The 115,343-nt window shown below is 43.7% G+C and carries 99 protein-coding genes, 1 pseudogene and 1 riboswitch (2 of these 101 cut by a window edge); of the genes and pseudogenes, 42 read left to right on the top strand and 58 right to left on the bottom strand.

The window, feature by feature from the left end; genetic code table 11:
• Both folA and K0625_RS06960 read left to right on the top strand, forming a co-directional pair.
• Positions 1-38, top strand: the 3' portion of a protein-coding gene (gene folA, locus K0625_RS06955; protein WP_220109030.1) for a type 3 dihydrofolate reductase. 445 nt of this gene lie to the left of the window's left edge; the window shows 38 of its 483 coding nt (coding positions 446-483); its start codon lies off the left edge, out of view; its stop codon occupies positions 36-38.
• 101 nt (positions 39-139) lie between these two features.
• Entirely contained in the window at positions 140-526 is a 387-nt protein-coding gene (locus tag K0625_RS06960; protein WP_220109031.1) for a DUF3718 domain-containing protein, read from the top strand.
• A 110-nt stretch (positions 527-636) separates the two neighbouring features.
• Here the strand turns inward: K0625_RS06960 and K0625_RS06965 are convergent, their stop codons facing one another.
• From K0625_RS06965 to lptD, 7 genes are all read right to left on the bottom strand, one after another.
• Positions 637-2,664, bottom strand: coding sequence for a methyl-accepting chemotaxis protein (locus tag K0625_RS06965; protein WP_220109032.1), 2,028 nt, complete (start codon positions 2,662-2,664; stop codon positions 637-639).
• A 110-nt stretch (positions 2,665-2,774) separates the two neighbouring features.
• The gene (locus tag K0625_RS06970) at positions 2,775-3,599 is read right to left on the bottom strand and encodes a symmetrical bis(5'-nucleosyl)-tetraphosphatase (RefSeq protein ID WP_220109033.1); all 825 of its coding nucleotides are present in this window, start codon (positions 3,597-3,599) and stop codon (positions 2,775-2,777) included.
• A 125-nt stretch (positions 3,600-3,724) separates the two neighbouring features.
• The gene (gene apaG, locus K0625_RS06975) at positions 3,725-4,105 is read right to left on the bottom strand and encodes a Co2+/Mg2+ efflux facilitator ApaG/CorD (protein ID WP_012323653.1); all 381 of its coding nucleotides are present in this window, start codon (positions 4,103-4,105) and stop codon (positions 3,725-3,727) included.
• Positions 4,106-4,184: 79 nt separating this feature from the next.
• On the bottom strand, positions 4,185-4,988 hold the full coding sequence (gene rsmA / locus K0625_RS06980) for a 16S rRNA (adenine(1518)-N(6)/adenine(1519)-N(6))-dimethyltransferase RsmA (RefSeq protein ID WP_220109034.1): 804 nt from the start codon (positions 4,986-4,988) through the stop codon (positions 4,185-4,187).
• 11 nt (positions 4,989-4,999) lie between these two features.
• On the bottom strand, positions 5,000-5,986 hold the full coding sequence (gene pdxA, locus K0625_RS06985) for a 4-hydroxythreonine-4-phosphate dehydrogenase PdxA (protein WP_012323655.1): 987 nt from the start codon (positions 5,984-5,986) through the stop codon (positions 5,000-5,002).
• Positions 5,987-6,065: 79 nt separating this feature from the next.
• Positions 6,066-7,370, bottom strand: a complete 1,305-nt coding sequence (surA, locus tag K0625_RS06990) for a peptidylprolyl isomerase SurA (protein ID WP_220109035.1) — start codon at positions 7,368-7,370, stop codon at positions 6,066-6,068.
• Positions 7,371-7,519: 149 nt separating this feature from the next.
• On the bottom strand, positions 7,520-9,841 hold the full coding sequence (gene lptD / locus K0625_RS06995) for an LPS assembly protein LptD (protein WP_220109036.1): 2,322 nt from the start codon (positions 9,839-9,841) through the stop codon (positions 7,520-7,522).
• 153 nt (positions 9,842-9,994) lie between these two features.
• Between lptD and K0625_RS07000 the strand changes: the two genes are divergently transcribed.
• The 8 genes from K0625_RS07000 to K0625_RS07035 all read left to right on the top strand — a co-directional run bounded on the left by K0625_RS07000 (position 9,995) and on the right by K0625_RS07035 (position 17,628).
• Positions 9,995-10,999 carry an aminoglycoside phosphotransferase family protein gene (locus tag K0625_RS07000; RefSeq protein WP_220109037.1) on the top strand — a complete coding sequence of 335 codons (1,005 nt, stop codon included), beginning with the start codon at positions 9,995-9,997 and terminating at the stop codon, positions 10,997-10,999.
• Complete coding sequence (gene murU / locus K0625_RS07005; RefSeq protein ID WP_220109038.1) at positions 10,996-11,685, top strand: N-acetylmuramate alpha-1-phosphate uridylyltransferase MurU; 690 nt, start codon at positions 10,996-10,998, stop codon at positions 11,683-11,685. The genes K0625_RS07000 and murU overlap by 4 nt, the downstream gene beginning before the upstream one ends.
• A 62-nt stretch (positions 11,686-11,747) precedes the next feature.
• Positions 11,748-12,527 carry a co-chaperone DjlA gene (djlA, locus tag K0625_RS07010; protein ID WP_012323660.1) on the top strand — a complete coding sequence of 260 codons (780 nt, stop codon included), beginning with the start codon at positions 11,748-11,750 and terminating at the stop codon, positions 12,525-12,527.
• Between the two features lie 140 nt (positions 12,528-12,667).
• Complete coding sequence (locus K0625_RS07015) at positions 12,668-13,321, top strand: outer membrane beta-barrel protein (RefSeq protein WP_220109039.1); 654 nt, start codon at positions 12,668-12,670, stop codon at positions 13,319-13,321.
• A gap of 27 nt (positions 13,322-13,348) precedes the next feature.
• Positions 13,349-14,311, top strand: a complete 963-nt coding sequence (locus K0625_RS07020; RefSeq protein ID WP_220109040.1) for a D-2-hydroxyacid dehydrogenase — start codon at positions 13,349-13,351, stop codon at positions 14,309-14,311.
• Positions 14,312-14,558: 247 nt separating this feature from the next.
• Complete coding sequence (locus K0625_RS07025; protein ID WP_220109041.1) at positions 14,559-14,957, top strand: DUF3302 domain-containing protein; 399 nt, start codon at positions 14,559-14,561, stop codon at positions 14,955-14,957.
• A gap of 1 nt (position 14,958) precedes the next feature.
• Positions 14,959-16,095, top strand: coding sequence for an HlyD family secretion protein (locus tag K0625_RS07030; RefSeq protein ID WP_012323664.1), 1,137 nt, complete (start codon positions 14,959-14,961; stop codon positions 16,093-16,095).
• 63 nt (positions 16,096-16,158) lie between these two features.
• Positions 16,159-17,628: an AAA family ATPase gene (locus K0625_RS07035; RefSeq protein ID WP_220109042.1), complete on the top strand. Its 1,470-nt coding sequence runs from the start codon at positions 16,159-16,161 to the stop codon at positions 17,626-17,628.
• Positions 17,629-17,684: 56 nt separating this feature from the next.
• Here the strand turns inward: K0625_RS07035 and K0625_RS07040 are convergent, their stop codons facing one another.
• Positions 17,685-18,938, bottom strand: coding sequence for a glycerophosphodiester phosphodiesterase family protein (locus K0625_RS07040; RefSeq protein ID WP_220109043.1), 1,254 nt, complete (start codon positions 18,936-18,938; stop codon positions 17,685-17,687).
• A gap of 186 nt (positions 18,939-19,124) precedes the next feature.
• Complete coding sequence (locus K0625_RS07045; RefSeq protein WP_438944493.1) at positions 19,125-19,664, bottom strand: DUF4136 domain-containing protein; 540 nt, start codon at positions 19,662-19,664, stop codon at positions 19,125-19,127.
• A 147-nt stretch (positions 19,665-19,811) separates the two neighbouring features.
• On the opposite strand from K0625_RS07045, the gene K0625_RS07050 reads away from it, so the two are divergent.
• Complete coding sequence (locus K0625_RS07050; RefSeq protein WP_220109044.1) at positions 19,812-20,123, top strand: DUF1289 domain-containing protein; 312 nt, start codon at positions 19,812-19,814, stop codon at positions 20,121-20,123.
• A gap of 16 nt (positions 20,124-20,139) precedes the next feature.
• Here K0625_RS07050 and K0625_RS07055 read toward each other — a convergent pair whose 3' ends face one another.
• From K0625_RS07055 to K0625_RS07070, 4 genes are read right to left on the bottom strand one after another with little or no spacing between them, the layout of a single operon-like run.
• Entirely contained in the window at positions 20,140-21,402 is a 1,263-nt protein-coding gene (locus tag K0625_RS07055) for an ATP-binding protein (protein WP_220109045.1), read from the bottom strand.
• Between the two features lie 42 nt (positions 21,403-21,444).
• Positions 21,445-22,158 carry a response regulator gene (locus K0625_RS07060; protein WP_220109046.1) on the bottom strand — a complete coding sequence of 238 codons (714 nt, stop codon included), beginning with the start codon at positions 22,156-22,158 and terminating at the stop codon, positions 21,445-21,447.
• Entirely contained in the window at positions 22,158-22,577 is a 420-nt protein-coding gene (locus K0625_RS07065) for a DUF3019 domain-containing protein (protein ID WP_220109047.1), read from the bottom strand. The genes K0625_RS07060 and K0625_RS07065 overlap by 1 nt, the downstream gene beginning before the upstream one ends.
• Positions 22,578-22,579: 2 nt before the next feature.
• Positions 22,580-23,458, bottom strand: coding sequence for a MipA/OmpV family protein (locus K0625_RS07070; RefSeq protein WP_220109048.1), 879 nt, complete (start codon positions 23,456-23,458; stop codon positions 22,580-22,582).
• A gap of 353 nt (positions 23,459-23,811) precedes the next feature.
• Here K0625_RS07070 and K0625_RS07075 point away from each other — a divergent pair, with 353 nt between their 5' ends.
• The 3 genes from K0625_RS07075 (at position 23,812) to K0625_RS07085 (ending at position 28,411) form a co-directional block, all read left to right on the top strand.
• Entirely contained in the window at positions 23,812-24,987 is a 1,176-nt protein-coding gene (locus K0625_RS07075; RefSeq protein ID WP_220109049.1) for an acyl-CoA dehydrogenase, read from the top strand.
• A gap of 105 nt (positions 24,988-25,092) precedes the next feature.
• Positions 25,093-27,336 carry a dehydrogenase E1 component subunit alpha/beta gene (locus K0625_RS07080; RefSeq protein ID WP_220109050.1) on the top strand — a complete coding sequence of 748 codons (2,244 nt, stop codon included), beginning with the start codon at positions 25,093-25,095 and terminating at the stop codon, positions 27,334-27,336.
• 4 nt (positions 27,337-27,340) lie between these two features.
• On the top strand, positions 27,341-28,411 hold the full coding sequence (locus K0625_RS07085; protein ID WP_220109051.1) for an ACP S-malonyltransferase: 1,071 nt from the start codon (positions 27,341-27,343) through the stop codon (positions 28,409-28,411).
• Positions 28,412-28,456: 45 nt separating this feature from the next.
• Here K0625_RS07085 and K0625_RS07090 read toward each other — a convergent pair whose 3' ends face one another.
• From K0625_RS07090 to K0625_RS07120, 7 genes are all read right to left on the bottom strand, one after another.
• Positions 28,457-29,668, bottom strand: coding sequence for a response regulator (locus K0625_RS07090; protein ID WP_220109052.1), 1,212 nt, complete (start codon positions 29,666-29,668; stop codon positions 28,457-28,459).
• A 66-nt stretch (positions 29,669-29,734) separates the two neighbouring features.
• Positions 29,735-32,506, bottom strand: a complete 2,772-nt coding sequence (locus tag K0625_RS07095) for an ATP-binding protein (RefSeq protein WP_220109053.1) — start codon at positions 32,504-32,506, stop codon at positions 29,735-29,737.
• Between the two features lie 127 nt (positions 32,507-32,633).
• On the bottom strand, positions 32,634-33,821 hold the full coding sequence (locus K0625_RS07100; RefSeq protein WP_232846970.1) for a response regulator: 1,188 nt from the start codon (positions 33,819-33,821) through the stop codon (positions 32,634-32,636).
• On the bottom strand, positions 33,766-34,158 hold the full coding sequence (locus K0625_RS07105) for an Hpt domain-containing protein (RefSeq protein WP_220109054.1): 393 nt from the start codon (positions 34,156-34,158) through the stop codon (positions 33,766-33,768). The genes K0625_RS07100 and K0625_RS07105 overlap by 56 nt, the downstream gene beginning before the upstream one ends.
• Positions 34,151-36,592, bottom strand: a complete 2,442-nt coding sequence (locus K0625_RS07110) for a PAS domain-containing hybrid sensor histidine kinase/response regulator (RefSeq protein ID WP_220109055.1) — start codon at positions 36,590-36,592, stop codon at positions 34,151-34,153. The genes K0625_RS07105 and K0625_RS07110 overlap by 8 nt, the downstream gene beginning before the upstream one ends.
• Positions 36,593-36,828: 236 nt before the next feature.
• Positions 36,829-37,704 carry a universal stress protein gene (locus tag K0625_RS07115; protein ID WP_232846971.1) on the bottom strand — a complete coding sequence of 292 codons (876 nt, stop codon included), beginning with the start codon at positions 37,702-37,704 and terminating at the stop codon, positions 36,829-36,831.
• Between the two features lie 183 nt (positions 37,705-37,887).
• On the bottom strand, positions 37,888-38,361 hold the full coding sequence (locus K0625_RS07120) for a YcxB family protein (protein ID WP_220109057.1): 474 nt from the start codon (positions 38,359-38,361) through the stop codon (positions 37,888-37,890).
• A gap of 121 nt (positions 38,362-38,482) precedes the next feature.
• On the opposite strand from K0625_RS07120, the gene K0625_RS07125 reads away from it, so the two are divergent.
• Positions 38,483-38,800 carry a TehB-like domain-containing protein gene (locus tag K0625_RS07125; protein WP_220109058.1) on the top strand — a complete coding sequence of 106 codons (318 nt, stop codon included), beginning with the start codon at positions 38,483-38,485 and terminating at the stop codon, positions 38,798-38,800.
• A 48-nt stretch (positions 38,801-38,848) separates the two neighbouring features.
• Here K0625_RS07125 and K0625_RS07130 read toward each other — a convergent pair whose 3' ends face one another.
• Entirely contained in the window at positions 38,849-39,223 is a 375-nt protein-coding gene (locus tag K0625_RS07130) for a hypothetical protein (RefSeq protein WP_220109059.1), read from the bottom strand.
• 415 nt (positions 39,224-39,638) lie between these two features.
• Here K0625_RS07130 and K0625_RS07135 point away from each other — a divergent pair, with 415 nt between their 5' ends.
• Positions 39,639-39,887 (top strand): hypothetical protein, encoded by a 249-nt coding sequence (locus K0625_RS07135; protein ID WP_220109060.1) that lies wholly within the window; start codon positions 39,639-39,641, stop codon positions 39,885-39,887.
• A gap of 112 nt (positions 39,888-39,999) precedes the next feature.
• Here the strand turns inward: K0625_RS07135 and K0625_RS07140 are convergent, their stop codons facing one another.
• From K0625_RS07140 to K0625_RS07150, 3 genes are read right to left on the bottom strand one after another with little or no spacing between them, the layout of a single operon-like run.
• The gene (locus K0625_RS07140) at positions 40,000-40,419 is read right to left on the bottom strand and encodes a VOC family protein (RefSeq protein WP_220109061.1); all 420 of its coding nucleotides are present in this window, start codon (positions 40,417-40,419) and stop codon (positions 40,000-40,002) included.
• A gap of 27 nt (positions 40,420-40,446) precedes the next feature.
• A complete protein-coding gene (locus K0625_RS07145) occupies positions 40,447-40,836 on the bottom strand; it encodes a VOC family protein (protein WP_220109062.1) in 390 nt (129 codons plus the stop codon).
• An 18-nt stretch (positions 40,837-40,854) separates the two neighbouring features.
• Positions 40,855-41,487: an NAD(P)H-dependent oxidoreductase gene (locus tag K0625_RS07150; RefSeq protein WP_220109063.1), complete on the bottom strand. Its 633-nt coding sequence runs from the start codon at positions 41,485-41,487 to the stop codon at positions 40,855-40,857.
• 147 nt (positions 41,488-41,634) lie between these two features.
• Between K0625_RS07150 and K0625_RS07155 the strand changes: the two genes are divergently transcribed.
• The 4 genes from K0625_RS07155 (at position 41,635) to K0625_RS07170 (ending at position 46,129) form a co-directional block, all read left to right on the top strand.
• Positions 41,635-42,261, top strand: coding sequence for a helix-turn-helix transcriptional regulator (locus tag K0625_RS07155; protein ID WP_220109064.1), 627 nt, complete (start codon positions 41,635-41,637; stop codon positions 42,259-42,261).
• On the top strand, positions 42,261-42,971 hold the full coding sequence (locus K0625_RS07160) for a pseudouridine synthase (RefSeq protein ID WP_220109065.1): 711 nt from the start codon (positions 42,261-42,263) through the stop codon (positions 42,969-42,971). The genes K0625_RS07155 and K0625_RS07160 overlap by 1 nt, the downstream gene beginning before the upstream one ends.
• A 315-nt stretch (positions 42,972-43,286) precedes the next feature.
• Positions 43,287-43,898 carry an acetate uptake transporter gene (locus K0625_RS07165; protein WP_220109066.1) on the top strand — a complete coding sequence of 204 codons (612 nt, stop codon included), beginning with the start codon at positions 43,287-43,289 and terminating at the stop codon, positions 43,896-43,898.
• Between the two features lie 215 nt (positions 43,899-44,113).
• A complete protein-coding gene (locus tag K0625_RS07170) occupies positions 44,114-46,129 on the top strand; it encodes an EAL domain-containing protein (RefSeq protein ID WP_220109067.1) in 2,016 nt (671 codons plus the stop codon).
• A 76-nt stretch (positions 46,130-46,205) separates the two neighbouring features.
• On the opposite strand, the gene K0625_RS07175 is transcribed toward K0625_RS07170, so the two are convergent.
• From K0625_RS07175 to amrB, 5 genes are all read right to left on the bottom strand, one after another.
• The gene (locus tag K0625_RS07175; protein WP_220109068.1) at positions 46,206-47,738 is read right to left on the bottom strand and encodes an MFS transporter; all 1,533 of its coding nucleotides are present in this window, start codon (positions 47,736-47,738) and stop codon (positions 46,206-46,208) included.
• 315 nt (positions 47,739-48,053) lie between these two features.
• Positions 48,054-51,026: an ImpA family metalloprotease gene (locus K0625_RS07180; protein WP_220109069.1), complete on the bottom strand. Its 2,973-nt coding sequence runs from the start codon at positions 51,024-51,026 to the stop codon at positions 48,054-48,056.
• A 192-nt stretch (positions 51,027-51,218) separates the two neighbouring features.
• Complete coding sequence (locus K0625_RS07185) at positions 51,219-53,015, bottom strand: sensor domain-containing diguanylate cyclase (RefSeq protein WP_220109070.1); 1,797 nt, start codon at positions 53,013-53,015, stop codon at positions 51,219-51,221.
• A 178-nt stretch (positions 53,016-53,193) separates the two neighbouring features.
• A complete protein-coding gene (amrA, locus tag K0625_RS07190; protein ID WP_220109071.1) occupies positions 53,194-53,805 on the bottom strand; it encodes an AmmeMemoRadiSam system protein A in 612 nt (203 codons plus the stop codon).
• Positions 53,783-54,589 carry an AmmeMemoRadiSam system protein B gene (amrB, locus tag K0625_RS07195; protein ID WP_220109072.1) on the bottom strand — a complete coding sequence of 269 codons (807 nt, stop codon included), beginning with the start codon at positions 54,587-54,589 and terminating at the stop codon, positions 53,783-53,785. The genes amrA and amrB overlap by 23 nt, the downstream gene beginning before the upstream one ends.
• A gap of 60 nt (positions 54,590-54,649) precedes the next feature.
• Between amrB and amrS the strand changes: the two genes are divergently transcribed.
• Complete coding sequence (amrS, locus tag K0625_RS07200) at positions 54,650-55,798, top strand: AmmeMemoRadiSam system radical SAM enzyme (RefSeq protein WP_232846972.1); 1,149 nt, start codon at positions 54,650-54,652, stop codon at positions 55,796-55,798.
• An 83-nt stretch (positions 55,799-55,881) separates the two neighbouring features.
• Here the strand turns inward: amrS and K0625_RS07205 are convergent, their stop codons facing one another.
• The 3 genes from K0625_RS07205 to K0625_RS07215 form a co-directional block, all read right to left on the bottom strand.
• Complete coding sequence (locus K0625_RS07205; RefSeq protein ID WP_220109073.1) at positions 55,882-58,782, bottom strand: valine--tRNA ligase; 2,901 nt, start codon at positions 58,780-58,782, stop codon at positions 55,882-55,884.
• A 15-nt stretch (positions 58,783-58,797) separates the two neighbouring features.
• The gene (locus K0625_RS07210; RefSeq protein WP_012323699.1) at positions 58,798-59,268 is read right to left on the bottom strand and encodes a DNA polymerase III subunit chi; all 471 of its coding nucleotides are present in this window, start codon (positions 59,266-59,268) and stop codon (positions 58,798-58,800) included.
• A gap of 672 nt (positions 59,269-59,940) precedes the next feature.
• Entirely contained in the window at positions 59,941-60,822 is an 882-nt protein-coding gene (locus K0625_RS07215; RefSeq protein WP_220109074.1) for an ankyrin repeat domain-containing protein, read from the bottom strand.
• Positions 60,823-60,931: 109 nt separating this feature from the next.
• On the opposite strand from K0625_RS07215, the pseudogene K0625_RS24550 reads away from it, so the two are divergent.
• Positions 60,932-61,075, top strand: a pseudogene (locus K0625_RS24550) (transposase); the annotation flags it as partial.
• Positions 61,076-61,133: 58 nt separating this feature from the next.
• On the opposite strand, the gene K0625_RS07220 reads toward K0625_RS24550, so the two are convergent.
• Positions 61,134-61,844 (bottom strand): Abi-alpha family protein, encoded by a 711-nt coding sequence (locus tag K0625_RS07220; RefSeq protein WP_220109075.1) that lies wholly within the window; start codon positions 61,842-61,844, stop codon positions 61,134-61,136.
• A 1,087-nt stretch (positions 61,845-62,931) separates the two neighbouring features.
• On the opposite strand from K0625_RS07220, the gene K0625_RS07225 reads away from it, so the two are divergent.
• Complete coding sequence (locus K0625_RS07225) at positions 62,932-63,294, top strand: YgiW/YdeI family stress tolerance OB fold protein (protein ID WP_220109076.1); 363 nt, start codon at positions 62,932-62,934, stop codon at positions 63,292-63,294.
• A gap of 133 nt (positions 63,295-63,427) precedes the next feature.
• On the opposite strand, the gene K0625_RS07230 is transcribed toward K0625_RS07225, so the two are convergent.
• The 4 genes from K0625_RS07230 to K0625_RS07245 form a co-directional block, all read right to left on the bottom strand.
• A complete protein-coding gene (locus tag K0625_RS07230; RefSeq protein WP_220109077.1) occupies positions 63,428-63,718 on the bottom strand; it encodes a S24 family peptidase in 291 nt (96 codons plus the stop codon).
• A gap of 45 nt (positions 63,719-63,763) precedes the next feature.
• A complete protein-coding gene (gene sodN, locus K0625_RS07235) occupies positions 63,764-64,264 on the bottom strand; it encodes a superoxide dismutase, Ni (RefSeq protein ID WP_220109078.1) in 501 nt (166 codons plus the stop codon).
• A 9-nt stretch (positions 64,265-64,273) separates the two neighbouring features.
• Positions 64,274-64,477 carry a hypothetical protein gene (locus K0625_RS07240; protein WP_220109079.1) on the bottom strand — a complete coding sequence of 68 codons (204 nt, stop codon included), beginning with the start codon at positions 64,475-64,477 and terminating at the stop codon, positions 64,274-64,276.
• Between the two features lie 335 nt (positions 64,478-64,812).
• Entirely contained in the window at positions 64,813-65,217 is a 405-nt protein-coding gene (locus K0625_RS07245) for a DUF2753 family protein (RefSeq protein WP_220109080.1), read from the bottom strand.
• A 677-nt stretch (positions 65,218-65,894) separates the two neighbouring features.
• Between K0625_RS07245 and K0625_RS07250 the strand changes: the two genes are divergently transcribed.
• Positions 65,895-67,685, top strand: coding sequence for an AAA family ATPase (locus K0625_RS07250; RefSeq protein ID WP_220109081.1), 1,791 nt, complete (start codon positions 65,895-65,897; stop codon positions 67,683-67,685).
• 150 nt (positions 67,686-67,835) lie between these two features.
• Here K0625_RS07250 and K0625_RS07255 read toward each other — a convergent pair whose 3' ends face one another.
• Entirely contained in the window at positions 67,836-68,786 is a 951-nt protein-coding gene (locus K0625_RS07255) for an AraC family transcriptional regulator (protein ID WP_220109082.1), read from the bottom strand.
• Between the two features lie 80 nt (positions 68,787-68,866).
• Here K0625_RS07255 and K0625_RS07260 point away from each other — a divergent pair, with 80 nt between their 5' ends.
• Positions 68,867-69,496 carry a cytochrome P460 family protein gene (locus K0625_RS07260; RefSeq protein WP_220109083.1) on the top strand — a complete coding sequence of 210 codons (630 nt, stop codon included), beginning with the start codon at positions 68,867-68,869 and terminating at the stop codon, positions 69,494-69,496.
• Entirely contained in the window at positions 69,496-70,047 is a 552-nt protein-coding gene (locus K0625_RS07265) for a cytochrome P460 family protein (RefSeq protein ID WP_232846974.1), read from the top strand. Before K0625_RS07260 ends, K0625_RS07265 begins: the two co-directional genes overlap by 1 nt.
• 51 nt (positions 70,048-70,098) lie before the next feature.
• On the opposite strand, the gene K0625_RS07270 is transcribed toward K0625_RS07265, so the two are convergent.
• Positions 70,099-70,902 (bottom strand): hypothetical protein, encoded by an 804-nt coding sequence (locus K0625_RS07270; protein WP_220109084.1) that lies wholly within the window; start codon positions 70,900-70,902, stop codon positions 70,099-70,101.
• Between the two features lie 35 nt (positions 70,903-70,937).
• Positions 70,938-71,828 (bottom strand): CE1 family esterase, encoded by an 891-nt coding sequence (locus K0625_RS07275; RefSeq protein WP_220109085.1) that lies wholly within the window; start codon positions 71,826-71,828, stop codon positions 70,938-70,940.
• A 120-nt stretch (positions 71,829-71,948) separates the two neighbouring features.
• On the opposite strand from K0625_RS07275, the gene K0625_RS07280 reads away from it, so the two are divergent.
• Positions 71,949-74,063 carry a winged helix-turn-helix domain-containing protein gene (locus tag K0625_RS07280; RefSeq protein WP_220109086.1) on the top strand — a complete coding sequence of 705 codons (2,115 nt, stop codon included), beginning with the start codon at positions 71,949-71,951 and terminating at the stop codon, positions 74,061-74,063.
• Between the two features lie 302 nt (positions 74,064-74,365).
• Positions 74,366-75,697: a polyamine export protein PaeA gene (gene paeA, locus K0625_RS07285; protein ID WP_220109087.1), complete on the top strand. Its 1,332-nt coding sequence runs from the start codon at positions 74,366-74,368 to the stop codon at positions 75,695-75,697.
• An 84-nt stretch (positions 75,698-75,781) separates the two neighbouring features.
• On the opposite strand, the gene pepA is transcribed toward paeA, so the two are convergent.
• The gene (gene pepA, locus K0625_RS07290; protein WP_012323715.1) at positions 75,782-77,290 is read right to left on the bottom strand and encodes a leucyl aminopeptidase; all 1,509 of its coding nucleotides are present in this window, start codon (positions 77,288-77,290) and stop codon (positions 75,782-75,784) included.
• 222 nt (positions 77,291-77,512) lie between these two features.
• Between pepA and lptF the strand changes: the two genes are divergently transcribed.
• Both lptF and lptG read left to right on the top strand, forming a co-directional pair.
• Positions 77,513-78,625 (top strand): LPS export ABC transporter permease LptF, encoded by a 1,113-nt coding sequence (lptF, locus tag K0625_RS07295; RefSeq protein ID WP_220109088.1) that lies wholly within the window; start codon positions 77,513-77,515, stop codon positions 78,623-78,625.
• Complete coding sequence (gene lptG, locus K0625_RS07300; protein WP_220109089.1) at positions 78,622-79,680, top strand: LPS export ABC transporter permease LptG; 1,059 nt, start codon at positions 78,622-78,624, stop codon at positions 79,678-79,680. The genes lptF and lptG overlap by 4 nt, the downstream gene beginning before the upstream one ends.
• A 111-nt stretch (positions 79,681-79,791) precedes the next feature.
• On the opposite strand, the gene K0625_RS07305 is transcribed toward lptG, so the two are convergent.
• The 5 genes from K0625_RS07305 to K0625_RS07325 form a co-directional block, all read right to left on the bottom strand.
• Positions 79,792-81,324, bottom strand: coding sequence for a cytochrome-c peroxidase (locus K0625_RS07305; protein WP_220109090.1), 1,533 nt, complete (start codon positions 81,322-81,324; stop codon positions 79,792-79,794).
• Positions 81,325-81,585: 261 nt separating this feature from the next.
• Positions 81,586-82,095 carry an RDD family protein gene (locus K0625_RS07310; RefSeq protein ID WP_220109269.1) on the bottom strand — a complete coding sequence of 170 codons (510 nt, stop codon included), beginning with the start codon at positions 82,093-82,095 and terminating at the stop codon, positions 81,586-81,588.
• A gap of 77 nt (positions 82,096-82,172) precedes the next feature.
• Positions 82,173-82,427 (bottom strand): DUF2960 domain-containing protein, encoded by a 255-nt coding sequence (locus K0625_RS07315; RefSeq protein WP_220109091.1) that lies wholly within the window; start codon positions 82,425-82,427, stop codon positions 82,173-82,175.
• A 56-nt stretch (positions 82,428-82,483) separates the two neighbouring features.
• Positions 82,484-82,966: a GNAT family N-acetyltransferase gene (locus K0625_RS07320; protein WP_220109092.1), complete on the bottom strand. Its 483-nt coding sequence runs from the start codon at positions 82,964-82,966 to the stop codon at positions 82,484-82,486.
• A gap of 91 nt (positions 82,967-83,057) precedes the next feature.
• The gene (locus K0625_RS07325; RefSeq protein ID WP_220109093.1) at positions 83,058-84,548 is read right to left on the bottom strand and encodes a carboxypeptidase M32; all 1,491 of its coding nucleotides are present in this window, start codon (positions 84,546-84,548) and stop codon (positions 83,058-83,060) included.
• Between the two features lie 199 nt (positions 84,549-84,747).
• Here K0625_RS07325 and K0625_RS07330 point away from each other — a divergent pair, with 199 nt between their 5' ends.
• Together K0625_RS07330 and K0625_RS07335 are read left to right on the top strand one after the other, a co-directional pair.
• Positions 84,748-85,383 (top strand): YqiJ family protein, encoded by a 636-nt coding sequence (locus K0625_RS07330; RefSeq protein WP_220109094.1) that lies wholly within the window; start codon positions 84,748-84,750, stop codon positions 85,381-85,383.
• 31 nt (positions 85,384-85,414) lie between these two features.
• Complete coding sequence (locus tag K0625_RS07335; protein WP_220109095.1) at positions 85,415-87,229, top strand: flotillin family protein; 1,815 nt, start codon at positions 85,415-85,417, stop codon at positions 87,227-87,229.
• A 270-nt stretch (positions 87,230-87,499) separates the two neighbouring features.
• Here K0625_RS07335 and K0625_RS07340 read toward each other — a convergent pair whose 3' ends face one another.
• The 10 genes from K0625_RS07340 to K0625_RS07385 form a co-directional block, all read right to left on the bottom strand.
• Positions 87,500-87,841 carry a hypothetical protein gene (locus K0625_RS07340; protein ID WP_220109096.1) on the bottom strand — a complete coding sequence of 114 codons (342 nt, stop codon included), beginning with the start codon at positions 87,839-87,841 and terminating at the stop codon, positions 87,500-87,502.
• A gap of 381 nt (positions 87,842-88,222) precedes the next feature.
• Positions 88,223-88,765: a DUF4287 domain-containing protein gene (locus K0625_RS07345; RefSeq protein ID WP_220109097.1), complete on the bottom strand. Its 543-nt coding sequence runs from the start codon at positions 88,763-88,765 to the stop codon at positions 88,223-88,225.
• Between the two features lie 5 nt (positions 88,766-88,770).
• Positions 88,771-89,739: a PH domain-containing protein gene (locus K0625_RS07350; protein WP_220109098.1), complete on the bottom strand. Its 969-nt coding sequence runs from the start codon at positions 89,737-89,739 to the stop codon at positions 88,771-88,773.
• Between the two features lie 279 nt (positions 89,740-90,018).
• Positions 90,019-90,327, bottom strand: coding sequence for a hypothetical protein (locus tag K0625_RS07355; protein WP_220109099.1), 309 nt, complete (start codon positions 90,325-90,327; stop codon positions 90,019-90,021).
• A 719-nt stretch (positions 90,328-91,046) separates the two neighbouring features.
• A complete protein-coding gene (locus K0625_RS07360; RefSeq protein WP_220109100.1) occupies positions 91,047-91,400 on the bottom strand; it encodes a hypothetical protein in 354 nt (117 codons plus the stop codon).
• A gap of 46 nt (positions 91,401-91,446) precedes the next feature.
• On the bottom strand, positions 91,447-91,836 hold the full coding sequence (locus tag K0625_RS07365) for a ribonuclease E inhibitor RraB (protein ID WP_220109101.1): 390 nt from the start codon (positions 91,834-91,836) through the stop codon (positions 91,447-91,449).
• A gap of 1,024 nt (positions 91,837-92,860) precedes the next feature.
• The gene (locus K0625_RS07370) at positions 92,861-93,493 is read right to left on the bottom strand and encodes a DUF2913 family protein (RefSeq protein WP_220109102.1); all 633 of its coding nucleotides are present in this window, start codon (positions 93,491-93,493) and stop codon (positions 92,861-92,863) included.
• Positions 93,494-93,579: 86 nt separating this feature from the next.
• Positions 93,580-94,218: a peroxiredoxin-like family protein gene (locus K0625_RS07375; protein ID WP_220109103.1), complete on the bottom strand. Its 639-nt coding sequence runs from the start codon at positions 94,216-94,218 to the stop codon at positions 93,580-93,582.
• A 155-nt stretch (positions 94,219-94,373) separates the two neighbouring features.
• The gene (locus tag K0625_RS07380) at positions 94,374-95,672 is read right to left on the bottom strand and encodes a DEAD/DEAH box helicase (RefSeq protein WP_012323734.1); all 1,299 of its coding nucleotides are present in this window, start codon (positions 95,670-95,672) and stop codon (positions 94,374-94,376) included.
• Between the two features lie 292 nt (positions 95,673-95,964).
• Entirely contained in the window at positions 95,965-97,752 is a 1,788-nt protein-coding gene (locus tag K0625_RS07385; RefSeq protein WP_220109104.1) for an aminopeptidase P family protein, read from the bottom strand.
• Between the two features lie 244 nt (positions 97,753-97,996).
• Here K0625_RS07385 and K0625_RS07390 point away from each other — a divergent pair, with 244 nt between their 5' ends.
• Both K0625_RS07390 and K0625_RS07395 read left to right on the top strand, forming a co-directional pair.
• The gene (locus K0625_RS07390; protein ID WP_220109105.1) at positions 97,997-99,187 is read left to right on the top strand and encodes an MFS transporter; all 1,191 of its coding nucleotides are present in this window, start codon (positions 97,997-97,999) and stop codon (positions 99,185-99,187) included.
• A 166-nt stretch (positions 99,188-99,353) separates the two neighbouring features.
• Entirely contained in the window at positions 99,354-100,133 is a 780-nt protein-coding gene (locus K0625_RS07395) for an ROK family protein (RefSeq protein WP_220109106.1), read from the top strand.
• Positions 100,134-100,180: 47 nt separating this feature from the next.
• Here the strand turns inward: K0625_RS07395 and K0625_RS07400 are convergent, their stop codons facing one another.
• A complete protein-coding gene (locus tag K0625_RS07400; protein ID WP_220109107.1) occupies positions 100,181-100,984 on the bottom strand; it encodes a phytochelatin synthase family protein in 804 nt (267 codons plus the stop codon).
• A gap of 220 nt (positions 100,985-101,204) precedes the next feature.
• On the opposite strand from K0625_RS07400, the gene K0625_RS07405 reads away from it, so the two are divergent.
• The 6 genes from K0625_RS07405 (at position 101,205) to K0625_RS07430 (ending at position 109,334) form a co-directional block, all read left to right on the top strand.
• A complete protein-coding gene (locus K0625_RS07405; protein ID WP_220109108.1) occupies positions 101,205-101,342 on the top strand; it encodes a hypothetical protein in 138 nt (45 codons plus the stop codon).
• Between the two features lie 149 nt (positions 101,343-101,491).
• Positions 101,492-101,638, top strand: coding sequence for a putative hemolysin (locus K0625_RS24555; RefSeq protein ID WP_232846975.1), 147 nt, complete (start codon positions 101,492-101,494; stop codon positions 101,636-101,638).
• 4 nt (positions 101,639-101,642) lie between these two features.
• The gene (locus tag K0625_RS07415) at positions 101,643-102,959 is read left to right on the top strand and encodes a phosphatase PAP2 family protein (protein WP_220109110.1); all 1,317 of its coding nucleotides are present in this window, start codon (positions 101,643-101,645) and stop codon (positions 102,957-102,959) included.
• A gap of 187 nt (positions 102,960-103,146) precedes the next feature.
• Positions 103,147-104,364, top strand: a complete 1,218-nt coding sequence (locus K0625_RS07420) for a M24 family metallopeptidase (RefSeq protein ID WP_220109111.1) — start codon at positions 103,147-103,149, stop codon at positions 104,362-104,364.
• A 268-nt stretch (positions 104,365-104,632) separates the two neighbouring features.
• A riboswitch (cyclic di-GMP riboswitch) is annotated at positions 104,633-104,752 on the top strand.
• 149 nt (positions 104,753-104,901) lie between these two features.
• The gene (locus K0625_RS07425) at positions 104,902-107,493 is read left to right on the top strand and encodes a glycosyl hydrolase family 18 protein (RefSeq protein ID WP_220109112.1); all 2,592 of its coding nucleotides are present in this window, start codon (positions 104,902-104,904) and stop codon (positions 107,491-107,493) included.
• A gap of 143 nt (positions 107,494-107,636) precedes the next feature.
• Positions 107,637-109,334, top strand: coding sequence for a chitinase (locus tag K0625_RS07430; RefSeq protein WP_220109113.1), 1,698 nt, complete (start codon positions 107,637-107,639; stop codon positions 109,332-109,334).
• A 75-nt stretch (positions 109,335-109,409) separates the two neighbouring features.
• Here K0625_RS07430 and bamJ read toward each other — a convergent pair whose 3' ends face one another.
• The gene (gene bamJ / locus K0625_RS07435) at positions 109,410-109,880 is read right to left on the bottom strand and encodes a BamJ family beta-barrel-assembly machinery protein (protein ID WP_220109114.1); all 471 of its coding nucleotides are present in this window, start codon (positions 109,878-109,880) and stop codon (positions 109,410-109,412) included.
• A 255-nt stretch (positions 109,881-110,135) separates the two neighbouring features.
• Between bamJ and K0625_RS07440 the strand changes: the two genes are divergently transcribed.
• Positions 110,136-111,188, top strand: coding sequence for an outer membrane beta-barrel protein (locus tag K0625_RS07440; RefSeq protein WP_220109115.1), 1,053 nt, complete (start codon positions 110,136-110,138; stop codon positions 111,186-111,188).
• 12 nt (positions 111,189-111,200) lie between these two features.
• Positions 111,201-115,343, top strand: the 5' portion of a protein-coding gene (locus K0625_RS07445) for an Ig-like domain-containing protein (protein WP_220109116.1). The gene runs 873 nt beyond the window's last position; only the first 4,143 of its 5,016 coding nucleotides appear in the window; its start codon is at positions 111,201-111,203; its stop codon lies off the right edge, out of view.

Genomic DNA, 115,343 nt, shown 5'->3' on the forward strand with positions numbered 1-115,343 from the left:
TGGAATATCGCTTTATCAATTTGGTGAAAAAATGTTAAATTAAAGTGCTTGCTACATTCCCTGATAGCAAGTGCGGACATCGCCCTACCGGTACTCCGCCTAAAAACATAATAATTAATAAATATTAAAGGAGTACCTGATGCGCCTGTTGCCTATATCGATAGCTGCTATTATTGCAGCATCAAGCTATACGCTTCCTGCCCATGCCAATGATCAGCTAGCTGCAAATATCTGTAACTATGTTCAGGCTGACGATAAAAATAGACTGCGGAAAAAACTAAAAGAGAACCGCGTCAAGCTACGTAATATCTATTCAAGCATCTCATGTAATGGTGATAGCCTACTTCGCACAGCATTTAAAAGCGGTTCAGATAAAGTGGGGACCTTCGTGGCTAAGCGCCTTCCAGTCTCAGAACTACAAGCTGTTGAAGCCGATGGTACTAGTATTTCAGCTTGGGCTGATGCTAATGGTCATGGTGCTAGCGCTATTAACTCTGCGATTAAAGCTCGTATCTCTGGCGGATAGTTAAGTATCTAAGTATCGATTGATATTAAGCGTAAAAAAATACCGGACATCTGTCCGGTATTTTTTTATCTCTTTAGCGGTATTATACCTGCCGCTATAAACCTCTCTTTTTAAACTTTAAACTCGCCTACAGAAGCTTGTAACTCCTCGGCAAGCTGAGCCACCTGATGACTTGATTGCGCGGTCTGATCGGCTCCTGAGGCCGTCTCCTCAGATATTGCGGCAATATGTTCAAGCATCTCTGATACTTGCTGGCTTACCTGGCTTTGCTCTTGCGCTGCGTGAGCAATATGGGTGCCAGAGTCATGGGCATGATGAACTGCTTCACTGATACTTTGCAGTGCCATGTTTGCCAGCTCAGTTTTATCGACACATGAGCTTGCCTGACTGCGACCTAACTCCATAACAGATACCGCTTCTTGGGTTCCCGCTTGCAGTACTTGGATCATCTGCTGGATCTCTTGAGTCGAGTCCTGAGTTCTTGAGGCTAGGCTTCGAACCTCATCGGCTACAACGGCAAATCCACGTCCTTGCTCACCCGCTCTTGCTGCTTCAATTGCGGCGTTTAATGCCAACAGGTTAGTCTGCTCAGCGATGCCGCGAATGGTATCTAGGATTGAACCAATCGAGGCACTGTCAGTATGAACCTTATTGATAACTTGACCTGCTTTCGCCACTTCATCGGCTAAAGCCAATATTGTCTGCTTATTCTCATCGGCAATGGCGCGCATATGTTGCGCTTCTTCATCGGCTTGTTTGATCTGTTGCAGGGCATCATCAGCACTGGTTGTGACCTGTTGAGCACTTGAGTTTAGCTGAGTGGTTGCTGTTGCAACTTGGTCTACTTGGCTCTTTTGCTCCTGAATGCTAACTGTAGTTTGGGTTGTGATCGCCGATGTCTCTTCTGCCGCTGCAGCCAGCTGGTTTGAGCGATCTAAGATCCCCTGAATAAGATCCCGTAAACTATCAACGAGTCGATTACAGTTACCGGACAGTTCTGCAAACTCATCATGACCTGTGTCATCCAGTTTATGGGTCAAGTTACCTGAGGCTAAAATATTAAGCGCTGTGTTAACTTTGTTTAGCGAACGTCTAAGAGGGCTGATAACTGCGTAGCTCACACCTACGGCTACAAAGATAACAATAACCATTAAGATAATAGTGTTAATGCTGGCCTGATCGATACCGTCAATGGCTTTGTTACTGATCTGAGCGGAAACGGTCTCGACCTTTTTAATCAGTTCATTCATGGTCACATTGAGATTTTCAGCATCTTTGTTTACTTTATTTAGCATCTGATCTGCTGATGCATTAAAGCTGAGCTGACGCCCCTTCATTGCCTGCATAGAGCTGCTACCACTTAGCATGCTAAAAACTTTATCGGCTTCATTGTTGATATCAGCCATCAAAGTCTCATCGACCACACCTTCCCAGTGACGGCTAACGTATTCGAGTTTATTTTTTGCTTCATTGATCAAGTACTCAAGCTCTTTGGAGATGGTATCAAACTGTGATTGAGACTGACTGTTTACCAGATCATAGTTGGTACTCACGATACCGCTGAGGCTGTTATCTATGTTGCCTGCAGTTGCCGCTATCTCTTGATCTGTCAGATCCTCACTGGTTTCAAGATCGATCAGATCAAGAAGTAGAGAAGCTGTATCATCGGCAGCTTCCTCTAAACTCTCTAATTTGATAAGTAACTTTTCTTGCGTGATAAGTGAATTTTCACGAGTAATAATCATCTTGTTACCTTCGGCAACAAAGTCTTGATAACTGGTTCTAACCGAGGTTATTACATCCGTGAAATTAGCTTGTTCTTGGGAGCTTACAAGCCTAGAGAGTGTGTTTAACTCAGTATTAAAAGATTGACTCTGTTTGGTAAATTGAGCTTTTAGCGGGGGAAGCTGCTCAGATTTAGTCGAATGGTAGGAAACTAAAATCTGCTTCTCTTGCAAAGAAAGCCCCTGTATCAAGCGGCTACTTGACTCTAGGGCTGGTAAGCTAAGCTCTTGTAGAACTTGTGTACTTGATTTTAGTTCGCTATTGGTGAGCAAAGAGGCGCCACCTAGTGCTATCAAGAGTAAGGTGACGACACTAAATCCGCCAATGACTCTTGTGGCGACATTCATTTTCATAGGGGGCTCCGTTTTAGTATTATTATTTTCCCTAGCTATAAATTATTTTAAATTCAGGGCTTGAACATTTATGAACAACTGTTTATCTATCGACCAGTGCTGGAGTTAGTTTAACTCTTTTTTAACTTGTTTTGGGTAATTTTTTCATCGGTTTCCAGATGCCAAAGGGTTAAATATTCCCCCCAACAGCAGCCTGTATCTAAGGCTTTTATTCTAGATGAGCTAACTTTGCCCATGACTGCAGCCCAATGACCGAAAACTAATGTGTGTGTTTTGTTAATTTTTCCCTCTAACTCAAACCAGGGAGTGAGATCGGGAGCTTTACATTCGGCAGGGGAGAGTTTGCAATCGAAATCTAGGCTGTTATCGCTATGCAAAAAACGCATTCGTGTTAGCGCATTGATGCAGTATATCTTCCTCTCTAGTTCATCCATATTAGAATGCCATTGGTTTGAACCTGAAGTATACATTTTTTCTAGCAGTGCTTTTTGATAATTGGGAGCTTGCAGTGCTTGAGTCACTCGCTTGCTTTCATCTCTTAGAGTACAGATATCCCACTGAGGCGGCACCCCAGCATGACTCATTACTAGACTATGTTCTGGTAACTCTTGATGAAGAGGTTGATGTCGCAGCCAGCCGATGAGTGAATTTATGTCAGATGAGGTCAGTAAGGCTTCCAGTTTATCTTTTGGATTTGCTCTTTTTATTTTACTGTGGACAGCCATTAAATGGAGATCATGGTTGCCCAATGAGACGTTAGCAGCGCCATCGAGAGCCTTAAAGTATTGCAGTGTAGGGAGTGAGCCTGGACCTCTGGCAACGAGATCTCCTACTGCCCATAATTGATCTTGTGAGGGATTAAAATCAACTTTAGACAGGAGCAGAGTTAATTCATCGAAGCAGCCCTGAATATCCCCAACAAAATAGTTCGCCATGTATTTTTATCCTTTTAATCAATGCTCTAATTCTAACTTCTCGAGAGAATTAAATGAAAGTGGAACAGGGAGAAAAAGATAAAAAATGCACTAACGGTGTGACTAATCTAGTCAATTAAATTGATTTAGTGAAGCAGGCCTGGAATTGATAGTCGAAAAGGGGGGATCTTAGCTTTAAACATCTCTCCATTTTCAGTGACCATGCCATAGTTGCCTTCCATAACACCAAATGGAGTCTCTAAAACTGTTCCACTGGTATATTGGTAGGCTGTGTCAGGCTCAATGGTCGGGGTTTCGCCGACTACGCCTGCGCCTTGAACTACACTAAGGTGTTGATTTGAATCTGTGATCGACCAGTAACGCGTTTTGAGAGTGACGGGCTCTTTCCCTAAATTGATAATGGTGATTGTGTATCGAAAAAGATACCTTTCATCATTGGGGGAGGACTGATCTTCGATATACTCTGTTTTCACGTCAATTTTAATTGATGTTTCAAGCTCAGTCATGGGGTTCCTTTTTTAAAAAAGGAGGGCAAGCCCTCCTCTATTTGATGTGGTTACTCATCTCTACAAATAGCAGATTATGTTACTGCTTATCAACCACAAAGTTTGCCATAGCAACGTATTGCTCGACAGTTATCTGCTCTGGTCTGAGTGTTGCGTCTATGCCTAACTGTGCAAACTCTTCATCGGAGATCATATGCTTAAGGTTATTTCGCAGTGTCTTACGGCGCATATTAAATGCCGTGGTTGTTAAATGTCTAAGTTGATCGACATCTTTACATGGCCAAGGCTTCACCTTGTAAGGAACTAGCCTGACAACGGCAGAGTCAACTTTTGGCGGTGGAGTAAAGCTTCCTGGTGGCACTTCAAGTACAGGCATCACTTGGCAGTGATATTGCGCCATGACAGTTAATCGGCCGTAAGCCTTAGTTCCTGGGCTCGCTGAAAGTCTGAGTACCACCTCTTTTTGCAACATAAAGTGCATGTTTTCAATCTGCTCTGCAAACTCGAACAGATGAAACATCAAGGGAGTAGAGATGTTGTAGGGTAAGTTACCAAACACCTTCATCTGACGACCCTCTTCAACTAGTTGACTAAAGTCAAATTGAAGTGCGTCACCTTGATGGATATCAAGCTTATCCTTTAGGGTTGGGTGTTCTTGAAGACGTGCAACCAGATCTTTATCCAGCTCGACTACCGTAAGCTTATCGATAGCATTAGCTACCGGCTCAGTTAAGGCGGCCAGACCCGGACCAATCTCTACCATCACATGATCGTTGTCGGGAGAGATAGCTCCAACAATACGATTGATAACATTGTGATCGGTCAAGAAGTTTTGTCCGAAGCGTTTTCTGGCCGTGTGGCCCAAGTGTACTTTATTACTCATTACTTTTTTTACTACTCAGCTTTTGCTGCCAAATCTATGGCTTTATTTAGTGCGCAGACAAAACTACCTATGTCTGCTTTACCGGTTCCGGCGAGTTCAAGGGCTGTACCGTGATCCACTGAAGTACGGATATAGGGAAGCCCCAATGTGATGTTCACTGAGCTGCCAAATCCTTGAGACTTAAGAACTGGGAGGCCTTGATCATGATACATCGCCAGTATGACATCTGCGTCATTTAAGTACTTGCTTTGGAATATGGTGTCTGCGGGCAGTGGGCCTACTAAGCTTATACCTTCAGCACGCAACTCCTCTAAAGCCGGGATAATGGTGTCTATCTCTTCCCGACCTAAGTGTCCATCTTCGCCTGCATGAGGGTTAAGGCCACATACATATATCTTGGGCTGTTTGATGGCAAATTTTGTGACAAGATCTGTGTGTAAGATCTTGATGATCTGATGTAGGCGATCCCGAGTGATGGCCTTAGAGACATAGGCCAATGGAATATGGGTTGTAACTAATGCAACCTGCAAACCCGGCGCTGCTAGCATCATGACCACATCTTGGCAGTTTGCTTGATTGGCAAAAAACTCGGTATGTCCGCTAAAGGGGATACCGGATTGGTTGATGATCCCTTTATGGACAGGCCCTGTTACTACAGCATCAAACTCACCGTTCATATTCTTTTCGCCAGCATAGCCAAGAGTTTGTACTACATAGGCGCTGTTCTGCTCATCGAGTTTGCCGCATTGGGCTTCTGTTTTGAGAGAAAAGGGCGCAAGTGTCAAGGTGCCAGCTTCTTGGGCTTTCGGCTCAAGGCTAGGTTGGTATGGTTTAAGTTGCAGCGGTAGGCCGAGCATTTTAGCTCTGGAAGCTAAAAGTTCAGGATCCGCACAAACAACAAGCTCAGCAGGCCAAGCCTGCTGAGCGAGTTGGATAACTAAATCTGGACCAATCCCAGCGGGTTCGCCTGGGGTGATGGCTATTCGTTTAGTCGTCAATATATTTAGCCTCGATTAAAAAAGGTTCGAACGTAAGTTAACTCTGCAGCTAATAGTAACAGTTTTAGGCGTTACTTGTTTAACCTCGGTTATTCTCTGGTTCGAAAACCTCGATGTAGGCTTCAGATCTCATCTCGTCAAGCCAATTCTGTAGCTCTTCGTTAAACTTACGACGGAAGATGAGCTGATGTGCTCTATTCGTATTAAACTTATCGGTTGCGTCCGTTTTACGGCGCTCTTCAAGCTGCACTATATGCCAACCATGACTTGAACGGAAGGGCTCACTGATCTCATTAAGCTCAAGTGCATTTAATGTTTGTGCGAATGCAGGAACATAGACGCTTGGATCTGCCCAGCCTAGTTCACCACCTTTTGCCCCTGAACCAGGATCTTCAGAGTATTGGCGTGCCAGTGCTGCAAAGTCAGCATCGCCGGCGCGGATCTCTTTAACAAACTTATCTAGCATGGCTTTAGCGCGTTCTTCCGATAGGATAGGAGAGGGCTTGATCAAGATATGTCTTGAGCGAACTTCATCTATCTCTTTGGTCTGCAGGCCACGAGCATCTAGAACTTTGATGATGTGGAAACCTGCACCACTTCTGATGGGGCCTATCACGTCACCTGGTTTCGCGTTGCCTAGTACCTCAGCAAATAGCGTTGGCATCTCATTGACGTTCATATAATCCCAAACACCACCTTCTAGCGCTTTGGGGCCAGATGATGCTGCAATCGCCGTGCGGCGGAAGTCTGCACCATCTTTAACGCGTTTAAGTACGGTTTCTGCACGTTTACTGGCGCTAGCGAGCTGTTCGCTGTTAGGACTGCTTGGCACTTCGATAAGGATGTGACCAATTTGGAACTCAACCTCTTGAAGGCCTTTCTCCTCAATCATCTTAACTAAGCTGTTGATCTCTTGTGGGGAGACTTGGATACGTCGCTGTACCTGAATACGCTGTATCTCACCTAAGGTGATCTCTTCACGTAGCTGTTCACGGTATTGATTCCAGCTCATCCCCTCTTCGGCGATCTTTAGCTGCATCTGATCAACAGTTAAGTTTTGCTCTTTAGCGATATTACCTATGGTTTGATCCAGTTGTAGATCACCAATATGCAGACCAATTCTGTCGGCCATCTGCATCTGCAGACGGGTCATAATTAAGCGCTCAATGACCTGTGTTCTAAGGGCACTATCAGAGGGTAACGCCTGACCTGCAGCAGTTGCATTCGCCTTAACGGTTTTGATCATGCCAGTGATTTCACTCTCTAGCAGAATACCTTCGTTAATCTGTACTGATACACGATCGAGTGGGGCGGTTTGCGCTTGTACTGTGTGGCTAGCAGCCAAAGCAAGAAAAGCAAAAATTAAATGTTTACACGGTTTCATCCACAAAAATCCTTGGCATATTAATGTCAGGTGCGACGCCAAATGGCGCCGACTTGATTCTATTATCATGGTTGGACTCTAAGACCAACGCATGGTTCATCAAAAATAAACTTATTTCGCCCCAGTGGGAAGAAAGCCCATTGAAATCACTAGTTCTTCAAATAAAGTGGTTTACGGTAATTGAACAGACCATCGTCAAGCATATCTGATACACCTAACGGACCTGAACCACCGAGCCCTTTTATCACGAAATTCAGGTATAGACCGCTTTCAAAAAGTTCACGGTTATCCTGAACTGGGTTAAAGTCATCTTCGTAATTAGTTTTAATTCGGTAATGATAACTTAAACGCACTGCCCAGCAACAAGATTCATATTGAAAGCCTGTATAGGTCTCTACACTACGGCTTTCGTTAAGATCATAATACCAATTACCCACTAAGTACCAATTGTCGTTGATTGGCCAAGCCGCTCGCATACCTGTTTGAGAGATATTGACTGATTCATTAGTATTGGTATTCAACAGATCTGGGACATATCGATAGCTAAACTGAAGTAACTTATTGGCACCAGGCCTAAAGTCGAGTGTGACTTCACTCTTTTTATTGTCACTTTGCTTAGTATCATACTGAATTGCGCCGCTCATATACCAGTCTTTGTATAACTTAGTGCTTAGCTCTGCAGCCAATACTGAGTTGGAGGTATTTTCTTGAGTTAAGTTATTGTTGGGATTAATTGGATCGCTAATCCCTACCTTACTGTCTTCTAAGTAATAGATCTGACCAAGACTAAATCTAAATGTTTCAACGTTATGCTCATCGAATAAGCGGGTGGTCAATCCTAAAGTGAACTGGTTAGCGTCGGCAATTCTGTCGATACCGGAAAAACGTCGGTCGCGGAACAGGCCAAAGTAATCTTCCTGTATCTTAGCTGTATCATAGATACCTATGTCATCTTGATCTTCATAGCCTACATAGAGGTATTGGAACTGAGGCTCTAAGGTTTGACGGTAGTTCTCATTAAAATAGTTGGTGAAACGTTCAAAGTTGATCTGACCGTGTAGGCGTACCTGAGGTAAGGTTCGGCTTACGCTGCTGGCCAGATCTTTGTTAGCCTCAAATCCATTATCGTTTTGCCAATAATAGGTTTGAAGTAACTTTACTTCACTGGTGAGAGAACCTGCTGGACCATGTATTGGGTATGAGACGGTAGGCTCAATGTGTAAACGAGTGGCGGTGGAGTACTCATTATCATCGTGCTCAAAATTACTGACTTCACTGAGTAAGGAGAAATCTAAACCGTTCCAAAAGTCTGGGGCGCGGTAGTTTAGCCCTACTTGCGGCATCACCTGATAGGGTTTCTCCTCTTCACCCAGTACCTTAATATCTTGTACTCGCGCGGTGAAATCCCAATTTTGCTCAAAATAACTGATCTCACCAATACGAGACATCTGATTATCTGTGGCCCGCTGAACTTCTGAATTAAGATCGTTGAAATAGTTGTTATCTGACACATCGGTGAAGTTAGCTAATACTCGCCAGTTTTCATTAATCGCGCCTCTGTGTTCCCAGTGGTAGAGGTAGCGATCTTGTGAGTCCGATAACATATTATCATTGCCGAGATACTCGACATTAACTTGGCCCTGTTGAGCATCACCCGCTAGATAGCGAAAATCACTCTTAAGGAACAATCCCCTCGATGACATATAGTGTGGCGTCAGGGTGAGATCATACTCTGGTGATATATTCCAGTAGTAGGGGGTTGCGACCTCGACACCATTGGTGGTGCTGGTGCTTAAAAGTGGGAAAAGGAAACCTGATTTACGTTTATCGGACACAGGTATTGTCATATAGGGAATATAAAATACGGGTACATCACCGATTCGTAACTTCGCATCCCATAACTCTCCCCACTCTTCAGTGCTATCAATCTTGATCGTTTCAGCTTCAAGTAACCAAGAGGTATCGCCGGGAGGACAGGTGGTAAAATTGGTTTTTGTCAGGTGAAGATTGTTATCTGGGGTGATCTCTAATTTTTCTGCATCACCATGGATCTGCTGCCCGTGCAGCCAATACTGTGCTCCCCAAAGGGATGCACTATTGTTACGCATCTCTGCCACAAGAGAGTCTGCAGTGATGGTGATCATCTGATCTTGGAAGACGAGATTGCCATTGGCATCAAGTCGCTCTTCACCTTGATCTAAAATCGCTTCATCAGCAGCAATATGACGGCCGCCTTGGCTAAATGACACATCGCCATTAAACCTTGCTTGCTTGCCCATCTCAGCTTCTGAGCGGTTGGAGATGATCTGGATCTCCTGCTGGGCGATTTCGGTTTCATCACTGTCTGAAATTGCAGGGCGAGGAACCGGAGGCTCGACAATACACTGCATATTTGCATCAGGCGTGGTGGGTTCTTCAGCCAAGACCAATTGGGGAAGTAGGCTTAGTGCCAATAAGTAACGGATCTGCATCTTAAGTCGTTTAATATGATTTCTTAGTCTGGACAATAATAAGTGGGGATAAATGTTGCCATTTTAGGCAACTCAGCTAAATATCAACAATGAGCTTATTAGCTGATTCCATTTTGCTTTATAATAAAGCAATTTTTACATAAGAGCCATGAGGTGCCCTTGTCAGATCTTAGATTTCTTGCGTTAAATGCATGGCTAAAGCAAATTTTCGACGCAGATGTTACGCCTACTCTTATCTCTGGGGATGCCAGCTTTAGGCGATATTTTCGTGTCCAGCATAAAGATATATCTTATATTGTGATGGACTCTCCTCCAGAATTGATCAAAGTTCTCCCCTTTGTAAACTTAGCCTGCGCCTATTCAGATAAAGGCGTCGATGTTCCACAAGTGATTGAAGTTAATGCTGAAGACGGTTTCTTGTTGTTGAGTGACTTAGGCGATATTCAGTTACTGTCGGTATTAAATAGTGACAATGTATACGCTTACTATCGTGACGCCTTAAGACTCTTAGATAAAGTGAGCCTCGTTATCGATAATGGTGAAAGCGCATTGCCTTTATACGATGCCGCTTTTGTTCAACTGGAATTAGATATTTTTTCTGATTGGTTGATAAAACGTCATCTTGTAATAGAACTGGATGAAAAGACTCAAAATATGCTGAGGACAACATTTTCCTGTTTGATAGAGAATGTAGAAGCTCAGCCTAAAGTTGGTATGCATCGAGATTATCATAGTCGCAATTTGATGCTGCAAAATGATCAGCTGAAAGTGATCGATTTTCAAGATGCCGTGCTTGGGCCTGTGACTTATGATGCGGTTTCTCTGCTGCGTGACTGTTATGTTCGTTGGCCTGATGCTCTGGTTGAGCAGTTAATGACGCAACATTTTGAGCAAGTTCAATCCAGTGGCCAGCTCGATAAAAGTGTGACACTAGCGACCTATACTCGCTGGTTTGATTTGATGGGGTTGCAGCGGCATATCAAGGCCGCCGGTATTTTTTCCCGTCTTAAATATCGAGATGACAAGCCTGCTTATATGGCTGATATTCCTTTGACTCTTGAGTATATTCGGGATATATCAGCTCGTTATCCAGAGCTAGAGACCTTTAGTGCCTGGATAGCAGACTCTATTATTCCCGCTGTTGAGGCCAAGTTATGAAGGTGATGATATTAGCTGCTGGTCGTGGGGAGAGACTACGTCCATTAACGGATAGCTTGCCTAAGCCTTTGGTGTGTGTGGCGGGCAAACCATTGATCGTTTATCACATAGAGCGTCTTGCTAAAGCTGGTTTTAAGGATATTGTGATTAACCATGCTTGGCTAGGCGAGAAGTTGATTGAGACCTTAGGCGATGGCGGTCGTTGGGGCGTGAATATTCAGTATAGCCATGAAACAACAGCGTTAGAGACTGGCGGCGGAATTAGGCAAGCCTTACCTCTTCTGGGGAACAAGCCATTTCTGGTGATTAATGGTGATGTGTTTATCGATGCACTTCCCGAGCTGGAAGAGGGAGATGTTACCCATATGCTCAATGGAAAGTTGGCTCATCTTTGGTTGGTGGATAACCCGAGTCAGCATCCTAAAGGAGATTTCAGTCTGAAAGCTGGACTAGTAAAGGATAAAACTTTTGATGATGAGGTGACATTGACCTTTTCAGGGATGGGGGTCTATCATCCCTCTCTTTTTGATGAAACACCTGATGCTGGTTTTCCTCTCGCTCCCTTACTTAGAGAAAAGATGGCGTTAGGAGTTGTGTCCGGAGAGCACTTTCCCGGTTTTTGGTGTGACGTGGGGACTGTGGCGCGTCTAGAGATGTTAGAGAAGCGCCAACGAGATTTAGGCTAACCTGTTTAGTCCTGTTATTTTCTAGTTTGATTGTCGTTTAATTGGTTATTAAAGGTTTTTTGATGCGTATTTGGGGTAAGTTTTTTGGCTTCGCTATAGGGTTTATGTTCGGCCGTATTATCGGCGGCGTTATCGGTCTCTGGTTAGGTCACCTGTATGATAAAAAAAGTGCCCAATTGAGTGGCATTATCGGTAGTGGCGCGAATCGTCAGACACTGTTTTTTAAGACGACGTTCTCTGTTATGGGCCATGTGGCTAAAGCTTCTGGGCAGGTGACTGAAACCGATATCCGTATTGCGACCATGTTAATGGATCAGATGCAGCTCAAAGGGGAGGCAAGAGCCGAGGCTCAGGCAGCCTTTAAAGAGGGCAAAGAGAGTGACTTTGATGTAAAAGCTTGCTTGAAAACCTTCCGCCTTATCTCTATGGGGCGTAAAGAGCTGCTGCAGATGTTTCTTGAGATCCAGATCCAGACTGCACTGTCTGACGCGAAACTTGACCCTAAAGAGCATGAGATTTTGTTGACCATTGCACAGGAGTTAGGATTCAGCCGTATTCAACTCGATGAGTTGCTAAAACGCTGGCAAGCTGAGTTTAATTTTCATCAAGGTGGCAATAACAACCAGACCAGTATTGAAGATGCCTACTCTCTGCTTGGATTAACTGAAGCCTCTTCAGATCAAGAGGTTAAGCGTAGCTATCGCAAGCTGATGAATGAACATCATCCAGATAAGCTAGTGGCTAAAGGTCTGCCTCCTGAGATGATGGAGCTTGCTAAAACTAAGGCGCAAGATATTCAAGCTGCCTATGACAGGGTTAAAACTGATCGAGGTATGCGATAAAGTTAAGCTTAGTTTTGTTATCCTGCTATTTTTATTGAAGAACTCTTTTAAAAGCGTGTATTATTTGGGCATAGAATATACATTCTTTTTTCTAGAATAAAGGCCTGCTCAGGCTGATATTTTGATAATGGAGAGGCGAGATGTCTGATATAAAAAAAGCAGGGAATATTCCTACCTCTATGCTGGCAGTGGCTTCTCTTTTGCTTTCAGCTCCCTCTTTTGCTGAGGTCTATGTCGCTCCGTTTGGGGGATACGGTTTTGGTGCCAGTGAGTTCAATATCAAAAGCTCTGGGGTTGGTAACCTTACCAGCGGTGAAGAGGGCGAGCTCAAGGTCTCTGAATCGGCGCAATATGGCGTTATGCTAGGTTTTACCACCGCTGATCCTGGTGATATCTATCTACTCTACAGCCACCAGTCTACCGAATTGAGAACTGGCAGTAATTTTAGCCCCTCTCCTATCACAGATCTGGACCTAGATTATCTGCATCTGGGTGGCTCTCTCTATTTTCCCAAGGGCGATGTAAAGCCTTATGTTACAGCTAGCGTCGGTTTAACCAGTATGCGCCCCAGTGGTGAATACGCCAATGAGACTCGCTTTTCAATGGGGTTTGGCGTTGGAGTTGCGTATCAAGTCGCTCCCTCATTCTCTCTATTTGCCGATGCCAGAGGCTATGCCACCTTCATCAGTAGTGACTCGACGCTATTTTGTAATGGGGGAGACTGTCTCTGGAGCATCAGCTCTGACATCATGTGGCAGGGACAGGTCAATTTAGGCTTAAAATTGACGTTTTAGCGTTAAAAAGCATGAGAGATTAACAAGATGAAAATAGTGGTACTCGACGGTCATACCCTTAACCCTGGTGATTTAAGCTGGCGTGGACTCAGTGAGTTGGCTGGTGAAGGTGAGTTTATCTGTTATGACAGGACTGCTGAGTCAGAGCTATTGAGCCGAGTTCAAGATGCAGAGATAATCTTTACCAATAAAACCCCTCTTAATGCTCAGATGCTTTCTCAACTTCCTAAGCTTAGCTATATTGGTGTATTGGCAACGGGCACCAATGTGGTTGATTTAGTCGCTGCTGCTAATAATGGCGTGGCGGTGACGAATGTTCCTAGTTATGGCCCAGACGCTGTGGCTCAGATGGTATTTGCCCATATTTTTCATCATACACAAGGCGTTGCTTCTCACTATCAAGCGGTTGTTCAAGGGGCGTGGAGTCAATGCCCTGATTTTTGTTTTACCCTCAACCCATTGCAATCTTTGAAGGGAAAAACCATAGGGCTAATGGGCTATGGAGCCATAGGTCAACAGGTGGCTAATATTGCACAGGCCTTCGGGATGAAGGTATTAGTGAATACGAGAACACCACTGCATAACTTGCCTGCGGGAGCCATTTGGAGTGAATTGAGCGAGATGCTACCTCAGGTGGATATTCTTTCGCTTCACTGCCCTTTGACGCAGGAGACGGATAAGATAGTTAATCGGGCACTACTCAAATCGATGCGCAAAACCGCTATTTTAGTCAATACAGCTCGTGGAGGACTCATCGATGAAATGGCTTTGAGTCAGGCGCTAGCCGATGGCGATATCGCCGCTGCTGGAGTGGATGTACTCTCAACTGAGCCTCCTTTAGATAACAACCCTCTACTGAGCGCCATCAATATCAGTATTACACCTCATAACTCCTGGGCAACACTGGAAGCAAGACAAAACCTACTTAATATTGCTGTGAATAATTTGGCAGCCTTCTTGGCTGGCAGAGCAGAAAATCGAGTTAATTAATCTAGCATGATACCGTTTTGGGTAAGGTAAAGGGCTTGCCTAATCAGGTTAAGCCTTTTAGCTGATAACTCTCACTGACCAACCTCAACTGCTCCTCTGGCTTAATAATAAATATCTGGTGTTGATAATGTTTTGTTGCGAGAATGTTTTTGCATTTGTTGTTCAAGCTTATTAACAAAAACAAGGATCTACTTATTGCTAACACCAATCAGTATAAGAAGTTAAAACAGAACCTAAGGAGCGAGCTGTGTTTTTAGATTATTTTGCGTTGGGTGTGATTTTTTTTGTCGCCATTTTTCTCTTTTACGGCGTGATTGTTATTCATGATATCCCCTATGAAATTGCTAAGAAGCGGAATCATCCCCAGCAAGATGCACTGCATGTCGCTGGCTGGGTAAGTTTGTTTACACTTCATGCTATTTGGCCGTTTCTTTGGATCTGGGCCACCTTATATCGAGAAGATCGTGGCTGGGGATTTAATGCGGTTGTTGAGCGTGAGCTTGCCCTTGAAGATGAGGTAAAACAGCTTAATGAAACCGTAGCTAAGCTTGAACTTAGGCTGCAATCGGTCGAGTTAAGCGGTCAACCGACTCAGCCTGAGCCGGTCATTAGTGATGTTCAAAATAGTAATAAGGAGGAGGTGTAATATGGATCTTCTACTCATTCTGACCTACACCGCTATCTGTATTGCCATCTTTAAAATCTTTAAAATCCCGCTAACTAAGTGGACGGTACCAACAGCGATATTAGGCGGTGTTTTTATTGTTGGCGCTTTAATTTTATTGATGAACTATAACCACCCCTATACGCCTTTTGCTAAGGAGTATTTTGTTTCTACGCCGATAAACCCTGCGGTTCGAGGTGTCGTTACTTCGGTAGAGGTGGAGCCAAATGTCCCTGTTAAGAAGGGGGATGTGCTATTTAGATTAGACCCCACTCCGTTTGAAGCTATCGTAAAGCAGAAGCGTGCAGCTCTAGTATCGGCTGAGCAGGAGGTACCTCAACTTGAAGCAGCTTGGCAGTCTGCGCTTGCTAATGTTGAACGTGCAGAGGCTGATAGAGACAGAACCAAGTCAGCTTATGATCGCTACGCAAAGGGAAAGAAAAGAGGAGGGGCTAACTCGCCTTTTACAGAGCTTGAGCTAGATAACAAGCGTCAACTCTATCTGGCTTCTGAGGCTCAGTTAACAGTAGCGCAAGCGGAAGAGTTAAGAGTGAGGTTGGCTTTTGAGTCCAATGTTGATGGCGTTAACACTAAAGTTGCTGGTATACAGGGTCAGCTTGAGAAGGCCTTGTTTGATCTGGAGATGACCGTTGTTAGGGCACCAGCCGATGGAATGGTAACCCAAATGGCGTTGCGCCCAGGTATTGTAGCTGTGCCTATGCCACTGCGTTCTTTAATGAGTTTTATTCCCGATGAAGATCGTTATTTTGCGGGTGCTTTTTGGCAAAACTCCTTGCTAAGATTAAAAGAGGGGGATGAGGCTGAGGTGATACTCGATGGTGCACCTGGAGAGGTCTTTATTGGCAAGGTCGCAAAAATCTTACCGGCGATGGCTGAGGGGGAGATCCAATCAAGCGGCGCGCTTATCTCGTCACGTAACTTGATGCAGCGTGGGAGAGTGATTGTTTTGATTGAGATAGACCACCATGAGATCCGTGATAAATTTCCTGCAGGCGTTTCTGGGCAAGCTGCAATCTACACAGATCACTTCTCCCATGTGGCAGTAATGAGAAAAGTGCTGCTTAGAATGCAGGGCTGGCTCAATTACCTGTTCCACTAGTCTGTTTAAGGCCATCAAAAAGGTGGTCTTATCTTTTACAGTTAGTTTTTATAAGGCGTAAAGATGCAAGATATCAGAGATTTAACCTCTGTCTTAAGATCAAATACCCCCATTGTTATCATTGAAACCTATGAGGAGTACCGCGCCATTGAGTTGCTTAAAAAGGTATCGAGTGTGCTTTATCAGCCACTCTTTAGCTGGAGCATTACTCAGGGGCTAACTCGAGTTGATAGGGCGATGGGTGTGCAGAAGTTTAACAGTGAGCCTGCCGATATCTTAGGTCAGATAAAGTCTACAGATCAGCAGGGGATCTATGTGTTATGTGATTTTCACCCCTTTGTAGAGAATGCTCCTAAAAATGTACGCCTGCTCAAAGAGATAGCTCTTGAGTATGAGTCGCTCAAACACACGCTTGTCTTGGTTAGTCATGCATTTGAGATCCCGCCGGAGATTAAGCGTTACTGTGCTCACTTTAGGTTATCTCTGCCTAATGGGGCACAACTGCAGAACTTGATCTATGAGCAAGTTGATAAGGTCAGGGCTGAAGGAGTAATGCTTGATGTCGATGACTCGGCAGTGCTTAAGCTTGCAGAAAATTTAAAAGGGTTAACCTTCGATGATGCTCGTCGCCTAGCGCACAAAGCCATTGTTGACGATGGTGCCATTACTCACTCTGATGTCGATATGGTTAATAAGGGAAAGTTTGAACTGCTAGATTTGGAAGGTGTACTGCAGTTTGAATATGACACCAGTGACTTCTCTCAGGTGGCGGGCTTACATAACTTAAAGCAGTGGTTGAAACACAGAGCACCATCAACAAGCACTCAGAACCTTGAAGATCAACCAAAAGGTATCCTATTGCTTGGTGTACAGGGAAGCGGTAAGAGCTTAGCAGCTAAAGCGGTTGCGGGGATGTGGCAGAGACCACTGCTGCGACTGGATATGTCGGCGCTCTATAATAAATACATTGGTGAAACAGAGAAGAACCTTCGACATGCCTTAGAGCTTGCGGATCTGATGTCTCCCTGTGTGCTTTGGATTGATGAGATAGAGAAAGGCTTGAGTGGTGGAAATAGTGACGATGGTGTTTCAACCCGTATTTTAGGCACCATTTTGACTTGGATGGCAGAGCGAAAGTCACAAGTGTTTATGGTGGCGACAGCCAATGATATTTCGGCGCTGCCACCAGAGTTAATGCGTAAGGGGCGAATGGATGAGATCTTCTTTGTGGACTTGCCCGATGATGAGATCCGCAAGGCTATCTTTCTTATTCATGCTAAACGTCGTGGACTGGTTCTGAGTCAATTTAATCTGGCTGAGCTTTCTAATGCCAGCCAAGGTTTTTCCGGTGCTGAGATAGAGCAGGCGATAATCTCCGCTATCTATACTGCCAGAGCATCAGAGCTCACATTGGATCAGGGGCTGTTAATCGATGAGTTAATGAAAACAAGGCCGCTTTCGGTGGTGATGCGTGAAAAGCTTGATGCACTACGAGAGTGGGCATCAGATAGAACAGTCAATGCCCATAAGTAGTTTTTATCATAAATGAGGAGTTAGCCTATGTTGGCTATCTCCTCTATTTTTAAGGGTTAAATTCCTATGCAGTTAGCATAGTAGGTCACGGTTGCTGGCCAGTCGGAAAACACCCCTTTAACGCCAACATCTTTGGTTAACATATCTAATAGTTCGAAGGCATCACCTTCATTGTCAATGGCATCTGTGATGCTCTGATAGTACCAACCGCCACCGTTTATCAATAAGCCTGAGCGCTCAAGTGTCCAGGTGATGATATTAAGCTGGGCAATATTTGCAGCTTTGGCGTATTCAGAGGGCACAAGTTTATGTTCGTTATCTAGTGTAACTAAGACCCAAAGTGGTGGAGCGATATACTCGACACCTTGGTTTTTTAGCTCATCCATAGAGGGCGACCAAGTTTCAGGATTTTGGGGATCGAAACCAGCATCATCGTATCTGTCGTCGAGAAATACGGCTTGATTGGCAAATTCCGGTGAATTGGCTATCCAATATTGAATATCTTCAAGTTCAAAAGATTGGGGAAATACCTGTGATGGTGGAACATCGGCAGCAATGTATTCATCTAGCATTTTTTGGGCGTACTCCTCTTGAGTGAACCCATCAAATGGCATCTGAACTTCTGGTGATTTCAGCTCAGGAGTCATCTTAACGCCAGCAGTTTTGAACATCTCTATGCTCTGTGCATGGGTCATTAAAGTGCCATTACCAGAATAGAGATCTGTACGCCAATCTGCTGTGCCAGCCATATACTCCTCTACAGTTGTTGCATCTGGATTTACACCATCCATCTTACCTTTAAGGGTCTTAAATTGAGCTAGGGTGATATCGCTTGTACAGCACTTGGCAATGGCTTGTATACCATTGGTTGGATCGGCAGGGGTAAAAGGGGCTGAGCATTGGTTTGCCAGTTCAGGGATAGATAATATATTGGTCGTGGTGGCCAGATCGCATTGAGAGTGACGGCAGACTAATGCTTTGTCGGCAGTAAAAGTCACGTCACACTCGACAATACCTGCGCCGGAGTCGATAGCTGCTTGGTAGGACTCTTTAGTATGCTCTGCAAACTGCATGGCGGCGCCGCGGTGGCCAATGGAGAAGTCGGTGCGATAAAACGAGTGGTCACTACATTGCTCAAGTGCGGTTTTAAGCTCACTATCTTGCATCTGGTTAACTAAAAAAAACGGTCTGGGTCCGAGTTGAGCAGGCACTTTTGGCTCATTTTCACTGTTATCGTGACATCCTATGAGCAGGGCACTGCAAGTGAATGTGATGAGAATGGCGGATAGACTAATCTGTTTGGTACGCATGTTGAGGATTCCATTTAGTGATACTGCAACGGTCTGTTAGACCTTTCATTAAGCGGATTAATCTAATGCTATATTATGGCTATTTGACGACAGTTTTATGACCTTGATGTGTTACATGGCAGTTTATATGATTAAATGGTGGAGAGGGAAACCATGAGGTTTCCCTTATTTGTTATGAGTTATAGGTTACTTCTCTGGTGGAAACTGATTGAGGATTTTTTTCACCGTGGCTTGGGTTGCTGCCGCTTTCTGCTCTCCACCGGAATCATAGTCAAAGCTGTCAGTTCCTCGCCAAATAAGTCGATTGGTGAGGGGATCAAGAATATCAATTTGAATCGTTTGGATCTTGGCAGTGTCGCTGCCAATTGGCACTCCTACGCTTGTGCCGACACTAACTCCGCCGCCACTGCCCCATGTACCCGTTCCAAGTCCAATGGAGAGGCCTGAATCTTTGGGCTTATCATCAATTCGGTATCCAAACGTGACATGGAAGTCGGCCTGCTCCTCATCTCGTCTAAACCCTTTATCTAACAGTGTACCTGTGATTGCAGTTTGTATCCTTGATGCACTGAGTGGATCGCTTGATTCAGCGGGTGCTTGTTCAAAAAAGCTATTGAGTTGGCTAAAGTCATAATCAATATCATAGTCACTCTTAGGTGTGCTGCTACAAGCTGTTAGGAGAAGCGCTGCAAAAAGAAGGCCTGAGAAGTTTAAAGGTTTCATCATTGTTTCCTAAACAGAGAGACAGGGTACCAATTTGATCTGTTATCTAGTCAGATGCAAGTGTTTTCCTCGCTATTGCTATTAGCCAGCTCAATACAAATCAGTTATGTTTAAGATAACGGTTATTTTTGTCATAGGGGGCGAACATTGATGGAACAGTTAGAGTTTTTTGAAATTCAAAGCCCCTGTATTGGTGTATGTCAGACCGATGCTCGAGGTTATTGTAAAGGGTGCTTACGTAATCGGGATGAACGTTTTAATTGGCTGGAGTTTTCAGATGCGAAAAAATACGATGTGATTCGTCTCTGTAAACAGAGGAAACGTCGTCGCCAACTAGCAATTTTGAAGGCGAGAAAAGCCCAGTTATTACAGGAACGTGCGGATCTCAATCCTTCCTTTGATTTTGAAATAAGCGATCCTGAAGAGCCTAGCTTATCGGTCGATGACTTTACTCTTGAATAATTTATATTGATTGATATTACTTAGGATTAGGCCAAGTTAGGATAAAACTGGTTTTTTCATCTGAGCTGATAAGCTCAACCTCTCCTTGATGCCGCTCCATTATCCGCTTAATGATGGCGAGACCTAAACCATGGCCTTTATTGCCATTTTGCACTGACTTGCTACGGTAGAAAGGCTCAAAAATTTTAGCTTGATCTTCCTTCGGGATCCCAGGTCCATCATTGGTGACACTAAGAGTGACAAGTTGTTTATCTTGTTCAATTTTTATATCAATGGCGTTTTGGGCAAATCGCTGGGCATTGGTAACGAGGTTCTGTATTGCTCTTTCAATCAGTGAAGGATCGCCCATTATATAGGCTGGTTGTGCTCCCTTATTGAAGTGAATTGGTGGTGTATTTTGTGATGAGAGGCGTTTAATTGTTTGCAAAGTCAAAGCCGTGAGATCGCAATGTTCAAGATTGACCTCTTTTTGTTGAGACTCCAGACTGGCATAGGTGAGTAGCTCTTGAAGCAGGTTCTCCATCTCTTTTACATCAAGTTTCATCTCTTCGAGAAATTCGGATCTGCGCTGCTCATCTGAGTCTGGCAGGCAGTACTGCGGCATTAAAGCTAAGGCAAACTTCAATCTAGCAAGGGGGGTGCGGATCTCATGGGAAACCGCATTTGATAAGTGCTTCTGGCTCTCTATTAGGTTACTTATCTGCTTCGCCATCTCATTGAAGGTTGTGGCTAAAGGGAGCACTTGCGATCTGGGGGATAGCTCTATTTGGGTGTTCCATTTTGCTTGTCCAAACTCTTGGGTCGCATTGCGCAGTGTCTTTAAATCTCTTGAAAGTGGCCATACCCAGATAAGGGCTATTAGGCCTAAAGAGAGATAGAACAAGAGGGTAAAAAGCTTGCGTAGCCTAGCTCTGGGATCTATCTCAATAGGGCCTGCGACCAAAATTTGGTTGTTAACCTTGATAAAATGCAGCTCGAAATGATCGCTTACTGTAGTTATAAGCACACTGTTGTCACTCAGGGCGCTATGATCTGACAGGGCGATTTGAGCTGAGTCTACAAGCTCAAGAGGATAGTTAGGAGAGTGGTCTATCTGGTTTAAATAATCGAGTCGCTCCTGCTCTGGCAGTTTTCCTAGAAGTTGTGCCAGCGCAATGAGCGGTGCATCCATTGCGCCGCTATCTTCGACATTGTTTTGCCAAATATTATCGAGTGTCCAGCCTATCCCTAAGATGCTTAAACTGATAAGCAGGTATAGGCTGATAAAAAGTCGTTTCAATCGATTATTCCATTAATACGCAGTTAAATTGAGGTTCTTGAGTTAATTTGTCCAAGCTTCTGGCGCAAAGAGGTAACCTTGGCCCCAAACCGTTTTAATTCGGAACGGGGTCTCTATGTTGTCGCCCAGCTTCTTTCTTAGTCTTGAGACTCTGACATCTATCTTTCTGTCTTTACCATCGAAGTCGATATTCAACAGGTATTGGTAGATATATTGCCTGCTTAAGACCTGTCCAGCTTGAGATGCTAATAGCCAAAGTAGTTCAAACTCATGGCTGGTTAGATCCACTTCAAGGTCGCCAAGTCTAATAGCCTGAGTATGAGGATCTATGCTCAGCTTACCGAATGATAAGCAGTGAGATTCAACCTTCGGCGGTTTAGCGGTACGGCGCAAAAGGTTATTAATTCTGGCGATAAGCAGAGCGGGATCGACAGGTTTAACGACATAGTCGTCGGCACCTAGCTCTAAACCTTTGATCTGATCTTCGTTTGAACCTAATGCACTCATCAATAAGATGGGACCAGCAAAGTAGTCGGGTAACTTCTCGCATAAAGTGAGCCCATCCATTCCTGGTAGCATAATATCCAGCAATATAATGTCTGGTTTATAGTTAATCAGGCGAGTTAGTACTGTGTCACCGCGACGCTCAACTTCAACGTGCATTCCATGGGACTTTAAATAATCCACAATCAAGTTGGCAAGGCGAATATCGTCCTCTACCAGTAAGACTCTATGGGTCGATTGAGGGTCTGTCATTAGAATAAACTCCAAGGGTTACGGAAGCGTCTTCTCACTTTGGGCTCTGCAGTCTGTGTGACTTTAAGTTTTACCCCAGCGAGTGTTTCATGTGTTTCTTTATCTATCATTACAAATTGAATGTCTTCAGTTGTGCTTACATTCAAACTTAACGAATTTGCTTTATCGTCTTCTGCGCACCACTTAGCCATGTTTTCATAGTCAGATAAAATGCAGATAGCTCTTGGTTGCTGATTTTTCCACTCAAGTAGTACCTTGAGATCACAGGTAAGTTGCTCACCTGAAGTTATACAAAACTCTGGTGATACTGTGAGCTTGGCGCCTAATTCATCTGCTTCATCAGCAAATATCTGACTACTGCCCACGATGAAGAGGGAGAGGAGCAGGAGTAAGCGTGTTATGAATTTGGTAATTTGCACCCTTAAAACCTATAACTTGTACCAAGATAAAAAGTACTGGTATGGTCTTGATCTAGTAGCGGACTATTGGCTATTTCATCGGCAATCTGAGTGTATCTGGCTAAAAATATGAGATCCCAGTGCTGAGTCATGACGTAATGGGTAGTCAATTCAATCCCTACATTTAATGCTGATTTAGCTTGGTAAGCTTGATTCCAATAGGGACTCTCACTCTTTCTAACGCCGTAATAGTAATCTACGACCTCTTCACTTTTCCAGTCTAATCTGAGTGCAAATTCGAAATTCCAATTCTGAACGGGAAGATTATAGAGCCATTTTGCTCTGGCTTCGGTGCCCTGGTGCACATTTAGCATATCGTGGGCGAGTGATAAGTTGAGGATGCCAGCTCGAGTATAGATAAATGCATCAAGGCCACCTAAGTAGGTAAATTTGCGTCTCTCTAGAGGACCCACATCGGGCTTAGGCTCTTCACTCATAAGCAGAGTTCGCCCATTTGCTGCTATTGAATTAGCTTCAAACTTGTTGGAACCAGCTAGAAATATATTCGAAGGGTCCCAACGTTGAAAGTAAGCGCTGTCGGTACTGAAGCTAGTGGAAAGGTTGAGTGTGTATTTCTCCTCTTCCACTAAGGTGTACCCTATATTTCCGTTGTCGAAAAACCAGCTATCACCGTAATAGGCAAAGGTAGGCACTAAATAGATAGGGATGTCAGAGTAATCTTTCAGGGGGTTGCTGCGCTCGCCATAACCAAATGCAATACCCAGATCCCATTGACCAACCTCAATGCATTCAAGATCATTTTCACAAGGTACGTCTATATCACCCCAAGAGAGGAAGGGGATAAAAATAGCGCTGAGGGAGAGCAGTTTTAGCCTATTCATGACACCGTTTATATACTTATTACAGAATTAACATATCAAGTAACAGAGTAACATCATCAAAGAGCGTTAGGCAGAAGTTTTGTGCATTTTGATGCAAAGTGATACATGGGCAAGGTTAGTGCTTTCAAGGTGTTGTATCTTGGTTGTTACTATGTTTTTTGAGTGATCCTTAATCGTGTTAATTTTTTATCTTTATGTTGTATTTACCGTGTCATCAAGCTTTACTCAATAGATGACCCCATAGGTAAAATCTATGGATGATAAAGAAAAAGACTATTTTTCCTAAAGCTAATTTATGCTTATTGTAACCAATAACGATTGTGAATAATTTTGCCCTAATTAAGGATAACATCATGGCGCGAGTGCATTTTGACTGGACAGACCCTTTACAGCTAAACGCTTTACTCTCTGATGAGGAGAGAATGATACGCGACAGTGTATATGACTATGCTCAGGATAAGCTGATGAGTCGGGTGTTAATGGCTAACCGTGAGGAACATTTTGATCGGGAGATCATGAATGAGCTTGGTGAGATGGGTCTACTTGGTGCGACCCTGCCTGAAAAATATGGCTGCTCGAATGTCAATTATGTTAGCTATGGACTGGTAGCCCGTGAAATAGAGCGTGTGGACAGTGGTTATCGTTCGGCCATGAGCGTGCAATCCTCCTTGGTGATGCATCCTATCTATGCCTATGGCAGCGAGGAGCAGAGAATGAAATATCTGCCTAAGTTAGCTACGGGTGAGTGGGTGGGCTGTTTTGGTCTCACCGAGCCAGATGTAGGCTCAGATCCTGGCGGCATGAAGACTCGCGCTGAGCGTATCGACGGAGGGTATAGGCTTAATGGTGCCAAGATGTGGATCACTAATTCACCCATTGCCGATGTGTTTATTGTCTGGGCCAAATTGGAGGGTAAGATCCGCGGCTTCATTCTAGAGAAAGGGATGAAAGGGTTAAGCGCGCCTAAAATTGAGGGTAAGTTCTCGTTGCGTGCATCGGTGACCGGTGAGATCGTTATGGATAATGTAGAGGTTCCAGAATCTGCATTAATGCCCAATGCTGAGGGGTTGCAAGGGCCATTTGGTTGTTTAAATAAAGCCAGATATGGCATTGCTTGGGGAGCGCTTGGCGCTGCCGAGTTTTGCTGGCATGGTGCGCGTCAGTATACCTTAGACAGAGTTCAGTTTAACCGTCCTTTGGCCGCCAATCAGCTTATTCAAAAGAAGTTAGCGGACATGCAGACTGAAATAACAACGGGTCTATTTGCCTGTTTACAAGCGGGGCGGTTAATGGATCAAGATGCCCTACCTGTTGAAGCTATCTCATTAATTAAAAGAAACTCCTGCGGTAAAGCGTTAGATATCGCCCGTATGTCTCGTGATATGCATGGCGGCAATGGTATCTCAGATGAGTTCCATATCATTCGCCATGTGATGAATCTAGAAGCGGTGAATACCTATGAAGGGACTCACGATATTCATGCCCTTATTTTAGGCCGTGCCCAGACAGGGATCCAGGCTTTTAGTTAACGCGAGTATTAAGGAGCCTAAGGCTCCTTTTTTGTTTGGAATATTGATGAAGATTAGCCTCTTGGTTAACTATCTTCGTTGTTAGTCATGGGGTGAGTAAGCATTATGGAAGATAGGGCAGTCGCGTTAGATAGAAGTTTTATTGAGCGAGTCAAGAAGCAAGATTTTAGTGATATCGGTGAGGGCTGGGATCATCGAAAGCTGGGTCTGTCAGACAGTGACTTTATCGGTATGTTTGAGTCTCAACTTAAGAGTCGCTTGCTTGATCTTGAGTCTCGTAAGATGCGGGCGAGAAATCAAGGCTTCTATACTATTGGCAGCTCAGGTCATGAGGGGAATGCGGCTTACGGACTCACATTTAGACCGACGGATATGGCTTTTCTACACTATCGAAGTGGCGCCTTTATGATAGAGCGGAGCCGTCAACTCGCTGGTGAAACGATTCTTTACGATATGTTGCTATCTTTTGCAGCCTCCAGTGATGACCCAACCTCAGGTGGTCGTCACAAGGTGTTAGGGAGCAAACGGTTAAATATTCCACCTCAGACTTCAACTATCGCCTCTCACTTGCCTAAAGCGGTGGGAGCAGCTTTGAGTATTCCTTTGACTCAGAGATTAGAGCTCGCCTCTGAAATGCCGTCAGACAGTGTTGTGCTATGTAATTTTGGTGATGCATCAGCCAATCATGCTAGCGCACAGAGTGCCATTAATTCAGCCTGTTGGGCAGCATATCAGCAGGTTCCACTGCCCCTGGTATTTATTTGTGAAGACAATGGCATCGGGATCTCCACACGGACCCCTAAAGGTTGGATTGCGGCGAGCTTTAGTCAACGCGCCTCACTTAAATATTTTTACTGCGATGGGAGAGATATCTTAGATACTTATAAGGTGAGCAGGGAAGCGGCCGATTACGCAAGAGTGCATAGAAAGCCAGTATTTCTTCACGTTAGAACCGTACGCTTAATGGGCCATGCGGGCAGTGATGCCGAGATAGCCTACATGAAGAAGGAGCATATTTTTGAAAATGAGGCTCAAGACCCGTTAATTGTGACGGCTCAGCAACTCATAGAAGCCCGTTTGATGAACTCAAAGCAGATAGTCGCCCTCTATCAATCCATGAAGCTGCGCATTGAAGCGATCGCTAAGATGGCTGTGACTAGACCTAAGTTGCAAACTATTGAACAGGCGATGGCATCAATTGTTCCTCAAAAGCGTGATGTTAGCGATAAACCCTGTTTAGATGAGCTCAGTCGAGCGGAGCTATTTAAAGCGGATAAACTGGCTCTAAGTAAGCCACTTCATATGGGCAAGCTGCTGAATTTAGCCCTAACAGAGTTGATGGCGCGTTTAGACAATATTGTGGTTTGTGGTGAAGATGTGGGTAAAAAAGGGGGGGTATACCATGTGACCTCTCGGCTGGTGGAGCGCTTTGGACCTAACCGAGTGATCAATACCCTGCTGGATGAAACCTCTATTTTGGGGTTAGGCATTGGTATGGCTCATAACGGTATCTTGCCTATCCCTGAGATACAATTTCTCGCTTATGTGCATAATGCCGAAGATCAAATTCGAGGAGAAGCGGCGACACTTCCATTCTTCTCCGATGGACAGTTCACCAATCCTATGGTGATCCGCATTGCTGGCCTTGGTTATCAAAAGGGGTTTGGCGGGCATTTTCATAACGATAACTCATTTGCTGTTTTCAGAGATATTCCAGGATTAATAATCGCCTGTCCTTCAAATGGTGCTGACGCTGTTGCCATGTTAAGAGAGAGTGTCAGGCTTGCCCGTGAAGAGCAAAGGGTGGTGATTTTTCTTGAGCCTATTGCCCTGTATATGACCAAAGATCTGCATGAAACAGGCGATGGTTTATGGGCCAGTGATTATATTCCTGAACAGGATTCAACGCCTCTGGCACTGGGTGATATAACCACTGAGGGGAGGGGTGATGAGCTCTGTATTATCAGCTATGCCAATGGGTACTACTTGAGTCGTCAGGCGCAAAAGGCATTAATGGAAACTGGGCTAAAGGTCAGAGTTATTGATATTCGTTGGCTTGCGCCATTGAACATTGATGGGATCGTAGCGCAAGCGAAAGAGTGCAAACATATCTTAATTGTTGATGAGTGTCGTAAGACAGGGTCTATCAGCGAAGCATTAATGACAGGTTTTGCTGAGACGTTAGGGGAAGCTTGTCCACCAATTGCTAGATTAACCGCCGATGATTGCTTCATTCCACTTGCCGATGCCGCGACGCTACCACTACCGTCTAAAGAGAGCATTATTGAAGCTGCAATGAACTTAATAGGTAAAGAGCTAAACCAATCTCTACTAAAAGAGGCGCTGTGAAGATATGAGTGTTGAGACAAGTCTTGTTGAAAATAAGAGAGAGAGAGTTGTGGTTATTGCGCCAGGAAGAGGTAGCTATAACAAGGAGGAGTTGGGGTACCTTCATTCTCTTCATAGCGACAAACTAGCCTTTATTGAAGGGATTGATGCTTATAGAAAGCCGCTGCAACAAGAGAGTATTAAAGCCCTTGATGGACGTGACAAGTATTCGTTTAAACTGCATACGGCAGGTGAAAATGCATCGGCATTAATCTACGCCTGTGCCATGGCCGATTTTATGGATATTGATACTGATAAATATGAAATTGTTGCTGTGACGGGGAACTCCATGGGCTGGTACATTGCACTCGCTTGCGCTGGAGCATTAGATGGCGATGGGGCAATTGATGTGATAAATACCATGGGCTCTATGATGCAGACAGGGCTTATTGGTGGCCAACTTATCTATCCTGAGATGGATGAGGAGTGGAAACAGGATAAAACCCAGAGCGACTTAATCGATAAAGCAATTGAACAAGTTAATGATGAAGTTGGCAGCGAAGTTTATACCTCAATTCTATTGGGGGGTTATCGAGTTTTGGCGGGTAATGAGGCGGGATTAAAACGACTCGAGTCGCTTCTTCCCAGTATCGATGATCGCTATCCAATGCGACTCTATAATCATGGCGCTTTTCACTCTCCGCTTCTGGGCGATGTATCGACACGTGGCTTGGCATCTCTGGGGGAGTCGTTATTTAGCAAGCCCTCTGTGCCGTTGATTGATGGTGAGGGGGGGATCTGGACTCCTCAAAGTACCGATATCGCAAAATTAAGAGATTACACTTTAGGGGCGCAGGTGACTCAAACGTATGATTTTACCAAGGCCGTACAGGTTGCGGTTAAGGAGTTCGCTCCCGACAAGTTGATTGTACTTGGGCCGGGAAATACCTTAGGTGGCCCTATTGCTCAGTCCTTAATTGATATTGATTGGTTTGGCTGGCAGGGGAAGAGTGACTTCTCACTGTCTCAATCCGACTCTCCTAAACTATTGGCCATGGGGAATGAACAGCAGCGCCAGCAAGTGCTAAATCGCTAAACTCTCACTCTTTCTGCTGATCAATACTTAGGGTTATAACTTAGGCTAGTTAATTATCCTATGTACTGCCTCGAGTATCTCAGATTTAGAGGAGGGCTTTAGAATATAGCCTTTAAGCCCTTGTTCAGCCCATGTTTTAATCAGCTCTTTATTTTTGTTTCCAGTGAGTGCAATGATAGGGAGCTTTTTTCCGCCTGAGGCTGATTTTATCTGTATTGTTGTGTTAATTCCGTCTAAATTGGGCATAAACAGATCCATGAGAACCAGTGAATAGTTGTTCTGTTTGATCTTCTTTAATGCATGTAAGCCATCATCGGCAGCGTCAACATTGAACTGCTCCTTCTTTAAAATATTGACTAACATGTTCCTATAAATCTGATTATCTTCCACCACTAATATTTTTTTTAGTTCAGTTTGTTCAATGGCGTCATTATGGGAGGCTTGTTGTGTCGGGGTGAGGGCTAATGCCTCTATAATTTTTGCTTGATCAGGTACTTGCACCCTGTTTTTTAGGGATGTTTGCTCTTTTAGATCTGTGAGTCCATCCTGTTTGGCAATTAATTGATTAATCATACTATCTAGCGTGCTCTTTATGTTGCACTCCAACTCTGCAAGTAGAGGTTCGATATGTTGTTTATTAATTTTATCGATCAACTGCCTAGTGTCTTGTTTTGTGTCAACCTCTTTCTCTATCATAGCTTCATTGGATTTATTGAGGCTTTTCTTGCACTTATCTATTGAGTTTAATAAGGATTGCTTGCATGCGCCTCCATCGTCAATTAACTGAGCGAGGTCTTTATCAACGTTTTCCAGTTGTTCCTCTTGGTATCCAATGTATTGCTCTGTTGTTTGGCTGATAAGTAAGCCATTGTGTACAATCATTTTTAATCGAAATTTTTCATACAATGGTTGGTATACGAAATAATTGTCGAAGAGCCCTTTGATACAGCAGCGAAAAGCGACACCTGACTCACGATTTTTGCATAAGAGTATGCTTTGATGGGGATAGTCTAGACTTTTATCTGTAATGACTTTTGTATATAGCTCAATACTTTTCTCTACTGTTGCTAGAGCGAACAGTATGACAGAGGGTTTTAACTCTTTTATTTTTTCACCAATATTGACACTCGCAGAAAGTGTTCGATAGTCCTCTACTTGCTCTGCGATAATACTAGCGGCGCCTAAAATATCGTCTTCATTGTCAAATATCATAATGACTTTGGGGTGACGGCAGGCCAGACTAGGTTTTGGTGACATGGACAATTACTCCCTGTAGTTGCTGTGAGCTTAGTTATGAGCATGATTAAATTAGCATATGCATTTTTACGTTGTTTTTTCGTACCAGATATCCATAACTTTCTTTAAATCTTTTAAAATAATTGGCTTACTTACAAAGTCGTTCATACCCATGGAGTAACAGCGTTCGGCGTCGCCGCTCATCGCTGCACCGGTTATGGCGATAATTGGCACTTTCTTTTTATCACTTTTCTCCTCTAATTCCCTGATCTGCTTTGTCATACTGTAGCCGTCAAGGTTTGGCATATGACAATCGGTTAAAATTAACTTGTAATCCATATTTTTCCAATTCTCAATACCACCAATGCCATCATCGGCAAGGTCGCATTGATAACCTAACTTACTGAGCTGTTTTACAATTAATTTTTGGTTAAGTGGGTTATCTTCAACGACAAGAATATCTGCCAAGGTGGTGGGAATTTGATTGCTCTTTGAGTCAATTTCGATGTCATCAAAAGTTAACTCATTTAATTCAAGTTCTAGCTCTAAATCTAAATTTAGTTCCTGCTCTTCAATGACAGCTTGTACTGACTCAAGGAGTTGAATCTTAGTTATAGGTTCAACTGGGAGTATATGTTTGTGAGGGATGAGTTTGCGAGCCTGAGGAAGTTCACCCCTTGGAATAGCAATCAAGAATTTTCTTGCTTGCTCCTGTCTTTGGTAAAGCTGCTGAAGTAAAGTTTGTGAACTAGACAATGAACCAGGGATAAGTAAGAGAAGATCATAGTTGATAAGAGCTATATCTAACTCCTCGATATCAACGGATTCAACGCGGGCTCCTTCACTCTCCAACTGTTTAATGATGGTTCCATTTAAGCCTAGATTTTGACCTTGAGTGATCACACCTATGCTGCAGTTATTTAGCTTTGGCTCAGTCTGTTCATCCATTATCAGTGAAAAAGGGAGTTCGACGGTGAAAGTGGAGCCTACACCCTCCTTACTCATCAAGGTTATCTCTCCGCCCATAAGGTGGGTTAGGTTTCTGCTAATGGCCAATCCAAGTCCAGTGCCGCCATATTTTCGAGTTATTGATTTTTGGGCTTGGGTGAATGGGGCGAATAACTTACTTTGATCTGATTCATTGATCCCTATGCCATTGTCTTCGATAGTAAATTTTATGTAGAGAAGATCTTCATTTTGTTGTGATATCTCACAGCTTAAATAGACTCTCCCCTGTGCTAATTCTGAGTTGGTGAATTTGATGGCATTGCTCATTAAGTTATATAAAACCTGCCTGACTTTTATTGCGTCACCGACTATCCGGCTCGGTATTGCTGAACACTCTTTAATATTTAGCTGTAGCTGTTTCTTTTGTGCGCTGGGTAGGAACATCTTGACTAAATTATCAATGGTTTCATTGATTGAGAAACTACTGTGTTCTATCTGCATTTTTCCAGCTTCAATCTTATTGATATCCAGAATATCATTGAGAATGCTAATGAGGTTGGTTGCAGAGGTAGTGGCAGTTTCGATTAGCTCCATCGATTCTGATGATTGTTTACTTAGACGGAGAAGATCGAGTGACCCTATGACTGCGTTCATTGGGGTGCGAAGTTCATGACTCATCATTGAGAGAAATTCACTTTTGGTTTGGTTGGCTTTTTCGGCTCTCTCTTTTGCCTGTTGAAACTCAATGGTTCGTTGTGTGACTCTCTCTTCAAGTTCGTTATTTGCTTTTTGTAGCTCTCTTTGCACTTCAAAAAGTGCTGTTTGATCTATACAGATCCCATCAATTCTACAAACCACATGGTTGGAATCTCGACCAACTTGCCCTTTGGCAAGCATGTGTTTGATCTTTCCGCTTGGGAGAAGGGCGCGATACTCTTGTTTGAAAAATTCACCTGTAGCCAAAGAGTGCTCGATAGCGAGTTGTACTTGCTCAACGTCATCTGGGTGCAACCTTTTAGCCCAGGACTCAAAGTTTCCTATATCGTGAGGCGCAAGTTCAAACATCTTATTCGCACGTTCGTCCCAGTCCCATACCCACTCATTTTCGCTGTTGGTTTCACCGCGCCAGTTACCTATATTGCCGGCGTCTAGTGCTATATTTCTACTATCGATCGCTTCATGAAGTGCAAAGAGGGTCTCTTTAGCTGGAGTACAATCCATAAGAGAGCCTGTAATACTAGGACGATTATTTTGAAGGAGAATCACCTCTCCTTTGAGTTCAAACCACCTATCACGATTTCTAACTCGGATTTGACAATCTAGGTTGAATTTTTCTCCAATCTCAAGTTTATGATTATGGAAAATATCAAACTTATTCTGTTCCTGTGGGGGGAGCATACTTAAAAAGCTAAACCAGTCGAGTTGGGAGTCTAAATCCAGACCGATTAGCTTCTTAAAGGTTGAGGAGAAGTAACTATGATTTTGAAGAGGGTCTAGCTCCCAAATCCCGATATTTGCTCCCTTTATTGCGTGGTTTATTCTATCCAATTTGCTGTTAGTTTTATGTTCTTTTACTTGGCAGGTTCTACATTTATTAACGATAAGCCAATAGTCATTACGGTTAAGAGGGCTTTTATTAATGGAGACATTGACGCAAATATTCTTCCCATTTAGGGTTAAAAAGGAGAAAAAATTACATTGTGAGATGAGTTGTTGTTGGAATTGCGAATGGCTGTTGCCGTCTCTGTCTTTAAAGATTTGAAAGCAGGTATGTGCCAAGGCACCTGATAACTTTTTGTTGGTAATATCGAACTCATTTTGGAAGTTTGAATTGACATACAAGATGCATCCATCTTTATTGCAGACCATGATAGGAAATGGGGTGAGGTTAATCGATGAGTCTTCGTACATATCCTTCTGTACTCCACAAAACAATCCTATTGCTAATCATAGCAGCTGCATTTTCTTTAGCTCATTTATTGCTGTTTTTATCTAATAGGGAGTAGAGGGGGGGATATTTTTGATACGTTACAACATACTAGTTAAGTACTTTATTAACAGCCTCAAGGATCTCTTTCTTAGTTGAAGGCTTAAGGATGTAACCTTTTAGCCCTTGCTCGGCCCAAGTTTTGATGAGATCTTTATTCTTGTTTCCCGTTAATGCAATGACGGGCAGAGATTTATTGCCATTTATCGCCTTTATCTGTTTTGTTGTATTTATCCCATCTAAGTTAGGCATAAAGAGATCCATTAAGACAAGTGCGTATTGTTTACTCTTGATTTTTTTTAGTGCACTTAAGCCATCAGCCGCTTCATCAACATCAAAACTCTCCTTTTTTAGTATATTGACTAGCATATCTCGGTAAAGTTGATTGTCCTCTACTACCAGAATTTTTACCCTGTCTTTTGCTGGTTTTTCATTAGTTAGCGTATTGGCTGTATTTGAGAGTGCTTCAAGAATGCTCTGTTGATCTGGTATGGCTGTTTTATTCATCTGGGCTACTCTGGCTTCAAGTTCTTTTATTCCAACTTGCTTGACTAGTAGCTGGTTAATCATATTATCTAGCCCTGTTTTTATGTTTCCCTCTAACTCGGCAAGAAGAGGCTCGATATGAGTTTCATTTATTTTTTGGAGCAGCTGTTCTGAAACTGAGTTTTCAGGATCCTTTGTACTTGGTGTCGCTAAGCTTTTTTTGCAATCTGCGATGGAGTTAAGCAGTGAATGCTTGCATGCCCCTCCTTCATCAATTAGATGCTCTAGATCTTCTCCTAGACTTTCTAGCTGTTCGTCTTGAAAGCCTATGTACTGACTGGTTGACTGGCTAATAAGAAGCCCATTGTGCACAATCATCTTAAGGCGGAACTTTTCATATAGGGGTTGGTAAACGAAATAGTTATCAAATAGTCCTTTAATGCAACATCGAAATGCGGCACCAGATTCACGGTTTTTACAGAGTAAAATGCTATGGTGAGGGTAGTCTAAGCTTTGATCGGTAATGATTTCTGTGTAGAGCTCAATACTTTTCTGGACACTACTTAAGGCAAGTAAAATCACTGATGGACGATACTCTTTTATTTGACTGCCGATTGTCTTGTCCACAAGAAGAGTTCGATATTCATCAACTTGCTCTGCGATAATACTTGCAGCTCCTAGAATATCGTCTTCATTGTCATAGAGCATTATCACCTTGGGATGACGGCATGCTGGAGTTGGATGAGCTGTCATCTATAATGGCTCCATGAACTTGTTTTAGTGATGACTTTATTTCTAAAATCAAATGTTTGCATTTTTGTTTGTCTCCAACATCTCCTGAAACTTCCAGTGCTTTAAGTAGGTGAGATGTCTGCTCTGCACCGACCGCAGCAGCTGAAGTTTTTAAAAAATGAGCTTCCTCTTTTACTGCTGTGAAGGAGTCCTGGTTATACATAAGAATTATCTTTTGTAATGACTCTTTAGCCTGCTTTAGGAAGTCAATTTCAAATTGCCTTATCATCACTGGATCGTCACCAATAAGATCTAACATAATATCTTTGTTTAATACTTTTAGATTCGGTTCAATCATTCACATACCATCTTTCAACGACTTCTTTTAAGTCTTTTAAAATTATGGGTTTACTAACAAAATCATTCATGCCAGTTGATAAACAGTGGTCAGCATCTCCAGTCATTGCAGCACCTGTGACTGCCACTATGGGTATTGCTTTTTCTCCACTTTCTTTCTCTAGCTCTCTGATTTTTTTTGTCATGTCATAACCATCAAGTTTTGGCATATGGCAGTCAGTTAAGATGAGTTTATAATCGGCATTCTTCCAATGTTCTATGCCATCGAGTCCATCGTGAGCCAGATCACAGCTATACCCTAAGGTCGATAGTTGCTTAAGGATCAGTTTCTGGTTGAGGGGGTTGTCCTCAACCACTAAGATCCCTGCTTTATCGGATATGGGTTGAGCAGTCTCCTCAATTGAGAGTTGCTCAAGATCTAATTCATCTAAGTCTAAGCATAGTTCATTGTCCATGGATTTATGTATTGAGTTAATAAGCTGTAGTCGAGTCATCGGGTGCAGTGGCAGTATTGTTGTGTGGGGAAGTATTTGGCGCAATGTGCTGATTTCATTTCTACAGGTGGCAACTATCAGGTGACTACTCTCTGAAAGCTTATGTTGAATGTTTTTGAGTTGTGCGAAGTGTTGATGGGAGCCGACTAGGACTAGAAGAGAGTCATATTCTCTGGCTGAGGCAAGTTGACTTTCGGAGTCTAACACCTTCATGAGCGCCCCTTCGCTTTCTAGGTGTTGTCTGATTAACTCTTGGGTATTATGAGTTTCATCTAAATTTAAAAGCACAATTTTGGTGCCTTCCAGTTGGTATATTGGCTCATCGGTATGTTGCTTAGAGCGCCAGAATGGCAGTTCAACTTTAAAAGTCGCGCCTTCGTTAGGGCAACTAGTTAGTACTATCTCTCCTCCCATTAGTTGTGCTAGGTTTCCACAAATGGCTAGCCCTAAGCCTGTCCCCCCATATTCTCGTGTCGTTGAACGTTGAGCCTGAATGAAGGGGGTAAATAATTTTTTTTGTGTCTCTTTCTCTATGCCGATACCGTTATCTATGATGGAAAATGCAACTTTATAGATAATACTATTGTGCTCAACAATATTAATGTTTAGCTGTACCTCTCCCAGTTTGTCAGTTGTAGTGGAGGTGAACTTTAAGGCGTTTCCCAGTAGATTAAAGATTATCTGGCGTACCTTTACAGCATCGCCTTCCAGATACTTAGGTATAGTGGGATCCTCTGTGACATCTAGTTTTATCTGTTTACCGTTTGCAATGGGGTAGTATATTTGGACCACATTATCTATTACCTCTGTGATAGAGAAGTCTCGCTGCTCGAGCTGCATCTTCCCTGCTTCTATTTTGTTAATATCTAATATGTCATTTAAGATAAAGATGAGATTTTTTGCCGAAGTGGTAGCCGTTTCGATAAGCTCCCTTGATTCTGGTGTTTGTTTCGAGAGCGAAAGCAGATCTAAAGAGCCTAACACTGCATTCATCGGGGTTCTTAACTCATGGCTCATCATTGATAAAAAGCTACTTTTTGTTTGATTCGCTTGCTCAGCTCTCTCTTTAGCCTGTTGTAGCTCTAAAGTTCGAGTTTTTACCCTAGCTTCAGCTTTGTCATTGGCTTCCTGTAGCTCGGCTTGAATATTAAAGAATGGCGTTTGGTTGACACAGACTCCGTCGATACGGCAGATCCTATTTTGATCATCTCGGCCTATTTTGGCTTTGGCATGTACATAAATGACCCCCCCATGAGGAGGTACAGATCTATACTGCTCATCATAAAGCTCACCCGTCGTTAAACTGTGTTGTACCGCATTAATTGCAGACTCTTTATCGTCAGGATGAAGCTGCTGGGCCCATCTCTCTATATTGCCAATATCTTCTGGCTGCAGGGCAAACATCTTATTTGCTCGACTGTCCCAACTCCAAATCCATTCATTGTCACTGTTTAGCTCCGCTTGCCAGTTTCCAATATCTCCAGCATCTAGTGCATTATCTCTTGCTTCAATGGCAAATTTTAATGCTGTAAGTGCTTCTTTTTCTTGAGTTCGGTCGGTTAAGGAGCCTGTAATCGTACTATGGTTATCTTCATTGAGGAAAACCTCACTTCTTAGTTCAAACCAACGTTCAGTCTCAGCAATCTTAATCTTAAAATCGAAATTACATTGCATACCTAGTGTGAGGTTATCTGAATGGAAGATATTAAAATGATGCTGATAAGTGGGACTCGTTCTTGCCCTCAATTCATTTAAGGTGAGAGGGTGATCGATTGAGAGTCCAATCAACTCTTTTAGCTTAGGTGAGAAGTAGCACTCCTCTGTGCACGGCGTAAACTCCCAGATCCCAATATCTGCTCCACTAATTGCATGGGATAAACGATGCAGCTTACTCTCTGCGAATACAATTTTTGTTGGCTGTTTTTTATTTTGATTAGCCATAAATTAGTGTTCGCTATCGGGTAGGAGGGAACAAGTTTGAACTAAATGACTGTAAGAGTGGAAAAGGTTTGTACGAAACTTAACAGTCTTTAGCCTGCAACTTGAATATAGGAAGGAGGTTCTGAAAAAGAGTGAAGTCGCAGGCATAATCATATTCGACCTTTAAAGCTTTATACCATAGGTATAAGGATAGCAGGTGCGTACTATTTAGCCCTGTTTAGCAGATAGTGTTTGAGCTAAAGTGATGGCTTGATAGCCAAAATGTCACAGTGAAGTTGATCTATGATTTGTTCGCTGGTGTGCCCTTTGAATTGGCTTAACCAGCCTTGATGCTCACTTGCACCCACTATCACCATATTGGCATGATATTGATCTGCAATAGTTGGAATAATATGATCAGGAAGCCCCTCTACCAGATGCAGTTGACTATCCTCTAAGTGGTAGTTCTGAGCTGAGTCAATTAGATCAAGCCAGTGTTGTGCTTTGACATCTTGATGACCATCTGTTGAGTTGGAAATGGTTACTTCCATGCTTAAGTCGTTATTATGAAAACAGTTAATGAGATGAATATTATTGTCTAATAAGCTGGCTATCTCTTCGCTATCATCAAGCAGCTTTTTATTAAAGTTCAAGTGTTGTTCACTGGTATCGTCTGTCTCTATTGCTGTTAAAATATTACCTTCATGCTGCCACTGTTTTTCACCGACTAGCATGACTGAGATCTGTTTCTGTCTCAGCAAGCTCCACTCCTCGGCGAAGAAAAACTCGTGAAAAACTGGGTGATGGTGCTTGTAGTTAACGATAACGAGATCGTATTGATCTTGCTCTATTTCAGATAATACCTCTGTTGAGACTGAGTTACTCTTGACCTCTTTTATTTCAATCTCTAACCCTAGGTTTTGATATTGGAGAATTAGATCGTCATTTTCAGCTAAAGGCATCATATCGGTGGATTTGTTGGTACTTTTCATAAAATCAAATCTAGGTGTCGCTAGCTGTATCAATGTCAATTTAGATTTTGATTTATCGGCCAGAAATAGTGCCTTCATTAAGGCGTATTGAGAGGAAAGGTGTGGAGAGAATACACCTAAGATATGTTGATATGAACTCATGAAGTCAGCCCTCATTTCCATAGTGCCTTTTTCAACTTTAGCTGACTGGAGGCTAAACGGCTTCTACTAAGATTGATTTAGACTAATGCTTAGGCTTGATAGTGCTGAAGGGTATAGAGGATGCAGTGACGGTGTGGATGGAAAAGGCTAAATTAGTATCTATTTTAGCCTCTTGAGCGGCGGTTATTTTAGCTTACTCTTGATAAACTCGGTGACGTTAGTATCCAACAGCTTTTTTGACAGGTAACTGGTTCCACCCGAATGCTTAATTAGGTACCCATTATCGCTAACCTTGTGCTCTATTACCTCTTTCCAAGAGATATGTCCTTTCACAAATTCTGATTGAGTATCTATTCCTAGTTCATCAATAGTGAGTTGTACTTCATTGTTCGCCGCTTTACTCAGCATCTGACGCCAAAGCCACCAACTCTTTTTGAATCTGACACTTAGCCCCTCTATTGCACCTAGACCTATGATAAATAGAGATGCATAGGAGTTGACGCCAGTAAGTAGCAGCGCCGTACCTACCAAGAAAAAACCGATAGTCTTGTAGTAGGACTGAAGGGTTCTATCTTCTGTCACTGATGCTTCGAAGCACTCAGTGAAGTAGTTTTTATCTAATATGTATGATGTGGTATAGCGAAATGGAGCATTCATTGGGGTATATATAGTGAAGTTATGGCGCTAGTTTAACCTTTGAAGTATGCAAAGCAACTTTTGTCTTTCTCTGATCTCCATCTACACTGAAACAGTGTCTATTTTTTAGTTAGGACGGACTATGTCGTTTACTCCAAAAGGTTACACTCATTGCGAGTCAACCCAAGTTTATACTAATGAAAATGTTCCTAAGATTTTGCTAGAGCCACACTATACAAAAATGGGTGTATATGAACAGATCCATGTTTTGTGTGGTGTATTAAAGTATTTAGGATGTAATAGCCATACTCAGATCACCGATAAAGAGGTGGTGATTAAAGCGAATGAGACCGCTATGGCTCATCCTAATTACCTTCACCGATTAGAACCTGCCAGTGACGATTTAAAATTTGAGATCCGCTTCTATTCATTAGAAGCTAGGTCAAATTCTGATAAATAGTATCAGAAGCAAATCGCAGGCTAGCAAAATGTTTATAACCAATATGGGTTATGAACGAAATAGAGATTTTAGCTGAAGGCATTTTTCTGTTTGGTTTGCCTGATCACTTCCTCCCCAATCAGCTTCAACTTGATGGATCAACATATTGACAACCCGTTCAACCTGTTCACCGTTACTCAGTACTGTATTTGTAAAGTCTTCAGATCCTTGGGTTATCGCACCTTGATTGCCTCTATGCCACTCTTTAAACCATTTTTGGTATTCGGTTTCTCCAGTTTTTCGGGCACAAAACTTAGCTAGTGGTTGGTACATCACTGATTGAATAAATACCATCTCCTCTTGAGTGTAACTTTCCCTATTATCTGGCTGCGCCAGAAGTGCAAAACTGCTAAGAATAAGAGATATAGTGAATAGGATTCTCATTTTTTCTCCTTAGTTACCCTACTCAATGTTAATAATCGCAGGTTTAAGTGTTAAATGTTTTCTGACGGTAAGTTTGTGATAGTTACTACCTAGAAACTATGATGGAGATCAAAAGGCTTATATTAAATGCGCTTTTATGTGGGAGGGAGGCATGAGAGCTGCTTATCTAGCGTGTAGACTTGGTTATATTTGCTAGGTGGCGAATTAAATGGAGGCTAAACTTTCGGTTAACAAAGCTTAACATGACATTCACAGACGGAGTGGTTAGAGTATTGGTTAAACTCAAAGGATAACCCTGTTAGAGCAGTGTTCTTCTAGTTAGACAGTGGTTCTAGTGAGATAGAGTTAGAGAGTCTGTTTAATTGAGCAAGCTGTTCTCAGATCATTAGCGTGGGAGGTTAAACGAGGAGAAGATATGTTAATAGCAAGCATAGCTGAACTGTTTTTCTGGTTTTTTTGGGAGTTTTTACTCTCATTTATCCTGTATACCACAGGAGCGATAGTACTTAGGTTTATTAGTTTTGGTCGAGTACGTAAGCCACTTTTTATGCCCTCAATCTTTAGCAATGAGAAACGATTGGCAAAGAATGACTTTTTTTCTGCCTATGTATCAGGTTTCTTTTTCTATCTTATTCTGTTGGCATTTATTATCTGGATTGGATAATGAGCTTTATATTGAGAGTATTTGTATGGCGCTTATCATGGCCACTTATTCGCAATAAGCTAAAAAAAGAGTTTGAGTTGATCAGATTCAACTCTTTGATTAGCTAATTTAATCATTCATATCGATTTCTTAGTGATGGGATATCACTTAGGTATTGAACAAACTCCACTTCATAGCCGTTAGGGTCAAGGTAGTAGACGTTTTTTCTATATTCATCGACGGCGCCATCTTTATCAAGATTAAACCCTGCTTCAGCTAATTGAGTCATAACACTATCAATGTCTGAGGTGACAAAAGCGAAGTGTGCCAATCCCACTTGATGGCCTGTTAAGTCTCGATTTTCACCTACGCCATCATCATTGAAGGTTAAATATTGATAGTCATCGCCAAAGTGCACCCAGTTTCTCTTTTTCCCGTGCCAGTTTGCTTCTCCTCCACCTCTGACTTTCCAATGGGGGAAGGCTGCTTGGTAAAATTTCAGTGTTTTCTCAATATCTGTGACGACTAAATTTAGATGCTCTAGATGTATCATAACTAACTCCTTTATTTGCTTTATTCTTTATAAGTCTTGTTTATCTTTCTGTACTCTCCAAGGTGGGGTGAGTCGATTTTCGCCTGCCCAGTAAAGCTTAATTTTGTTTCCAGAAGGATCATGGAGTACGGCTTCTCGCCATAAATAACTCTCCATAGTGGGCATCTGATCAAAGTGAAACCCTTTTGCAATCAGTTGGGCTACTAGCTGGTCAAGATCTTGATGCTCAAAGTAGATGACGCCGTAATTTTTTTGCTCCTCTGGTTGAAGGGAGAGTGAAAAACTAGCGTGCCCATCAATGCACTCAAACCTGGCATAATGGGGAGTATCCACTATCTGAATAAAACCCATTAGGCGATAAAACTCTGTGGCCTTGTGCATATCCTTGACCGGAAATGTAACTTGATTCATATTCATCTTTTTCTCCAACTTTACTTACATTCCGTAGATATACTCCTGCTGTTTAGGATAGGGCTGAGCGCTGTGTCTTGTTCGAATCCCGCTCAGTGCTTCTGCGTATTGATAAAGCATATGCAAACTATATTGAATACGCCCCTCTAGTGTTGATTCTCTCGTGGTTGAGTGAGCGACTTGGTTGTCGTTTGCCTCAGGTTTACCATTAAGCACCTCTTCAACATTGCGTATGATGAGATGATCCGGCAGTGCGACTAACTTGTTATTTTTAAGCGCATTCATTCTCAGCTCTGCGATGGGGTAGGCACCGCTGATCCCACTGACCACTGAGACTAATAATGCTGGTTTGTGGGCAGTGTCTTGATTGTCACACATAAGTAAAAAATTCTTTAGTAGGGGAGAGGCCATGCCACCCCACTCAGGGGTGATCAATATCAGTGCATCGGCGCGCTTTACTTTTTGACTGATCATAGGCCAGGGACTGCCTTTATCTAATTTACTCTCAGCTTCTCCATCCCAAAAAGGTAACTCATGAGTGCATAGCTCAATATGACTGCTCTGTGAGAATTCCGTTGTTATCTGGGCTAAATAGCTTGCGACTTTGGCACTTTGAGATTGAGTTCTTTGGCTGCCACTGACAATGAGTAAATTCATTTAGTAAACCTTTTTGTTTATTTAATGTTTGGTAATGTAATTGCTTTACTAAGTAATGTAAAGGTTAGAACACAAATAAAGTAAATAAAAAAGTTTACTTAATGGCTAGATCGGTAATAATGCTAGGTAATAAAGGTGAGAGGTATTATGAAAACCAGCGAGAAAATCATTCAACTCCTTAAGACTCAAGGGCCGCAAACCGCTAAAGTGTTAGCCACTGAGTTGTCGTTGACGACGATGGGAGTGCGTCAGCATATGCAGGCACTTGAAGATGAAGGTGACGTTAGCTTTGAAGATATTAAAGCCAGTCGTGGTCGGCCGACGCGAGTCTGGTCACTCACAGTTAAGAGCAATAGTCATTTTAGTGATCGACATGAAGAGTTATCGGTACAGCTAATAGATTCAGTTATTAATGTATTCGGTGATTCTGGGCTCGATAAGTTGATCTCCCATAGAGAGGAGACCTCGTTAGCCATGTATCAGGAGAGGTTAAGTGTAGAGAAAACATTGCTAGGTAAACTCAACGCCTTGGTTGAATTGCGTACAGCAGAAGGTTACATGGCAAGCGTTGAGCAGGAGGATGACTTTTACTGGTTATTGGAGAATCACTGTCCAATCTGTGCGGCTGCGAGCAGATGTTTGAATTTTTGTCGCTCAGAGCTGAAGCAATTCCAAACCTTACTGCAAGAGGATGCCTCTGTAAGTCGTGAAGAGCATATTATCGAGGGCGCCCGCCGTTGTGCCTACAAAGTACAACCAATTAAGAAGTCATAATGGAATCAAAACGTGCCCGTTTAGACAGGTTTATTAGTCAACACCTTAAGGTTAACCGTAAAAGTGTTCGTTTAATGTTGGCTAAAGGTCAAGTGAGAGTCGATGGGGAACTTGCTCGTGATATCGACTTTATAGTGGATGAGTTTTCCCACATCTGTGTCAATGATGAAGTTATTCAAGCTAATCAAGCTAGCTATATTATGCTGCATAAGCCTGTGGGGGTTGTGAGTGCGACTGTTGATGATAAACACAAGACGGTAATTGAACTACTGGAGTGCGATAATAGGGATAGTCTGCATATTGTTGGGAGATTAGATCTTAATACTTCAGGTTTATTACTGTTAACCAATGATGGCCGCTGGTCGAAAAAGTTGATGGATCCTGAGTATAAGGTTGGAAAACTATATCGCGTAGAGCTGCAAAACCCACTGACTGTTGAGTATATTTCAGCTTTTGCTAAGGGGATGTATTTTGAATTTGAAGATATAACAACCTTGCCGGCTGAACTTGAAATAGTCGATAGCCACACAGCTTTAGTGACTCTGTATGAGGGGCGTTATCATCAGATTAAGCGGATGTTTGGTCGTTTTCGTAATCCCGTTGTTGGTCTACATAGAATATCAGTAGGTCAAATAGTGTTGGATAAAACGCTGGCCTCGGGTCAGAGCCGCCCGCTGACTCCTGAGGAAATTAAGCATAAACTAACATAATGTCATTTGTGTGACGGATCTCTTGTTTGCTTGGTAAGTGAGACGCTCCTCATGTTAGTTCATATTTTCAACCACTCTTGCTTACCTAAACTCTGATTAGAGTGGGTATTTATGTGATGGGTGGTGTATTTTTGGTTGTTTTGTGATCTTGAATACCCCGTCCTCTCTTGTTTGATCTGTTAAATCTCTTCTACTAGAATGCGCCGCGCATGATTTACACCTAAGCGATCCATCGAATGAAAGGCTGCTTGAGTTAGATAAGATGCTGCGTATATTCCAAACACATTTAATTTGTTATTCCTGTAGGAAAAAAAGATGTCAACTAAGCTAGCTAACCCTGCGCCATTAGGGCTGATGGGTTTCGGTATGACCACCATACTGTTAAATATCCATAATGCGGGTTTTTTCCCGATTGATTCTATGATTTTAGCCATGGGTATATTTTACGGTGGTTTAGGCCAAGTGATCGTTGGCTGTATGTGTTTCAAGCGTGGTGATACATTTGGTACCACAGCTTTCACCTCTTATGGATTATTTTGGTTAACCTTAGTTGGCTTATTGGTTATGCCAAAACTGGGTCTAACCGAAGCAAGCCCGGCAGGCTTTATGGGTTGGTACCTAACTATGTGGGGTATCTTTACTGCATTTATGTTCGTAGGTTCTTTACGTTACCCACGTGCTAAGCAGGTTGTTTTTGGCTCTCTTACCATTTTATTCTTCCTATTGGCTGCAAGAGATTTCACCGGTAGCGCTCTGATTGGTACTATCGCTGGTTTTGAAGGCATTTTCTGTGGTGCAAGTGCTATCTATTTTGCAATGGCACAAGTGTTAAATGCTGAGTATGGTCGTACTATTTTGCCAATCGGTGAGCTTGCTGTAGAAGAGAGTAAAACTGTTCAAATCGAGACTCAGTTAAAAGCTGCCTAAATTAACGATGATTTGAGCGTTAACTGATTAAAAAAGCTGACATAAATGTCAGCTTTTTTGTTTTTTAAAGGTAAACCCAAAGTTTATTCATCTAAATAAAACCTTGGTATTAGTTTTTAGTTTATGACTTAATTTAGCTTTCACTGTTATTAACTGTTGTTATTTTTCTCTTTAGTGGTCAAAATGCCCTTTATTTCCAAAGGATGGGGTTATATATGCTGGGAGTGTGGCAGTCTTCTGAACGTATTTTTTTAATTACAGTAAAAGAGTCTTTTGTTGCTCTGATCCCATTTATTGTTGTTAACTCATCTCTCTCACTGATTTTAGCACTTGTTGATGTATGGAAACCTGTGTGGCAACAGAGTGATAATTATATTTGGTTTAGTCAGTTCAGTGTTAATCTTCATGCTTTTTTCCCATTTTTAGTGCTTTTATCTCTCTCTATTCACTTTGCTAAGTATCTTAATTTATCTCCTGTAGTATTAGCCTCTCTATCGATAGGTACCCTGATCTCACTCCATGTTCATCCTATTGATACTATTGAGGTATTTGACCATTTCTCTGAAATGTTAACGGATCCTTGGGCTGTCGTTATTCCCATCTTTATGGCTTACACTTTAAAGAAAGTGTCCTTTATAAAATCGTTAAACTTTATCAAAACAAGTAATTTAAATGGATATTTAAAACTGCATCTGAACTTGCTTGTCCCTATGGTGATAAGCTTTTTTGTGGTTACTATTTTTATTCTGATCTCATCTTATTTTTTAGAGTATATAATCGAGTTTTCTCTGTCTTATCTAAAAGAGGCTGGAAGTTATGGTCTCGTTATTTTTAGAGTGATAACCACTCATCTGCTTTGGAGTGTAGGTGTTCATGGAGATATTGCTTTTAATCTATTTATGGGAACTGATCACGGGTTATTGGAACCTTTTAAAAATTTATCCATAAATCAATTTATGGATATTTTTATCCTATTTGGCGGTAGTGGGGGGACTATGGCATTGATTATAGCTATATTTATCTCCTCAAAAGATAACGGTTCTTTGAATGTTGCAAAAATAGCCCTGCCTTTTTCATTTTTTAATATAAATGAAATTTTGATTTATGGTCTTCCTATTACGTTTAATCCTAAACTTATCATTCCGTTTGTTTTACTGCCCTGTATGAATATGTTTCTTGGCTACTTTGCTATTTCATGGGGGCTACTTACTTTTAGTGGCCACTCAGTTACTTGGATCACGCCGCCTTTATTAAATGCTTATATTGCTAGTGAAAACTTCACCGTAGTTGCTTTTCAGGCTGGCTTAATCGGCTTAAATGTGATGCTTTACCTACCATTTGTACGACGTTTTGAAGTACTCAATACAGGTAACAGTCTGTTTGATAATGTTTTAGAGCATAAAATACAGTTACAAACAGAGTTTGCCCGAATATCTGAACTTAATTATGTCCAGAAACAATCGGAAGAGTTAGCCGCTGATAATAAATTGCAGAAAACCATTCAAGAGGTATTAAGTGGAGAGTTACTTCTGCATTACCAACCAAAAATTTGCTTGGATACAAATGAGGTTATCGGTTTTGAAGCACTGCTGAGACTAAGAATGGACTCTGGAAAAATTGTCGGTCCCTATTTTATCAAGGAGTTTGATGATGCTGGATTTGCCAATTTAATCGATAACTTTGTGATTAAAACAGTTGCTGAAGATCTTCTTAAATGGCATGGAGAGGGGTTTAATCCAAAAGTGAGTATTAACTTAAACCCTAATAATATCTTAGAGAAGCAAACACAAAACTTACTCATCGATATGCTAGGCTCTATGGCTCACAATGTTGAGATCGAATTGCTGGAATCCGCTTTTATGTTAGATCTGAAACGGGTTGAAGAGACTATCGATCTATTAAGCAGTTATGGTTTCTCTTTCGTGTTGGATGATTTTGGCACAGGCTTTTCCAGTCTTAGCTTGCTCAGTAAGATTAGAGTGAACGGGGTTAAGTTAGATAGGAGTATTCTCGAGCATACGGTCGATCCTAAGGGGCAAACTCTCTACAAACATACCTGTATGTTATGTAAAAGTTTGGGCTTTAATCTCATTGCAGAGGGGGTCGAAACCAAGGAGGAGGCCGATTTTGTCAGGCAGGCTGGCGTCGATTGTATACAGGGCTGGTTATACTCAAAAGCAATGCCGATGCAGGAAGCGAAAAAATATGCTCAATCGATAGAGACTCATTAGCAGGAAGCTTGCAGTATAAGAATGCAAAAAGGGGCGTTATGCCCCTTTTCTAATTCACTTGTTGCAGTATGACTTGCTAGCTTCTCTGCAGCTTAAGTAGCCACTTGCCGTAGAGGTAGATCCCAACGGCAGAGATGGTACCGATCGCAGCGATAATGTACCAAGCCATGCCAATATCATGTGTGTTGTAGAGTAAGGTTGTTAATGACTTTGCAGATTCACCTGTGTAACTCACTAGAGTGGTAAAGGCTTCACCTTGAGGAATGGCGTCGATCTCGGTCTGGCTCATACCACGCTCAGCTAGCAGTTGAAGAGAGAAGATCTCTTTTGATGCGAACATCTCGTACAGTTTAGGACCAAAATAGCCCTCTAATGTCCAGCCAATCCCTTGTGGCAGCATCACAAACCCTAGGTACATGGCTTTCTTACCTTCAGGTGCTATGTTGCCCATAAACTCATTCTTTTTAGGGCTGATCATCATCTCACCAAACGAGAACATGGCGATGGCTAACACCATCATCCAGGCTGCGTTAGTGGCACCAATTAATACGAAAGCCAGAATACTCATTAGACAGCCGCCTAACATGGCTGTGGTTATCCGATATTTGGCTGTTAGCGCCGCGACTAAGAAACAGCTGGTCATGATCATACCTGCATTGAGGTTGAGCATGCCCTCAGGCATCACCTTAGTACCGGTATTATCCAGTCCAAGCCAGAACTGTAATATGCCGTTTGATGTACCCTCTGGGCCAAATAACGAGGTGACAATCACGCTCGTATCGACCCACTCCGCAATATGGATTGGCAGTACGTCAAACAGAGAGTTAAACAGGAACCAGAAACCGGCAAAAACCAACATGTAGTAGATGACGATAGGTTTTTTCAGTTCGTGCCAAGCATCCTTCCAGAGGACTTCTTGGTGTAACTCACCCGCTTTAATTTTACGTTTACGCTCTAAACGCTCCTCTTTTCCAGGTTCTTTATAAGCAAGTAAAAAAAGGAAGTTAAGAGAGATAATCGCGGCGCAGGCGTAAAACACATTGTCCCATGAGAGCTGACGCATATGTACGGCAACAAGCGGTCCTAAGAAGCCGCCAATATTAACCACTTGATAGAAGATACCCCAGGCCATGGAGGTGTTTTGTCTGCCCGTTGAGAGAACTAGCGTCCCTTGGATCCCTGGTTTAAATATACCAGTACCGCCAGCAAGTAATATGGCGCCAAATAGGAAACCATAGAAGCTAGGGAAGAGGGCCATCATGAGGTAGCCGGCAATCTTGATGATGGTTGAAGCGAAAATTGTCTCTTTATAGCCTACGCGGTCTGAAATCCCACCAGTGAAAACGGGGATAAATGTCTGCATAAATGCCCAGATGGCGATAATGACACCGTAATCACTAAGGCTGATGCCGAGTCCACCTTCAGAAACAGGGGCTTTTGCATAGAGGCCAGCACTGGCTTTTACTCCGTAATAGGCGATACGCTCAACGAGCTCCATTCCGCCTACAATCCAAAAAATATAACTTAAGCTGGCAATCGAGGCCCACATGCCTAACTGCTTCACTTCCCGCAGATCGTTATCCGCGTAAGCGTCTTTGGAATCGCTCATACCTTTCCTTTAATTATTATTATTTAATGTTATTAGTACTGATTGCTTGTGATTAAATAGGTTAGTTGGATGTGCCATAAGGCTAATCGGCTGTAACCGCACCGATACTCTACCTAATTCAGTTGAAAAACACCAAGCGATTAGTTGAAAGTGAGTTGTGTTCAGCATCGATTATCATAAGCATAGAGAAAGATAAGTAAGGCTAAATAATGGGAGGCGAGTTAATGGAGCAAGTACAAGTGAGGAAAGGGTTTGAGAGATTAAAAAATGAGGGGCATAGCCCCTCATGTTACTCTGTTACTGGCAGCGACTTATCTAATCTAGCGGCCACACCTGATTGCCATCAACAGGCACAGATTGAAGATCTAACCCTAAACAGTAATCACCTGGGTTATAGACATAAACCTGTTTGGCGATAATGCTGAAGTTAAACCCTGCAACCTGATCTTTAGCTGCTTGGCTGGTGGCGAGTCCCCACATCAGATAGAGCTCACGGTAATCTAGCTGAGTTGAGTAGCTCATTGCCACCAGTAAGAAATCATTATTTGAGATCCCTTTTGCAGCATCCAAACTAAATTGACTAAAGCCAAGTTGTGCCCGCTTTTGTAGCCATAGCGCGTCCGAAGCTTTAGCGCGCTCAAACTCACGTAACAAGATATGCAAACGGGCAAGTAGGTGCCAACCATCCTCCAGCGCCCCATTTTTTTGTGCGGCCACCATCATCTGTAGCATAGTCGCCATGCCATTAGACCAGCTGGTGAGTTTAGCCTCTTGCATATAGTTAAACGGGTCGGCTTGTTTCATGCTGGCCTGTAACACTTCAAACTCATCCTTGATAGATAAGCCCTGACATGAGGGAAGTTTACCGCTCTCTTTAAAACCACGAGATTTGGTGTAGTAGGAGTATGGGTTGGTCGAGGCGTGACCGTCATGACCATCAAACCTGAGCTTTCCCTTCTCTAAACCGTGGCCAAGTTCATGAATATCACCGTGTCCTGTAGGGCTGAATGACCAGTTTGCGTCATAGGGATTACCTGAGCAGCCGGCTCCACATGTGGCTTGATCCGCATTCATATGCTTTACCGTATCGAGATTATCAAGCTCCCACCCTTGCGCTGTTGCGAAGTCGGTTATCTCGCTAACAGAGTCAATGTGTGGTCCTTTGAAACCTGCTAACAGGTGCGGGTAGTTATGAACATGGGTCATAATGGCTTGCCCCATCTTCTCTGGCGTATCCCAAAGAGGCTCATGGGACATGGTGGTTTTCATCTTATCAAGGCGTGAATGAACTTCGAAATGTTCAGTGGCAAGCTCTGCCCAGTCAAACTCTGCAGCGCTGAGTTGCTGCATAAATTGAGCGCCGTCCATGCCGTTACGCCAGTAGGGGTGAAGACCAATATTGGTGAAGGTAAACTGAGTCGCTAAATCGCCTTTATCAAATTTCACCTGCATGGGGCCGCCATAAGGTGAGGTAAATTTGATTGTTTCACCCGGTTTTATCTCCACATGGGTAGATTGCAGGTATTTAGGGCGATTATAGCCATTTGTTGCGTACTCATGGGTTGAAGCCGATCTTTGGGTGTTGATAAATACCCAAGTTTTTACATCACTGCTATCGGTTCTGGAGATTGTCACCGTTTGACCTGGTAAGGCATAAACACCAGCAGAGCGAAATCCCTGTTTACTGGTGATGCTGACTGACTTGTCCGTTGGCGTAATATGGGAGAAGTCGGTGCGGCTAAAGTTGCCTAAGTCTGCAGGAACTGGATTGATTTCGCGATAGTTGTAGACAGTGTTGTCGGCAAACATGGCTTGAAGGTAATCCATCGTATCGCTTGTCGCGACATCCATAGGGTAGCTTAATTGGCTACGGTAACTGTCACCAAGTAGGGTGATATATTTGTAGAGTCGATGACTCTCGAGCTTAAACATATCCAGATGTTGGCTATCGAGGGATTGAAGTTGAGCTCTGATGTTATTGAGTGCAGGCTTGTACTGTTCGTTAAAGTTGGTATCGCAGTTACTGGCACAGTTCGCTAAGGTAAAATCTGGCGACTGTTCCTTTAAAAGGGTTAGCCACAAAGCCTCATCGGTGAGAGATGGCTTAGCAGTGAGCATCGCCTGATAGTTTGACCAATTAGCTTTGTCGGGAGAGAAAAAGTTTCCAGGTCCTCCAGGACCTTGCATGGAGAAGTCCATCACACCTAGTACTGTTTGGGTCAGCGGTACGCTGTTCCAGCTATGCAGATGCATATAGAGTAATGGCGTGTTTTCCAGCTGGGCTGAGGTTAGTAGTTCGCTAACATCTTGCTCACTCAGATCGCCACTTGAGCCTGTGATAATCAGATCTGCCTGGCTTAGACAGCTCGATTGAGTCGCTTTATCTTCACAGAGGCTGACGTTCCAGCTTGGGTAGTGAGTAGCAATCCAAGCCATGATCCGTGAAACTGTGCTGTCGCCCATCAGGAACAGACGCACCTCTTCAGTCTGTGCTTGTGCAAGCTCCTTATCGAACAACCAAGCAAGTAGCCCTTTGAAGTTTTCTTGATAATCTAGATTGTTCCCTTGCTGCATACTCGAGATGATATCGGTGCCAAAGGCGGCGTTTCGTTGACCGTTTTTATCGCTGGCAGCAGCAAAAACTCTTCCACCATTGCCTCTAATGAGTTCAAAACTTTTGGTTTGAGGGTAGTAGTGGACAGATTGATTGAGGCGGATCATCTGCGAATGCTGTCCAGAATCATATTGGATACTGTTACCTTGATAGATGCTCTGTAAAAAGTGGGCATTATCTTGACGATACAGCTCTATCAGCTTGAGTGAACGGTCGATAAGTTGAGGTTCGAGTCCTGCTACTAGTTTAGGGTCGCCAAGCGTAACGGCCGCACTGATCTGATCTTTGAGTGAGATATTGAGTTGATCTTCGCTGCTTTTACCTGCGCTGTCAGTGACATTCAGTGCCACCTTAAGCTGAGCATCTTCGATAAGCGAGGAAGCATCGATGACAAGGCTTGAACTGGTGTCACCGCTGAGATTAACTTGTGGACCGCTGACTATTCGCCATTGATATTTGGCTTCGCCTTCATTATGTAGGCTGACCTCGGCCGACAGCGTGATAGGAAGATGATTCCAGCTCTCAATATCTTGGCCCAGTTCAACATCTGGTGCAGCCAAAGTAGGGGGAGGAGTACCGCCACCATTGTTATCATTCGAGCCATTGTCGGCGTCACCGCCTCCACATGCCGTTATGCCAATAAATAAACAGGTTGAGAGCAGCTTGTGCTTCATCTTGATGCTTCCGATGTTTTAATTTTGTTGCATTTTGCACTAAAGGTAGTTACAACACAAAATATTCTTTAATAACAATGATTAAGCCAAATTATTGGCAGGGTCATAATGTTGGCGGGATAGGAGGAACATAAAATTTAATATAAATCTTATGGTTAGCAGCTGAAGATGTTAACTCTAAGAGTGGGGGGATTAGCCCGTTTGGCACTGATCTTTAAGCTCACTGGCGAAGACGAAGTTATTCTTTCCTCTCTGTTTTGCCTGGTACATCGCCTTATCGGCTTTATTTATTAAAGCTGTACCATCTAGCCCATCATCGGGAGCAACAGCTATGCCTATACTCAGGCCTATTTGGCACACCTGCTCCTGCAGTAAGAAGTTGATTGCCAGCGAGTCGATCATCTTGTTTGCGATATGCTCGACGGCACCGAGATCGCTCACAAAGGGGAGGATAATGATAAACTCATCTCCGCCGACCCTAGCGATAATGTCATCTTCCCTTATGGCCTCAGAAAGCCTTATCGCGACCTCTTTTAGGAGTTGATCTCCTGCTTGATGACCTAAGGTGTCATTGATGCTTTTGAAGTTATCCAGATCGGCAAACATTACCACAAGCTTATTGCCTTTCTTGAGCCCAGCTTTTAAGTACTCCTTCATCTGTTGACCTGCATACTCACGGGTTGGTAGACCCGTTAAGGTGTCATGGTGGGCCATATGATTGAGTTTTTGCTGGAGCTGGTCTCGCTCTATGGCGTTATTTTTAAACACCTCCATCGCTTTCGCCATCTTACCCACCTCATCTTTGCGCTCAGAGACTGAGATGTTGATATTGAGCTCGTTACGAGACAGGCGGGTCATCATATGCGTCATGGCGACGATAGGCAGTGAGATATCGGCCGCCAACAGGTAACCGAGAAAGAAGATAACGATAGCAATAATAGCGCCACTTAAGATAAGAAAGTGGCTCATGGTATAGACAGGAGATAAGATCTCATTAGTGTCTATCTCGGCGACAATGGCCCACCTAGTTCCGAGAAAGTCGACAGGTGCAAACGCTGAAAATACGGAGATACCTCGGTAATCCTTAATTCTGGCACTGCCGGCCTCTCCGGCAAGGGCGCGATGAACTGAGGGAGTATCGACCTGAGTTTTAAGTATACTTCGGCCTTGAAAGAATCGTGAGTCGCTGCGCATCAAGAGATCTGGCCCCACAAGATAGGTCTCACCACTCTCTCCCATGCCAGCGGTGACTTGCATGACTCGGTTCAGTGGGGCGAGGGGCATCTGAAATGCAATGATGCCGATATAACGTCGATTACTATCAAATACTGGTGATGCGATAAAGCTGGCTGGAGCATGATGACTTGGTTCATAGGGGGAGAAATCTGCAAAAAGATGCTGACTGATTTTTGGACGAGCGTTGAGCTCCTGTATTAAACGACTTAAGTGAGTTTCTCGCCAAGGGCCTGTCAATAGGTTCGTCGCAAAATCCTCCTCTTTTTTGACGCTATAGATAAGGTCCCCTTGGGTATTAAACAGGAAGAGATCGTGAAACTCCCGAGTGGAAACTAGGTTTCTAAATGCGGGGTGATACTCACTATGGTACTTGTCATAGATTGAAGCGTTATCGGCTCGATGCAGCGCACTCTTGTGTTCATTAGAGAAGGGATTCATGCGTATATAGGTATCTTGAAGTTGCCGAGTCTGCTCACTTTCCATTGCAAGCCAAGCTTGAGAAAAATGTTGGATAGCAGAGATAACAAGTGGACTTTGAGCGTGGAAGTAGAGGTCTTTTTCGATAACGGAGAAGTAGGTATCTAATGATGAAGTTCTAGATTCCAACAGCGAGCTCAGTTTATCTTCTGCCGAGTCGGTCATCTCATTTTTGGCGATGGTAAAGGCAATAAAAGCAGTGATTAATGCGGAAAGCAGCGCAAAACAGATCATAACAATAGGAAATTTATGGGTGATCTTTAAATTTGTGAACATACCTTCACCTCAAATAAGCACAGTTAATAGGGTTAACTACATATTGAAAGGGTAAGTAAGTTAAATTATCTCTGGCTGAGAGCTGCCTGTTATTTATATATCGGCATTTATACTGATCGGTATTAATCTTTAACTATAGTCGATATTTTGAACTTGGTTCGATAAATGTGGTTTAGCCCTACAACTCGCTATCTTCACTGAAGTGATTGACACCGAACTGGGTAATTTTTATCTTTTCAGACCAGTAGTCTTTGGGCCAGTGTCCCTTAGTCAGAAGGGCATCTATAAAATGTTTAGGGGTGGGGATTTTTTGCCAAACCTGTGGCAAAAATACGCCTCGCTTACTGCCTTCACTGAGTATAATACCGACTCTGTTTTGTGCTAAGTAATGGTGCAGATCTTCTCTGCTGTTGACCATCAAAGAGCGTAAAGGTGAGAGTATAGAAAGCTCTATGGTGATCTGCTCTAACAACTCTGCAGTTAAAGGTGAGAAGCGGGGATCATGAAGCGCGCTTCGCAGTGTTAATACGGGGATGGTTTGATAGAGCATTTGGGATGTTTCAATATGGCCTATGCAGCCGCGTAACTCTCCTTGCAAAGTTAAGGTAACGAAACAGCCTAAGGTTTTATTTAGTATTGAGCTGGCGCGAAGAGCACTCTCATGAACCAAGTAAGTGTTGGCTGTTGGGCTTGTTTGAGGTGCAAAGTGTTGCTTTAAGGCTTCCCTTGAAAGTCTCAGTAATTGCGCTCTCTCCTCATGGGTGAGCTCAATAGAGGGCGAAACTGGCATAGCCTACAACTCGACCTCTGTTACCTGAAGTATCGCCTGAGTTTTGATAACTTAATTGATGTGTTTGTAGCTTATGGTACTCAGCTTGGATCGCAATAGCATTAAGTGCCCGGCTACCACAAGCTTGCTCAGGGGTTAATGCGCTATTGTGATTGATTATCTGTTTGCAGGTCTCTCTGTCCAGTTCGGCTGCTTCTTGATAGGAGTGATAGTGACTTAAGTCTGAACTTACAACGATTAATGTTTCATCTCCACCCCATACCTGTTCAAGTATTGAGGCCATCGCGTGGGGGGATATATCGCCCACGAGTAGAGGGATTAGTTCAAATTTATCTAAACAGAGTTGTAGAAAGGGGAGTTCAACCTCTAGGCAATGTTCCTCATTATGGGGAAGATCTGAAATAAGAACCTTACTATGTTCGCTTAATTGACGAAGGGCATCCTTGTCTATTAGCTGTTGGCCCAAAGGTGTTTCGAAGCTTTCGGAGCTAGGTAAGGCGCAGCCTTTTAGGTGCACCCTGTGGGCAGGTCCTAACAAGACCACGCGCTTTATCTGTTCTCGTCTGGGAGCTAAAAGTGCGAAAGCACTGGCGGCCACTTGACCTGAGTAGATGTAGCCAGCATGAGGGACTATGATAACTTTAGTTGGTGAGGATTTTAGCTTAGGATCATCCATCTGTGAGGCGCAGCGTCCCAGAAAGGTGTTTATCATCTGCTTTAGTGGTGTTGCCTCAGCCGGATAGAAACGACCGGCGACCGCTGCTTGTCGAGTTAAGCTTGTCATTGGCGCCCCCAACTTATGGTCTTACACTAGGCTTAAAGTATAGTCCTGAGAGGTGATTATATGAAGTTTAGCCATAAGAAAGATAGCGGTAACAATCATGTTGTCACTCAAAAAAGCGTGGCTCAGGTTCAGCCTGATAGCTCAAGCATAGTCGATACTCGTTACTGGCATGCGCTGGATGATGGACGGGTTCAATGCGATCTTTGCCCTCGTCATTGTCAGCTCAGAGAGGGGAAGCGTGGTGTCTGTTTTATACGGCAGAATATCGACAGTGAGATAAAGCTCACTAGCTATGGTCGCTCTAGCGGTTTCTGCGTCGACCCCATCGAGAAGAAGCCCCTTAACCACTTCTATCCAGGCAGCTCTGTGCTCTCCTTTGGTACTGCTGGATGTAACTTGTGCTGTAAATTTTGTCAAAATTGGGACATTAGTAAGTCACGTCACTTTGATACATTAGGCTCGCAAGCTTCACCTGAATTATTGGCAGCTACGGCTAAAAAAATGGGTTGTAAAAGTGTGGCGTTTACCTATAACGATCCAGTTATCTTTCATGAGTATGCTATCGATGTGGCCCAAGCTTGCCATGAGATCGGTATCAACTCGGTTGCGGTTACTGCTGGCTATATCTGCCCTGAGCCCAGAGTTGAGTTTTTTAACTTTATGGATGCTGCCAATGTTGACCTTAAGGGGTTTACACAGGAGTTTTATCATAAGATCTGTAGCGGCAACCTCAGTGATGTGCTCAACACCTTGCTTTACCTTAAGCATGAAACTCAGGTCTGGTTTGAGATAACCACTCTGCTTATTCCTGATGAAAATGACAGTGTTAGAGAGCTAGAGCGGCAAACTCAGTGGATTGTGGATAACCTAGGGGCCAATGTACCACTGCACTTCAGTGCTTTTCATCCAGACTTTCATATGTTGAACAAACCCAGAACATCAGTATCGACATTGATGCGCGCCAGAGAGATTGCGCTAAAGCAGGGGCTCAATTATGTCTATACCGGTAATGTACACGACAGCGCTGGTGGCAGCAGCTATTGCCCCAGTTGCCATCAAAGGGTAATTGAACGGGATTGGTATGAGTTAGGGGAGTACTGCTTAGATAGCGCTGGCCATTGCCATCACTGTGGTGAGCCCATTTCCGGACGTTTCGATGGGGCACCGGGCCACTTTGGCCATAGAAGGATCCCGATTAAAATTAGCTAAAGGGATGCGCGTAATAAAAAGGCGACCTGATGGCCGCCTTTTTTGCTCTATCTTGAGCTTAACACTCAAGAGTTATAGCGCATTTAACCTTCCAGCTTAGCTAGCTCAGCTTTCTGCTCAGTTAACTTGTCGATATCTCGTTGATATTCAGCTTGTTTGGCACGCTCTTTCTCAATCACGGCTGCTGGCGCTTTAGCCACGAAACCTTGGTTAGAGAGCTTACCTTCGATGCGCTTAAACTCACCAGCAGCCTTCTCAAGCAGCTTGTCGATACGGGCAACCTCTTTAGCCACGTCGATAAGACCTGCCATCGGGATCAGCAGCTCCATATCACCAATTAACTGCGTGGTTGACATAGGTGCGACATCATCTTCAGACATGATAGTGATGGTCTCAAGCTTAGCTAGCGTGGTGAAGAACACCTGATTTGCCTCAAGGCGAGCTCTGTCTTTGTCGCTCACGCCGCGTAGTAGTGCGTTAAGCGGCTTAGATGGCGCTATGTTCAGCTCAGCACGGATGTTACGTACCGCAGTGATCACTTGCTTCACCCACTCAAGATCTTCCATCGCTTCGCTATCAACTTTATCAGCTTGATACTCAGGGAAGCTCGCCAACATCAAGGTGTCGCCTTCTACACCTGTCAATGGTTGTACACGCTTCCAAATGGTCTCTGTCAGGTAAGGCATCATCGGGTGCATCAGACGCTGCATTTTCTCCAGAACTGTCACTAAGGTGTGGCGTGTACCACGAAGCTGAGCTTCAGTGCCATTTTGCATCACTGGCTTAGTGAGCTCTAAGTACCAGTCACAGAACTGATTCCAAGTGAACTCATAGATGGTGTTGGCTGCTAGGTCGAAACGGTAGTTCTCCATGTGCTCGTCATAGGCTTTAACGGTTTCATTAAACAAACCGATAATCCAGCGATCTGCAAGAGACAGCTCCATTTCACCGCCATGTTGACCACAATCGAGTGCCTCACCGATAGAGTCCTCTGCAGCATCATCTGCTTGTACTTCAGTATTCATCAGTACGTAGCGTGATGCGTTCCAGATTTTGTTACAGAAGCTGCGGTAACCATCGAGGCGCTTCATGTCCCAGTTAATGTCACGGCCAGTCGATGCCATAGAGGCTAAGGTAAAGCGCAGTGCATCGGTGCCGTGGGCTTCGATGCCGTCACTAAACTCTTTGCGTGTGCTCTTTTCGATCTTAGCGGCCAGTTTTGGCTGCATCATGTTACCAGTACGTTTCGTCACTAGTGACTCTAAATCGATACCGTCAATCATATCCAATGGATCGAGTACGTTACCCTTAGACTTCGACATCTTGTTACCCGCTTCATCGCGGATAAGGCCTGTAACGTAAACTGTTTTAAATGGCACTTGAGGCTTGCCGTTTTCATCTTTAATGAAGTGCATGGTCATCATGATCATACGAGCAACCCAGAAGAAGATGATATCAAAACCTGTCACCAACACATCGGTCGGGTGGAAGGCTTTAAGCTCAGCGGTATCTTTTGGCCAGCCTAAAGTTGAGAAGGTCCACAGTGCAGAGCTGAACCAGGTATCGAGTACATCGTTGTCTTGGCGAAGTACCACTGAATCGTCAAGTTTGTGCTTAGCACGAACTTCGCTTTCATCACGGCCAACATAGACCTTACCCGCCTCGTCGTACCAAGCTGGAATGCGGTGACCCCACCAAAGCTGACGTGAGATACACCAGTCTTGAATATCACGCATCCAAGAGTTGTACATGTTCTCATACTGCTGTGGGACAAACTTGATATCGCCGTTATCAACCGCTTCCATGGCTGTTTTCGCCATAGGAGCAACAGATACATACCACTGATCAGTCAGCAAAGGCTCAATGACAACGCCAGAGCGATCGCCATAGGGAACTTTCAATCCGTGGGGATCGATCTTTCCAAGTAAGCCTAAGGTTTCAAATTCGGCAACAACTGCTGTTCGAGCTTTAAAACGATCAAGGCCTGCATAACGCTCAGGAAGCGAGTTATCTAACTCGTTATTCGCTGTGCCATCTGTGTTTACCACTTCGGCGCTAGAACGAATTGCGGCATCGAAGGTTAAGATGTTGTACATAGGTAGCGCGTGACGCTTACCCACTTCGTAATCGTTAAAGTCATGGGCTGGAGTGATCTTCACACAACCAGTACCGAACTCCATGTCGACATAGTCGTCGGCCACAATAGGGATAAGACGGTTAACGATAGGCAGAAGAATAAACTTGCCGATAAGCGAGGCATAACGCTCATCATCAGGGTGAACCGCCACGGCGCTGTCACCTAACATGGTTTCAGGACGGGTGGTTGCCACTTCTAAGTAATCTTTACCGTCAGCGGTCAATGCGCCATCGGCTAGTGGGTAGCGGAAATGCCACATGCTACCTTGCTTCTCTTTGTTCTCAACTTCCAAGTCTGAGATAGCAGTGTGCAGTGTTGGATCCCAGTTTACTAGGCGCTTACCACGGTAGATTAGGTCATCTTCATACAGACGAACAAAGACCTCTTGAACCGCGTCAGACATGCCTTCATCCATAGTGAAACGCTCACGATCCCAATCAACCGAAGCGCCAAGACGGCGTAGCTGCTTAGTGATGGTGCCGCCGGACTCATTCTTCCAGTCCCAGATACGGTCGATAAACGCATCGCGGCCAAGGTCGTGACGATTTAAGCCCTCTTCTGCTGCCACTTTACGCTCAACCAACATCTGAGTTGCGATACCAGCATGGTCGGTACCGACCTGCCAAAGGGTGTTTTTGCCCTTCATACGCTGATAACGGGTCAAGGTATCCATAATGGTGTCTTGGAAAGCATGACCCATATGTAAACTACCCGTCACATTTGGTGGCGGGATCATGATGCAATAGTTGCCCTTAGACTCGTCGCCATGGGGCTTGAAGTAACCTTTCTCTTCCCAGTTTTGGTAAAGAGACTGTTCGATAGACTGCGGATTGTATGTTTTTTCCATGGGAGCGTGTGCTTCTCAAACTAAATTAAGTGGTTGTTTTGCTAAATCCTGAGTGTTTAATGTAACACCCAAGCTTCGATACTGCCTATAGCGCTCGCGGGCGATCGCTTTATGTCCAGTATCGTTGGCAACGAAATCGATAATCTGGCCAAAGTTTACCGCAAATGAGGGTACTTGGTCTGCAAGATTAATCAGAAGGTGGCGATTTTTATTGGGGCCGAGGTTATCAAAACCTATCTCAACCGGAGCCCCTGTTGTCGGTCCTTCCCCTTTTAAGTTATGGGGAACGAAAGAGCGCGGTTCAAACTGCCATAAAAGTTCATCAATGGCGTAAGCCTGCTCTCTATCCTGACAATGAAAATAGACCAACTGCTGCTTGATAAATGCCTGCTGAGCCAGTTCACAAGCCAGATGAAACATCTGCTCCAATGCCGTTCCCGAGCTGCGAGGCTCTGTTGGCATAAGATAAAATAGGGTTTGTGTCATAGTTAGGCTTATTCAGCGGACGAAAGAGGAGATTTTACACTAGATACAGCCAGTGATCAGCCACTTTTTCTGTTCTCTGAGTTTCATCTCTGTCATCAGAGGGAAGGTTGGCTGTTTGTTTTATTTATACCTATCAAAAGTGATGAGTATCAGTGGTATCTCTGTGGTGTTTAGTGCCGCTAATACAGAAAGTTAGGTACTTGCCAGATAGCAAGTTTCAAGTATCTTTATGTTGGGTTCATTAATGTGGGTTGTGTTTGATGGTTGGCTTGTGTGGAGGTATTGTCTCGGTCAATAAACTACTAAGCTTTACTCTTGCAGTATTTTCCAAACTTCGTTTGGATAAAAGTCGTGGAATTCCATTCCACACCTGGGCAAGGAGGACTGCTCGTCCTTATCCTCCTTGCATCCACCATGACGCCCCGACGAAGTTGTTTCCCTGCATTTATTCTTGAAAATACCTAACGCTTTCGATGGGGCATCCCAGCCCCTCGAAAACTAGGCTCACATCCATGTGAGCCTTACGGCATTTACTTCAATAAACTTCGGCAACTTCCAACGGGGACTTGTTGTATCCTGCGACACTGTTTGAGTTAACTAATATGAACAGAAATGAGCTAGAAACTCGACTCTAAGTTACGAGATATTGATTAGGAAAAGTAACTTAGTTCCCTAATTCGCTCCGACCCCTTTATCCACTAGTAAACTCATCACCTTAGTGTTTTTAGAGGATTTAGCATACGAATATGCAGTTCTAGAATTATTATTTTTTAAGGATGGATCTGCATTATTTGCTAATAAAATTTTGACCGTCATTAAGCCTGCTTCTGTATTGCTCCAGACACACATTTTATATATTTCTCCTGATGCAAACATTAAAGCCGTAAACCCTTTGTCACTTTGGACATTAATCTCTGCACCTTTACTGATAAAAAATTCTGATAATTCAGGGCAGTAGTTCATAGACGCTCTCATTAGTGCAGTATGTCCTTCTTTTGTCTTTATATTGATGTCAGCACCTTTAGATAACAAATAGTCATAAACGGGCAATATATTTGACACCTTTTCTTGCCTTAATTCATCTAAAGGTGTGCCTGTTTGATACTCACAAAATGAATTTGTAATTGCTAACCCTAAATTTTTTGAAGTGAAACTGAAATCAACTTTTTCAAGAAATTTAACTATTTCTATCATGTATTCACAATATTCAATGTCAGCTCCGTAATCGACTATGTATGACAGTATATCTGCAGGTATTTTAAATTTAGTTTTATTGAATATTTTTTCCATCACTTTAATTGGAAGGCATGCATTGAATAACTTGACTATTAGACTCTTAGTCTTAAATACAGCACCACTCTCAACAAGAGATAAAATTATTTCAATAACTTTAGGAGCTGTTTCGCTACCAAGATAGTAGTTTTCTAGGATTACTTCTATAGGAAGCTCCTCATACTCATCAACTTCATTTACGTCGAAACCTTCACTTATGAGAGTTAATGCATTATCCCAATCATCCGATTCTACAAACTCAGTAAATTTATCTGAACTCATTATTAATATTCCCTTTTTATGACTCAAATTAAATAACTCAGACACCCACAATTGTGAATGCAAGTTTCCTCTACTAGGTTTTAGTTAAGGCTGAAGAGAGGAGTTTGTTATGCTGACACCAAGAAAGGCGCTAGTTAGTTTAGAGGATACGTCGTTTTATCATTGTATATCTCGTTGTATTAGAAAGGCTTTTCTATGCGGGGTTGATAGGCACACTGGTCAACCCTATGAGCATAGGCGTGATTGGGTTGAATTATTATGGATGTCTTAGTTATTTTGTCTACGCCTTATTATGCAGATTAGATTGTTCTTCATGGTGAAACTGCTTGTAAAAAAGCATTGCCAGAACTCGTTCTATACAGAATAGGAGTAGTATCTGGGTAGATTTCTTGATTTGGTGCTAACAAACCGATAAAGCAAAATTCGAGTAACAAAACACATGAATAGTCCCAGGGATTGGCTTGAGCTCCACTACCGTTAGAAAGCCAATCCGTAAATCCATCGTAATCTGTTGTGAAGAAACGATTGCAGTCATAATCAGTCACTTCATTTTTTAATTTTAATGATATTAATAAATTCGCTTCTTTTTGGCTGAAATGAGATAGCACTTCTACAAAATGAGGATGAAAATTGTTATTCACCAATTGTTCAGCTAGAAGATTTTCCCACATTTCATGTAATAAAGGATTCGTTTCCTTCGAAGCTTCTTCAATTGTTTTTATAAAACTTTTACTGTGAACTGGAGGGATTGTCTTTTGCCCCAGACGTGCAGCTTTATTCTTGGCTTTATGTACCGCATTTCCCAATGTATATGTCGCTATAGCCTTTTCCACTTCAACCATATTATCAAACTTTTGCTTGATGTATCGACCTAGCCCATCAGTCGTCTCTGTGATTGGAGCGACTAATTTATTAAACGTGACTAATATCGTTTCTGTTGTCTGCGTATATACTTCCGGTGGTATTGCCTTTGCAATTTCACCTAAACCTGCAATATCTATACTGGAATTACCACTAGTCATCCCTTCTCCATCTAGCACTAGCAAAGCTGTTGATTTATAAGCACTCTACCAGAGATGCGCTGAATAAACGAGCACAAAAAGTGAAAGTGAGCATTGATATTGACGTCTTATCCAAAGTCGTCAGTAACAGTCACTTATCGATTAGCAAAAGCAGGTCACTGGCTTGTAACTAATTAATACAGCTTATCGCCTGAAACTGATTTTGGGGCAAAAATCAGCTTCTACCCTCTGCTAAGCAAAGCTAAATCGAAGAGATAAATGAACGGGTGTAGATGCAGCTGCGAGTTTCGGTTTCAGGGATGAAACCGTAAAGCGGCCATGGACGGCTTCACAGCGTCTCGCAGAAGTAGCTGCACATAAGCACGCTGCCAGCGATAGATAATTATGAGGCTATGGCCTTCAATAACCCAACTCAATACAAACTCAGCCAAAAGCTATCAAGCTAGCTCCTACTTTTATCAACAAGAGCAGTTCAGGATGACGGCAAAAAAGATTAACCTTAGACCAATTCAGCCAAAAGTTAGCACGAAGAAATGTAATCAGCCTTCATTCGAAGGCTAGCAAGTTTTGGGGCAAAAATCAGTTACGAAACCTTATCAAGCAAAGCCAAATCGAAGAGGTACTCTTGCTTTAAGAGCAGTAGGTGTAGATGCAGCTACGAGTTTTGGCAGCATGGAAGCTGCCGTAAAGCCCACAGGGCAGAAAATGTTCCAGACATTTTTCTGCATTTCCTACTATCCGTGTAGGTCAGACGTGCTAGTGGCGTCTCGTAGAAGTAACTACACATTCGCCCACCGCAGGTGATAGATCACAATGAAGGGAGGAGCTTCAATACCCTACCCAGTACCAATTCAGATAAAAATTAACAATAAGAAAATGTAATCAGCCTTCATTCGAAGGCCCACCTTCACGTTTACTTCACGCTTGTAGAGTTACGCTAACCACATTTGGTGTTATCGGTAAGTTTTAGCATTTTTTAAAAACACAACTGATCTTATGGGTATTAAAAATTTAGTGCTTAGTGATGACGTAAATATTAATTTAATACTGTTTAATGAAATGCTCTTGATAAAAGGAGGTCATGATTATGAAAAAAGTAGTACTAGTCAGTGCATTAGTATTGGCATCATCAAGTGTATTGGCATCTCAGAGTCCTGAGGTTAAAGGTGGTTTTACCGGCCCTAGCGCTGTCGCAGTGAAAACCGTGGAAGTTGCTTTAGAGGCTAAGGATGACACTCCTGTGACACTGACAGGTTACATTACTTCTGGACTTGGTGGTGAGGAGTACCAATTTAAAGATACGACAGGCACCATTATTATTGAAGTTGATAATCGTGACTGGAACGGTGTTGAGGTTACCCCTGAAACTAAAATCGTGATCCACGGTGAAGTGGATAGTGGTTGGTCATATACCACTATCGATGTTGATTCTGTTCAATTAGCTAAATAATTTTGAATGCCACAGTTATTTAAAAAGGTTAGCGAGTTATCGCTAACCTTTTTTATTGAGTTTCTTTTCTCGTTTTACATGAGTTAAATCTTAACTCAGCATTGATGACGTCAGTATTATATCGCCCATCATTTTAGGCCGAAATAACCCAAGTTACTTTTCCTATGACTCTGTTTTGTCTTATTGGCCCCATCTCCTGCATCGAAACGCTGTGGTTGTTTTCCCCTTTAAACCAGAGGTTACCTGCGCTGTCGACATTTGAGAGGGTTTTGATCAACTGGCCAAATCTTGGGTGTTCAAACAGATAGATGGCGCCGGGCTTAAGTTTAGTGCGAAGGGCACCCATGCAGAGGACAAAACTTCCCGCAGGGATGCGAGGCTGCATACTGACTCCTGAAACGCGGCAAATATTGACTCCAAACATAGGTACTCCTTGATATTAGTTAACTTGTAAACTGACGATGAAATATTAGGTCAGTTTTGGATAGACTAAGGTTTCTGATGGTGGGTAGGGGCAGGTCGCTTGATAGGTTTCTACTCCTTTTGTTTGCCAAAATATATCGGCAAATCGGTTCACTTTTTCCAGTAACGTTAAGCAAGCTTCGCGACTGATATGCTGTTTCGCTTGTGAAGCATTGAGCATGATGCTGTGTGTTAGCTCATGAAGCTCTGGAAAGAGTTCAAGCTGAGGTTGCTTGATATAGTCTCCCCATATCACATTGATCTCATCTTTGACTTTGCGACCATGACTCTCTTTCTCTGCAACGAGTCGTGAGAACTGAGCATGATCATTGGCGCTTGGTTCCGGCTTTGCTGCCAACTCTTCGAGCAGGTCGACCATACGGATCATAGTGAGCACGGCAAGTTGTGCTGTGATGGGATCGTAGATTTTACAGGGGATGTCGCAGTGGGCTGATACACGGGTAAAAGGCCTGTTTTTGTCACGTAAATTTAATAGTGTATAAAGCATGAGCTATTCCTATCCCTTGTCTGATTGTGTGCGCTTGCGACGGTATAGATGGATGAGCGCACCTATTGCGATCACTGCAGGTAAGATCCACAGCAGATGGATAAGCGAAGCTGACCAGTGCTGATGATCATGACCTGAGTGAGCCGCAGCTAATGGTGAGGTAAGTGACGCTACCAAGAGGAACATGCTGCGAGTTGTTATTGTGTTTTTCATTCGGCTTTGACCTTAGTCTGTTTTGATGGATAGGGTGTTATACCCAAACTACCTGAGAATGCTCGTTTCAGAGGCGTTGCGCGAGTTCAATTCTAGACGCATTTGCGTAGGAATGGTTACTCCCTTTTAAGCGAATGCAACAACGAAGTGGGCTTGCGCAAAGCCTTCTACGATGGGTTTTAATGCTCTTTATTCTGCGTTATTGATTTTGCCAAGGGAATAGCCATTACCTACAATCAATGCCTTGCCTAAAGTGCATTAAATTCCCACTGAATCCTGCATTTCCAAGTAGCTTGGGTATAATTTGCATTAGTCTCGTTAAGTTGGGATTTTGGTCAATGAAATACCTGTTGCTGGTATTTGAGGTTTACCCCCCCTGAGAGTTCAAGCTGCTGTTTTTGATAGAGGTAGAGCTCTTTACAGCTTAAGTTTATGCCGTGGAGGATTGCGGCATAGATAGGCTCATGATCGGCTTGGGTCATCAATCTGTTTTTGAGTTGATGATAGGGCTGCATTATATGAGAAAGCTGTGCATCGACTCTTCCTAACCTACCGTATAGCTCTGATAAATTATGGTAACTGGCTAGCCAAGCCATTAATATCTGTTCATTATCACTATAGTTTTTATAGAGATGATCGATACGCTCCATGGCGGTCAAGTATTGGCTTTCTGCACTCTTCCAGTCACCAGCTCTAAAAGATTGGTTTGCTTTGCAGATCAAGTTTCGCCAAGTTTCCATAACGGTTTTCCTCCATCGGTATAAATACAAATGAGAATTAATATCATTTATGATCTTGGTTTATTTGTAAAGGACTGAGGAAGATTTAGGCAAATATTTACATTTGTTAGTGCTAACTACTTAATCTATCGCTAGCAGACTTATCATTATGCTGGTTAAAACAACATTAGCTTTGAACTGCCTCTGCTGCTTAAGAGTGACTACTTTTATAAATAAAAATTAGAAGAGACATTTCTTAAACAGCAGGATGAATTAAATACTTTAAATGATAACTGAAAATAAAACTTTACTAGCTACTTGAGTTTAATGCGCATAAGAATAGTGATAAAAATACAATCATCATAGGTTTAAACTCAGTTCTGTTTGATATTAATGTGATGAAGATAAATTTATTTATATTTACATTTGGCCTTATGGTTACAGTTATGGTATCTGGCATAACCTATTGACTTTCAATGTTTATATACTTGTTTGTTAGTCGATATTTATTGGCGTCTACCTGCTAATAATTTATTATATTAATCTATTGAAAGGTTTGTAACGCTTGGCTGAAATGAGTGTTACATCCTTGTTTTATTTAATATTTAAATGTGACAGTAAGCTTGACTTTATACCTCTTTGTATAAAGGTCATGCTTAGTTTTTCGCTGCTATAATATTTTACCTTAGAGGTGTTAGATGCAAAGCTTTCCTAGTGAAGCAAATAAAAGGTTGTCTTGTATCCCATTACTTAATACATGTGTTGATTGGGGAAGATATAGCTTCTCTGGTGAACAACATCGTTTATTGATTGGATTAATCCTTGGTGCTTTTGTACTTTATAATTACGAAGTTTATGTAGGCTTTGTTCTCAATCCCCCTGTATTAATGCTTATCCCAATAGTCTTGCTCTGTCTTGTTGGAATTGTGCTTCGGCTTACCTCAGATGTTGTAAAGGAGCGTCTTAGCGAGGTGGAATGGGAGTATGGCTCTCGCTGGTACTTAGGGGCGTTTTTTCTTGTTCTAATCTGGCAAGCTATCCAACTACACCTATATGTGGTTGATATGTATTTCAGTTGGGATAATGCTATCGGCAGTTCTTACCGACGAGGAGAGCTATATAGCGCTATCTCAACCTCCCTAGCTGTTTTTTTCCTTCATTACTATGCACTTGCCAAACCTGTTGTGACTTCGGGATTCCTTGCCTATTTTGCGACAATGAAGAAGGAGGAGATTGGAGTTGAGGTTAAAAGTAGCGATCCAGTTATCGATTGGGCCAAGATGCGCCAAGATAAGATCAATAATTTTACTGGTATGCGTCGCTCGATTGTGACTGGTACTGTGCGTTTCGATAGAACAAAGTACTGTGATAAAGATACCGCTGAACAGTATGTCTTCGATTTTTTACAACTTTCTCCTAAGGCAAAGATTGCACACTTTACTATGCCTGAATCTGAAGAGCTTGGCCTAATTGAGAGCTATATTGTGCATCTAACCCGTGCTGCGCTGGAGTTTGGTTTCAAACCAAGTCAAATATCAATAAGTGGAAATCAATATATTCGTAATAAAGATGCCAGCAATTTATCGCAACAGACGATCGCTGAATTTTTCTCTGAAATTGCGAGTGTTGAACAAGAGCGAGAGAACGAGGAGATAGCTAAGGAGCAGCGAGTCCAAGTGCTTGATAGCATGATAGGTTTAAAGCGGGTGAAGGAGGAAGTTAAGCGGCTTAATGCCATGCTCACCTATAATCAGCAGCGTCAGCAGGAGGGGTTAGCTGAGTTAGAGCAGGGGGCCTACCATATGGTCTTTACCGGTAACCCAGGTACAGGTAAAACCGTTATTGCTCGCCTGATTGCTGAGATGTTGTTTGATAAGGGAGTATTAAAGAATAAGAAAGTTGTTGAGGTGACCCGTAGCGATCTAGTGGCTCAATATATTGGTCAAACAGCGCCTAAAGTAAGAGCTGTGGTCGATAGTGCCATGGGGGGAGTTCTGTTTATCGATGAAGCTTATAGTTTAGCGAAAGGCGGTGAGAAAGATTTTGGTTCTGAGGCGATAGATGAGCTGTTAAAGCTGATGGAAGATAGGCGTGGTGATTTTGTTGTGATCACTGCAGGTTACCAAAAAGAGATGGATGACTTCCTGCAAGCGAACGAAGGACTCAAGCGTCGTTTTGCCCGCTTTATTCATTTTGATGATTACTCTGATGATGAGTTGCTGGATATTTTGTCGCTTATGGCTGGAAAAGCAGGGGACAAATTTGAAGAGGAGTTTCATCGTGATCTACCAGAACTGGTAAGTCAGTGGCGTGCAGCTTATGGTAAAGGATTCGGTAATGCTGGCTCGATACGCCAGATGTTGGAAGCTATGCAGAAATCACGCCCTCTTCGTTTGATAGAGCAAGGTATTGAGATGAAGGGTGATGCATTGGTCATGCTTACCCGTAGTGATTGGGACTCGGCTGTTGAGATGACCAGCTTTGGATAATCGCTTCTCCTGCGTCTATTGGTATCACCCTTAGGCGCTATTGCGATTTAGGGAGATCAGGTTGTTAATGCTAATACTTTTTGTATTATACTTTTCGTATTAGCTATATCTGCTTAAATCGCATGCACTATTTGCTATTTTCCTGTCTATTTAAACTTGGTTATCACCTTTTCGTAAAGCACTTGGGCTAAACCCATAGTGGCGTTTAAATGCGGCGCGTAAGGTTCTAGCGTCAGCGTATCCTATTCTATCGGCAATATTGTCCAACGTTAGACTTGAGTTTTTTACCAGTTGATAAGCTTTAGCAAGCCTCCAACTGCCAAGGTAAGCCATGGGAGAGAGGTCAAGCTCAGCTTTAAATTTACGTTGCAGGCTTGCCCTAGACATACCTGCTTCATTACAGATCGTCGCTAAGGTCCAAGGCTTTTCTGGGTTGTCATGGAGCAGCTGTAACACTTTAGCCAGACGCGGGTTGCGCAGGGCTGCAAGGAAACCGTGTAGGTGCTCATTTTCAGCGATATACCTGTGTAGTAGCTGGAAAAAAAGCACCTCTGTTAAGCGATCGATAATGACACTTCTTCGACTATTTGTACGCTTGATCTCACTATCTATTTGTCGAACCGTTGTCCAGATTGGATTATCGGCTTCGATGTGGGTGAAATGAAATATGTTGGGCAGGGCATCCAAAATAGGGTGTGAGATAGCTTCATCATACTCAACCATGCCACACATAATACGGTTTGTGATCTCTCCATCTTGAAACAGAGGGTTGCCCAGCTCACAGGCATCACCGGCTAATTGACAGGGTACAAGCTCGCTGCTCGTTGTATCGGCTATCCAGTGCATATCCCCCTTAGGGAGCATGACAATGTCCATCTGCATTATCGACAGCTGTGCTTCACTTGTTCCTATCACAAAGCCGCCATGCAGCGCGATATGAAATCTAGGCGTAGGCAGGGGGGGAAGTGATATTCCCCAGGGAGCTGCAAGATCTGAGTGAAAGAAGATACTGCCACGAAACCTTAAGGTCGCAATGACATCATCAAGAATATCAAAGGTTGAATCTTGTTTTTTGAGACGATGAGAGCCTTCTTTGAGCATGTCAGATACCTGTGTTTTTGATGACTAGTCTATTATTTATCCTTGTAACTTATTCATAACAAAGCAAGGGTGAAATGAAAATGAATACAATTAAAATGTTGCTGTTATCGACAATAGCTTGTGCACCTCTTCTATTTACAGGCTCAGTTGAAGCTAAGCAAGCTTATGAATTTAAGAATGGCGAGTTAACAAGGCCAACGGGCTACCGTGAGTGGATCTATGTAGGCACGCCTGTGACACCCAATGATATGAACAATGGTAAGGCGGCTTTTCCTGAGCATCACAATGTCTATATTGACCCTAAGAGTTGGGCGCACTGGAAGAAGACAGGGAAATTTAGAGATGGCACCATTTTAATCAAGGAGCTAGTGAGTGTCGGTTCTAAGGCGACAGTGAGTGGACAAGGTTACTTCCAAGGTGAGTACATAGGCTTAGAAGCGACCATTAAGAGCAAAGGAGATTTCCCAAATGAGCCTGGGAACTGGGCATATTTTAGCTTTTCCGGCGAAGGTCATAAGACAGTAACTAAGAAGGCTAAAGCCTTCCCATCAGCTGCTTGTAATGGATGTCATCTGGTTTCAGCGGCCGACGATTTTGTTTTCACTCAATTCTATCCTGTCTTGAGAGCGGGTAAAGGTACTGGCAAAAATGCCACAGGTGGTCATGTCGATGATTTGAATAATAGCTATGTTGAACCTGGAGCTAAATAATGAAAATGAATTGTTCAGCCATTATTACTCTTGGTCTGTTGTTAGTGGGTTTTTCTACCTCCTCACTTGCTAAAGATCATTTTTCAGCAGATGTAGATGATAAAGGAAATATCAGTTTCCCTGCCAATTACCGCAGCACTATGGAGCATTTAGGTTCATGGTTTGTTCCGACGGGCGGAGCCAGTGGTTTTCACCATGTTTATACCGAGAGGGAGAGCGTGGCGTACTTTCAACAGCACGGTGTTTTCCCTGATGGAGCGGTTTTGGTAAAGGAGTTACTCGTCTCTGAGGCGAATAATTACACCACAGGGGAGGGGGTACATTCAGCCAATGGCGAGTATAAACAGTGGTTTGTGATGGTAAAAGACAGTCAAAACCGCTTTGCAGATAACCCCGTATGGGGTGAGGGGTGGGGTTGGGCCCTATTTAAGCCGGGCAATACCAGCAAAAATCTGGCAACTGATTATAAGGCTGATTGTTTAGCCTGCCACGTTCCTGCTAAAGAAACTGATTGGATCTATACCCAAGCCTATCCTGCTTTAAGTGAATAAAACAGTGGCTAGGCAATGTTAAATATGGGGCTCAGTAGGAGCCCCATATTTTTATCTACCAAATTGACATGGGGGAGACGACTGAAGAGTTTCAGAGGCAATCTGTCCAAGTAGTTGTTGGATTGACTCATCGACATCTATCTCTGGAATATAGGGAAGAAGGTCTGCTGAATTCCCGGTTATCACTTCATAGAAAACAAGAGCTGTGAGCATACTCCCTGTTAGTGATGCATGATTGCCATCACTGTGGTGAAGAGGTAGTTGAGGAGAGGTTAATAGTACCTTATCCCAGGTTAACCCTATTGGCGCCACACAACTCTTTTGTTGCTGAGAAATAGCAGTGTGCAGTCTATGTATTCTCTGTCCTTCATCTACATTTCCCCTTTGCGGATGCTCAGGAAACAGTATCGGTGTTGCTCCATTTACTTTTGCCTTCTCAATCCAATGTTGAGCTGCTGTTGTTGGGTAAGTTGTGGAACCTGACTGTGAATATTTTTGTCCCTGTAAGATAACATGTGTCCATGAACCATCTTCGAGTTTGGCGACCTGCTTGGCATTAGCTAGGTTATCATCGAGAAACCCACCTCCTGCATTTTCTACATCGATTAAGCGTTCTGGATTTGATGTTGAAATTAAGCGCTTTATCAACCCCGCCTGTCTTGCTGTATGGCTATTGCCGTAAAGCAATATCCGATAATAGTTACTCTGCCTATTATCAGGGATCGCTAAGTTACTCTTAGGGTTGCCAGCCACAGGAGGAGATGGCTTTTGTTCAGCCGAATTGGTCTCTGGCTCGCTTTGTCCACATGCAACCAAACTGAGACTGAGTAAGGCTAAGTATAAGTATTTTTGCATCATTCCTCCTTTATTGAGATTGGTGTGTTAGCCAGTTAGTTGAAGATTGGGGAGTATATCTGCCTTAAGATCTCATCATCATAAGCGGCTTCGTGAGGGACATTAGCCATGTTTGAAAAACTGACGTTCAATACACAGTTTTGCCATATTTCTGTTTCAGTTCCTGAGCTAGAATTGATAACTCCTGGGTGAGAGGTTGTATTGGATGTTGCATCACAACCGTTGATATTACGCCAGTGAGCTAAGGTGTCATTGACAGATTTGATATTACCTGTGTTTCTACCATTCATAGGAACATCAGTATCTGCAGGGCTATGAAAATGATGAAGAGTGATAGGTGTTGATGTAGTACATTGAGTAAATTCACCACGAAACTGCCCAGCAAGAGAGACTAATGCCGTTATCTGCTCTGGGATTTGGCAGGCTAATTTATAACCCATAAAACCGCCAGCAGAGTAACCAAATATATAGACATTATCACTGGTTATGGTGTTTTCAGCTCTGAGTTTTGTGAGTAGGTTTTTAATAAACACAACATCGGTTGTCGTTGCATTATCATTAACACTTGCCCAACCCCATGAAGCATTACTTCCTTCTGGTGCTACAGATAGAAGCTGTATGTCATTTGTAATGGCTTTGGCATTAAATATGTTACTTACTTTTTTTGGCTTACCTGGCGCTCCGTGAAGGAAGAGGGCAATCCCTTTGATCTCTCCATTGGGTTTATAGACAATCGCATCACGGCTGTCTAAAGTGACGCAGCTAGCACCACTATCTAAAGAGGAGCCTGCGCATTGAGCTGCTGGTGGAGTAACAGGAGGTGGTGTTGTACTTCCACCATCACCGCTACCACCACATCCGCTGATTAGTAATGCGAGTAGGCTAGTGATAGAGAGCGGTATTGAGTTAGCGACTCTGTTATTCATGGTGTGACCTTTTGTTGTTTTAGTTTAATCAGCTTGCCATTGGCTTGATTTTGAACAATAAAGAGGTGAGAATGGTTTGATAATGGAATGATAATTAATAATAAAATCATGAGGATATGAATGCGATATGCATTTGGTGATATCGAGGTCGATACCACTCAGATAAGATTAGTAAAAGATGGTGTTCTAGTTGAGTGTGAGCCGAAGGTGTTTACACTGCTGGTTTATTTTTGTCAGCACCCCGAAAAGGCTATCTCAAGAGCAGAGTTAGTAGAGAAAGTTTGGGGTGGTAGAGTTGTTAGCGATGCAGCTGTTAATCGCGCAGTTGGTGAACTCCGTAAACTTATAGAAGATAACCTATCATCGCCAAAATGGATAAAAACAGTCAGTAAAGTTGGGTACCAACTGACGGTGACTCCAGTAGAGGTTGGTGGGCAAGGCTATCAGGATAACAAGGCTTATCTTGGGGAGGTTGGTGAAAGTTGTGAGTCTGAGTCATCAGATGAAAGCTCAAACTATCATTCTTCAGTTGGGGTTAATACCACTGAAAAAGTGACTGCTGGTAGATCAATTTTTAGATTCAGCAAGATGACTTTTATACTTTTCTGCGTTTTTACCTTATTAATTTTATTCCAATTTTTCCCATTGAAGGGAAGCCCAGATAGAGTTGAGATATTAAGTCGTCAGCCCGTCACCTCTCTAATGGGTAGCGCCTTTAACCCATTCTATCAAGCCAAGAGTGATACATTCGTTTTTCTCTATAAAGCAGATAAAGAGTCAAGCGCAAAACCCTATATACAAGAGGGCGAGCAAGAACCTAAAGCCCTTATTCAAGATGGCTATTATTACACTGATGTCATTTATGGTGCTGATGGGGACCTGTATGCATCTAGGTTGGATAACTTAGAGCAAAGAAACTGTGAAGTGATAAGGCTTGATCCCGAGAGTCAGATATCTTCAGTCTTATTTAGTTGTGGGAAAAGAGTGGTGACTCAGCTCGATTTTGATGAACAACAGAGGCGACTAATCTACCGCTCTAGGCCAAGTATCTCTGCCCCATATGCAGTTTACTCTTTTCAAGTGGATACTGGCAGGCAAGAGCAGCTGACCCATCCGTTACAAAAAGGCAATAACTTAGGTGATTATTATTTCTCTTTATCGCCTGACAGTAAGAGATTAGCTGTGGTTGAGTACAGTGGAGAGGGTTTAGATCATATCAAGTTTATTGATCTTAATGATAACCGAGTGCTGGCTAAGGAGTCTTTTATTGAGAATGTACACGGGCTGTTATGGCGTTCAAGTAAAGGAATATTAGCGGCAAATGGAGATGGCTTGTATGAGTATGATGTTGATGAACACAAATTAGTATCTGTAGAGCGCAGTGATCAGTTTGGACGACTGGCTCACGGGATGGGAGCGAACACTACTTTGACGGAACGTAGCCAGCTAACTGTAAATATTTTTGCATTTCAGAAAGGGGAGAAGGTCTCTGCGTTGACTGAAAGCAGTGGAATAAGCAGAGGAGCTGTATTTGGTCATAGGTCAAATATCTTTGCCTATACGGCCAATCGAACAGGTGAAGCAGAGATCTATATTCAGCCAGAAAATGGAGCTGGATTTAGCAGCGATTTTATTGAACCAATTGAACATCTTTCTGCTCTTTCATGGTCTGCCGATGATGCCACATTACTGGCCAGTGTTAATGGTGCTTTGTATCTATTTTCGTTAGCAGATCGGAGCTGGAGAAGAGTGGCAGACTCTTTTTCTCAAATTCATCATGCTGCTTTCTCTAGCGAATCAGTACTTTTTAGCGCAGAGTTAGCTGGTATGTGGAATATATGGCGGTTATCGCTGATTGATGGCGAGGTCGAGCAGCTGACGACACAAGGAGGCTATAGTGTTCAAGGCGATGAACATTCGATATTTTTTACTAAATTTAATCAAGCTGGCTTGTATCAGTTGCACCTCGATAGTGGCAAAGAGTTTGTGTTAATTGAGGAGTTCCCTATTGCTGGCTGGCGTCATTGGCAACTAAGTCAGGGGAAAATTTACTACCTGTTAGGTAAAGAGTATAGAGAGATGGATCTTGAGTCGGGGACTGTTCATCTTCTTTATAAATTCTCAGGCCGTGCGCCTTTAAATTGTCATATGGCTTACCTTAATGATTTTTTTGCTTGTGACCAAGTGGAGCTAAGTACAAGTAATATTTGGCAGTTGCAGCTATCTAAGTCGTGAACTGAATTTACTCAATACTCTTCATTGTGCTTAATTACTCCTTCATAACTTAGTCACTGGGAATTAGTCTCTGGGAGTTATTCACCGGGAATATATGACCCTGCTCTAATAATGATAATCATGGGTTGATAATATCTGGTTAGTTAAATAATAAGCAGATATACTTCGCATCTTCGTTTTGCCAGTCTGGCATAAACAATGTTTAACCTTCTGTAAATAAAGATATTTATACAATTCTAGCTTGGTAAGATAAAAGGCAGTAAGGGAATATCACCCGTTTATTGGTTTTTAGTAGGTGCTAAATGAGCTTCTTTGATAATGCTGTGATTATCTTGTTTCTGATCGGAACAAGTTGTTTCTTCTCTATGTCTGAAATTGCCTTAGCTGCGTCACGTAAAATTCGTCTTAGGCAGATGGCCAGCGACGGCGATCTTAGAGCTGAAAAAGTCCTGATGTTACAGGCAAACCCAGGTAATTTTTTTACTGTGGTTCAGATTGGGCTTAATGCCGTTGCCATTATGGGGGGGATCGTGGGTGAGTCAGCGTTTACGCCCTATATTCATGCCTTTCTCGCCCCTTGGTTGAGTGAGCCCTGGTTAGGTAAAGTGAGCTTTTTCCTCTCTTTCGTCTTAGTAACTAGCTTGTTTATCTTGATGGCGGATCTTATGCCTAAGCGCGTAGCTATGGCGATCCCAGAAAAAGTGGCGTTAATATTAGTCGGCCCTTTGCTTGTTAGTATCACTGTTTTTAAGCCACTTGTGTGGTTCTTTAATAGTTTAGCTAGCATGCTGTTTCGTCTGTTGCAGATCCAAACCTCTCGCAATGATGAGGTGACCTCAGATGATATCTATGCGGTGATGGACGCCGGGGCAGAAGCGGGCGTACTCGATAAAGATGAGCAGTTGATGATGGAGAAGGTGTTTGAGATGCAAACCATTCCCGTCACGGCAGCCATGACAGCTCGGGAAAGTCTCTCCTATTTTCTGCTTCAAGACAGTGAGGAGGAGATTAAGCGTAAGATCTCTGAAGATCCCCACTCAAACTTTCTGGTGTGTGACGGTCAGTTAGACGTGATTAAAGGTTTTGTTAATGCTAAAAAGCTGTTGATATGCGTGATTAACGGCCAGAGTATTAGTTTGAAAAACAATGAACTGGTTGAGAGCTGTTTTATCATTCCTGACACCTTAAGTTTGTCGGAGTCCATGGAGTATTTTAAAAATAGCCGCGCCGATTTTGCCGTGGTGATTAATGAGTACTCGCTGGTGGTTGGTATAGTGACGGCCAAAGATCTGCAAGATGCGGTAATGGGAGCTTGGTCTCTGCCTGAGAGTGAGGAGCAGATTATTGCACGGGATGATAACTCTTGGTTGATGGATGGTGTCACCCCTATTACAGATGTGATGCGTGCGTTGGATATTGAGGATTTCCCTCAAGATCACAACTATGAAACTATCGCTGGTTTTATGATGTATATGCTGAGGAAAATACCTAAGTGCACTGACTCTGTTACCCATTCAGGCTTTAAGTTTGAAGTGGTGGATGTTGATGCTTACAAGGTGGATCAGCTATTGGTGACAAGGCTAGAATCGCTTAACGTTGCTGATATAAAACTAATTCCTGAGCCTCAGGCTTAAATCCTAGAGATAAAAAAGGTGAAGCAGTAGCTTCACCTTTTTTTATGCAATATGTAAAAACTGAAGTGACAGTTTTACATCAGTTTAATCGCCTTGCTCAACGCCTGCACGGTTGATCAGGAACTGAGTTAACAAAGGCACAGGACGACCTGTTGAGCCTTTATTCGCACCGCTATTCCAAGCTGTACCAGCAACATCTAAGTGTGCCCAGTTGTACTTCTTGGTAAAGCGTGAAAGGAAGCAAGCGGCTGTGATAGAACCAGCGGCGCGGCCACCTAAGTTAGTCATATCAGCAAACGGGCTTTCAAGGTGCTCTTGGTACTCATCCCACAATGGCATACGCCATGCGCGATCGCCACTCTGCTCACCAGCATTTAGCATCTCATGTGCAAGTGGGTTATGACCTGAGAACAGGCCTGATGCGTGCTTACCTAGAGCGATAACACAGGCGCCCGTTAAGGTTGCCGTATCGATAACTAACTCAGGGTCAAAGCGCTCAACATAGGTCAACACATCACACAAAACGAGTCGGCCTTCAGCATCAGTATTTAATACTTCAACGGTCTGACCTGACATAGTGGTGAGGATATCGCCTGGGCGGTATGCGTTGCTGGAAGGCATGTTTTCACAACCAGCAAGAATACCAATGACGTTGATAGGGAGTTTCATCTCACACAGGGCTTTCATTGCACCGATAACGCCGGCTGCGCCGCCCATGTCGTATTTCATCTCATCCATGGCTTCGCCAGGTTTTAGTGAGATACCACCTGAGTCAAATGTTAGGCCTTTACCAACGAGAACAATCGGCTTTTCAGTACTGTCTACTGCGCCTTTATATTCCATAACGGTCATAACAGATTCGTTATCACTGCCACGGCCTACAGCAAGGTAGGAGTTCATGCCTAGCTTAGCCATCTGCTCTTCACCCACCGTCGTGACGGTTAGCTCTTCGCAGGTTTCGCTAATTTGACGAGCTTGTGAAGCAAGGTAAGCAGGGTTACAGATGTTAGGCGGCATGTTTGCCACATCGCGACAAAGCTGCATACCGGCAGAAACAGCCATACCATGGTCAATAGCGCGCTCACCAACAGTTAGTTCACGACGAGTCGGTACATTGAAAACCAGTTTACGCAGTGGACGACGAGTCTCATCTTTGCTGGTTTTCAGTGCATCGAAACTGTAAAGACTGTTTTGCGTTGTCTCAACGGCTTCACGAACCTTCCAATAAGTATCACGACTTTTAACATGTAACTCGGTGAGGAAGCAGACCGCTTCCATAGAGCCAGTTTCATTAAGTGTCTTGATGGTTTTAGTGATGATCTGCTTGTATTGACGCTCATCCAACTCGCGCTCTTTACCACAGCCAACGAGTAGAACTCGCTCACTGAGCACGTTTGGTACATGATGCAAAAGTAGCATCTGGCCTGGCTTTCCTTCCAAATCACCGCGGCGAAGTAAGTTGCTGATGTAGCCTTCACTAATTTTATCAAGCTGCTCAGCAATACCTGATAGGCGTCTGGGTTCATATACGCCAACGACTATACAAGCCGAACGTTGTTTCTCCGGACTACCGCTCTTAACGCTAAACTCCATGAGCTCTCCTAGATTCTTAAAGACAAATTTTATTATTTATTAGATAATGTCTGCTTGTGCCCAAAAAGGGCCTAAAATTGGTGCACCAATAGTTTGTTTTTTTAGGTGTTTCCCTGCCATTTTTAGTTTATGGCTGGTCACAAAACTACCAAAAGTAGACAGTCTACATGAAAGTTTGACTGACACCAGCATAATTATAAGTTTAGAGACTGGATCCTGCCTGTGATTGTATTTAGATACCTGATTCGTGAAGTTTTAAAGGCACAAATTGCGGTACTTTTCGTGTTATTAGCTATTTTTATTAGCCAACACTTTGTTCGTGTACTTGCTAATGCGTCAGACGGTGAATTTCCCGCTTCATTAGTGATGACCTTACTTGGGCTCAACCTACCTTACCTTGCAGTTCTGGTACTTCCTCTTAGTCTTTTCCTTGGTATTTTAATGGCTCACGGGCGTATGTACGCTGAAAGTGAGATGGTTATTTTGCATAGTGTCGGGATCAGTGAGTGGTATATCACCCGAGTGACACTATTGCTTGCGGTGATCAATATGCTGATCACTGGAGTATTAGCCGTTTACGTGACGCCATGGGCGGAGGAGAGGCAAAATCAGGTCTTGGAGCACGCTCAATCTGAAGCGGGTTTAGCCGCGATAACTCAAGGGCGCTTCCAAACCAGTCCCAATGGCAGAGCCGTACTCTTTGTTGAGCGCATAGGTCGTGACAATGAGTTAGATAAAGTGTTTGTTGCCCAGTTGCCCGACCCTGAAGCTGAGCAGGGGCAGAGCAATATCGTACTGGCACAAGGCGGTAAGGTTATTGAAGATGAAACTGGTGGTCAACGCTTACAGCTCCGTGATGGCGTGCAGTATCAAGGAACGCCCAAACAGGTCGACTTCCAGGTGATTGAGTTTGGTGGCTATCAGATGCAGATTAAAGAGCAGGAGGTGAACGAGCGTCGCCGTAAACTTTCTGCCTTGCCAATTGAAGAGTTAATGAAGCAGGAGGGGCCTGAAAGCAACGCTGAGTTCCATTGGCGATTAGCAATCCCTCTCTCTATTCCCTTGCTGACGCTGATTGCCGTGCCTATGGCAAGAGTCAACGTACGTCAGGGTAAATTTGCTAAGATGTTCCCCGCTATTTTGCTCTATCTTGGTTACTTTGGCTTGATGATTGCGGGAAGAAAGGCACTGGAGGATGGTATCATTCCTGAGTATCTAGGCATGTGGTGGATCCACCTATCGGCACTTATCTTAGGGGGATTACTCTTAGGTAAAGAGCGGCCATCTGGCGTTAAGATCACCGGCTTATTTAAGCGTAAGCAGGTGGTATCATGAGAATATTAGATTTCTATATCGCCCGCACTTTGGTGAGCACTTCAGCGCTTTGTTTGCTAATTTTGACTGGGCTGTCGGGCATTATTAAGTGGGTTGACCAGCTAAGAGTTGTGGGCCGTGGTTCCTACACCATGTTAGATGCCGGTATCTATGTACTGTTTTTGATCCCTCGTGATATCGAGATGTTTTTCCCTATGGCCGTGCTATTAGGCGCCTTGATAGGGATGGGGATGTTGGCGTCAAACTCTGAATTAGTGGTGATGCAATCGGCAGGTCTGTCTAGACTGCAAATTACCCTGTCGGCAATGAAAACAGCTGTGCCCTTGATGATCATTATTATGGCGTTAGGGGAGTGGGGCGCGCCTGTGGCAGAGCGAAAAGCCTATGAGCTACAGGCGACTAAGATATCAGGTGGGAGCTTGATTAAGTCGAGTCGCGGGATCTGGGCTAAAGATGGAGACCTGTTCGTCAACATAGGCGAAGTGGAAGATATCAATAACCTTCGCAATATCACCCTGTACAAGTTTAATAGTGATCTTGCCCTGACCCGTACTATTCATGCTGAGCGTGGTGTCTTCTCCAAGGATCATTGGCGTCTTCTTGATGTTAGACAAACGGACTTGACCGATGAGAAAGTGACCTTAACCGATTTGACCCTCTATCGCTGGGAGTCGACCTTAACACCAGATAAGCTGAGTGTGGTGTCGGTCAAACCTGAGTCTCTATCAATACAAGGGCTGATGGGGTATTTAGACTATCTTGAGATAAATAACCAAGACTCCTCACGCTATGAGCTAGCCTTGTGGCGTAAGTTTATGCAGCCAGTCACGGTTGCGGTGATGATGTTGGTGGCACTCTCATTTGTTTTTGGGCCTTTGAGAACCGTGACCATGGGCGCACGGGTACTCTTAGGGGTGATTGCTGGATTTAGTTTCTATATCAGCAGTGAAATTTTCGGCCCATTGACCTTAGTTTATGGCCTACCTGCCTATATCGGTGCCATGATGCCGGCACTGATCTTCAGTGTCGGGGCGGTCTATTTTATTAGGAAATAAAGGTTTGGTATAGATACTCGCTCCTAGGTCCGAATACCTAGGAGCGAGTATCTATACCAAACCCCCACTGAACCCTGCATTCCCAAGTCGCTTAGGTATAGGTATTTTGCGTTACCTTAAAAAGGGATCGCTGAACTTCTCATCAACTAAAAAACTTTCATCGGTTAACGTATTCAAAAAGGCGAGCAAGTCGGCTTGCTCTTGGGGCGTAAAGTTATAACGCACTGGCTCACCATTATCATCTTTGAGTAACAGTTGCAGTGTTGGGTGTGGTTTTATACCGCTACTGTAGTGTTCAATAGTCTCCTCCAAACTAGCAAATCGACCATCATGCATATAGGGGGGCCGCACCGCTATGTTTCTTAGGGAAGGCACCTTAAATTTCCCTGTATGGCCGTTGATACCAGTGCTTTCGAATACGCCTAAATCCTCATCTGAGCTCTCATCTAAGCCATTATTACTGGCTAGAGTGGTGGCGTTTGAGTCCGGTGCGATAAGAGGGCCAACAAAGGCTTCTGAGCTATGACAACTAGTGCAGGGCGGGATCCCATCTCTAAAGGTCATAAACAGACGTTTTCCGTTATTTTCCTCTTGGGTGAAGTTAGGAAATGCTTGTAATGGGTTATCAACACTAGCCCTACCTAAATCATATTTTGCATCTGTACTAACCATGGCCCTGACAAATTGTGCTAATGCCATGGCGATGTGTTCGCTACTGATCTGGCTATCACCGAATGCCTGAGTAAATAATGCAGGGTAATAACTTTGAGCTGAAATCTTTTCGACTAGCTCGGTTAAGGCCAAGCCCATCTCTACCTCATCCTGAATAGGCATCAACACCTGCTGCTCTAGAGAACTGGCTCTCTCATCCCAAAAAAACTTACCGCTTTGATAAAAACGCGCATTGGCTAGGCCCATAGAGTGGCGTCGTGTTTCTTCGCCATTGAAACCAATACTGAGCTGTCTGCTGTCAGAGAAGCCGTGGGCTTGAATATGGCAGGAAGCACAGGAAGTACTGTTATTAGCGCTGAGTATAGTGTCGTAAAAGAGTACTCGACCTAAGGTTGCTCCAGCATCGGTAATAGGATTATCAATTGGCGTGTTATCACTCTCTATTGCCGCACTTTGAAACTGAAAGTTATCGGGAAAACGGTTTTGAATAAAATGATCGGGCAGAGGGGTATTAGCGTAGTTAAATGGCGTTTCAGGTAGATTGAGCAAAGCTGACTCTGGCTGTAAGACTATATTTACCGCTAAGCTGACCGTGGTGACATTCTGGCCATCATCTGCTGAGATCAAAAGTGTTTGTGAAGTGGAAGCGTCGAGCTCTCCTACTCGTAACTGCAACTCATTGCTGGTATGACTTACGGTAATAATAGGGCTATCTGAGATGGAGATGGTTATGTCGTCGCCGTCATCATCGCTGGCACTATAACTCACACTTCTGGTTGAGTTTTCTTCGATAGTTATGTCGTTCACAGATAAATTTATGTTCGGAGGCGTGTTGACTACAGGTTGTGGTGTGCCAAGCGTTGGCTGCTCACTATCTGGTGTTGAGCTATCTTCAGAACCACCACAAGCTGTCTGTGTCAGTATGAGGAATGCTGCGGATACCGATATTATCGCTATTTTGGAGGTAACCATCTCGCTTCTCTTTAGCTGTTATTGTTTGTTAGCAAATTGTAGCCAAGAGGAGGTAAATGGATGTCTTGCAAATGTAAAGATGTGCAAAAATTGAGGGGGAAGAAAAGCTAACTGTCGTTATGGATTATGGACTACGAGCTCCGAGCTCCGAGCTCCGAGTTACGAGCTACGAGTTACGAGATTGTGCATACTTGCAGGTTTCCCCTCTTTCTTGACTCGCAACTCGATACTTCGTAGCCCTATTTTGACCTCGTGGCTTCTTTAAACGCCATGCCAGTTACGCATTTGATTAGCTTCTTTCGAGAGTTGGACAACCTCTGAGCGTGTCATCATATCCTGTAGGGCTAACTTGTCACCATTGATTAATATCCACAAGTTACCTATCCCTAAAAGTGACCAAACCAGGCGAGCGGCTGCGGTGATCATACTCAGGCTCTGCCCATTAGGGTGCTGTACTTTAAGTCTCCAAGCTCGCATACCCAAAGTTTGGCCGCCATAGCTCCAAAAAGAGATGTAAAATAGACCTACACAGAGTGCTATCCAGAATTGGTATATTCCCTTATAAAGTGAATCGCCGTTGAGCAGATCTGATACATGCTCATAGTTTCCCATATCGATAAGGCCAGAGGCGGTGAGCCCTGTGAACACGCCGAAGCCGATGGCGCCTGCAATCATATAGACGGCAACAGCCAGTAATAGATCATAGACAATGGCACCACAGCGGCGAAAGAAACCAGCGCGGGGGAAGTTTGCATGCTCACTATTGGGCATCGAGCTCTCTTTCATGTTAACTCTCTCTAGGTTATTGCTATCTTGTTGCTTGATAATCAAATCGTATAAATTGAGCTTTAGCTCTCTTTAGGATCATCTTTGATGTAGTAGATGTCACTGAAGCCCATTTTGGCAAACTCTTTATCTCTAAAGTCACGGGCAGCTGATTTACCTTTAGATGTCATAACAACTTGCTGCTCCATCATATGGTAGCTAGTGAGATCTATTCCCTCAGCTGCCGCAACCGCCTCATGAATATTATTAAACTTGTCATAGGCAAAGTTAATCTCCTTTGCCTGCTTCTTAAATTTGTAGGTAATTCTACGGGCCATAATCTTCTCAACTAATTATTAAATATGAATCTAAATCTAAACTTAAAACGACCAAGCTAGCTTATATCCAGCACCATATAGCAGGCGTCAGGAGTATAGCTTTCTAGGCTTTTTTCAATCTTTTGACGGATAAAACCTTGCTTATGCCAATAACTGTCGGCGCCTTGTACCGCCACCAGTGAGATACTGCTCAGTGCGGCGTCTGCTGCACTTTGTATTAATTTTTCGAATGCTAACCGCCCTGCGCCTTTTCCCTGTGCCTTAGCAGACAGGGCAATGTCATGCAGGTAGAGGGTGTTTGGTTGTGTTTTAGCTTGAACCTTTTGCTCAAGCGCTGGTGGTGCGCCTAACTCCCAAGGATGCGCGAGGCAGTAACCTAAGGTCTGATGGTTATCTTCAATCACAAAGCATGTTTGTGGTGATAACTGCCATTTACTCTGCAGTACCTCCAGAGACTCGGGGACAATGTCTGGGTAACACTCCTCTTGGATATCAAGAATGATCTTCCAGTCATCAGATATGATACTTCGTAGTTGCATATTCTCTCCCGTAGAACTCCTGCACTGTCTTATTCTTCTATCCTACAGGGGCTCTGAAACGAGCACCTTGAGGTGGCTTGGGTATAATACTTTATTTAAGGTATCTTTGCTCTAGGTGACGTTTGAAATATTCGGGATTTAGAGGCTCGCCAGTGGCCTGTTTGACCAGTGCATCGGTCGACAGTAAACAGCCTTTTGACCAGATATTTTGCTCAAGCCAGTCAAATATAACCTGTATTTTGCCTTGGGCCACTAACGCATCGACTGAGCCTAAACTCTTTTCAATCGCGTAACGAAATTGCGCTGCGTACATGGCCCCTAAGGTGTAACTTGGGAAGTAACCTAGTTCTCCAACGGCCCAATGTATATCTTGCATGCAGCCATTTTGATAATTCCCGCGGGTATCGACACCTAAAAGATTTTGCATATTCTCAGCCCAGAAGTCGGGCAGGTCGGCTACCGCTAAACTGCCATCCACTAAGCCTTTTTCCGCTTCAAATCGCAGTAGAATATGGCAAGGGTAGGTGACTTCATCTGCATCGACTCGGATAAATCCAGACTCGACTCTGGTATAGAGTGCAGTTAAGGCTTGGCTATCGAGCTCCGCCCCTAAATGCTGGGAGATGAGTGGCTCAAGTTGGCTAAGGAATCCCGCACCGCGGCCGAGCTGCATCTCACAGAAGAGGCTTTGACTTTCATGGATCGCCATAGAGCGGTGACCGCCTACAGGCTGACCACGCCACTGTTTAGGTAGGCCTTGCTCATATCTGGCATGGCCAGTTTCATGAATGACCCCCATTAACCCTTGAGTAAAATCGGTTTCATCAAAACGCGTGGTTAAGCGAATATCTCCTGGGACGCCGCCACAAAATGGGTGACTGCTGGTATCTAAGCGACCTTGAGTAAAGTCAAAGCCGAGAAAGCTCATTACGTCTCGCCCTAGTGCTTCCTGTTTTTTAGCTGAGAACGAGGGGATTTCGACTTTTAAATCATTTCGCTGATTCGCCTGAACTTGGGTGATCATCTGTGGTAGCCAGCTCTTTAAACTGCCGAATACCTTCTCCAGGCGACGTGTTGTCATGTCTGGTTCAAATTTGCTTAGTAGGGCGTCATAGGGAGTGATGTTTTGGGCTTGTGCGCGGATGGCCGCTTCCTCTCTGACAAGCGTGATAAGGGCTTCTAGATTTGGTTTAAACCCCTGCCAATCATTATTTTTGCGCTGTACACGCCATGCATGCTCACATTGATAGGCGAGCTGAGTCTTACTTTGAACAAGTGAAGCTGGGACAATATTGGCCTGAAAATACTGATACTGCATCTCTCGCAGATTGGCTGCTTGCTCCTTATTTAGCACTTCGTCTGCCGCAAGGTTTAGTGTTTCTTCAATAAAGTCGGCGGTTTTTAACTCATGAATATGTCCTGCAAGTTCGGCCATTGCCGCGCCTCTGGCTTCACTGCCACCACTTGGCATCATGGTGGCTTGATCCCAGTCGCCAAGTGCGCTTAAGTGCTCAAAATGTGAGATTTTTTGAAAATGTTGACTGAGCTTGCTGTAGTGAGAATTGCTGTTTGAATTGGCCATGTGAGCTCTTTATTTGATTGCTTATTTGGCTATGGTACTGGCTTTTAATCCAAGAGCATAATGTAATAATACCCCTTGAAAGAAGGTTTCTATCTTGTCTCTGTTTTGCTATAGTTTCAAAGTTGAAATGTGAGGGGAAAGTTAATTTTTCCTTTTTATTTCAGTAAAATGGAATGTTGTATTGTACATGGAGGCTACTATGGTGGAATTTTTATTCGCCCAAGCTAATTTACCTTTTTCTATCTCACTCTCATTTGTCCTCCTGTTGGGGATATTCGAAGCACTCTCCTTAGTTCTTGGCTACAGCTTAGTAGGGGCGATGGATGATTGGGCTCCCATCGATCTGGACGTGGACGCCGATGGCTCAGCTTCTGGTTTTACCGGAGTATCTGGTTGGCTGTGTCTTAATCGACTGCCCCTGCTTATCTGGTTTGTGTTGGTGTTAGTGAGTTTCTCTATCACAGGGTACACAAGCAACTTTCTCTCTCTGTTATTAGCTGACCAACCACTTCCTCAAATTATCAGCTTGCCGATTGCGCTTATATTGACAGCTTTTTCGTGTCGATATGTAGGGGCGGCGGTTGCTAAGGTATTGCCTAAAAATGAGAGCACAGCAGTCTCTATCGATACGCTATTAGGCAGTATTGGAACTGTGACATTAGGTTGCGCGATTAAAGGCAACCCGAGTGAGGCTTTGGTTAAAGATCAGCACCAGCAGAAACACTATGTATTGGTCGAGCCTGAGGTGGCGGGAGTGGAGTTTCAAACCGGCACTCAAGTGGTACTGCTAAAGCGTGAGGGCACGGTTTGGTCAGCGGCTAAGTTCGATTCTTAATTCAAAACAGTAAAATTTTAAGGGAAATAAAATGGACCAAATTCAAGGTATTGGCTCAACGCTAGGTGGAGGCTTCGTATTTATTGTTGCCGGAGCAGTGTTGTTGGGCATGTTAGTTATTGGGCTTATCTTTGCCAAGCTGTATCGACGTGCTTCGAAAGAGATGGCATTTGTTAGAACCGGTTTTGGCGGTGAGAAAATAGTTAAAGATGGTGGTGCGATTGTACTGCCTGTATTGCATGAAACCATTGCGGTTAATATGAATACCCTGCGTATCGAAGTGGAGAAGATGCAGAAAGATGCATTGATCACTAAAGATAGAATGCGTGTGGATGTGAGAGCTGATTTTTATCTACGTGTCGCTCCGAGTGCCGAAGGGATCTCCATGGCGGCGCAAACTTTAGGTTCGCGTACCACTCGCGTTGAAGAGGTTAAAAAGTTGATGGAGTCTAAGTTTGTTGACGTGCTTCGCGCCGTTGCTGCTGAGATGACCATGACTGAGATGCATGAGCAAAGATCTGACTTTGTGCAGAGAGTTCAGAATAATGTGGCTAACGATCTTGAGAAAAACGGTTTGGAGTTAGAGTCTGTCTCACTGACGGGCTTTGATCAGACTGATCTGCAGTTCTTTAATGAAAATAATGCCTTTGATGCTGAAGGTCGTGCTCGCTTGGCAAAGATCATCGAGGAGAAACGCAAGGAGACCAATGATATCGAGCAGGAGAACCGCATCAAGATTGAGATGCGTAATCTAGAAGCTGAAAAAGAGTCATTGGGTATTGAGCAAGCTGAGCAGGAAGCGAAATTGATCCAGCAGCAGGCACTGGACTTTAAGCGTGCTGAGCAGAAAGCTGAGATTTTAAAGCAGCAGGAGCAGAAAACACGTGAAGAGCGCGAGGCTGAAATTGCCAAAGAGCGTGCGATTGAGAGTGCTGAGATTGAGAAAACCAAAGATATCGAAACTCGTGAAATTGAGAAACGTAAAGCGATTGAGCAGTCTCGTATTCAGCAGCAAAGGGATATCGAAGTCGCAGAACAAGATAAGCAGATCGCGATTGCACAGAAATCGGAAGAGGAGTCAGCTGCAAGGGCAAAGGCTGCTGAAGCTGAGAAGTTAAAGGTCGAGAAGCTTGAAGCGGTTATTACTACTCGCCAAGTTGCAGAAGCGAATCGTAGTAAAGAGATTGAGGTGATTGACGCTCGTAAAGAAGCTGAGCGTGAAGCGGTGGGGATCACGGTTCAGGCGGAAGCAGAGAAGCGTGCAGCCGAAGATAAATCAAGTGCGATATTGATTGAAGCTAAAGCCAGCGCCGATGCGAAAATGCTTAAAGCTGAAGCGGATGAGAAGGTTTATGCGGTTGAAGCAGCCGGTAAGCAGGCGCTTCACGAAGCTGAGAACGTGCTCAGTGATGAACAGATCGAGCTGCAAAAATCCTTAGCTGTGCTGGCAGCACTACCAGAAGTCGTTAAGCAGTCAGTGAAGCCTCTTGAAAATATTGAGGGGATTAAAATATTGCAAGGTTATGGCGCCACGGGAAGCAGCGCTTCACAATCAGGTGTGATGGCCCAAGCTGGACAAGGCGGTATTGCTGAGCAGGTGACCAGTGCCGCACTTAACTATCGTGCTAATGCGCCTGTGGTGGATGCCATGCTGCGCGAGCTAGGTCTAGTGGATGCTGAAAAGGGTGGGCTTAACGATCTGCTTAGCGGTAACAACTCGCTGGCATCTGACACCCTCTCTATTTTAGACCCTAATAAACTCAAGCTAAATGGTAATGGTCCATTAGTCGATAGTGTTGAGGGAGTTGATGGACTCGATAAGAAAGAGAACCCAAACCTGAACTAAATCCTAACTTAAGTGGTTGAGTTTGAATTTAGCATCACTGAATGGAAAGCGCCTTAGGGCGCTTTTTGGTGGTTTTATTAGGCAGTGTTAGTGTTTTATTTTAAGTTGTTGATATTTTTTCTTTTAATTGATGGTGTAGGGTTGTAATAGCTAGTCAAACACTAAAAGTTGGTGGAAGGATAGCACCGGACTTTAACTACTTTTTCAGTATTAATATAAATATGGACTTTAGTTTATTTCTGTTAGGTAACTTGATTACGTTGACTCACTTTAAAAAACAGATTCTTGAAGTGCAACAAAGTCAACTTCACATGAATTTGTGTTTGAGTGGAGTCTAAGGCGCTTATCAGACATATAGGCTGCCGTTGCTAAACTGAACATTCGATTCATAGTTGCTTCATCATGTTTAGAAGGTGTGATATGGCCGAAAACTATTCCATTATTAACACAGCTCTCGTTAACTGAAGTCGCGTTAGGGCTCAAGTAAATTGTTACAGTCTTATTTTCACCTAAATCGTATTGTTTTACCCCTACGACGGTACCAAACCCAATACTTCCACTATGGCAAGTTGTTGAAAAGATCAATAATATTGCAAGTGTTAATAATTTCATTTTTACCTCATTTTTAAATTTAATAGAAAGTTAAGTCAGTCATTATTAATCAATCAATAGAGTAAATAAGGAAAGACATCGTTAATTATGGATAAATATACTTTTTTGATAGCAAGTTTCAAGTATCTATTTTAGCTTGGTTGCTTCTATATTTGGCGTTTTGTTAGGAGTGATAGCTTTACGGCAGAACCTGAAAGTTTCTAGTTGATTTGTCTCGGTTATAACTTCGACCTTTTGTCGCTAAAATGAATTCCTTAGAGAAGTCTAAATCTAAATAGATGATTTTGCTCGAATCGAGCTTGAAATCTATATTAGGTTATCTTGAGAATTTTAGTGGCAAAGTGATGTCACTTTTTGACGACTAGTCACATCTCTTTTTAACTAAACTGATTTTTCATAGGCGGTAGATAGCCATTTGATCACTTCGTCATCGATATCTGACAACTTGTGTAACTGTATTCTATGGCTGCACATGGTGCCAAATGGGCCTGAATTTTCTAGTCGTCCTTGTACTTCAATGTCTTTGAGTTTTAAGCCCAGATCTATTCTTGATTTAGTGGCGGGTTTAATTAATGCGAACTGTTTTGCTCGTATGATACTCACACTGGCTTTTTTAGGGCTAAGGGTGACGTCATTACCAAACTTCAATACGACGGATATCAGTTTGTCATAGAGTGGCTTTAGTGTGGCTTTACCATCATATTGTGCCGAAACTAGATCTTCACTCGGTGCATCTTGCTCTTTTGATAAAGTGACTATGGTATTGGCAAAACCATGTGTTACGCCATGTTCCGTCTTCAGAAATTTTACCGCTATTGAGTGCTTTTCTAGTTTCTCTTTTTTGAGTATTTGAAACCATTCCTCCAGTGTTTTCCCTGTTTTCTCTGGAATGTTGTTAATCATTGTTTGCAGGGCTTTGTCCATTTTTCCTACCTTTTTATTAAAGATGAAAGGAACTCATTGGGAGAGTCTAAACCTAAATAGATGAGTTTGCCCGTATCGAGCTTGATCTCTACATTAGGCTGTCCTGACAAGTTAAATCTTTTAATGTGGTGAGCTCTACGGATGGTTTTAGTGTTTAGTTGTACTGAAATAATATCATCAAATGGGATAGTGAGTGGGTTCCAAACACCGTACCTCACAATAATACTTGTCGATGTAATGGAGATAGGTCTAATTGAAATTGCTCTATATTCGGCGATGAAGAACACTAAGCCAATTAGCGTCATTACCGAAATGACATTTGCAGAGGTTGGCGACCAGAGAAAATGCAATACTAAGTGCATTATGGGGAGCTCAAAAACAATGATAAGGATAAAACCTAATAAGTTGCTCTGAGTACCGTCCTTCATATGACAGCTAAAGTGCTTCTCTCCATGAAAGTCGTTTCGATTAACTCTTTTTGTAAATAAAGTATAGGTCCATACTCTTGCCTCAAAAGAGAGCAGGGCGCTGATGGCGCCTTTACCTAGAATAGACTCAATCGGTTGTGAAATGGCTAAGTCAGGATCTTTCCCTTGGTTTAATTGTGCTTTGATAGCAAAGATAACTGTACAAATAGTGATAATTTCTAAGGTGACAAATGCTGCAATGGCAAGGTCACGTCCAGACTCTAAATAATGCCACACTAGCTTTGAGCTTTCAGGGAGCACTAAGCTGCCAAGTAGGATAATTAAGCAGCTATAGGCCAAGGCTTTAACCGCCGCCTCCTTCCTATCTTTAATGCAGATAAAGCAGAGAATAGGTAGAAATATTAAGCCGTCTACCAATAAAAGCCACTCAGGTTTAGTGCTACCAAAATCATTTAACAGCGTTGAGCTTTGGTAATAAAACGCCCATGAACAAGCGATGACTAGTAGAGAGATGAAAGGAATGTTTCTCTTTGTCAAAATCTTCATCAGTCCTCCTTATTCCGTATTAGTTGATACTCACTTCTTCACATCTGCAGACAAATTAGGATCAGCGTGTATATTCGATAACTGTATCATAACTCTGGTGGTGTTTGTTGCCTGCGGTATTTACACATGGCTCAGGCTGCTAGATAAATACCTTTTTGGTTTGTGGGTTAGGTTGTAACTCACTTTGGAAATAAACGTGTTAGACATTAAGAGCTGGAAACAAAGGTTTCGACTTGGAAAAATATGACGATTGAATGCTGTCGCACGCTATGCAGTTTTTTAATCAATGCTTGCAAAGCTAACAAGTGTGCAGTTTGAGTTGTCCTGATATATTACAAATACTTTCGAGTTTGTAGCCTTAGCTGACAATATGAGGCTCCAAAATCTATTCTTATCATCAACAGTTGCGTTTGAAGGAAAAGACAGGCGTCCGTTGGTGCAACTGGATCCGCTAAAAAAGACAACTAGTGAGTCACCAAAGTAGTTCTCTAATTTCCAGCCAGATGGATCTACTGACATATTTTTGTTGGCGGCGAAAACAGATTGCATAAACACAGATAAAACAATTGCTATTATGATTTTTTTCACTCATATCTCCATTTTTATGTTTTAGTTATGGAATGTATTATTAAATTATAGTGATAATGCATATACGATAGGGCGGTTAGACACACAAGCGGGGTTACTTTTGTCATAGCCGACAGATACAGCTTTACCAGACACTTTAGCCGTCATCAACATAGAATAATACCGATCTCTTTGCTTTTCAGTTAAGTTTGGAGAAAGAATAAAATAATTACTTGAGCATTGATGATCTGTAGGCATAGATGATAGTTTGAAATATATTGTGTCACTATTATAAATTTTAAGCCAACTAACAGTAGAATTGTGGTTCCCTGTATATGCAGCTAGACAAGGCAAAGATATAAACGTTATCAATGCTAGTAATTTTATTCTCATATGTTCTCCTGATTGAAGTTAACAATGAATTCTAAGGGGAATTCTAAAATATAACGAGCCTATAGACTTACTCGTTCTTGATTGATTTTTAATACCATACAATGACTGTATCGAAGTTTCTGTGGCGATTCAATGCTTCACTTGGCATGATTCTTTGATGGAGTTTTGGCGGAGATTTTAGTTTATGTTAGCCTGAGTGGCTTTATTAGCCCTTATTTAAACTGCATAAACTCTATGCTGTATTCTCGTAGCGAAGAGTCTATATAAAGGTACCCTAGGGCTTGTTTAACACTTGCTATATAGTTAGTTTTAGTAGGACGCGGCTTCGCGTGGTCTATCCTTATCTGTTATAGGGCGTTTAATTTTTTGTGCATCTCTTTAGTTTTCTGCAGAGTTGATTCTATTAAAGCTCCTGATTTTTCATCAGTAGGTATATCTAAAAGTAACTTTTCTATTTTTTCTAAATGCCCCATGTCATGCTCAACTAAGGCTTCTGTTAATTTTTTCGTCCAATCGTAATCACCATTTTTTATAGTTGTCAATAATATAGCGTGCTGATTCATCTGCATTACAGCTTGGTTTGCAAAAATGAAAGTTGTTGCATTAGCACCAGCTTCTAGACCACGGGATGTCCCAAAATAATAAGAGCCAATAGAAGATATAATTATTATTGTTGCAAATAGAATGGTTTGTTTTTTCATATCGCCTTATAACGCGGTCCGTGTGATTGGGATTGTTAGGGCCTGCTTATTGCTCAGGGTTAGTTCCCCAGCCATCAAACTCGCAATCATGTGAGTAACCGAGGTGACACATTTTTGATGTCCACTTCATGACCGCTTCAGTTGACATGGATATGGGAGAAGTCCAGCCAGTAATCACCTTAATATTATCGTCGTTAGCAGACTCACCAAACTCACTAGAATAACCAAGTGAAGATAACTCTTCAGAAAGGCTCTTCGCCTTGACTGAAGCATTGGTATAGAAGAAATATTCCAGTTTAAGGAGCTTATTCTCAGTTACACCGTGTTCACGCAACTGAGCGACAGTTTGCGGTGACATTGATAATTGATAATCTAAGTTATCTTTATGCTGCTGTTCAGAGATAAACCTTTTCTTACTTTTAAAGATGCCGAACATGGAATTCCTTTTAGCCCTAACGCCCTGCTCAACTGCCAGTGGACGCTGGTGAGATTGCAAGCGCTGTTAGACCCTACTTATTGTTTGAATTCATCTTTGTTACGTACCGATTTTTGTAAATATCTTCTTTTAACTCGATCAAGCGAATTATGTAGGAACTACATACCAGCCAATTTGCGAGATATTCTTATTACTCATATGTCACATAACTGCTTATTCAATAGCTGCACGATAACGTTCCGGCCTGCTTTCCTTTTTTTGATTAACTTATCACTGCTAATTGACTGATGTAAATAGGTTACTTTTTATAGGGATCAATAAAAGCAGCACAAATTATCGAACAAAAGGTGGGGGGAGGGCTGCATAACACTTTTGCAGCTCTCTCAACATTTTGATATCAATGATGTTATAAAATCGCCTTTGAGTTATTGATGCATCAAGCTTTATCCGAAGTTATCAGACTCACCATGAAAGGCTTTTATAATGAGCCCAATAGCAGCAACTAAGCAGGGGACAGCGAAAGTGCTTATAGTCACTAAAACCATAACTGGCATACTGTTTATAAACTCCATGGGGGAACCTTAGTTATTTATACCAAGGAACACAATCGCACATGGATCTATTTTGATTTTTGATTTTGTTCACATAAACAGCTACTTAAAATAATGTTAATCTCTGCAATCTAAAAAGTTAATCTAAGCCTTCATTCGAAGGTAAGCTATTTTTAGGCGGAAAGTAGCTAAAATCCTCTATCAAGTAAAGCCAAATCGAAGAGATGAATTATCAGGTGTAAGTGAGCTCGAGGACTTTGATTTCAGGGAGGAAATCGTAGAGTGCCCAAGGATGGGTTTACAGCGTACCGAGAGATTAGTTACACATAAGCTCACCGCAGGTGATTGATACCAATGAAGGTACAATTTTCAAATACATTTATCAAATAACAAACTCAGCCAGAAGCTCAAATTAAGGAGATGTGATCGGCCTTCATTTGAAGGCCAATACAGTTCAGGAAGGAGTAATAATGTTAATCCAGTAACAGTGCCAAAGCGGGTTGACGATTACCTGGATAAACTTGATAGGCTTTGTGGTGTTTAATCAAACTGGCTTTTTTATCCCCTTGGCTAATAAGTAAGCCTTGTTTGGCGGCGGCTTGCGCTAGTAACTGCTCATCTGCGCGCACATAAAGGGTGATAGGTTTGACGATTTTCTGCTCTTTAATGCGCTGCTGGTACTGCTCGACAGAGATGATTAAACTGCTGCGACCGTCACTGTCGAGTTTTAGCTTAGTGTCCACCTCGGCATCGAGAATGACTAGCCAGTCACTCTCTTCAAGCTCAGTCAGCATAGCTTGTAGCGCATCACCTAATTGGGTCTTATTTAGCACTGCGCTGTATTGGCTATCAATGCGTTTAAATAGTGAAGGGAGCTGAGCACCCGCACCTTTACTTCTAGCTTCGCGGATCCAGTGAGTGAGATCTTGGGCGACCAGCTTGGCAAAACGGCGCTCTTTTAAGGCTTGAACCATCCAGCTACACAAAAAATGACTTTCAGCTGTGGCGGTATTGATGGCGTTACTACCTGCCGCCCGCTGTTCGAGTGCTGAAAGTCCTGCTTGTACTAGCTCTAAAAGGGCTTGGTTATAGGTTTGCTCTGTCATGGGATCTCTACCCTATGGGATAAAGCGGCGATTATAACCGATAATTTTAGGAATACTATAACCAGAACCGATAACCTTAATGTGGCTTACATAGGCACTAAACTTGCCGCCATCTCGATTAGTTGAGGTGCGGGCCGCACTCTAAAGTTAGGGTTTACATATTGAAAATGGATAAGCCCAGTACCATCACTGATGTAGATGGCGGGAACGGGTAACACCAAACGCTTGTCACCTTGTGGAGTGACTTTTAGTAGCTCATCGAGCTTTAGCTTTTTCATATAACGCTCTGTGGTTTTTTCGCTGGTGTAATAGGCGAGGCCAAAAGCTTGCATGGCGTTAAGATTAGTATCGGACAGCAAAGTATAGGAGAGCTTTTGATCTATCATAGAGGCGTTTAGCTTCTCTGGGCTGTCGGGGGAGATCCCGATAAGCTGGAAACCCATCTCAATAAGTTTAGGTTCAATCTCTTTTAGCTGTCCCATCTGAGAGTTACAAAATGGGCACCAGCCACCTCGATAGAAGAAGATAATGCTTGGTTTCCCTTGGGTTAAGATTAATAGGTCGAGGGTTTCGCCCTTGAGGTTTGCTACTTTGGCCGAAGGTAGCATCTGACCATTCATCAATGGCATCACATTGAGATCATCGCTGGCGATAGGTTTTGCTGTTGCGGTGAGGGAGAGGCTGGTTATGCAAAGTAGCAGGGCGGTGAGTGTTTTGGTGAACATCTTGATTTACTTCCTATTGAAATTGTTATGCAGAACAGACCGAGGAAGGGAAAATTTTGTTGCAGTTATTTAAGATATTTACCTAACGGAGCATACAAAAATGCCGCTTATTGGGAGCGGCATCGTTAGTAAAGCGATTGGGTTAGCTCAAGGGCTTATTTAGACTTCTTAATCTTAGCGTTCGATGAGTTCTTCACCTTAACGCGACGACCTTGCATATTTCGCTCACCGATCACCTGTTCAGAGACATTGTCCTGACGGTTTTGCTTCTTGGCGAAGCTGCGGCGGGTCTGTAGGTGCTTAATCAGTAGATCACGGCTGCCCACTTCATAACCTGCTATGGTGATACGAGGAAGCTTTTTACCGATAAGCTTTTCGATATCGGCTAAGGTGCGCTCCTCTTCGCGGCTCACCAGTGAGATAGCAACCCCTGACTTACCAGCGCGGCCAGTACGACCGATACGGTGTACGTAATCCTCGGCGAGGAAAGGAAGGTCGTAGTTGACTACATACTCTAAGTCTTGAATATCTAGACCACGAGCTGCAACCTCTGTGGCGACTAATACGCGCACTTTACCCTCTTTAAACTCACGTAGTGCACGGCGACGGTTACCTTGGGCTTTCTCACCATGGACGACAGATGAGGGGATACCATCAAGGTTTAGCTCTTTAACTAGCTTGTCGGCAGCATCACGGGTTGCGGTAAAGATAAGTACTTGTTTCCAGTTCTTTTTACCGATCAGCTCAGAAACCAGTTCACGCTTACGGCGCTGCTCTACCGGATAGACTACTTGGCTAACGGTATCGGCTGTGGTGTTCTGCTTATCGACGCTGATAAGCTTAGGCTTATCTAAGAAGTCGTTGGCAAGCTTTTTAACCGAAGATGAGAAGGTGGCTGAAAACAGCATTTTTTGGCTGTTTTTATTCACCGCTTGTAATACTTTTTGGATATCGCTGACAAAGCCCATATCTAACATACGGTCGGCTTCATCGAGCACCATAAAGTCGACGTTTGATAGGTTAAGGTTACAGGCTTGAATATGCTCAAGTAGACGCCCTGGAGTCGCGACTATGATGTCCACGCCTCGCTTAATCTTTTGCGCCTGAGTCTCCAGCTTTACACCGCCGTAGATGGTCAAAACAGAGACCTGCATATGCTTGCTGTAATCATTGATATTGTCGGCAATCTGACTCGCTAGTTCACGAGTTGGCGTTAATATCAGTGCGCGAGTGTTAGAGCGTTGTGTCTCACTCGGCTTGTCGATCATCTTCTGTAAGATAGGCAACGCGAAAGCGGCGGTTTTACCTGTGCCAGTTTGGGCACTTGCCAGTACATCTTGGCCACGGCGAATCGCCGGGATCGCTTGCTGCTGAACTGGTGTCATTTTCTGATAACCACATTCTGAGATGGCGCGCAAAATCTCGGGAGCAAAACTAAAAGATTCAAATCTCATCTTGGATTTCCTGTAATAAACCAATTCATATGCCAGCGAATTTTGTCTGGACTGAGTAAACAAGGCCATCAAAATGGCGGTGGCGGAGTATAGCAAGTTTGTACAGAGTTTAACAGCAAAGCCTATTGGAGGAGAAACAGATCATTTGTAGGAAAACAGAAGGGGGAAAAGGTTAAATTAATTTAAGAGGATATCAGCTGGAAAGCCTTACGCCAGCATGTTAAGTATGGATTTTATAATGCAGTAAAACTCCGGGAGACTGCGTCGTTTCAGCCCCCCGGATTAGCCTTGACTAGATTGCCTTAGTGGCATTCTCCAGCCAAACAAGATCATCACCTTGCATCAAAGGAGATAGCTTACTCCAAACCAACTTATGGTAATCATTAAACCAGCTTATCTCAGCATCGTTTAGTAGGCTCTTATCGATAAGGCGTGCATCCATTGGGATCATGGTCAGGGCGCTAAACTCAAACATCTCACGCTCAATACCCGCCAACGCTTCACAAGGGCGAACGTAAACCAGATTCTCCAGACGTATCCCAAACTCATCGGCGCGGTAGTAGCCAGGTTCATTAGAGAGGACCATGCCTGGGAGCAGAGCGACATCGTTGCTGTTTTTGCCGATACGTTGTGGGCCTTCATGGACATTGAGGAAATGGCCAACACCATGGCCTGTGCCGTGATCATAATCGAAGCCGTGTTGCCACAGATATTGACGGGCAAAAGCATCTAGCTGCTGACCTGAAGTGCCGCGGGGAAAGCGCGCTTGATCTAGCGCAATATGGCCCTTTAAGACTAAGGTGACCATCTTTCTCTGCTCATCGCTGACCTGACCGATGGCGATAGTGCGCGTCACATCAGTCGTGCCATCAAGGTATTGTGCCCCTGAATCCACCAGATAGATGCTGTTGTTGGTCATCAGTGCTGGGGTGCCATTATTGTGGTTGTAGTGACACATGGCTGCGTTGCCACCCACTGCAGAGATTGTATCGAAACTTGGCTCACGGTATTGTGGATCTGCTAAACGATAGGTTTCTAGTTTATCGGCTAGCTGGCCTTCATCATAAAAGTGTCCGGCTGCCACTTCGCTGTCCAGCCAAGCCAGAAAGCGAGAGACCGCGACGCCATCACGGATATGACAAGCTTTCATACCCGCAAGTTCGCTGCTGTTTTTCTGTGCCTTGCTTAATGCGACGGGATCTAATCCTGCCACTAAGGTGGCGCCAGCTTGTTCTGCTGTAAGCTGTGACCAGGCATTGGAAGCGTTAGGATCTGCCAACAGCTTGATGTTAGATAGTTCACTTAGGACTGCTTCAAGCTCATCTTCGGCTCTGAAAGTGACGCCTGTACCAACATGGGCCTCAATACCACTAGGCAGCTTATCGAGCTGAGTGAATAACACCAGATCGCCGTTTGCATGAAGCAGAGCGGAGCCAAGGATAACAGGGAGGCGAGGCACATCGCTGCCGCGAATATTCAATAGCCAACAGAAAGAGTCGAGTGAAGTGATAAGCGCCATATCGGCACCTGATTTTGCCACTATTTTGCCTATCTCAAGACGTTTCTCTTGGCTGGTTTTTCCGGCGCTTTTCGCATCAAATAAGATAGCGGGTGCGCTCGAAGGCGCAGGTCTGTTTTGCCAGTGAAGATCCACAGGGTTTTGCTTAACTGAGATAAGTTGCATATCAGACTTTGTCAGTTCAGCTACGGCTTTTTTCTGCCAGCTTAGAGGGTGTAAGCGTGGATCATATCCGATACGGGCATTGGCGGTTAAGGTGCCGGCTAGCCATTGAATTTGTGGTGTATCGGTTAGGCTTAAATATTGAAACAGCTCGCCGTCGACCTGAAGTTTAACTTGTACTGTATAGCGGCCATCGATAAATATCGCTGCGCTCTCTTTAAGTACGATAGCCATACCAGCGGAGCCTGTGAACTCGCTTACCCACTGTAGACGCTCATTACGCTCCGGCACATATTCACCTAAATATTCATCGGCGCGGGGAATGATAAAGGCGTCGAGATTATTTTTTGCCATTTCGCTGCGTATTGCATCTAGGCGCGAGGCGATTGTTTGTGTCATAGGAGCTCCGTTTTTGACGGTAAGATTGGAGATGCTTACCGATTTTTTGTTTTGGGATTATTTGCGGCGATTATCGCAGTTCAATTGGGACTAGGGAAGTTTCACCACCATGATTTTTTATAAGGTTAGATGGTGAGTTGTAAACTTTGAAACACTTTACTTGTTACATTTTTGTGTGAATCAATTAGATTAAAGCATTCCGCTGAACGAATATTGAATGTAATTGGTATCATAGGAGTGTTTAATGCCATTTAATGTGTGGGTACTGACCTTAGCCCAAGCTTTTGCCATGAGTGCAGCCCCTATGATGATGTTGCTTGGGGGGATCATCGGCATCGAGTTGGCACCCGAACCAGGCTTGGCGACACTGCCCATCACTGCGATGGTTATCGGAGTTGCTATCTCTGTCCTGCCAGTGACCCAATTGATGCGGCGTTTTGGTCGCAAACCTATCTTTATCTCAGGCTCCATTTTATCGGCTATTGCCGGACTTGTTGCAGCCTATGGAACCCATGAGAAAAATTTCGTTATCTTCTGCATCAGCGGTATTTTGCTGGGAGTGAGTGGCGCTATCGTGCAGCAATATCGCTTTGCAGCGATGGAAGCGGTTGAGCCCCATTTGGGGGCTAAAGCCGCATCCAGAGTGCTACTGGGTGGCTTAGTTGCCGCCTTTTTAGGGCCTGAACTGGCAGTATTTGGCAGTGAATTCGTTGATATCCCCTATGTGGGGGCTTTTATGTTTCTCACCTTTATCTGTTTACTGGCGGCTTTTACGCTCTCCTTTTATCGTGAGCCCAATCGATCTAATTTAGCTCATCAAGATCTTGCTCAAAGTGAGATACGTGCCTTTGGTACCATCTTGAATCAGCCTAAGATCTGGGTCGCTATCGCGGGTGCCATGATAGGCTTTGCCATGATGAGCTTTGTGATGACGGCAACGCCACTGCATATGCATCACAATGAACACTACTCTTTGGCCGACACTAAGTGGGTGATCCAGAGTCATATTATCGCCATGTACCTTCCCTCCCTGTTTACTGGGTACTTGGTGGCTAAGTGGGGAGTGACAAGAATGATGTTGATCGGATTAACCGCTTATCTAGTGACCATAGTTATTGCGCTGGCGGGAAGCGAACTACTTAATTACTGGGTGGCTCTGGTGTTACTCGGCTTAGGTTGGAATCTACTGTTTGTCGGTGGCACTGTACTTCTGCCCCAGTGTTACCGTGTAGGTGAGGGGTTTAAGGTTCAGGCTCTAAATGACACCTTGGTCTTTGGTGCTCAAGCTTTAGCATCATTAAGTGCTGGGTGGGTAATACATCAGTTAGGTTGGCAGTTGCTGCTCAATATCTGTATCCCTTTTATCGCACTGCAACTTCTTTTGATGGCTTGGTGGCGTTTTAGTGAAAGCAGCCGAGCCAGTGCTGTTGAGTGAGTATTCTTCTCTATTTGTTGTGCGGTCAAAACTCAACCAATGCAAATAGTTAGAGATAATGTTGAGTGAAAAGCTATCTCTCTCTTTTGTAAATCTATGGTAGAATTTTTGTTTCAAACTGGCGTGTTTCCTCTACCTGTTTCCAGGTAGAGTCGTGGAGAGAGTGATGCAAACAGTAACGGTCGATATCGGTGGCAGCAAAGCACTCTTTGAGATGCATTTTGATGGGCGAACCGAGCAGTATAAAATTCCAACCGGTGAACATTTCAATATAGATAGTCTCAACCAACAGCTTCAAGAGTTGGAGTCAGATTATGGTTTTAAAGATTACCGTCTAGCCATCGCACTGCCTGGTCTAGTTCAGGATAACCAGCTGCTTTCGAGTAAATCTCTTATTGGGTTAAATGGCCTGTCTAAGAGTGATATCAAAACTCAAGCTCAAACGGTATTGATCGTCAATGATATCGATGCGGGGATGCAGGCAGTTACTGATAGCAAACATGATTGTGAACTGCTAGTGATGTGCGGTACCGGGATTGGTATGGCTATCTCAATTAATGGCAAGCTGTTTACTGGCGCTCACGGGCTGGCGGGAGAGTTAGGTCACTGCCGAGTAATGACTGAGTCGGGAGAGTTTAGTCTGGAGCAGTTGGCAAGTGGCGGCTCCATTCAAACTCGTGAGATAAAGTCTCAGGCTGATCTATTTCGTGCAGGAAGTTATTTAGGTATGGGGATGGCTTGGGCCGTTAACCTGTTTAACCCTAACCGTATCTGGCTAGCTGGTGGCATGATGAATAATGCCGATTACTACCGAGGTTGCATCTCTTCCCTGAATGAGATGGCGTTAACAGCCCCACTTTCACAAGCTAAAGTGGCAAGGGTCGACGACATGGAGACCATAGTCTGTCGAGGGCTGAAAGTGATGTTAGATAGAAGCGGTAACTAATTCTTTCTAATATGGCGTGATGGTTTTTTCACGCCATATATCAGTTGCTATGACTGTGATATCTCCACAAATCCACGGGGCTTATCAATATCCAGCGTTGCCATCGCGTTAATTAAGCGTTTGCTGGAGACCCAAACCCAAGTTTGATAAGTATTCGATACATCCATGATAAGAAAAGAGTCAGAGCCTCTATCAAAAGCTGCTAACGGTGAGAAGTGACCGCTACCTGCTTGATTTAATGCGCTTCTCGAGTAGTTAATAATGACGTAACTTTCATCTCTCTTGAGTGCTTGTTTTAACGCCTGCTTCACCGATAACAGATAGTTAGCATCATCTAACTTTTCTGGCTGCACGTAGGTTGGTTTGGCTGTGAATGCCAGCCGCTTTGCTAGGCTCGTTATCTCAGATAGCTGCATGCCGTAATCACTCTCTCCCCCTTTGACTTTTGGCTCCCCTAAGATCTGCGCCCGGGTTTTATCGCTCCCCTCGAGAATCGACTCTTGGGTATATCGATGAAATAGCGGACTAACTCCTTTTGGAAAGTAACGGCTCTCATCTGGACCTAATCGACTGCTGTCTAGAGGGATACTGGTTCCATTTGGTGAGACGCGTAACGCGTTAGCCACGATGACCATAGAGGTCACGCCGCAAAAGGTTTTGTTTGATTGTCCCTCAAATTGAGGAGCTAGCTTAAAGAGATCTTGTTTGAGGCTTGCACTGCTCAGGCGCTTGCTCCCCTCTGTGGATGACCAGTCCAAGAGTTCACAGGCAAAAGCTGGTGGCTGGCATAACTGAAAGAGAAGGTAAATGAGGATGGAACCTGCCATCAAGAGGCGTTTATTCTGTGGCATTTTGACTCTCCGAATGAAGCTTAAAGGGAACTCGATTTTCTCGATTTCTTCCCGAAATATGCGCTAGGCACCAGATCGGGTTAGGAGGTGATTTTTATTTACTCCTCTTCACTAAACATCACAAGTTATCTTAATAAGGGTTAGTAATACGTGATATTGCATACTTCGCAGCTATTAGAGTTAGCTAGTTTCTACAAAGAATAAAAGGTGTGAAGTCAAGATGTTCGTGATTAGTAAAGGGTCGCTGCTACTTCCCTTAGCTTGTATGTCGAGCTCAGTTAGAGCCCATTCTGAGCTGAGCAGTATCGAAGCTACCTCTGTATTAGGTAATCGTACCGTCATTGGCAGTAATAGCTGACAGCATCGCTCTTGGTATGGTTAATCATTAAAGCAATAGTTAAAGGAAACATAATGTTATCTGTGTTTAAAGCAACAAATTTTCGCCTGTATTTAGCTTCATTGTTGCTTATTGGTGGATGTAGTGGGGTGAAGTCTGAGAGGAGTAGTATGGAAAATCCTGCATCAAGCTACTGCCTTGCATTAGGAGGGGAGTTGACTATTGAAACAGGACTCGATGGGCAAATTGGGATCTGCCATCTTCCAAGTGGTGAGAGTGTTGAAGAGTGGTCATTGTACAGGCGTGATCATAGGTAGCAATATGAAGTTAAAAGTAACTCAACATTGCGTCGCAGCAGTGTTAATTGGAGTGTTTAGCCACTCATCAATGGCCCAAAGCGTTTTGCTGGAAAGTCAAAGTGGTACCATTTCTGATGTCGGAGATTGGATGCAGTTGTTACTACCAGCAGCTGGATTTGCAGGAAGTCTTTGGATTGACGATACTGAAGGGGCTTGGCAGTTGGCAAAAGGCGCGACAACAACGGCAGTAGCAACGCATTCGTTGAAGTTTGCTTTTGGTAGATTAAGGCCTGATGGCACCTCCTATAACTCTTTTCCTTCGGGTCATACCTCTGCTGCATTTTCTGGGGCGGCTTATATCCATCATAGATATGGTAATACCTGGGGGATCCCAGCCTATGGGTTAGCCTCTTTTGTTGGTGCAAGTCGTGTATGGGCTAATCGTCACTACTTAGATGATGTGATGGCAGGAGGTTCGATTGCTGTTTTGAGTAGCTTGTATTGGACCAACTCTTACCATCATTCAGATCTTATGGTTGTACCGACTTTAGGCCGTGATAGTGTTGGGATAGCATTAACTTATACGCCATTGGTTGGAGGAATGAAAAAAGCTTATGTCCCAGAGCAAGCTAGTGGTTGGGGGAGAAGTCAGCCCTCTTTAAACCATAGTTATGAACTGTTTATTGGTGGTGCAAGTATCAACCACAATCGCGTTCAGGAGAGGGGAGGTACGCCTTTTGATCTTGCTAACTTTAATGAAGACAGCGAGTCAAAAACCTACTCGTCAGCAAGAGTTGTTTGGGGGCTTGACGATACTCAATATATGAGTTTCGGTTTTACGCCCTATGAGTCCAGAGATGTCACGAATTTAAACCGAGATATGCGCTTTGGTGGCAAATCATATCAGTTGGGTGATGAGGTCATATCTGCCTATCGTTTGTATGGTTTAAATGCTGATTATCTGTTTAAACTCCTACCTCGCAGTGATTGGAAGTTAGATCTTGGTGTTGGTGTAAACTTTAGTCACCTCTCAATTCAAATGGATAATACCACGGGTAAGAATCTAAGTGAGCAAAGTGATTGGTTTGTTAGTCCTGCTGCGACCATTGAACTTGGTTATCGTTTCAATGATACCTTGTCGGCAAATTTGGGGTATCGAATATCGGCATCAAGTCAGTACAAGACTCAAGAGAGCTGGGTGAGTTTGGATTATCAATTTGATCAGAGGTGGACGACATCTATCACACTCGGCCAATATGAGCAGAGTATCTCGACCCATGATTTCAATAACGAGCTTAGATTAGATTACGCTGGGCTAAGTGTGAAATATGCTTTTTAGCTGTGCTTTTCTCCTGTAAGTTCGCGAGCGCCACATCATAACCGCAAACTATTCGCTGACACTTTGTATATTTTATGCTAGAAAGAGTTCTATCTCATAACTGGACAGTTAATCGGTTTTGACTAACTTGTCGGTCAAGCATGGAAACCACAGGGTTTCCTAGTATAAAAATAGAAAGGGTAAGCAGATGACCTTAGGTGTAGGCGGTTCAACCGCAGAGCAAGAGTTAGCAAAATTAACCGACATGACAGAGGGCACAGGACCCATTAGCCATGATGAGTATCGCCGCCGTATTGAGAAGGCGCAGGCCTTGATGACAGCCGAGGGAATCGAGGCTATCTATGTTAATGCTGGGACTAATCTGTACTACTTTACTGGTACTCGCTGGTACGCGAGTGAGCGTATGGTGGGAGCAATAATTCCGGCAAAGGGCGAACTTGAGTATATCGCTCCAGCTTTTGAAGTGGATACCCTCGAGGGCTTTATGGTTGTCAAAGGTAAAGTGAACACTTGGCATGAAGATGAGAGCCCCTATTCACTGTTTGGTGATGCGCTAATACAGATGGGCGTCAACAGTGGCAAGATTGGTATCGATGAATCGGCGGCTTTCTTTATCTTTGATGGCGTTCGTCAAGCCCATAATCAGTTTGAATATGTGAACGCAAAACCTGTGACTGCTGGCTGTAGAATGATCAAGTCTGAGGTTGAACTTAGCTTATTACAGCGCGCTAAAGATATGACTTTAGAGGTGCATAAATCTGTTGCCCGTATTTTACATGAAGGGATCAGTGCCGGTGAGGTGGAGGCCTTTATTCATGAGGCTCACAAACGAGTTGGCGCTCCCGCAGGTTCCTATTTTTGTATCGTTTTATTTGGCGAAGACAGTGCATATCCACACGGAGTTAAGTCACCTAAAGTGCTTGAGCTCAATGATACTGTGCTTATCGATACAGGATGCCAGCTACAGGGCTATAACTCAGATATTACCCGTACCTTTGTTTTTGGCACGCCAAGCGCTCGTCAGCGTGAGTTATGGCAACATGAGCAGGATGCGCAGTTAGCTGCATTTGATGCCGCAAAAATTGGTGCGACCTGTGCCAGTGTCGACAGAGCGGCTCGTGATGTACTTGAAGCGGCAGGTTTTGGCCCTGGTTATGATGTGCCAGGTCTTCCACACCGTACTGGTCATGGTATCGGCTTAGATATTCATGAATGGCCCTATTTAGTACTTAACGATCAAACACCTCTGGCTGCAGGCATGTGTTTCAGTAATGAGCCTATGCTATGTGTTCCAGGAGAGTTCGGTGTTCGTCATGAAGATCATTTCTATATGACAGAGACTGGTCCTGTTTGGTTTACTCAGCCTGCTCACTCCATTGATGACCCATTTGGTTATGAAGCATAGACATTAGTTTTCTTTTACAAAGTAAACAAGAGCATCCAAATTTATAGATCATATTTGGGTGCTTTTTTGTTTCATATCTTAAAAAAGTTAGCGCCTTCTCTCTACTAAAAATCTACTTAATTAGTAATAAAAAACCATAGCGGGAAAATTAAATCGATTTAAAATCAATGTGTTGAATTGTTTTTAATTATTGTGTTGCATATTTAATCAAGTTTAGCCTATTCTAAACAATAGATGACAGCGTTGTCATCCAAAGCAATAACTTGTAAATGTACAAAGGCAAACCAATCGAAAGGTTGGGACGCAAAGCTTCCGGTCTAAGGGGATAGTTTTGAGAGGGTCGCATTCTCAAAGCCATTTTGGTACCTATGATAGCGGGGATGTTACAGGAAGTTTCTTCATGAAGAGCCTGATGATAAAAAGAACCGAAAAGGTCTATGTCTCAGATCTCCATGGTATTAAGAATAGGTTTCTCCTGTTCATGCTTTGTTTGCCTTATTGAATACTTATAAAAATATAAAGCAATAAGGATACCCTATGTTTAACACTAAACTCTCATCGGCTGCGCTTGTCGTAGCGAGTGTATTTGCCTCGTCGGCATATGCAGCAGTACCCGGTAAACCAACGATCGGCTGGGGCGAAACTAACTTTTCGATCATTGAGGTCAATCAAGCAGCTACCGCTTACAATCAACTTGTTACCGTTAAAGATGCCGCAGAAGTATCGGTTAGCTGGAACTTGTGGTCAGGGGAGCTGGGCGATACGGCTAAGGTATTATTTGATGGGGTAGAGGTCTGGTCGGGCAGCTCTACTGCATCAGGTTCTGCCGCATTCAATATCAGTCAAGGTGGTCGCTACCAGATGCAGATTGAGCTCTGTAATGCACAGGGTTGTACTCTCAGTGATGCTAAAGAGATCATTGTTGCCGATACCGATGGGAGTCATCTTTTACCCCTTGAGACTCAACTTGGGGAGAACAATAAACCTTATGTAAACAAGTCTGGCAAAGTGGTCGGTAGCTACTTTGTTGAGTGGGGCGTATATGGCCGTAAATTCCCTGTAGACAAGATGCCAGCGCAAAACCTAACGCATATTTTGTATGGCTTCACCCCTATCTGTGGCGGTGACGGCATCAATGACAGTTTGAAAGAGATTGAGGGAAGTTTCCAAGCGTTACAACGAGCCTGTAGTGGCCGTGAAGATTTTAAAGTGGCGATTCACGACCCATGGGCAGCAGTTCAGATGCCACAAGCGGGTGTTAATGAATATGCAGACCCATACAAGGGTAATTTTGGCCAGTTGATGGCGTTAAAACAAGCGCAACCGGATCTTAAAATCTTACCCTCTGTAGGCGGCTGGACCTTGTCAGATCCTTTCTATTTCCTGGGGGATAAAGTTAAACGTGATCGTTTTGTCGCTTCGGTGAAAGAGTTTTTACAGACCTGGAAGTTCTTCGATGGTGTCGATATTGATTGGGAATTTCCCGGTGGTAATGGTGCAAACCCAAATTTAGGCGACCCTGTCAATGACGGTGAAACCTATGTGCTCTTGATGAAAGAGTTAAGAGCCATGCTTGATGAGTTGAGCGCCGAAACGGGCAGAACCTATGAGCTTACCTCTGCGATCAGCGCTGGCGCAGAAAAGATCGCTATGGTCGATTATCAGGCCGCTCAGCAATATATGGATAATATCTTCCTGATGAGCTACGACTTCTACGGTGGCTGGTCCAATACCGATCTGAACCATCAGACTGCTCTGTACGCGGCTAGCTGGAAACCAGATACTAAGAATACCACTCATATCGGTGTTAATGCGCTGCTTGCTCAAGGTGTGACTCCTGAGAAAATTGTCGTTGGCGCGGCTATGTATGGTCGCGGCTGGACAGGCGTGAATGGTTACCAAGATGGCAACCCATTTACTGGCACTGCGACGGGTAAAGTGAAAGGGACTTGGGAAGATGGGGTGGTTGATTATCGTCAGATAGTCAACGAATACATGTCTGGTGAGTGGCAGTATGAGTATGATGAGGTCGCTGAAGCACCTTACGTATTTAAGGCCTCGACTGGCGATCTGATCACTTTTGATGATGCTCGCTCTGTCAAAGCCAAGGGGCAATATGTTACAGCCAATCAGTTAGGTGGGTTGTTCTCATGGGAGATCGATGCCGATAATGGCGATATCCTCAATGCCATGCATGAAGGTTTAGGTCATGGTGAGGGGACCACTCCACCTGCTAATAAGGCGCCGATTGCTAATGCGGGTAGCGCGCAGAGTGTAACTGGTCCAAGTGATGTCGTCTTAGATGGCTCTCTGTCACGAGACCCTGAAGCTAAGGCGTTGACCTATGCTTGGTCGCAAACCTCAGGCCCTGCAGTGAGCTTAGTTAATGCCGATATGGCCCAAGCTAGCATTAGCCTTAATGCGACAGATGTCGATGTTGTCTATGGGTTCTCGCTAACGGTAACAGACCCTGAAGGTTTATCGGCTACAGCGTCAACGAACGTTACCAATATGGCGCCGCAAGCTAACCGTGCCCCAGAGGTGTCACTCGATGCCAATGTTGCTGTTGATTCTGCTAAACAGGTAAGCATAGTTGCAACTGCCAGTGACGCTGATGGTGATGCGCTCACCTATAGCTGGACTGTACCTGCTGGCTTAACGGCTACAGGGCAATCTTCTGATACATTAGTTGTGACTGCGCCAGCAGTGACTGAAGATACCACTTATACATTAAGTGTACTGGTATCCGATGGTTCCCTTGACGCGTCAGCTCAAACGGTATTAACCGTCAAAGCGCCAACCAGTGGCGGCTGTGAAACAAGCGATCCTGATGCGGTTAACCATCCAGCTTGGGATAGCACACTTGTTTATAATGGTGGTGATACCGTGAGTCATAACTGTTTAGTCTGGAAGGCTAAATACTGGACTCAAGGTAATGAGCCGACAGTGACAGCTGATCAGTGGACACTTCAAAGTAGTGTTGAGATGGGCTGGAATGCGGGAGTCGCCTATAACGGCGGCGAACAGACAACCCATAATGGACATACTTGGCAAGCCAAGTGGTGGACAAAAGGTGAAGAGCCTGGTGTTGCCTCAGTGTGGGATGATTTAGGGGCGACAGCCAACTAAGTTATTACTCCCGTTAGGTAGGGGGAGCACTTCCCCCTATTTTCCTTACTAGATACCTAAGCACTTTTCTTTCATGGCTGAGTTGTGTTAATTCGCATCTTGTTAACAGCTTTCGTTGGCCGAGTGCTTTTAAGTGAGTCACCATGAAACATTGCCTACCCTTAGCTATCTTAGCCACTTTGAGCCCTATAACGCTTTTTGCCGCTGAGCCTGTGCATTTTACTCAGGCAGAAATTGACGCCAAAGAGTCTGCTTTGACCGACTTTCCCTTGATGAGAGCGGTGAAGTCATCCATCGCTACCAGAGATAATGCTATTGTCGACGCCATTATCCCCTTGAGTCCTAACAATCCTGATAATGTCAAACGCCTCGAGTCTGTGTTGAGTGAGACACAGTTTGAGTTTATTTTTCCTGTTCGCGCTGCTGAATATACCTATCAAGGTTTGTTGCAAGCCGCGGCTAAGTTTCCCGCTTTATGTGGTTCATATACAGATAATCGTGATGCCGATGCTATCTGTCGTAAATCCCTAGCCACCATGTTTGCCCATTTTGCACAGGAAACCGGTGCCCATGATAAGTGGATGACTGAGCCACAATGGCGACAGGGCCTTTACTGGGTACGTGAAGTGGGTTGGGATGAAACCAAGCGTGGCGGTTACAATATGGAGTGTAATCCTGACACTTGGCAGGGGCAGGTTTGGCCTTGCGGCACCTTTGCAGATGGTAGTTATAAAAGCTACTTTGGACGCGGCGCTAAACAGCTCTCGTACAACTATAATTACGGACCTTTCTCCGATGCTATGTTCGGTGATGTCAGTACCTTACTCAATAATCCTGAGATGGTGGCTGACACTTGGTTGAATCTGGCCAGTGCGGTGTTTTTCTTTACCTATCCCCAGCCACCTAAACCCTCGATGCTGCATGTTATCGACGGAACATGGCAGCCCAATGCTAAAGATACACAAAATGGACTCTCAGCAGGGTTTGGCGCAACCACCCATATTATTAACGGCGGCATAGAGTGTGGCGCAGGCAGTGAGAAGCCGCAATCGCTGAATCGGATAGAGTATTATCAAGCTCATGCGCAATATCTTGGCGTTCCAGTCGAAGCGAGCGAGGTATTAGGCTGCAAGGATATGAAGCCTTTTGATAATCAAGGGGCAGGCGCCATGTTGATCTATTGGGAGCAAGATTGGTCATACATTGCCGGAAACCCCAATGGGGGCAAGAGTTATGCCTGTAAGTTGGTGGGATATCAGACTCGCTATAGTGCCTTTAAGCCCGGTGATTATAAGGGCTGTTTGATGCACTTTTTCCCTGAGGTTGTCATCGATGATTCTGGCACGCCAACGGACCCCACCGATCCGGTCAATCAAGTGCCAACAGCTAATATTCAGGGAGTGAGTGAAGCTGAAAGTGGGGCGGTTATCACTCTGTCAGCGGCCCAGTCTAGCGATCCTGAAGGTGGACAGCTTAGTTACCGCTGGAGCTTACCTGTTGGTGCAAGTGCCCCCTCTGTTGAGCAAGCATCATTGCAGTTAATGCTTCCAAGCCCTAACAGCACAGAAACCATATCCATCTCTCTTGAGGTGACTGACGATGCTGGTTTAAGCGCGTCGACTAACCATAATGTACTGGTTATAGTCAGTGACAGTACGCCCCCTGATGGGGCTGTGCCATATCAAGCTGGTTATGCTTATGTGGCGGGAGAGCGAGTTTCTAATGCTGGTGGAGTTTATGAGTGTAAGCCGTTCCCCTATACAGCTTGGTGCGCGGGCGCTGCATGGGCATATGAACCCGGTGTAGGTGCTGCATGGCAAGATGCTTGGATAGCGAGATAATCTAAGTCTTTATTGCTAAAGCTAAAATGCGCCCTTGAGGCGCATTTTTACATCTTGGATAGCGTGGTGTTACGATTAATCGATACTGATCAGTTCAACATCAAAAATCAGCACTGAACCACCGACTATTTTACCTGTACTGCGATTCCCATAGGCTAAGGTACTTGGGATAAAGAAGCGGACCTTCTCACCTGTTACCATTAACTGTACGCCTTCGGTCCAACCTTTGATGACGCGGTTGAGCGGGAATGCGATAGGCTCGCCTCGCTCCACTGAACTGTCAAATACGGTTCCGTCAATTAATGTGCCGTGGTAGTGAACAGTCACTGTGTCGCTGGCTTTAGGATGAACGGTTCCATCCCCTTTCGCTAACACCTTGTATTGAAGTCCAGAAAGGGTTTCGATCACCCCTTCGTTGTCTTTGTTTTCAGCTAAGAAGCTAGCACCAATTTTGATATTTTCCTGAGCAGCTTTTTGGTTGTTCATCGAAGTGAAGAAGTAAAAGATAACGCAGGCGATAACGACAACAGCTAACAGCATTTTCATAATTTATATTCGTTTAAGGGAAATTCGTCAGCCATGATATCGAATCAGTTAACAAGGGTAAATATAAGCTGAAGTGACAAATTGATACATATCGAGTTATCTCTTTAGTTTGCAGCCCTTAAGGCTGGGTTGTTGACCAGATCTATCATAGAATTTTATAGGTTTGGTTGGTGAAAATATCACTAAAGTTGTAGGATGGCCGCAATTTACAGCTTCAAATGCCAACTACCTTAAAGTGGTTTCAAGGAAGACGTTATGCTACAAGTCCGTGCCGCCTCCAAACTCTCTTTTATCTCAATCTTATTACTTTTGGTTTCAAGTTTAGTGTCGGCGCAGCAAAGCGACGAAATTAACATTAAGGAGCTCAATTCAAACTTCTTTTACCTAGGAGCTAAAGCGGGTTGGATGCATTATCAAAATGCTTGCGAGGAGTGGAACATTGGTTGTGATGGCGATGATAAAGCCTATGGTCTTTTTGCCGGCTATCAATTTTCTGAACACTTTGCGTTAGAAACGGCTTACCTAGACTTAGGTGAAGCGTCGGCTATTTACTCTGAGAGTGGCCTAAACAACCGTTACATAGGTAGCATGAAAGGGGTCGAAATATCTTTACTAGGTCGGCTACCACTTAGTGAGGATTTTGATCTATTTGCTAAGGCGGGCACATTCAGGTGGGATGGTGAGAATAAGGGGCCAGTGAGCACTAAGAGTGACTCTGATTGGTCTCCTATGGCGGGTGTTGGTTTAGAGTACAATTTGACCCCCTCATGGACAGCACGTGTAGAGTATCAATATATAGATAAGCTAGGCAGTGAGTTTATCGGTGGGAGTAATGGGCACCTTACATCTATTGGTTTAACGTATCGCTTTGGTCAGAGTGGGGCGAGCAAACCAGTTGTTCAGGAAAAAGTGACGCTTCCTGCGAAGATAGAACCTGTGATAGCACCAGTGCAACTGCTTCCAGAAATATCGATTAAACTCCTGTTTGAGTTCGACAGTAGCAAATTAAACGATCCTGACGCTCTCCTTCCTGTTATTGCACGGTTAAAGACAGACCCTAATTCGATTGCTCTAATAAAAGGGTTTACAGATTCAAAGGGGGCGAGTGCATACAATCAATCTTTGTCTGAACGTCGAGTTCAAAGTGTTGTTGATTACTTAAGTGCAAATGGGGTTAAGGCTGAGCAGCTTGAGTTACATGCGTATGGTGAATCCTTCCCTGAAGTGGATAACAACACTGAGGGGCATAGGCATACCAACAGAAGGGTAAGCATCTATATCTCCTCCTCGACAATCGAAACTGAGTAAGGGAAGCAAGAGATGAGCATGTTTAAGTCAATCTACAGTTTCTCTTTCCTGTTACTACTCAGCTTCCTATCTGGTTGTGGTGGCGATAATGATGGTTTTCCTACTGGTGGCTGTGGCTGTGGCGGCGACGGAGACCCATGTCCTCCCTATGCCGTAGAGTTATCCGTTACTCCCCAATTGAGCACCTTAGCTGTCGCAACGGATGAGCAATATATCGCGCGGGCAACATACAGTGATGGTACGCAAAGGGAGGTAACCACAGAGGTCATCTGGTCAAGTAGCATACCTGATGTGGCTTTAATTGAAGCAGGCGGAGTGGCGAGCGCCGAGACGAAAGGCACGACGGAAATTATTGCAACTTTAGCGGCTAGCCAAGCGGGCCCTGAAGTGAGCGATAGTGGCACTCTACATGTCACAGATGCTGCTGTTACCTCCTTGACGATAGAGCCAGGTCAAGCCGAAACCTTAGTCGGTTTAACCCAAGATTTTAAAGCACTGGCACTCTTTGCAGACTCTCACATACAAGATGTGACCCGCTACACTAATTGGCGCACCTCTGAGCCTTCTGTTGCAACCATCTCTAATGCACCGTTGAGTATAGGTCTAGCGACAGGTGTTAAGTCTGGTACGACCCAAGTTATTGGCAGCTACGCCAATATGGATGCGCAGGCGCAATTAGTCGTACTGGACTCTGCTGTCGAAAAGCTTGTTATTAGCCCTGTCGATATCAGCTTTCCTGTCGGTACGGGTGTGCAGTATCGCGCCGATCTTATTTTTGTAGATGGGCTTAGTATGGATGTCACTGCTCAATCTAACTGGCTAAGTAGCGATGCGAGTGTCGCTAGCATGAATTCTGATGCTCGCTTAACTGGGCTGAAAACGGGTGAAACACAGGTATCTGCCAGTTTAAGTTTTGCCGATGTGAGTGTGTCAGACTCGACCTCTGCAACTGTAACCCAAAGTGTGGTTACTCAAATCCTTGTAAGCCCTGATAATCTTTTTAAACCTGTAGGGACCCAAGGTGACTATTTAGCAAGGGCTTATTATTCAGACGGTACCACAGCTGATATCACTCATGATGCCATTTGGTCGGTTGATGATAACAGCATTGCAGTGATTGTAGAGTCTGGTGAAAAGGGCGGACATGCCACCGCAATCTCCCCTGGTACTGTGGAGGTGACGGCATCATTTGAAAATCAGAGCGGCGCTGTGACGGCTGAAGTGACGCGGGCTGTGATAGAAAGTATCGATATCACCCCTCTTGATTATGTAACCCCAGCGGGCACGCAAGTTAATTATAGCGCCAGAGCAAGATTCTCTGACTCCAGTGTTCATGATATCACCCTGCTGGGTTACTGGCAGAGCACTGATGAGTCGGTTGCGAATATCGGTAGTAGCGGGGCTCTGGCGGGAGCTGCTGATGCCAAAACAGTAGGCGTAACTGAGATCAGCATAGATTATATGGGGCTGAAGCAGACAACGACTCTGACGGTGACGGATGCGACTATCTCAAGCTTACAGGTGACGCCTAAGAATTTGCAAAAACCTCAAGGCACTCGCGGCCAGTATCGGGCTATAGCCAATTATACCGACGGCCATACTCAAGATGTCACATCGACTGCGACATGGAGCTCCGCTAACCCAGGTATTGTGAGCATCATTACTTCAGGTAGTCGTGGCGGATATGCAACCGCAAACGCCGTTGGAGAGACAAGTATCCAAGCTGTTTATGCAGGTTTTAAAGCATCACCAACTAACACCTCAATAATGAAGGTCAGTTCACAAACATTGGCTACAAGCTCTGATTCTACCTCTGCCAGGGTCACAAATGCCGTGCTAGAAAAGCTAGTACTCTCACCATTGACGGCGAGTATACCAGCTGGGAATAACCAGCAGTATAACTTAACAGGGATCTTCTCCGATGGCAGTAGTAAAGAGGTAGCCGAGTTTGCCAACTGGCAAGTTGAAAGTTTGAATATTGCGTCAATAGATGACAAAGGCAACGCATTAGGGCTGAGCTCGGGTAAGACTGGGATATTGGCGACCTATTTAGGCGTACAAGCTAGAGCCGAATTAATTGTGACCGACGCAGTTATTGAAAGTCTGCAAGTGACGCCGGTACATAATCAACTACCTGAAGGAGAGAAGCAGCAACTTATTGCAACCGCTTTTTACTCCGATGGACACGCAAGTAACGTTACTCAATTGGCGACTTGGTCATCTGTTGATTCAGGTATTGTTGAGGTGGTCTCACTCGGTGTTGAGGCTGGTTTAAGTCATGCTTTGAGCGCAGGGGAAACTAGCATCACAGCTAATTTTGATGGACTGCAAGCCAGCGCGACCTTTGTGGTGACGGATGCCATTTTGGAGTCGGTGACCCTCTCTCCAATTTATTCATCTATTGCTGCGGGCAATAGCCAACAATATCAATTTATGGGTATATTTTCCGATGGCACAAAACGCAATCTGACTAAGCTTGCTAACTGGCAATCGAGTTCCAGCTCAGTGGCAAGTGTCGATCGTTTCGGCCTAGCGCTATCCTATGTTGAGGGGATGACAGAGGTAAGCGCAAACTACAGTGGTTTTAGCGCCACAGCGACACTTGAAGTTACCGATGCAAGTCTGACAGGGCTTCAGGTTACTCCAGCTAACAGTCAGGTTCCTGTAGGAACAAGTGGTCAGTTTGTTGCGACGGCATTTTATTCAGATGGTCATAGCAGTGATGTTAGCCATTTAGCCACTTGGCGTGCTGTAGACAGTTCAATGGTTAATATTATTGCAACTGGACTTACTGGGGGCTTAGCTGAGGCAGTTGCTGTTGGAGAGACCCAAGTTCAGGCTAGATTTGAAGCCTTAACTGATTCAGTCGATGTGACCGTAACTGATGCAGTACTAGAGCGTTACGTCGTCAGTCCAGTGTCGGCTACGATTGCTGCAGGTCTTACTCAGTCTTATCAAGCGACGGGGATCTTTTCTGATGGTAGCAACAAAGAGCTCACCCAGTTCTCTACTTGGCAAAGCTCAGATACCAGCGTCGCGACGTTAGATATGCAGGGCGTCGCCAAAAGCTACACTTCAGGCGCGATTACTGTGACCGCCAGTTACATTGGCTTTAGTGATTCTGCTTCCTTGATAGTGGGTGATAAAGCGCTTAGCTATATTAAGGTCACACCAAGCCTTGTTGAAGTGCCCTTAGGCACAGAAGGTCAATTTACCGCTCAGGCTTTCTATACTGACAAGAGCTCGGAAGATATTACCGAGGTCGCGACCTGGCGCAGTCAAGATGAGTCTATCGTTCACATTGGCACGGGAGCACTTGATGCTGGCTATGGTATAGGAGTCGGTGTCGGGCAGACATCAATCACAGCGCAATATAAAACCGAAACAGACACCGCAGTGGTTAGGGTGAACGATGCAGAGATTATCGAACTGACGATATCGCCTGAAAATAAAACTGTGCCTCTGGGTTTAAGCCAGCCCTATCAAGCGTTTGCTCGCTTTACAGATGGAAGCAGTAAAGAGGTGACTTTAGCGTCTAGCTGGCAGAGCTCAAATCTCAAAGCTGCCACAATTGATATGCAGGGGTTAGCGCAAACCACGATAGGCGGTGGTGAGTATCAAACGGTTATTCAGGCTACATATCAAGGCTTAACGGCAGAGACTAACCTATATGTTGGTGAAGCCCAGCTGGTGGAGATTCAAGTGACACCTGCAACTGCTGAGGTGAATATTAACGAGTTTCAACAGTATATTGCGACTGCATTTTTCTCGGACGGTTATTCTGCAGATATTAGCGGTGCTGCAACTTGGACTGTACTCGATACCAGCATTGCTCATGTCGTCTCTTCAGGCTTTACCGCAGGTCGTGTGACGGGGGATACACAAGGTTCGACTAGGGTCAATGCACACTATTATGGTATGGATGCTCAAGCTGAAATTGTAGTGACAGAACTTGAGTATTTAGGGGTTGATGTAGAGCCTGCCGATAGTCATGTGATTGTTAATGAGACGATTCAGATGCAAGCACTGGCGGTATATGAAGATAGCCGGGGCATGATTGTTCGCAAAGATGTCACCGATCAAAGTATATGGTCTATTGAGAAGCGGGAGAAGATATCCATTAACACCACAGGGCTTGTAACTGGGCTGGAGGTT

Origin of the sequence: Shewanella nanhaiensis (assembly GCF_019457885.1) — a bacterium.
GTDB lineage: Bacteria > Pseudomonadota > Gammaproteobacteria > Enterobacterales > Shewanellaceae > Shewanella > Shewanella nanhaiensis.

What these genes read in the sequence shown, in the direction of transcription:
- K0625_RS07315 (WP_220109091.1), bottom strand. Translation starts at nt 82,427, where the DNA reads ATGGCCCGTAGAATTACCTACAAATTTAAGAAGCAGGCAAAGGAGATT.
- K0625_RS06970 (WP_220109033.1), bottom strand. Translation starts at nt 3,599, where the DNA reads ATGGCGAACTATTTTGTTGGGGATATTCAGGGCTGCTTCGATGAATTA.
- K0625_RS07265 (WP_232846974.1), top strand. Translation starts at nt 69,496, where the DNA reads ATGAAAATGAATTGTTCAGCCATTATTACTCTTGGTCTGTTGTTAGTG.
- K0625_RS07155 (WP_220109064.1), top strand. Translation starts at nt 41,635, where the DNA reads ATGAAAACCAGCGAGAAAATCATTCAACTCCTTAAGACTCAAGGGCCG.
- K0625_RS07125 (WP_220109058.1), top strand. Translation starts at nt 38,483, where the DNA reads ATGTCGTTTACTCCAAAAGGTTACACTCATTGCGAGTCAACCCAAGTT.
- K0625_RS07020 (WP_220109040.1), top strand. Translation starts at nt 13,349, where the DNA reads ATGAAAATAGTGGTACTCGACGGTCATACCCTTAACCCTGGTGATTTA.
- amrB (WP_220109072.1), bottom strand. Translation starts at nt 54,589, where the DNA reads ATGACAAGCTTAACTCGACAAGCAGCGGTCGCCGGTCGTTTCTATCCG.
- K0625_RS06965 (WP_220109032.1), bottom strand. Translation starts at nt 2,664, where the DNA reads ATGAAAATGAATGTCGCCACAAGAGTCATTGGCGGATTTAGTGTCGTC.
- K0625_RS07160 (WP_220109065.1), top strand. Translation starts at nt 42,261, where the DNA reads ATGGAATCAAAACGTGCCCGTTTAGACAGGTTTATTAGTCAACACCTT.
- K0625_RS07225 (WP_220109076.1), top strand. Translation starts at nt 62,932, where the DNA reads ATGAAAAAAGTAGTACTAGTCAGTGCATTAGTATTGGCATCATCAAGT.
- K0625_RS07145 (WP_220109062.1), bottom strand. Translation starts at nt 40,836, where the DNA reads ATGAATATGAATCAAGTTACATTTCCGGTCAAGGATATGCACAAGGCC.
- K0625_RS07105 (WP_220109054.1), bottom strand. Translation starts at nt 34,158, where the DNA reads ATGATTGAACCGAATCTAAAAGTATTAAACAAAGATATTATGTTAGAT.
- K0625_RS07170 (WP_220109067.1), top strand. Translation starts at nt 44,114, where the DNA reads ATGCTGGGAGTGTGGCAGTCTTCTGAACGTATTTTTTTAATTACAGTA.
- K0625_RS07375 (WP_220109103.1), bottom strand. Translation starts at nt 94,218, where the DNA reads ATGTTCACCAAAACACTCACCGCCCTGCTACTTTGCATAACCAGCCTC.
- K0625_RS07045 (WP_438944493.1), bottom strand. Translation starts at nt 19,664, where the DNA reads ATGATGAAACCTTTAAACTTCTCAGGCCTTCTTTTTGCAGCGCTTCTC.
- K0625_RS07115 (WP_232846971.1), bottom strand. Translation starts at nt 37,704, where the DNA reads ATGAGTTCATATCAACATATCTTAGGTGTATTCTCTCCACACCTTTCC.
- lptG (WP_220109089.1), top strand. Translation starts at nt 78,622, where the DNA reads ATGAGAATATTAGATTTCTATATCGCCCGCACTTTGGTGAGCACTTCA.
- K0625_RS07365 (WP_220109101.1), bottom strand. Translation starts at nt 91,836, where the DNA reads ATGTTCGGCATCTTTAAAAGTAAGAAAAGGTTTATCTCTGAACAGCAG.
- K0625_RS07230 (WP_220109077.1), bottom strand. Translation starts at nt 63,718, where the DNA reads ATGTTTGGAGTCAATATTTGCCGCGTTTCAGGAGTCAGTATGCAGCCT.
- K0625_RS06960 (WP_220109031.1), top strand. Translation starts at nt 140, where the DNA reads ATGCGCCTGTTGCCTATATCGATAGCTGCTATTATTGCAGCATCAAGC.
- sodN (WP_220109078.1), bottom strand. Translation starts at nt 64,264, where the DNA reads ATGCTTTATACACTATTAAATTTACGTGACAAAAACAGGCCTTTTACC.
- surA (WP_220109035.1), bottom strand. Translation starts at nt 7,370, where the DNA reads ATGAAACCGTGTAAACATTTAATTTTTGCTTTTCTTGCTTTGGCTGCT.
- K0625_RS07325 (WP_220109093.1), bottom strand. Translation starts at nt 84,548, where the DNA reads ATGGCCAATTCAAACAGCAATTCTCACTACAGCAAGCTCAGTCAACAT.
- K0625_RS07275 (WP_220109085.1), bottom strand. Translation starts at nt 71,828, where the DNA reads ATGAATAACAGAGTCGCTAACTCAATACCGCTCTCTATCACTAGCCTA.
- K0625_RS07035 (WP_220109042.1), top strand. Translation starts at nt 16,159, where the DNA reads ATGCAAGATATCAGAGATTTAACCTCTGTCTTAAGATCAAATACCCCC.
- amrS (WP_232846972.1), top strand. Translation starts at nt 54,650, where the DNA reads ATGAAGTTTAGCCATAAGAAAGATAGCGGTAACAATCATGTTGTCACT.
- K0625_RS07180 (WP_220109069.1), bottom strand. Translation starts at nt 51,026, where the DNA reads ATGAAGCACAAGCTGCTCTCAACCTGTTTATTTATTGGCATAACGGCA.
- K0625_RS07015 (WP_220109039.1), top strand. Translation starts at nt 12,668, where the DNA reads ATGTCTGATATAAAAAAAGCAGGGAATATTCCTACCTCTATGCTGGCA.
- K0625_RS07050 (WP_220109044.1), top strand. Translation starts at nt 19,812, where the DNA reads ATGGAACAGTTAGAGTTTTTTGAAATTCAAAGCCCCTGTATTGGTGTA.
- K0625_RS07140 (WP_220109061.1), bottom strand. Translation starts at nt 40,419, where the DNA reads ATGATACATCTAGAGCATCTAAATTTAGTCGTCACAGATATTGAGAAA.
- K0625_RS07120 (WP_220109057.1), bottom strand. Translation starts at nt 38,361, where the DNA reads ATGAATGCTCCATTTCGCTATACCACATCATACATATTAGATAAAAAC.
- K0625_RS07030 (WP_012323664.1), top strand. Translation starts at nt 14,959, where the DNA reads ATGGATCTTCTACTCATTCTGACCTACACCGCTATCTGTATTGCCATC.
- K0625_RS07405 (WP_220109108.1), top strand. Translation starts at nt 101,205, where the DNA reads ATGTTCGTGATTAGTAAAGGGTCGCTGCTACTTCCCTTAGCTTGTATG.
- K0625_RS07340 (WP_220109096.1), bottom strand. Translation starts at nt 87,841, where the DNA reads ATGAAATTATTAACACTTGCAATATTATTGATCTTTTCAACAACTTGC.
- K0625_RS07330 (WP_220109094.1), top strand. Translation starts at nt 84,748, where the DNA reads ATGGTGGAATTTTTATTCGCCCAAGCTAATTTACCTTTTTCTATCTCA.
- K0625_RS07255 (WP_220109082.1), bottom strand. Translation starts at nt 68,786, where the DNA reads ATGCTCAAAGAAGGCTCTCATCGTCTCAAAAAACAAGATTCAACCTTT.
- K0625_RS07420 (WP_220109111.1), top strand. Translation starts at nt 103,147, where the DNA reads ATGACCTTAGGTGTAGGCGGTTCAACCGCAGAGCAAGAGTTAGCAAAA.
- K0625_RS07240 (WP_220109079.1), bottom strand. Translation starts at nt 64,477, where the DNA reads ATGAAAAACACAATAACAACTCGCAGCATGTTCCTCTTGGTAGCGTCA.
- K0625_RS07135 (WP_220109060.1), top strand. Translation starts at nt 39,639, where the DNA reads ATGTTAATAGCAAGCATAGCTGAACTGTTTTTCTGGTTTTTTTGGGAG.
- K0625_RS07205 (WP_220109073.1), bottom strand. Translation starts at nt 58,782, where the DNA reads ATGGAAAAAACATACAATCCGCAGTCTATCGAACAGTCTCTTTACCAA.
- amrA (WP_220109071.1), bottom strand. Translation starts at nt 53,805, where the DNA reads ATGCCAGTTTCGCCCTCTATTGAGCTCACCCATGAGGAGAGAGCGCAA.
- K0625_RS07425 (WP_220109112.1), top strand. Translation starts at nt 104,902, where the DNA reads ATGTTTAACACTAAACTCTCATCGGCTGCGCTTGTCGTAGCGAGTGTA.
- K0625_RS07280 (WP_220109086.1), top strand. Translation starts at nt 71,949, where the DNA reads ATGCGATATGCATTTGGTGATATCGAGGTCGATACCACTCAGATAAGA.
- K0625_RS07380 (WP_012323734.1), bottom strand. Translation starts at nt 95,672, where the DNA reads ATGAGATTTGAATCTTTTAGTTTTGCTCCCGAGATTTTGCGCGCCATC.
- K0625_RS07390 (WP_220109105.1), top strand. Translation starts at nt 97,997, where the DNA reads ATGCCATTTAATGTGTGGGTACTGACCTTAGCCCAAGCTTTTGCCATG.
- rsmA (WP_220109034.1), bottom strand. Translation starts at nt 4,988, where the DNA reads ATGAGTAATAAAGTACACTTGGGCCACACGGCCAGAAAACGCTTCGGA.
- K0625_RS07060 (WP_220109046.1), bottom strand. Translation starts at nt 22,158, where the DNA reads ATGACAGACCCTCAATCGACCCATAGAGTCTTACTGGTAGAGGACGAT.
- K0625_RS07100 (WP_232846970.1), bottom strand. Translation starts at nt 33,821, where the DNA reads ATGACAGCTCATCCAACTCCAGCATGCCGTCATCCCAAGGTGATAATG.
- paeA (WP_220109087.1), top strand. Translation starts at nt 74,366, where the DNA reads ATGAGCTTCTTTGATAATGCTGTGATTATCTTGTTTCTGATCGGAACA.
- K0625_RS07185 (WP_220109070.1), bottom strand. Translation starts at nt 53,015, where the DNA reads ATGTTCACAAATTTAAAGATCACCCATAAATTTCCTATTGTTATGATC.
- K0625_RS07395 (WP_220109106.1), top strand. Translation starts at nt 99,354, where the DNA reads ATGCAAACAGTAACGGTCGATATCGGTGGCAGCAAAGCACTCTTTGAG.
- K0625_RS07215 (WP_220109074.1), bottom strand. Translation starts at nt 60,822, where the DNA reads ATGAGTTCAGATAAATTTACTGAGTTTGTAGAATCGGATGATTGGGAT.
- bamJ (WP_220109114.1), bottom strand. Translation starts at nt 109,880, where the DNA reads ATGAAAATGCTGTTAGCTGTTGTCGTTATCGCCTGCGTTATCTTTTAC.
- K0625_RS07085 (WP_220109051.1), top strand. Translation starts at nt 27,341, where the DNA reads ATGAGTGTTGAGACAAGTCTTGTTGAAAATAAGAGAGAGAGAGTTGTG.
- K0625_RS07080 (WP_220109050.1), top strand. Translation starts at nt 25,093, where the DNA reads ATGGAAGATAGGGCAGTCGCGTTAGATAGAAGTTTTATTGAGCGAGTC.
- K0625_RS07400 (WP_220109107.1), bottom strand. Translation starts at nt 100,984, where the DNA reads ATGCCACAGAATAAACGCCTCTTGATGGCAGGTTCCATCCTCATTTAC.
- K0625_RS07070 (WP_220109048.1), bottom strand. Translation starts at nt 23,458, where the DNA reads ATGAATAGGCTAAAACTGCTCTCCCTCAGCGCTATTTTTATCCCCTTC.
- K0625_RS07360 (WP_220109100.1), bottom strand. Translation starts at nt 91,400, where the DNA reads ATGAAAAAACAAACCATTCTATTTGCAACAATAATAATTATATCTTCT.
- K0625_RS07110 (WP_220109055.1), bottom strand. Translation starts at nt 36,592, where the DNA reads ATGGCTAATCAAAATAAAAAACAGCCAACAAAAATTGTATTCGCAGAG.
- K0625_RS07370 (WP_220109102.1), bottom strand. Translation starts at nt 93,493, where the DNA reads ATGACAGAGCAAACCTATAACCAAGCCCTTTTAGAGCTAGTACAAGCA.
- K0625_RS07350 (WP_220109098.1), bottom strand. Translation starts at nt 89,739, where the DNA reads ATGAAGATTTTGACAAAGAGAAACATTCCTTTCATCTCTCTACTAGTC.
- lptD (WP_220109036.1), bottom strand. Translation starts at nt 9,841, where the DNA reads ATGCAGATCCGTTACTTATTGGCACTAAGCCTACTTCCCCAATTGGTC.
- K0625_RS07095 (WP_220109053.1), bottom strand. Translation starts at nt 32,506, where the DNA reads ATGTACGAAGACTCATCGATTAACCTCACCCCATTTCCTATCATGGTC.
- K0625_RS07090 (WP_220109052.1), bottom strand. Translation starts at nt 29,668, where the DNA reads ATGTCACCAAAACCTAGTCTGGCCTGCCGTCACCCCAAAGTCATTATG.
- djlA (WP_012323660.1), top strand. Translation starts at nt 11,748, where the DNA reads ATGCGTATTTGGGGTAAGTTTTTTGGCTTCGCTATAGGGTTTATGTTC.
- K0625_RS07165 (WP_220109066.1), top strand. Translation starts at nt 43,287, where the DNA reads ATGTCAACTAAGCTAGCTAACCCTGCGCCATTAGGGCTGATGGGTTTC.
- K0625_RS07075 (WP_220109049.1), top strand. Translation starts at nt 23,812, where the DNA reads ATGGCGCGAGTGCATTTTGACTGGACAGACCCTTTACAGCTAAACGCT.
- K0625_RS24555 (WP_232846975.1), top strand. Translation starts at nt 101,492, where the DNA reads ATGGAAAATCCTGCATCAAGCTACTGCCTTGCATTAGGAGGGGAGTTG.
- K0625_RS07245 (WP_220109080.1), bottom strand. Translation starts at nt 65,217, where the DNA reads ATGGAAACTTGGCGAAACTTGATCTGCAAAGCAAACCAATCTTTTAGA.
- K0625_RS07270 (WP_220109084.1), bottom strand. Translation starts at nt 70,902, where the DNA reads ATGCAAAAATACTTATACTTAGCCTTACTCAGTCTCAGTTTGGTTGCA.
- K0625_RS07130 (WP_220109059.1), bottom strand. Translation starts at nt 39,223, where the DNA reads ATGAGAATCCTATTCACTATATCTCTTATTCTTAGCAGTTTTGCACTT.
- K0625_RS07430 (WP_220109113.1), top strand. Translation starts at nt 107,637, where the DNA reads ATGAAACATTGCCTACCCTTAGCTATCTTAGCCACTTTGAGCCCTATA.
- K0625_RS07175 (WP_220109068.1), bottom strand. Translation starts at nt 47,738, where the DNA reads ATGAGCGATTCCAAAGACGCTTACGCGGATAACGATCTGCGGGAAGTG.
- murU (WP_220109038.1), top strand. Translation starts at nt 10,996, where the DNA reads ATGAAGGTGATGATATTAGCTGCTGGTCGTGGGGAGAGACTACGTCCA.
- pepA (WP_012323715.1), bottom strand. Translation starts at nt 77,290, where the DNA reads ATGGAGTTTAGCGTTAAGAGCGGTAGTCCGGAGAAACAACGTTCGGCT.
- K0625_RS07250 (WP_220109081.1), top strand. Translation starts at nt 65,895, where the DNA reads ATGCAAAGCTTTCCTAGTGAAGCAAATAAAAGGTTGTCTTGTATCCCA.
- K0625_RS07345 (WP_220109097.1), bottom strand. Translation starts at nt 88,765, where the DNA reads ATGGACAAAGCCCTGCAAACAATGATTAACAACATTCCAGAGAAAACA.
- K0625_RS07440 (WP_220109115.1), top strand. Translation starts at nt 110,136, where the DNA reads ATGCTACAAGTCCGTGCCGCCTCCAAACTCTCTTTTATCTCAATCTTA.
- K0625_RS07260 (WP_220109083.1), top strand. Translation starts at nt 68,867, where the DNA reads ATGAATACAATTAAAATGTTGCTGTTATCGACAATAGCTTGTGCACCT.
- K0625_RS07335 (WP_220109095.1), top strand. Translation starts at nt 85,415, where the DNA reads ATGGACCAAATTCAAGGTATTGGCTCAACGCTAGGTGGAGGCTTCGTA.
- K0625_RS07320 (WP_220109092.1), bottom strand. Translation starts at nt 82,966, where the DNA reads ATGCAACTACGAAGTATCATATCTGATGACTGGAAGATCATTCTTGAT.
- K0625_RS07385 (WP_220109104.1), bottom strand. Translation starts at nt 97,752, where the DNA reads ATGACACAAACAATCGCCTCGCGCCTAGATGCAATACGCAGCGAAATG.
- K0625_RS07210 (WP_012323699.1), bottom strand. Translation starts at nt 59,268, where the DNA reads ATGACACAAACCCTATTTTATCTTATGCCAACAGAGCCTCGCAGCTCG.
- K0625_RS07310 (WP_220109269.1), bottom strand. Translation starts at nt 82,095, where the DNA reads ATGCCCAATAGTGAGCATGCAAACTTCCCCCGCGCTGGTTTCTTTCGC.
- K0625_RS07150 (WP_220109063.1), bottom strand. Translation starts at nt 41,487, where the DNA reads ATGAATTTACTCATTGTCAGTGGCAGCCAAAGAACTCAATCTCAAAGT.
- K0625_RS07305 (WP_220109090.1), bottom strand. Translation starts at nt 81,324, where the DNA reads ATGGTTACCTCCAAAATAGCGATAATATCGGTATCCGCAGCATTCCTC.
- apaG (WP_012323653.1), bottom strand. Translation starts at nt 4,105, where the DNA reads ATGACTGAGCTTGAAACATCAATTAAAATTGACGTGAAAACAGAGTAT.
- K0625_RS07220 (WP_220109075.1), bottom strand. Translation starts at nt 61,844, where the DNA reads ATGACTAGTGGTAATTCCAGTATAGATATTGCAGGTTTAGGTGAAATT.
- K0625_RS07040 (WP_220109043.1), bottom strand. Translation starts at nt 18,938, where the DNA reads ATGCGTACCAAACAGATTAGTCTATCCGCCATTCTCATCACATTCACT.
- K0625_RS07415 (WP_220109110.1), top strand. Translation starts at nt 101,643, where the DNA reads ATGAAGTTAAAAGTAACTCAACATTGCGTCGCAGCAGTGTTAATTGGA.